A 115,343-nucleotide genomic window follows, 5' to 3' on the forward strand; every position below is an offset into this window, starting at 1 on the left:
ACCGAAAATCTTTCCCTTTATTCTTGAAAGAATGCGAATTTCGTTTTAACTTTGGTACACCAAAAGAGCAACTTAAAATCTTGCGAATTTGGTGTGATATTTAAGGCTAATCTAATACAGCCCCTTATTTTTAGTTACTTTTAGATTAATGATGCTTAATGCGCCTCTTCCCAATTCACACCCATACCCACTTCTGCTACCAGCGGCACGTCCAGCACGTCGTCTGCCACGGCGGCCATAACTTCGGGCAGCAGGGTTTGGATTGTTGACCATTCGGCTTCGGGGACTTCCAGCACCAGTTCGTCATGCACTTGCATAATCAGTTTGCTTTGCAGGCCGTCTGAACGCAGGCGCTCGGAAACGGCGATCATGGCGCGTTTGATCAGGTCGGATGCGGTGCCTTGCATGGGGGCGTTGATGGCGGCGCGTTCGGCTCCGGCGCGTTGGTTGGCGTTGGCGGCACGGATATCGGGCAGATACAGGCGGCGGCCGAATAGGGTTTCAACGTAACCTTGTGCGGCGGCTTGCTCTTTGGTGCGCTGCATGTATTCGGCCACACCCGGGTAGCGGGCGAAATAGCGGTCGATAAAGTTTTTGGCCGATAGGTTGTCAATGCCCAGCGATTTGGCCAAGCCGTATTGCCCCATACCGTAAATCAGGCCGAAGTTGATGGTTTTGGCATAGCGGCGTTGGTCGCTGCCCACTTGCTCGGGAGCGATGCCGAACACTTCGGCGGCGGTGCGGCGGTGAACGTCTTCGCCGTTTTGGAACGCGGCAAGCAAGGTTTTGTCACCGCTCAAATGCGCCATGATGCGAAGCTCGATTTGTGAGTAGTCGGCGGAAACAATGACGCTGCCGGTGGGTGCGATAAAGGCGCGGCGTACTCGGCGGCCTTCTTCGGTGCGGATAGGGATGTTTTGCAGGTTGGGATTGTTGCTGGCCAGCCGTCCGGTAATCGCTACGGCTTGGGCGTAGGTGGTGTGTACGCGGCCGGTTTGGGGATTGATCATTTCGGGCAGCTTGTCGGTGTAGGTGGATTTGAGTTTGGCTAAGCTGCGGGTTTGCAGAATGATTTTCGGCAGCGGATAGTCGGGGGCGAGTGTTTCAAGCACGGCCTCGTTGGTGGAAATGCCGCCCGATGCGGTTTTCTTCAGCCCTTTGGTGGGAATGCCCATTTTATCGAACAGGATTTCTTGCAGTTGTTTGGGCGAATTGAGGTTGAAGGGCTGCCCGGCAATCGTATAGGCTTGTTGTTCCAAATCAAGCAGTTCTCGTCCTAGTTCATGGCTTTGGCGCGCCAGTTCGTCTTTGTCGAGCAAAACGCCGTTGCGCTCCATTTCAAATAATACTTGGGCGACGGGCAGCTCCATTTGTTCGTACATTTCAAGCTGTTTGGCATCCATTTGCGCTTTCAGATGGCCTTCGATACGCAGGGCGAAATCGGCATCTTGGGCGGCGTATTCGGTGGCTTGCGCCAATGCCACGTCGGCAAAGCCGATTTGTTTGGCACCTTTTCCGCATAGGGATTCATAGGTAATGGTGGGTAGGCCGAGCCAGCGTTCTGCCAATTCGTCCAAACCGTGTCCCAAATGGCTTTCGATAATATAAGAAGCCAGCATGGCATCGCCGGCAATGCCGCTTAGGGTAATGCCGTAGTTGGCGAAAACGTGTTGGTCGTATTTGAGGTTTTGGCCGATTTTCTTCAGTGCGGCATTTTCCAAATGCGGTTTCAGACGGCCTAGGGTGGTTTGTAAATCAAGCTGTTCTGGAGCGGCGGTAGTCGTGTGCCCAAGCGGGATATAAACGGCTTCGCCCGCGGCAAAGGCCATGCTGATGCCGACCAATTGCGCTTCCATCGGGTTGAGACTGGTGGTTTCGGTATCGATGCCGATAGTACCCGCTTGTTCCAGTTTGTTTAGTAACGCTGTCAGTTGGGCTTCGGTGGTAATGGCTTGGTAATCGAGGTTTGAGGGGGCGGCGGCTTTTTCAGATGGCGTATCGGTTGGTGCCAATGCTGCTTGTGCGGCTTGCTCGCCGATTTCGGCGCTGCCGAATAAATCGCCGTTGCCTTCGTGCATGCGTTCTTCGGCTTCTTTCAGCCAAGTGCGGAAGTTAAGGCGCTTGAATTCAACCGCCAACTGTGCCCAGCGCGGACTTTTGCGGTGTAGGCTGTGCAAGCCTTCGGGCAGTTCGCTGTGCAAGTCGATATCGGTTTTAATGGTAACCAATTCATAAGAAAGCGGTAATTGCGGTAGGGCAGCTTGCAGGTTTTCGCCTACCTTGCCTTTGATTGCTTCGGCGTTTTCCATCACGCCTTGCAAGGTACCGTAGGCTTCCAGCCATTTCACCGCTGTTTTGGGGCCGCATTTTTCTACGCCGGGCACGTTATCGACCTTGTCGCCCATCAAGGCCAGATAATCGCGGATTTGTGCGGGGGCAACGCCGAATTTGTTTTTCACGCCTTCGATATCCAGTGTTTCGTTGCTCATGGTATTCACCAGAGTGATGTGTTCGGATACCAGTTGCGCCATGTCTTTATCACCGGTGGATACCACCACTTGCCAGCCTTCGGCCTCGCCTTGTCGCGCCAAGGTGCCGATAACGTCGTCCGCCTCTACATTGGGTACAACCAATACGGGCCAGCCCATCAGGCGTACCAATTCGGGCAGCATTTCGGCTTGCGGGCGTAATTCGTCGGGCATGGGCGGGCGGGTGGCTTTGTAGTCGGGGTATAGATCGTGGCGGAAGTTTTTACCTTTGGCATCGAATACGCAGCAGGCATGGCTGTGGGGGTAATCGGCACGCAAGCGGCGAAGCATATTCAATACGCCGTAGAGCGCGCCTGTGGGTGTGCCGTCGGGTGCGGTCAAAGGAGCCATGGCGTGAAAGGCGCGGTAAAGATAGGAAGAACCGTCAACGAGTAATAAGGTTTGAGACATGATATTTAGGCCGTCTGAATAATTTAAGATAGTTGTGATTATAAAGCAAAGGCCGTCTGAAACTTATTTTTCAGACGGCCTTAATATCGGATAGCGGAATAATAAAGGTTTATTTTATGAAGATGCGGTCTGTGGCAGATATTCCTGCAGACTATGCCACAGTATTCTTTTTTGTTCGGAAGTCAGCTTTTTAATGCGCGGTTCGAGGCGACAGGCTTCGTTGCGAGACAGGCCGCTATATACCAAGCGCATGGAAACAGGAGGGTTGATACGTGTGAAGCGTGCGCCTTTGCCGCTTAGGTGGGCGTTAAAGCGGGCGGCGGGGCGGTTACTGATGCCGCAATATAATGCGCCGTTACGGCACAGCAGCAGGTAAACGCACCATTGTCCGCCGCTGGGTACCAGTATGGGAAGGGGGAGAGAGCGGATGTGGTTCATGCAGTAACGGATTCCGCCGCACAAACAGCCGATGCCCATGCCCATTGGAAGTTGTAACCGCCGAGCCAACCGGTGATATCAAGCACTTCGCCGATGAAATACAGATTGGGCTTCAGTTTGCTTTGCATGGTTTTGGGGTCGATCTCTTTCACATTTACGCCGCCGCGGGTGACTTCGGCTTTTTTGTGGCCGTCTGAACCGCTGGGACAAAGCTGCCAATTATTGAGGCTGCTGCCGAGCTGTTGCAATAGGTGGTTGGGTATATCTGCCCATTTGTGGGCGGAATATGGGGCGTAGTCGGGTTGTTGCAGCCAAAAATCGAGCAGGCGTTCGGGGAGATGGGGGCAAAGTTGTTTAAGGGCGTTATTGAGTTGTATTTTTTGCCCGTGTTTGTTTTGGCAGAGTGTTACGGCCAAATCGGTGTCGGGAGCTAGGTTGATACTGATTAGCTCTCCGGGTTGCCAGTAGCTGGAAATTTGTAAGATAGCCGGGCCGCTGAGGCCTTTATGGCGAAATAGCAGGTCTTCGTCGAATGCTACGGTTTGTTTACCGCTGCCGGTACTGATGCGTACGGGCAGAGCGATACCGGCCATGGTGTGGTAGCCGAGTTGTTCCCAATGCTCAAAGCGTAAAGGAACGAGGGCGGCACGTGGTGTAATGATGGTATGTCCGAATTGTTTGGCAATTTCGTAGCCCAAAGGGGTGGCGCCTACGGCAGGTGCGGCCAGTCCGCCCGTAGCGATAACCAGGTTGCGGCTTTGGAACAGCCCTTTGCCGGTGCGGATGAGAAAATATTCTGTATCTGTTTCTGAAATAGTGGTGATGGTTTGGATATCGTAGCCGGTATGCCAGCTTACTTGGCCTGTGGCACATTCGTTTTGCAGCATGAGGATGATGTCTTGCGCACTGTGATCGCAGAACAGCTGGCCTTTGTGTTTTTCATGATAAGCGATGCCGTGTTTGTCGAGCAGGGCTGTAAAGTCTTGGCTGGTGTAGCGAGAGAGCGCATGGCGTACGAAGCGCGGGTTTTCCGAAACAAAATATTGTGAACCGTCGTGTCCGTTCAGATTGCGGTTGGTAAAGTTGCAGCGGCCGCCTCCGGAAATGCGGATTTTTTCGCCGATTTTGGTAGCATGATCAAGTAAGGCTACGGTTTTACCGGTTTGACCGACATGTGCGGCGCACATCATGCCGGCAGCTCCGGCACCAATGATAACGGTATCAAAATGATAAGTGGAATTCATTATGGTTTCAGACGGCCTCAAGTGGGAAATGCTGAGAATAACAGCAGGCGTTGTGATTGCATAAACATTAATGCGATATTGTAATGGATGGTGTGTTCGGCAGGGTATCTTTATCGGTGTGGCGTTATTGGTTAGAATAAGAAAGATTTGAATATGCCGTCTGAAAAGGAACAAACATGGCAAAACCCAAAGGCGGCCTAGGTCGCGGTTTAGATTCTTTATTGGCAAACAGTATAGATGGTGGTGGTGAGGGTGACCGCCTGACCAGCGTGGCTATCGGAGATATCCAACCGGGGCGCTACCAACCCCGTGTGCAAATGGATAATGAGGCTTTGGAGGAGTTGGCCGAGTCGATTAAGGCGCAAGGTGTGATTCAGCCGGTTATTGTGCGAGAACGCGGATTATCCCAATACGAATTGATTGCAGGCGAGCGGCGTTGGCGGGCCAGCCAACTGGCTGGATTGACGGAAATACCGGTCGTTATCAAAACGATTGATGACGAAGCGGCTTTGGCCATGGGTTTGATTGAAAACCTGCAACGTGAAAATCTAAACCCGATTGAAGAAGCCCGCGGTTTGAAACGCTTAGCCGATGAGTTTAGTTTAACGCATGAAACAATAGCTAAGGCCGTTGGAAAAAGCCGTAGTGCAATTTCCAATAGTTTGCGCTTACTGAGCTTGCCCGAACCTGTACAGGATATGCTTTACCAGCGCCGTTTGGAAATGGGGCATGCTCGTGCATTACTTACTTTGCCGGTAGTCGAGCAATTGGCCTTGGCGCATAAAACGGTGAAAAACGGGTGGTCTGTACGAGAAGTGGAGCGTCGCAGCCAAATGGTGCAGCAGGCTAAAAAAAGCGATGTGCCTAAAAATATACACCCTGATATTCGCCGCTTGAACGAGCGTTTAACCGAAAGTTTGGGCGTAAACGCTGAAATCCAAACTAGTAATCAGAAAAAAGGCAAAATTATCTTGCACTTTGATTCACCGGAAACATTAGAGGCCCTGTTGAGAAGTTTGGGTGTGGATAGTAGTTTTTAATAAACTTTTAATAATTTCATTAGCTATTTACTATTGATAAGGCTGCTTTTGGGGCAGCCTTATTGATTGGCAGTCATATAAAGCACCAATTTGAGCCCGAGGCCGCTACCTTTATGAGATATGTAGTGGTAAGTGCAATCGGGTTAGGCTTATATTTTGTAGTTGAATGTAGTTTATTTGCCTGCCAGTATGTGATGATTTTACATAAGTCGGGTTTTACACCAAGTCTATATTTATATATTAACAAAAATTGGTAAAAGGCTTTGCCCTGTTTTTAGGATTGGTTTGGCAGTTTGAAAAACCGTTATATTACATATGGGCGAAGTGTAAATTCTTAGTTGGTAACGTATTTATGTGTTACTTTCGAACTTCGGTAAAATGTGTCGGATGCAAGAGATTATTTCACAAAGATTAACAAATTATCTTGACGCCTAAACCTATCTTGATTATAGTAGCCCCGCTTATTATTCTATGTAGCTGCGTGTTGTATGACGAAAATTTTAGGCTGGCAGTTAGCCGCTTTGGCAGTTGTGTCGGTGTTAAGCGGATTAATTGAAGGGTGGACGGCGTTTTGGTCCGCTGCCGTAGGTGGTATGTGCTATTTGATTCCTTCAGCAGTTACGGTGTTGATTTTAAAATTTCTTAAACCTTATCCAGAGCTTGCCGGTAAAGGTTTTATCATCGGAGAATTTTTAAAAATAGCACTGTCGGTAGTGATGATGTTGTTTGTGTTTGCCCTGTGGCATGAAAAATTAAATTTCATACCGTTTCTTCTGGGGCTGCTTATCGTCAGTCATGTGGTTTTTCTAGCATTTTTGAGAGTTCAACGTTATGGCAAGTGAATCTATTACCGCTGCCGACTACATCAAGCACCATTTGCAAAGCTTGACCAGTTTGTCGGATGTTACCCAGGGGCAAGGCCTAAAAAATATCGCCGATTTCTCGTATATCAATATAGATTCGGTATTTTTTGCACTTGTGCTGGGTATTTTGGGTTCTTTCTTCTTATGGCGCGGTGCAAAAAAAGCGACGGCAGGTGTGCCGGGGCGTTTTCAGGCTGCGGTTGAAATCCTATTTGAATTTGTGGACGATATGTGCAAAAGCATCGTTCATAACGAACAATCTCGTAAAGCCGTAGCTCCGCTGGGTTTGACTGTATTCGTTTGGGTGTTCCTGATGAATGCCATGGACTTGTTGCCGGTTGATCTGCTGCCAATGACCTGGCAGGCGGTAACTGGTGATCATCATGCCTTATTGCGTGTTGTGCCGACGGCAGATCTTAACACTACTTTGGCTTTGGCTTTGGGTGTGTTGATCGTATGTATTTATTACAATGTTAAAATTAAAGGTTTTGGCGGTTGGATGCATGAAATGTTCAGCGCACCCTTCGGACCGAAATTAGGCCCGGCCAACTTTGTTTTGAATATTGTAGAGTTTTTCTCTAAAACCGTTTCACACGGCATGCGGCTTTTCGGCAATATGTATGCGGGCGAGCTGGTATTTATGCTGATTGCTTTGTTAGGCGGTGCATGGGCTGCATCGGGCAGTATCGGTGTCTTAGATCCGATTATGTTTGTATTCCATATTATCACCGGTTTGATTTGGGCTATTTTCCATATTTTGGTAATTACCCTTCAAGCGTTTATTTTCATGGCCTTGGCATTCGTTTATATCGGCCAGGCACATGACGCGCACTAAAGTATTTTTAATTAAAATTTAGAGTACTTTTAAAGTAAGTAGTTTTTTTCAACGTAGTTTAACCTTTGTTTTTTTAAGGAGTTTTAAAATGGGTGGTTTGATTGCTATCGCATGTGGTTTGATCGTAGCTTTGGGTGCTTTGGGCGCTTCAATCGGTATCGCTATGGTTGGTTCTAAATATTTGGAATCTTCTGCTCGTCAACCTGAATTGATTGGCCCGCTGCAAACTAAATTGTTCTTGATCGCCGGTTTGATCGATGCTGCATTCTTGATCGGTGTGGCTATTGCTCTGCTGTTCGCCTTCGTTAACCCGTTTGCAGGCTAATCCGAACGCGACTTTGTTTCGATACAGGCGAAACACCGTTTGTTTGATTAACCCTAATACGAAGGTTAAGTAAAGTGAATTTAAATGCAACCTTATTTGCGCAGTTAATCGTCTTTTTCGGTTTGGTGTGGTTCACTATGAAATTTGTGTGGCCTCCGATCGCAAAAGCGTTGGATGAGCGCGCCGATAAAATCGCCGAAGGTTTGGCAGCCGCCGAACGTGGTAAAAGTGATTTTGAACAGGCAGAAAAGAAAGTTGCAGAACTCTTGGCCGACGGCCGCAATCAAGTATCCGAAATGGTTACTAATGCGGAAAAACGTGCAGCTCAAATCGTAGAAGAGGCAAAAAGCCAAGCTGCGGCAGAGGCTGCCCGTATTACGGCACAAGCTAAAGCTGATGTGGAGCAAGAGGCTAATCGCGCCCGCGAAGCCTTGCGTGAACAAGTTGCTGCTTTGGCGGTAAAAGGTGCTGAGTCTATTTTGCGTAGCGAGGTGGATGCCAATAAGCATGCGCAAATGCTCAACTCCCTGAAACAGGAGCTGTAATCTTATGGCAGAGTTCGCAACCATCGCCAGACCGTATGCAAAAGCATTATTCGGTTTGGCACAAGAGAAAAACCAAATCGAGTCTTGGTTGGGCGGACTTGAACAACTGGCAACAATCGTGCAGCAACCCAAAGTTGCCGCGCTGATTGAGCAACCCGAACAATCTTCTGCTGAAAAAGCCGCTACGCTGATTCAACTGGTAGGTATTACAGGTACCGGCTTGGAAAATTTTTTAGCAGTATTGGCCGAGCAGAAGCGTCTTCAGGTTTTGCCTGAAATTTATGCACAATACCAAGACCTAACCCTGGCATTAAACCGAACCAAACGTGCTGTTATTTATAGTGCCTACCCTTTGGAAGCACAGCAATTAGCCGAATTAACAGCTGATTTGCAGCAACGTTTCAATACGGCACTTGAGGTTAGCACGGAAGTTGATCCGGAGTTGATCGGCGGTGTGAAGGTGGAAATCGGTGACCAGGTGTTGGACTTGTCGCTGCAAGGCAAATTACAAGCTTTGTATGCGGCTATGACAAATTAGGAGAGTTTTCATGCAGCTTAATCCTGCTGAAATTAGCGATTTGATTAAAGCCAAAATCGAAAATTTATCAGTTGATGCAGAAGTCCGCACTCGCGGTACCGTTATTTCTGTAACTGATGGTATTGTTCGTATTTACGGCTTATCAGACGTTATGCAAGGTGAAATGCTCGAATTCCCCGGCAATACTTTCGGCTTAGCCATGAACTTGGAGCGTGACTCCGTAGGCGCCGTTATATTGGGTGAGTATGAGCATATTAAAGAGGGCGATACAGTAACTTGTACCGGCCGTATCTTGGAAGTACCAATCGGTCGTGAACTGGTTGGTCGCGTTGTCGACGCATTGGGTCGTCCCATTGACGGTAAAGGCCCGATCAATACAGCACAAACTGCCCCGATTGAGAAAATCGCCCCGGGTGTAATCGCGCGTCAGTCAGTAGACCAGCCGATGCAAACCGGTTTGAAAGCGATTGATTCTATGGTGCCTATTGGTCGTGGTCAACGTGAGTTGATCATTGGTGACCGTCAAACTGGTAAAACCGCTGTAGCACTGGATGCGATCGTTAACCAAAAAGGTACCGGTGTTGTATGTATTTATGTTGCTGTTGGCCAAAAAGCTTCTTCAATCGCAAACGTAGTGCGTAAGCTGGAAGAGCATGGTGCCATGGAGCATACAATTGTTGTTGCTGCTACTGCATCAGAAGCTGCGGCTTTGCAATTTATTGCACCTTATGCCGGCTGTACCATGGGAGAATTCTTCCGTGACCGTGGTGAAGATGCTTTGATTGTATATGATGACTTGTCTAAGCAAGCTGTCGCATATCGTCAAATTTCTCTATTGCTGCGTCGTCCTCCTGGCCGTGAAGCATACCCTGGTGACGTTTTCTATTTGCACAGCCGCTTGCTAGAGCGTGCAGCACGTATTAATGCTGACGAAGTAGAGAAATTGACCAATGGCGAAGTAAAAGGTAAAACAGGTTCATTGACTGCATTACCGATTATTGAAACGCAAGCTGGTGATGTATCTGCATTCGTGCCGACCAACGTGATTTCTATTACCGACGGCCAGATCTTTTTGGAAACCGACTTGTTTAACTCGGGTATTCGCCCCGCCATCAATGCAGGTATTTCCGTATCTCGCGTAGGTGGCGCTGCACAAACTAAAGTCATCAAAAAACTGGGTGGTGGTATCCGGTTGGCATTGGCTCAATACCGTGAGTTGGCGGCATTCTCGCAATTTGCATCGGATTTGGATGAAGCAACCCGCAAACAGCTTCAGCATGGTGAAGTAGTAACCGAACTTATGAAGCAAAAGCAATTCAGCACATTGAATACTGCTGAAATGGCTTTGACTTTGTGGGCAATTAATAATGGTTCGTATGCAGACGTACCTGTATCTAAGGCGCTGGCATTTGAGCGTGAGTTCCTCAGTTACGTACGTACCCAGCTGCCTGCAGTATTAGATGCAATCAATGCTTCGGGTGCGATGTCTGATGACAATGAAAAAGCCCTGACCGAAGCCATGAAAACTTTCAAAGCTTCTTATAGCTACCAAGCCTAAGAGCATTGATGAAAGGAGTCTGAAATGGCAGTAGGAAAAGAGATTCTCACCAAAATCCGTAGTGTTCAAAATACCCAAAAGATCACTAAAGCGATGCAGATGGTGTCAACCTCTAAAATGCGGAAGACTCAAGAGCGGATGCGCTTGGCGCGTCCGTATGCTGAAAAAGTACGCTCGGTAATGGGTCATTTGGCCCAAACCGACTCCGATCACGGCATCAAGCTGTTGGCGCCGCGCAAAAGTGTTAAGCGCGCAGGTTTCATTCTTATTACGACCGATAAAGGTTTATGTGGTGGTTTGAATGCAAACGTGTTGAAGAAATTCTTAGGTAAAGTACAGGAATATCATCAACAAGGCGTTGAAGTAGAAGTCGTATGTTTGGGTAGCAAAGGTTTGGCTGCATGCCAGCGCATTGGTATGAATGTGATTGCCAGTGCAACTAATTTGGGTGATACGCCTAAGTTGGAAATACTGGTGGGCCCGCTTACAGAAATCTTTCAACGTTACGAAGATGAAAAACTTGATGTTATTCATCTGGTTTACTCTGGCTTTGTCAATACAATGCGCCAAGAGCCTCGTATGGAAGTATTACTGCCTATTGGTGCCGAAACATTGGAAGAGGGCAGCCTCAGCAATGAGTATAAATGGGACTATCGTTTCGAGCCCAGTGCAAGCACTGTGTTGGAATATTTGGTCCGCCGTTATTTAGAGTCTGTGGTATATCAGGCATTGAGCGACAATATGGCTTCTGAGCAGGCCGCACGTATGGTGGCTATGAAAGCAGCTACTGATAATGCGGGCAATGCAATTAAAGAGTTGCGCTTGGTATACAATAAATCGCGGCAAGCTGCGATTACCACAGAGTTGTCAGAAATTGTGGCAGGTGCCGCCGCTGTTTAAGGCGCGGCCTTGCACTTAAAATAGGATACGATAATGAGCCAAGGCAAAATCGTACAAATCATCGGTGCGGTAGTTGACGTGGAGTTTCCTCGTGATGCAATTCCGCGCGTATACGATGCTCTGAAATTAGTAGAAGGTGATTTGACGCTCGAAGTCCAACAATTGTTGGGTGATGGTGTGGTACGTACCATTGCAATGGGTAGTTCAGACGGCTTGAAACGTGGTATGGCTGTTGCTAATACTGGTGCGCCGATCACTGTACCTGTAGGTAAAGCTACTTTGGGTCGTATTATGGATGTACTGGGTAACCCTGTTGATGAAGCAGGCCCGGTAAATTCTGAAAGCAAACGCGCTATCCATCAGGCCGCACCAAAGTTTGATGAACTTTCAGCAGCAACCGAATTGCTGGAAACAGGTATTAAGGTAATTGACTTATTATGCCCCTTCGCCAAAGGTGGTAAAGTAGGTCTGTTTGGTGGTGCCGGTGTAGGCAAAACCGTAAATATGATGGAATTGATCAATAACATCGCCAAAGCGCACAGTGGTTTGTCTGTGTTTGCTGGTGTAGGTGAGCGTACCCGTGAAGGTAATGACTTCTACCATGAAATGAAAGATTCCAACGTATTGGATAAAGTGGCTATGGTTTACGGTCAGATGAACGAACCTCCGGGTAACCGCTTGCGTGTTGCATTGACAGGTTTGACGATGGCCGAATATTTCCGCGATGAAAAAGACGAAAACGGTAAAGGCCGCGACGTATTATTCTTCGTAGATAATATTTACCGTTATACTTTGGCCGGTACCGAGGTTTCCGCACTGTTGGGTCGTATGCCTTCAGCAGTAGGTTATCAACCGACTTTGGCTGAAGAAATGGGTCGCTTGCAAGAACGGATTACCTCTACTCAAACCGGTTCTATTACTTCTATCCAAGCTGTATATGTTCCTGCGGATGACTTGACCGACCCGTCGCCGGCAACTACATTTGCCCACCTAGATGCTACAGTAGTATTGAGCCGTGATATTGCTTCTTTGGGTATTTACCCTGCTGTAGATCCGCTGGATTCTACTTCTCGTCAGCTGGATCCGATGGTGTTGGGTCAAGAGCATTATGATGTGGCTCGCGGCGTTCAATCTACTTTGCAAAAATACAAAGAATTGCGCGATATCATTGCAATTCTGGGCATGGATGAGTTGTCTGATGAGGACAAATTAACCGTAATGCGTGCACGTAAGATCCAACGCTTCTTGTCGCAACCGTTCCACGTTGCAGAGGTGTTTACTGGTTCTCCGGGTAAATACGTTCCATTACGTGACACCATTGCTGGCTTTAAAGCTATTCTGAGCGGTGAGTACGACCACTTGCCAGAACAAGCCTTCTATATGGTTGGCGGTATCGAAGAAGCCGTAGAGAAAGCAAAAACCATAAACTAAGGAGGTCGGCATGAGCATCATGCAAGTTGAGGTGGTTAGTAACGAGCAAAATATTTTCTCGGGCGAGGCATCTTTCGTTGTAGTGCCTACCGTGACTGGCGAGCTCGGTATTTACCCGCGACATGAGCCGATCATGAGTTTAGTACGTCCGGGTACTTTGCGTCTGACAGTACCCGGTTCAGCAGAGGAAGTATTAGTTGCAGTTTCCGGGGGAGTTTTGGAAGTGCAACCGAATAGACTGACTGTGTTAGCCGACGTGGCTGTACGTACTGCAGAAATGGATCAAGCGCGCGCTGAAGAGGCGAAGAAAGCGGCTGAAGCCAATATTGCTAAAGCCCAAGATGATGAGTCTTTGGCGAAAGCGCATGCGGCATTAGCAGCAGCAATTGCCCAGTTAAAAACGCTTGATTATATTCGCTCACAGAAAAACAAATAGTTGTTTGTTGATAAAAAGCACGGTTTTTACCGTGCTTTTTTATTTGAGCACGATTGATCAACGATATTTCCGGTTATGATGAACAATAGTTTTTGAGCTGATTCGGATAGGTCATAAATGAAAATTGTCAGCTTGTTATAAATTGGTCTAAGTAAGCTTAGGCATAGAATGTTTTAGCTACCCTTATTGATTTATTAATTATCGTGTAAAAATTGGGTACGGAGCTCGCTTATTACTTGTAAGTCGTAGAACATCATAGGGCTTACTCGTATTATGTATATTTGTTTTTTGGTAGCTATGATTTATGTTGCGAATATATTTAATCATCTAATATCATGAATATAATTTTTATTAGTATTGATATAGGGGCAACCAATTAGACAATGTAATTATTAAGATATTAGGCATAAAATATTAAATACATTTGGATTGTTATATATTGATTGCCGTGGCCGTCTGGAATTTCCAGACGGCTTTTATTTTTAGAGGGAATTGCCTACAAAGATAAGGAGGGGTGCGGTGTACGATTTGTTGGTTGTATAGGTAATATCGATAATGTATAGCTTATATTTGCAAGTGTTTAGGTAATTTCAATGGTTTTTCGGAGGTTTTATTAAATTTTATTTTAATAAATGAAAATAGCTGTATTTTATAAATTCAGATTGATAATAAAGAAATAAGATAAATTATTTAATAAATAAATTAATTCTCAATAGGTTATTTATTATTGAGAGTTATTTTTGGTAAGTGAAATATTTTTGAATTTTTTTAAATAATTATATGACACCGATGTCATTTTTGTGATACGCTGCTGTTAATCTTATTCAATATAACTAATAGCTCATAAAAATGGTTACGATTTATGATGTTGCGCGCTTGGCAGGTGTTTCTCCTAAAACTGTTAGCAGGGTATTAAATCAAGATGCTGCAGTGCGTGATAAGACGCAGGCGTCAGTACGCCGGGCCATGGTTGAGCTTGGCTATATTCCTTCTTCCGCCGCTCGAACAATGCGCTCTAAAAATTCAGGTTTGGTTGGTTTGATTACAGGTGCGATTTCAAGGCCGTCCGAGGAAATTACCTCTGGTGGTTTGCCGGATATGTTTTTGATACAGGGTGCCCAAAAAGTAATGGCGGCTGCAGGTAAAATATTGATGATTGCCGATACGGGCGGGAAATCGGAGCAAGTCGAGCACTTAATCCGTACTTTTTTACAGTATCGGGCAGAAGGCATACTTTATGTAGCCGGTTCACACCAAAGGGTAGACTTGCCGAAAATTTCAGGCAAGTACCCAATTGTTCTATTGAACTGCTTCGATGATGAGGGAACTCCAGCGGTGATTCCCGATGACCGTTACGGTCAGTATCTGTTGACGCGCGAATTGTTAAACCAAGGGCACCGCCGCATTGCGTATTTGACTTTGCCGCCGGATGTTGTTGCAACCCGTTTGCGGGTGGCCGGCTACGGTGATGCTTTGCTTGAGGCTGGTATCGGGTCAGATGAGAGCCTGATTGTGGCAGGTTATCCTGATGCACAAAACCGTAGTGAGGATTTGCAGGCGGCAATTGAACGTGTTTTGTCGCTTGCGGAACCGCCTACGGTATTGTGCTGTGGTAATGATGAGATGGCTTTGCGGGCCTACGGTATTTTGCGTACACGTGGTTTGAAAGTTCCCGAAGATATCTCAATCACAGGTTATGACGATCAGAAGTCGATTACCGAAATGTTATTTCCGCCGTTAACTACGGCGGAGTTGCCTTATGTGCAAATGGGGGAGCAGGCAGCTGCTTTATTGCTGCAGCAAATACAAACCGAGACACCGGGTGCAGTTGGGTCCGTAGCTGTAAGAGGATCGGTAGTATGGCGGTCTTCTGTATTACCGAATTCGAAAGGCGGTAGCAGAACCGTAAAAGGTTAGGTCGGCCCGTATACTGTACAAGCCGAACCAATGCTTCAAGCAATTTGAGGAGAGTTATAAAATGAGAATCGATCAACGCCTAAGCATGACGCTGCGGCAGATTATGTTGATGAACTTTGGTTTTTTCGGTATTCAATATAGTTTCGGCTTGCAACAGACGGCTATCACGCCGGTATTCAGTTTTTTAAATGCAGATCCGGGTTCTATTCCGCTACTTCATATGGCAGGGCCTGTAACGGGCTTGATTGTACAGCCGATTATCGGCGCACTCAGCGACCGTACTTGGATTAACGGCCTGGGGCGGCGGCGGCCTTATTTTCTTATTGGCGCAATAGGTTGCAGTTTGTGTCTGTTTTTCTATCCGCATGTTACTGCGTTGTGGATGGCGGTTTTGTTGCTGTGGATGTTGGATATCAGTAACAACACTGCAATGGAGCCTTACCGCGCCTTTATCGCCGATAAGCTGCCTGCAAACCAACAGCCGACCGGTTTTTTGATGCAGAGTGTATTTACCGGGCTTGGTATCACTTTGGCCAATGTTTCCCTATATTTTTTCCAACAATTTATCGGGGGGACGACGGAATCCGGTATTCCTTATTGGGTATTCGGCTCATTCTATGTCGGCGCGGTTTGCTCGATTGGTTCTATTTTGATTTCCGTATTCACAACACCGGAAAACAAGCCTAGTGAAGAAGAATTAGCAGCTATGCGAGCCAAACCGAAGGGATTATTACCCGCTGTCAAAGAGATTGGAACCGCTATCAAAGAAATGCCCAAACCTTTGTGGCAGTTGGCTTCTGTATATTTGTTCCAGTGGTATGCGATGTTTATTTACTGGCAATATGTAACCCACAGTATTGCCAAATCGGTGTGGGGCGCTTTGCCTTCTGATAAGGTACTGTACGAACAGGCTGTGGGGTGGACCGGGTTAGTAAACGGTTTTTACAACATTGTTACTTTTATTTCTGCATTCGGTTTGATGTGGCTGGCGCGCAAATATCCGGCTAAAGTCGTACATGCTTTTGCGATTTCTCTGGCTGGTGCCGCACTGCTTATCTTCCCGCACATTACCAACAAATATCTGTTGTTTATTCCGATGATAGGTTTTGGTATAGCGTGGGCAAGTATTATGGCCGTGCCTTTCCTGATCGCCGTGGCAGAAGTGCCGAAAGAGCGTTATGGCGTATATATGGGCATCATCAATATGATGATTGTAATTCCTATGCTGATTGAAACCGTTACCTTTGGGTGGATTTACCGTCATCTCCTTGGTACTAACCCCACAAATGCGTTGATGTTCGCCGGTGTGCTGATGCTGATTGCGGCTATGGTAACCATGACGATACAAACACGTCAGAAAGCTGCCGCTGCATAATATTTTTGTAGATAGATATAAACAGGCCGTCTGAAAATTAATTTTTCAGACGGCCTTTATCTAAGGGTAAGTTAAATTATGTTATAAATAGATTTTTTGTCGGTCTGCTTATGAAACCGCCAGTATCTATTTTCTCTCCTTCTTATTTTGCCGCTGCAATTGCCGCCGTGTTGGTTTCATACGGTAGTAGTGCGGTGATCATTTTTCAGGCGGCACAGGCATTGGGTGCCAGTGGTAGCCAAATTATTTCTTGGTTTACGGCTATTGCCTTGGCTTGCGGTGTGCTGACTTTAACACTAAGCCTGCGTTACCGTGTGCCGGTAATGATTGCATGGTGTACGCCCGGAGCAGCTGTGATGGCAGGTTTATCGGGTATCTCGCTGCCGCATGCGGTAACGGGCTTTATATTTGCCGGAGCTTTGATGTGGCTGGTATCGGCCAGTGGCTGGTTTGATCGTTTGGTACGGCTGGTACCACCGACCTTAGCTTCTGCAATGTTGGCCGGTATTCTGATGAATTTCGGCAGTCGTGTTTTTACTGCCATGCAGGGGCAAACTATTTTAGTGTTGTTGATGTTGGCGGTATATCTGTTGGCGAAAATCCGTATGCCGCGCTACAGTATTTTGCTTATGCTGCTGGTGGGGTTCGGTTATGCCGCTTGGCAGGGAATGATCAATACCTGGATGTTACAGTGGCAGCCGCCCGTGTTGGAGTGGGTAACGCCTGAGTTCCACTTCGGGCATATGATCAGTATCGGTTTGCCGCTTTTTATTGCCGCATTGGCGACGCAAAATTTGCCGGGAATGGCGATTTTACGCAGCTATGGTTATGACACACCAGCCAAACCCCTAATCAGCAGCAGTGCGGCGGCAACGACATTGTTGGCACCCTTGGGCGTATTTATGGTGAATTTGGCAGCCATCAGCTCGGCTATATGCATGGGTAGCGATGTGGATAAAGATCCTGCCAAACGTTATTTGGCTAATGTGTGGTTGGGAGTGCTATATTTGATTTTGGGCGCGGCAGGCGGTATGGTGGTGGCTTTGTTTAGTGCCTTGCCTCCCGAATTATTGGCTGCTTTGGCAGGTATTTCCATTTTCGGTACGTTGCTGGCCAATTTGGTCGGTGCCTGGCAGGATGAAACTACGCGTGAGGCCTCTTTGATTACCATGCTTGCTTCTGCTTCGGGGATGACGCTTTTCGGTATCGGCAGCGCATTTTGGGGGCTGGTGTTGGGTGCGGCGGTTTACCATCTAAACCGCAAAACGGCGGTGCGTTAAGTTGGCTTTAAAATACGGGCGGGGCATGATCATTGAGGTTGGTTATGATTATGCAGGTTCTCGCCCGATAGCCCGGATAGGGTAAAAAATATTACTTATAGTTATCAGAGGCCGTCTGAAACAGATTCAGACGGCCTCGGTTTTATACATGCACTATTAATAAAATTAGACCAATGGTTGTGGTTGAATAACTTTGATCATTATCACCTCAGGCTGGCGGGTGTTGTTTGCATAACATTCTTTTACCCATTTTGGCGAACATCTCCGGCATTTTATTGCCTGATAATTTTCATATAATTAAATGTTGCAGCAGGATTTATGCTTTTGAAACGATTTTCTTTGAAAAAAATCTTATTGTGTTTACTGGCCGTACCTTTATCGGCGGGGTTGCTCTTGTTTGCATGGGTGGTTTATACCGATGTCCGCCAAGCGCGCAAACCGGTAGAAGTATTGCGCCATGCCGATTCGGCAGTGGTACTCAGTACGCTGGCTTATCCGGGCGGAAAACTCAATCCGTGTTTGGTTTCCCGCGTAGAGGCAGGCGTGGAGTTGTTGAAGGCGGGTAAAGTAGAGCGTCTGGTTATGTCGGGCGGCATGAGTCGGGATCATGTGGTCGGAGCCGAAGTGATGCGTGATTTGGCTGTGCGTATGGGAGTTTCTGCCGAAAAAATCAAAATGGAAACCCGCTCTTCTACCACTTATGAAAACATCCTATACAGTACGCCGCTGATTTGGGAGGATCACAGCGTAATACTGGTGAGTAACGGCTTTCATCTCAAACGTTCGCAGTGGTTGGCACGCGCGCAATGGCCCGGGAAGGATATCCAACTGTATTCCGGCAGTTATTGTTATCCCGATTTTCAAACCTATCTTTTTGACCTGACGCGAGAAGCTGCGGCAATTGTGAAAAACGGTTTATTGGGGCGTTATTGAACATGCCGTCTGAAAGCAGCTTGATGTATAATCAGCGGTTATTGCGACCTTTTGGCCTTATAGAAGGATATCCCACATGATCAATCCCATTTCCGCTTTATCACCGCTTGACGGCCGCTATGCCAAATCCGTAGAAAGCCTGCGTCCGATTTTTTCCGAATACGGCTTGATGAAAGCCCGTGTCAAAGTTGAATTAAGCTGGCTCAAGGCATTGGCTGCCGAGCCGAAAATTACCGAAGTGCCGGCATTCAGTGATTTCACCATTAAAGAAATCGATGAAGTGATTGCCGGTTTTTCATTGGAAGACGCTGCTGCGGTAAAAGCTATTGAGGCGACTACCAATCACGATGTTAAAGCGATTGAATACTGGTTGAAAGAGCGCTTTTCGGGTGTCCCCGAAGTGGCTGCCGTGAGTGAGTTCATCCATTTTGCCTGTACTAGCGAAGACATCAATAATCTGTCCCATGCTTTGATGCTGCAAGAAGCCCGTGAAACCGTATTGCTGCCGCAGTTGGGCGAAATTACCGGCAAGCTCACGCAAATGGCGCATGATTTGGCTACCGTGCCGATGATGAGCCGTACCCACGGTCAGCCCGCCACGCCAACCACGCTCGGTAAGGAAATCGCCAACGTAGTCTATCGTTTGCAGCGTCAAATCCAATCGCTTCAAGCACAAGAATTTTTGGGCAAAATCAATGGGGCGGTAGGCAACTATAATGCCCATATGGTGGCTTACCCCGATGTGGATTGGGAAGTGCATTGTCGTAATTTTGTAGAATCCGGTTTGGGTTTGACATTCAACCCTTACACTATCCAAATCGAGCCGCACGACTACATGGCCGAATTTTTCCAAACCCTCAGTCGCATCAACACGATTCTGATTGATTTCAACCGCGATGTTTGGGGCTATATCTCTTTGGGCTATTTCAAGCAGAAAGTCAAAGCGGGCGAGGTTGGCTCTTCTACCATGCCGCATAAAGTTAATCCGATTGACTTTGAAAACTCCGAAGGCAATTTGGGTATGGCCAATGCCGTATTGGGCTTTTTGGCGGAGAAACTGCCCGTTTCGCGCTGGCAGCGTGATTTGACCGACAGTACCGTTTTACGCAATATGGGCGTGGGTGTCGGTTACTCGGTGCTGGGGTTCAGCGCACATCTGCGCGGCTTGAACAAACTCGAGGCCAATCCCACCGCTTTGGTTGCCGATTTGGATGCCACTTGGGAGCTGTTGGCCGAGCCGATCCAAACCGTGATGCGCCGCTATGGTGTGGCCAATCCGTATGAAAAACTGAAAGACCTTACCCGCGGTAAAGACGGCATTACGCCCGAAGTGTTGAAAGTGTTTGTCGAATCGTTAGATATCCCGGCCGAAGCAAAAGCCGCATTATTGGCATTAACACCTGCGCTTTATGTGGGTAAAGCCGAAGAATTGGCAAAGCGTATTTAATGTTTGGTCATTAAAACAAGTGAAAATATGCCGTCTGAAAAATAATTTTCAGACGGCATATTTGTATGATAGCGCATACTACATTTCTGCCGGATCAATATCCACCGACCACCGTATCTGAGAGCCTTTGTATTGTTGCAGCATTTGTACCCACAGGCTGACTGCTTGGTGAAGGGCTTTGCGGGAAGGGCTTTCCAAAAACAATTGGGCACGTTCCCGTTCGGCCAAGCGCGCCATACTCATCGGGACGGCGCCGAGTTGGGAAACATCGGCAGGAAGCAGCGGGGCAAGGGTGTTTTTAATATCGTTCAGAAAGTCGGCGGTATCTTGCATTTGCGCGGCATCTGCACGAATAGCGGCTTGAAACCCGTAGGGCGGCATAGCGAACAGGCTGCGTTCGGCAAGCTCCTTGTCGGCGAAATCGCGGTAGCTTTGCGAGCAAACGGCTTTGAAAACAGCATGTTCGGGCAGTTGGGTTTGAATCAGCACTTTGCCTGCGGCTTCAGCTCTGCCTGCCCGCCCGGAAACTTGCATCAGTTCGGCAAATAGCCGCTCCGGTGCGCGAAAGTCCGCACTATACAGGCTGCCGTCCGCGTTTAATACGATTACCAAATTCAGTCGTGCGAAATCGTGGCCTTTGGCTAGCATTTGCGTACCGACCAGAATGTCGATTTCATTACCGGCAATACGCTGATAGAGAGACTGCCAATCGTTTTTATTGGCGGTACTGTCTCTATCCACCCGCTCAATAGCTGCCGAAGGCAGGGCGCGGCGCAAGGTTTCTTCGACACGTTGGGTGCCGTGGCCGACAGCAGTCAGATCTTGGTTGCCGCATTCGGGACAGTGATGCGGTACGGCTTGGCGGTAATCACAATGATGGCAGCGTAATTGGTGCGCGCGCTGGTGTAAGACCATTTTTGCCGAACAGCGCGGACAGCCGAAAGTATGGCCGCAGTCGCCGCAAAACAAAGCAGGGGCAAAGCCGCGACGGTTGAGGTAAACCAGTGACATCCCGCCTTGGCGGAAATTGTTTTGCAGCAGCTTCAAAGCCGGCTCCGAAAAGCCGTTATCCAGTTTCAGACGGCGTACATCCAAAATCTGTACTTGCGGCGGTTGTGCCGCGTTGTGGGCGCGTTCGGCCAACTCAAGCAGGCGGTAGTTGCCGTTTTGCGCCTTATGCCAACTCTCGAGAGAGGGGGTGGCACTGCCCAATACAATCGGGCAGCCTGCTTGTTGCGCCCGCCAAACCGCCAAATCACGGGCATGATAGCGCAATTCGTTATCTTGCTTGAACGAGCCATCGTGTTCTTCGTCTACCACAATCAGGCCTAATTCTAGCAGCGGCGTGAATACTGCCAAGCGGGTGCCGATAATCAGTTTGGCTTCGCCCGTGAGGGCGCGCAGATAGTCTTGCGTGCGCTTGCCTGCTGCGGTTTGGCTGTGCAGTACGGCTGTGGGTACTTCGCCGAAGCGTTGGGCCACCCGCTTGAGCAGTTGGGGGGTAAGGTTGATTTCGGGTAGCAGAAATAGAACTTGTTTGCCCAATGCCAGAATTTTTGCCATGGCATCGAAGTAAACTTCGGTTTTACCACTGCCTGTGATGCCGTAAAGTAAAAACGGCTGAAAACCGCCAAAAGCCGATTCAATGGCGTGGGCGGCTTGCTGTTGCGCCGGATTTAAGATGTGTGCAGACGGCTTGAGTGACGGTGTCTCCAGCGGTACCGATGTTATCCAGCCTTCCTTCTGCCATTGTGCCAGCAGTTTGCCCGCTTCCGAATGGATTTTTTTTAAGGCGGCGGTATCGACGCTACCGTTTTGCAGGGCTTGCCATAGCGCGCGCTTTTTATGGTATCGGCCGGGCGGCGCTTCTTGGCGCCGGCCTGCTTCGTTAAGTGTGTAAAACACGGGCGGTTCAGGTTGGACTACGGCTTTGGTTTCTTTCAAACCTTGCGGTAGTGCGGCAAAAACGGCTTGCCCGAGCGGATAATGATAATAACGGGCAGTAAAGGCCAGCAGCTGTCGCCAGCTCTCAGGCAGTAAGGCTTCGTTTTCGAAGACTTCTTCTACCGCCAATATTTTTTCAGGCGGCAAATCACATTCGATACCGCTTGCCCAAACAATGCCAACCTGCCGCTTGTGGTTGAACCTGACGGCAACGCGCGTACCCGCCGCAAGGGTAACGGGGTGGCGGTAGGTGATAAGACCGCCGCCAAACGGGGTGTTGACGGCAATATGATGATAAATCATGTGGTTATACTTTATAGCGGCAGAAGCGTTTTATAGTTTCTTGAAATACGGATGGGGAAACGGGCAAATTTTATACGTTAAGGCTTGGTTGGCATGTATGGTTTTGAAGGCCGTCTGAAAGAATATGTTCGAATTATCTAAGTTACCGTATTTATCTGTAACGTTATTTCAGACGGCTTTTTATCTTGTGCTTATGTGCAGAGGCCGTCTGAACGTTTTCTGCAATTTTTTCGGGGTTGGCTATAGATATTATGATGCGTAATCATCAACACCATTGGTTACCGATAATGCGGATATTTTTCAGACGGCCCCGATGTTTGCTACCAGCCTTGCGCCAGTTTGTCAGCCTCGGCCAAACGCTCGACCGTACCTACATCCAGCCACAAGCCGTGGTGGTGCTCGCCCGATACCAGCCCCTGATTCATGGTGTTACGCAGCAACGGAGCAAGTTTGGCAGCTTGGCGCGGCGGAGTGTCGGTAAATAAAGCCGGGCTGTATACGCCCATGCCGCTGAACGTTAGAGCTGTACCGCTGTCGCTGTGAGATAGGACACTGCCGTCTTCCTGTAGGGAAAAATCACCGTTCGGATTGTGTGGCGGATTGTCTACCAGCCATAAATGTGCTGATTTCCCTTGTTCCTGTAAGGCTTCTGCGGCAGAAAAAGCGGTGCTGAAATCAATGTCGGTCATCACATCGCCGTTAACCACCAAAAAAGGCGTATTTCCCAACAATGGTAAGGCGGTGGCAATACCACCGGCGGTTTCAAGGCCGGTTTCGCCTTCGGGAGAATAAGTAATGCTGAGGCCGTAGGAGCTGCCGTTGCCTAAAGCTTCTTCGATTTGGTAGCCCAGCCAAGCATGGTTGATGACGATTTCTTCGAACCCTGCGGCTTTCAGACGGCGCAGATGCCAACCGATGAGCGGTTCGCCGCCGGCTTTGAGCAGCGGTTTGGGGCAGCTGTCGGTCAGCGGGCGCATACGCTCTCCGCGACCGGCGGCCAAAATCATGGCTTTCATGGTGTCTCCGTAGGAAAAGGCGGGTTCGGATACCGCCTTTGGGGATTGCGAATCAGGCGTTTAATAAGTTTTCGTCAAGCTCGAGGTCTTCATTTTTATTGACGCGGATATCGCTTGATAACACTTTCTCGGCAATACTTTGCGCCTCTAACAGCGAGTGCATTTGGTAAGTGCCGCATTGGTATTCGTTGAGTTCGGGAATCTGGTTTTGGTTTTGCACGGCAAGTACGTCTTGCATTGAGGCACGCCATGCTTCGGCTACCCGGCTTTCTTCGGGTGTGCCGATCAGGCTCATGTAAAAACCTGTGCGGCAGCCCATTGGCGAGATGTCGATGATTTCAACGTCGCTGCTGTTGAGATGATCGCGCATAAAACCGGCAAACAGATGCTCTAAAGTATGAATGCCTTTTTCGGAGAGGATTTCTTGATTGGGTACGCAAAAACGCAAATCGTATACGGTAATGTTGTCACCCTTGGGCGTTTGCATGGTTTTGGCAATGCGGACGGCGGGAGCGTGCATACGGGTATGGTCTACTTTGAAGCTGTCTAGTAAGGGCATGGCTTTTCCTGTTTCGATAGGGTTGTGCGGGTATATGCCGGCATTAGTTGCCGGTGCCCGTATCATAACATTTTTGCTTTTTAATGGGGTATGGGTGGTTTGCCCGTTATGCCGCAGGAGTGTTTGGAAGATACGCTTGCGGCAAAAGCGGAGCAAAGCTTGGGCGCTGGTATATAATGGCGGTTTTGCCGCAGTTTTAGCTGTGCGGCGGTTTTATTTGTTTATTTTCAAAGTGAACGTATGAATCTACTTGGTGCGCTGGCGAGAGTCGGCAGTTTGACTATGGTGTCGCGGATTTTGGGTTTTGTACGCGATACGATTATTGCCCGGGCGTTTGGTGCGGGCATGGCGACGGATGCTTTTTTTGTGGCGTTCAAATTGCCTAATCTGTTGCGTCGTGTATTTGCCGAAGGGGCGTTTTCGCAGGCCTTTGTACCGATTTTGGCCGAATATAAGCAAACCCGTTCCGAAGAGGCGACACGGGCGTTCATACAGCATGTGGCGGGTATGCTGTCGTTTATTTTGGTGATTGTGACGGCTATCGGTATTCTGGCGGCACCTTGGGTAATTTATGCGTCTGCACCGGGTTTCCGTACAAACCCCGATAAGTTTGCTTTGTCAGTTGATCTGTTGCGCGTTACTTTCCCTTATATTTTCTTGATTTCTCTGTCGTCTTTTGTAGGGTCGGTATTGAATACTTATCATAAGTTCAGTATTCCTGCCTTTACGCCTACTTTTTTAAATATCTCTTTTATCGTATTTGCCCTGTGGTTTGCGCCGTATTTCGACCCGCCCGTGATGGCTCTGGCGTGGGCGGTATTTGTCGGCGGCGTGTTGCAGCTGGTGTTTCAACTGCCGTGGCTGTTCAAACTCGGTTTTTTGAAAATGCCCAAGCTGGATTTTAAAGATGCGGCGGTAAACCGCGTGATGAAACAGATGGCGCCGGCGATGCTGGGTGTGAGCGTGGCACAGATTTCTTTGGTGATTAACACTATTTTCGCTTCGTTTTTACAGTCGGGCAGCGTGTCATGGATGTATTATGCCGACCGTCTGATGGAGTTGCCGACCGGCGTGTTGGGCGTGGCGTTGGGTACGATTCTGCTGCCGACTTTATCCAAATACGTAGCCAGTGATAATACGAAAGAATTTTCGGCATTGCTCGATTGGGGTTTGCGGTTGTGTATGCTGTTGGCGATGCCGGCGGCTGTGGCTTTGGCGGTATTGGCGTTTCCGTTGGTGGCGACTTTGTTTATGTATCGTGAATTTACGCTCAATGATGCGGTGATGACGCAAAATGCACTGATTGCTTATTCTTTCGGCTTGCTGGGTATGATTGTCGTGAAAGTATTGGCTCCGGGTTTCTATGCGCGCCAAAACATCAAAACCCCGGTAAAAGTAGCCATTTTTACTTTGGTGGTTACGCAGCTGATGAACTTGGCTTTTATCGGCCCTTTAAAACATGTCGGCCTGGCCTTGGCTATCGGTTTGGGCGCATGCTTGAATGCGGCATTATTATACGTATTGTTGCGTAAGCAAGGGTTATACCAGCCGGGAGCCGGTTGGGCAGTATTTTTGGTGAAACTACTCACTGCGCTTGCGATTATGGGCGGCGGCTTGTGGGCGGCACAAACCTACTTGCCGTTCCAGTGGGTGGGCGCACACGGTATGCAGAAGATGATACAACTTGGTGCTTTGGTTGTGTTGGGGATGGCGCTGTATTTCGGAACCCTGTTTGCTTTCGGTTTTAGACCGCGCCATTTTAAACGCTCGGAAATGCAGTAATACTATCGGTATGAAAAAGGCCGTCTGAAAACAGTTTTCAGACGGCCTTGTTAGATTATCAGGGTTTTATAACACCATTTATAAGCAGTAGCCAAGTAATTGAATATTAAATAAACTGTATTTATAACTATTCGGGCAGGATGCCGAAATCATTTTTATTGAAAAGGGCGATATATTGCCGGGCATATTTACCGGCATCGCTTCTAACGCATATTAAACCTGCTATCGTTTATGGTTGCTGTTTGTAATTTTACGCTATTTCAAGATTCATCATTTTGAGGTCTTTATGACGCTTCCCCGATTGTCGGCTACTTTTTTGATCGCATTACTGCCCGTCGGTTTTTTGATACTGATGGTTGTCGGGCCTTTGTTGGCATTGGCCGGTTACGGGCAGAGTGTGCCGGCTTGGCAAATGCTGGAAGACGATTATTTCCGTTGGCGGATCGGTTGGACGGTATTTCAGGCAGCCTTAACTTGTGGACTGACGGCAGTCTTGGGAATACCTGTGGCGTGGGTGTTGGCGCGCTTTCAATTTCGCGGGCGCAGCCTGGTTCTACGCTTGTTAATGTTGCCTTTTGTGATGCCTACATTAGTGGCGGGCATGGGTGTATTGGCTTTGTTTGGCGCACATGGTCTTTTATGGGCCGGCTGGCAGGATACGCCCTATTTATTGTTGTATGGCAATGTATTTTTTAATTTGCCGGTATTGGTGCGGGCTGCTTATCAGGGTTTTTTGCAAGTACCGGCAGAAAGGCTGCAAGCCGCGCGCGTACTTGGTGCAGGAACCTGGCAGCGTTTCGTATCGGTGGAGTGGCCGGTGTTGAAACCATGGTTGGCCGGCGGTACCTGCTTGGTTTTCCTCTATTGTTTTTCAGGCTTCGGGCTGGCTTTGTTGTTGGGCGGGAGTCGTTATACCACTGTAGAAGTGGAAATTTACCAGCTGATTGCTTATGAGTTGAATATTGCCGAAGCTTCGGTATTGGTATGGCTGGTGTTGGGGGTGACAGCTTTGGCCGGCGGGTTGTATGCGTGGATTAGCAGGCGTACGGCGTCCGGGAAAAGCATCCGTATATTGCAACCCGTTTCACCTCAAGGTTGGCGTCAGTGGTTGTTATTGGCAGCCGCATTAGGCATTTGGGCGGCTTGCTGCGTATTACCTTTGGCTGCCGTTGCCTTGCAAGTATTCGGTGCCGGAGAGTCGTGGGCGGTTTTATTGGAGGCTGAAACCTTACGTGCAGCATGGAATACCTTACGCTTTACCCTTTCAGCCATGATATTGGCTGTAATATTGGGAGTGTTTCATGCTTGGTTGGCTAAAAGAGTCGTATGGGTGCGTGGCCTGACGTTTTTGCCTTTTATGGTATCGCCTGTTTGTGTGGCGTTCGGTATTTTGCTGCTGTATCCGCAGTGGACCGCTTCCTTACCGTTGTTGATCGCTACTTATGCTTTATTGGCTTATCCCTTTATCACTAAAGACGTTTTAGCCGCTTGGGACGGATTGCCGCTTCATTATGCCGCAGCTGCGCGAAGCATGGGGGCGAATCCGTTTCAGACGGCCTGGTTTGTTACTATTCCGCTACTGTTACCTGCTTTGCGCCGGGGACTGACTTTGGCGGCGGCTACCTGCATCGGAGAATTTGCCGCCACCTTGTTTCTCTCTCGCCCGGAATGGCAAACCCTTACAACGCTTATCTACTATTACTTAGGTACGGCAGGGGCGGATAATCATGACCGTGCGATGGTATTAACCTTATTCTTAATGCTTTTGGCATTGTTGGCATTTTTAGGCTTGGATGCGGCAGAAAAAAAGAATGGGGCCGTCTGAAAAAATAATAAAATTATGCTTGACTCTATACAATGTTTATTGTATATTTTCATTCTTCAGACGCGGGGTGGAGCAGCATGGTAGCTCGTCGGGCTCATAACCCGAAGGTCGTAGGTTCGAATCCTGCCCCCGCAACCAAATTTTTAAAACCCCAGAAAAAATTCTGGGGTTTTTCTTTGTTTGCTCTTCTGAGCAAACAATTTGATCATATGAGTGAGTCTGTATTAATGATGAGTTGTGTGCAGATTTTTTATCCGTGTCGGTATTTGCCGCTATTTTCAAAGTTTTTGCCACACTCTTTTGGATGAAGTCAGTATGATAGTTAATATTTTAATTTGCAAAACAAATTGATTTTTAACTTTTAATATTTTATTGCTAAATTTCGGTAGTTTATTGATAAATGGGTGAAATTTTCCATTGATAAGCAAAAGTATTCATCATATTATATGCCTGATGATAACCATAAAATTGATAACATATTATGCCGAGTGCGATAATTGTCGAAGATGAAGTGCTGGCTTCCGAACGGTTACGGGTATTACTGGAAGAATGTAATGTTGTGTTGCTGAAGACTTTCTCTCATGCACGTCCGGCATTGGACTGGCTGAGCATGCATGAAGTTGATATCGTATTTGCCGATATCGGCTTACCCGAAATCGACGGCTTGGAGTTTATTGAAAGAATCAAACGACTGGCCAAAAAGCAGCCCGAAATTATTTTTACCACCGCTTATGAAGAACATACGTTGAGGGCTTTTGAATTGGCTGCGGCAGATTATCTGTTGAAGCCTATCAAGCTCGCACGCCTGCAAACTGCATTATCACGTGTAAGCGAGCGGATACAAGAGCAGGTGGATGATTTTACCCATTTCAAAGTATTTAGCCGTGAGCGGATGGTGGAGATTCCTTGGCAACAGGCACGATATCTGTTGGCCGCGCAAAAAACCGTATTCCTTTTTACCGGCGATGGACAATGCTATGAATTGCCGAAAACGCTGGTGTATTGGGAAGAGTTGTTAGGTGAGAAAATTATCCGTATCCACCGTAACGCTTTAGTCTTCCGTCATACGCTTGACTGCTTGATTAGGTTGGATGGCGGTGATGAAGAAGATACCAATGCCAGTTGGGCTGCCAAAGTATTGGATGTGCCGGAGCCTTTGGCCGTTAGCCGCAGACAGCTTTCGGCAATTCGTAGAATTCTGCGTCATGGCATGTAGGTTTGTTAAAGCCAAACCGATTGGGAAAAATTGTTTTAATACAACCTGATGAGACTGTTTGGCCACAGACCAAGAGGCCGTCTGAAAAATATCAGGTTAAGATTTAAATTGATTGAAATGCCGTTTGGAAAAATTTCAGACGGCATTTTTATTGGCTGTTGCAAGCGTAGGGTTAGAAAGCTCAGTGTGGCTCGTATGGTTGGGATTTGGTCGCTTGGAGTTTAACTTCGAAAAATGTCTTGATGCTTGCTAAGAATAAAACCAATAAAAAAACGCCCGTAAGCTGCGGGCGTTTTTTACTGGCCAATAATTTACCAAATATCCGATTTGATTTTGCGTTTCAAACCGGGGTGTTCGGATAATTTGAATTCCGGCTCTTTACCCATTTTCAGCTTAGCCGTGTAGTCTTTCAACAAGAGGAATACCAAGGGTGAAAGTGCCAAAATGGCAACTAAGTTAATAACGGCCATGATACCCATGCTGAGGTCGGCCATATCCCATACCAAAGGTACGCTGTTTACCGAGCCGAAATATACCATTGTCAATACAATCATGCGGAAGACGGCCAAAGTCATTTTGCCGTTTTTAATGAATTGCATATTGGATTCGGCATAAGCATAGTTGCCGATAATAGAAGAAAAGGCGAATAAGAACAGTAAAACCGCCAAGAAGTCTGCTCCCCATGCCCCTACATGGCTGACGATAGCGGCTTGGGTTAGCTGTACGCCGCTCAGTTCGCTGGTGCCGTGTACATCGGAAAGCAGCAGGATAAACGCAGTACATGAGCATACGATCATGGTATCCACAAACACGCCCAGCATTTGGATCATACCTTGGGATACCGGATGTTTGACATCTGCCGCCGCTGCCGCATTCGGTGCCGAGCCCATACCGGCTTCGTTTGAAAACAGGCCGCGTTTAATCCCCAACATCATGGCTTGCGCCGCCGCCGCCCCTAAAAAGCCGCCTGCTGCCGCTTGGAAATCAAATGCTTTTGAGAAAATCAGGCTGATTACAGCAGGTACGGCCGATATGTTGGTAATAATCACATAAACCGCCATAATCAAATATAGCAGAGCCATGACAGGTACCACGGTTTCCGCGACTTTGGAAACACGACGGATACCGCCGAAAATAATCGGAGCGGTCAAAATCACTAAGCCAACACCGACCAAATGTTTGTTCCAGCCCCATGCAGCTTCGGTGGCGGCGACGATAGAGTTGGCCTGTACGGCATTGAAAACAAAGCCGAACGCCAAGATCAGGCTGAATGCGAAAACGATGCCCAACCAGTGCTGCTTCATACCTTGGGTAATGTAATATGCCGGGCCGCCGCGGAACTGGCCGGTTTGCGGATCACGTATTTTAAACAGCTGGGCCAACGAAGATTCTGCGAATGCGGAACTCATACCGATAAGTGCGGTAATCCACATCCAGAAAACGGCACCCGCGCCACCGACTGAAACGGCAATCGCAACACCGGCGATATTGCCGACGCCTACGCGGCTGGCCAAGCCTGTTACGAAGGCTTGAAACGGGGTGATACCGCCTTTGTCTCCCCCCGCCGAACGACCGCCGAGCATTTCTTTAATACTGCGGCCAAACAGGCGGATTTGGACGATACCTGTTGCAAAGGTAAAAAATAGGCCGACACCGATCAGCAGATATACCAGACCGTTCCACAGCGGGCCGTTCAGGTCATTGATAAGTTCGTGAAATTGTTCCATGTTTGAGATAACTCCGATTCGGTTTTTGTCATTATGTAAAAAGAAAGGCGCTATTTTAATTCATAGGTAACAAAAATATAATTTTTTTACAATTAAAATTACATAAGAATCATTTGCTTAATATTTTTCCAGGTGCGAATGTAAAGTAAGGAGAGAGGGTTTGGACTTAAAAATCAAACCGTTTCCAAAGCTTCGGCAATCCTTTCCGCCATTCGTTTGCTGGCACCGCGGTGCTTATTGATAAAGCTTTCGGCTTGTTCTTGATATGGGCGCATTTTTTCGGGATGGGCAAGCCAGTCGGATACGGTTTGCCGCCATTCTTCCGCATTACGGATTTGTACGGCCGCACCGGCTGCTAATGCGCCCGAAGCCGCTTCGGTGAAATTGTAGGTTGAAGGGCCGAACAAGGTAGGTAATTTGCAGGCAATCGGTTCGATTATGTTCTGGCTGCCGGTGTTGACAAGGCTGCCGCCCACAAAAGCAATATCCGCCGCTAAATAATAAGCAAACATCTCCCCCATGCTGTCGCCGATCCATACTTGAGTATCTGCTGCAACCTTTTGCTCCTCACTACGTTTTTGGGTTCGGAAGCCATATCGTATTGCCGAATCATAGGCCGTCTGAAAACGCTCGGGGTGGCGGGGCACGATAACCAATAATGCGTCGCCTTTATAGGAACGCCAGGCATTGAGAAGCAGCTCGGCCTCGTCTACGCCTTGATGGTCGCGGGTGCTGGCACATACCACTACAGGTCGCTCGCCGATGTGTTGGCGGAAAGTTTCGGCCAAATGAGACATTTCCAAGGGCGGGGTAATATCGTATTTGCTGTTGCCGCATACATGGACGTGGGAGGCGCCGATAAAGTGTAAGCGTTCGGCATCTGCGGCGGTTTGTGCATAGCAGCCGCTCAATCCTTTGAGAGCCGAGGCAACTAAAGGACGTATTTTCAAATAGCCTTGTTGGGATTTTTCCGACAAACGCGCATTGGCGAGAAATAGCGGAATATTCTCTTTACGGCAAGTATTCATCAGATTCGGCCAAATTTCTGTTTCCATCAGTATCCCGAAGCGCGGGCGGTGCTCATTAAGAAATTGGCGTACATAGGCAGGTTTGTCGTAAGGCAGGTAGCGGCATTGTGCATCCGGAAACAGATTTTGTGCGGTAGCTCTGCCTGTGGGAGTCATTTGAGTGAGCAAAAGGGGCGCATCGGGGAAATATTGCCGCAGTTCGGTGATTAAAGGTTGGGCAGCCCGCGTTTCACCAACGGATACGGCGTGAATCCAAATCGGATGAAGAACGGGATTGGCTAGAGGCTCTCCGAAGCGTTCGCCCCAATGTTCCAGATAAGCCGGGGCTTTTTTTGCGCGGCGGCGGAGATAGCGGCGGATCAGCGCAGGTGCGAAATACCATAGGGTACGGTAGAGGGTATGTAACATCATAGACACATAGGCCGTCTGAAAAAGATTTGGGTTATTGTAGCCGAATATGCCGGTTGCACATAACGTATCGGGAGAAACGGTGGTTAAAAAGTTGGTATGAGGTTGTGTAAAGCTTTTGCCCTTACTTTAACTTAATCCCGCTATGGTCGCATGAATAGGCGCGGATAAGCGGTTTTACTTAACACCATTGCGGACATGATTTACGCCATGAAAACAGGGGTTAACATATTTAATAGCTATTATCCGGTTATTGCGAATTACGCTTGTTTTTCCATATTTTTAATTTTAAGGAACAAATTTATGAAAAAAGTAACCGTTGTTTCAGGTGCCGTATTAATGGGCTTGGCTTTGGCTGCCTGCTCTTCCGACAAACCGCAACGAGAAGGTTTCAAACACGAGCAAGGCATGCACCATTTCGGTAAAGAAGCGAAGCGTGGTGATATGATGCGTGGCCTGCGTGATTTGAATCTGACTGATGAGCAAAAAGCCCAAATCAAAAAGATCATCGAGCAAAACCGCCCACAGCATACACAGCCTGATCAAGCCCAACGCTCAGAGTTCCAAAATCAAATGGCCCAACGCCGGGCTGCCGAAAACAGCTTGATTACCAGCCCTACTTTCGATGAGGCGGCCGCCCGCGAATTGATTAGCCGGTACAGCCAACAGCATACCGAGCGTATGCAGCGTCAAAGCGAGATAGAATTGCAAAAGCTCAAAACCCGTCACGCAATCATGCAAGTGTTAACTCCCGAGCAACGTCAACAATGGCTGGAAAAGCAAGAGAAAATACGAGAAGGCCGTAAGCCGCGCTAAAATCAGTCATATATAAATAAAAAGCCCGAAAAATATCAACTTCGGGCTTTAAGGCCGTCTGAAAGGTTATTTTCCGTTTTCAGACGGCCTGTCTGCTATCTGGCAACCGAATCTGCTACAATCATGCCTACTTAAAGGCATTAAAATTTTATGAATATTTTCTATGAAGAATCCGGCCAATTCAAAGTGGCCGCCATCGTACAAAAAAACGACTCGACCTATCAAGTAGATACACAGCACGGCAAACGTACCAAAGTTAAGGCAAACAACGTATTTGTCGAATTTGATACGCCTATGGCCGATTTTTTGGATAAAGCCCAAGCCGAAGCGGTCGAAATCGATACGGATTTACTCTGGGAAGTATGCGGCGAAGAAGAGTTTTCCGCCGAAGAGATCGCTACCGAATATTTTGGCCGCCGGCCCGGTAAAATCGACTTGGCCGCTACGCTTATCGCTCTTTATGCGGCGCCCATGTATTTCTACAAAAAGGCCAAAGGTGTTTTCAAAGCCGCACCGGAAGAAACCCTCAAGCAGGCATTGGCCGCCATCGAACGCAAAAAGCAGCAGGAAGCACAGGTAGAAGCTTGGGTAGAAACATTACAGCAAGGCGGTTTGCCCGATGAAATAGCTGCCGACTTACGCACGATTCTCCATGCGCCCGACAAGCAGGCACTTACTTACAAAGCCTTTGCCAAGGCAGCTGATAATCTCAAACTTTCTCCGCTGGCATTGGCACGCCGTAACGGCGGAGTTGCCTCAATACCGCAATATTTGCGCGACGGCTTTGAAATGAAATATTTTCTACGTGGTACAGGCTTTGCCGATATTCCTGTTCCGCCGCTTGCAGAACTTCCGCAAGCAGACGTTGCCGCCTTTTCCATTGATGATGAGAGCACGACTGAAATAGACGACGCAATCAGCCTTACCGATTTAGGCAACGGCGGAAAAAGGGTAGGCATACATATTGCCGCTCCCGGTTTGGCAGTAGCGCGCGGCAGTGAAATGGAAAAAACCATTTTAAACCGTTTGAGTACGGTTTATTTCCCGGGCGACAAAATCACGATGTTGCCCGAAAACTGGATTACCGCCTTCAGCCTGGATGCCGGCGCGCACCGCCCGGCCGTCAGCATTTATTTTGATGTGGATGCCGAATTTAATCTGAGCGAGCCCGAATGTAGAATCGAAGCCGTTTATATTGCCGAAAACTTGCGTATCCAAGCCATCGAGCCTCATTTCAACGCTCAAAACGGCTTAGAGGCCGGCAGTTCTCCTGCGTTTGCCCACCACAACGATTTGATCTGGTTGTATCAATTTGCCGTCGCCCTTCAGAAAGCGCGCGGAAAATACGATCCCAACCGTGCTCCGCAATACGATTACAGCATTGATTTGGCAGACGACGGCACGGTATCAGTAAGCCGCCGCGAGCGCGGTTCGCCGATTGATACTTTGGTGAGCGAAATGATGATTTTGGCCAACAGCACGTGGGCGCAGATGCTGGATAGTGCCGGATTGCCCGGATTATTCCGCGTACAGCCTGCGGGCAAAGTACGCATGAGTACCCAATCTGAACCGCATATCGGAATGGGCGTACAGCATTACGGCTGGTTTACCTCTCCCTTGCGCCGTGCCGCCGACTATATCAATCAAAAGCAGCTGATCAGCTTGATTCTGCCTGAAACCGAACCGCTTTTCCGTAATAATGATGCAGAGCTTTTTGCCGCTTTGCGCGACTTCGATACCGCCTATGCTGCTTATGCTGATTTCCAACGTCAGATGGAAAGCTACTGGAGTTTGGTGTATTTGGAACAGCAGAATCTTAAAGAGCTAACGGCAACTTTGTTGAAAGATGACTTGGTGCGTATCGAGGGATTGCCGATGGTAGCCCGTGCCACAGGTATTCCTTTTGACACGTTGCCTAAATCGCAAATGAAGCTGGCGGTTGCCGAAGTGGATTCGGACAAACAATTTGTCGCTTTAAACTATCTGAAAGCTGTTGCACCGGTTGTGGTTTAAATCCTCGTCCAAGTAAAACATGCCGTCTGAAATTTTTCAGACGGCATGTTTTTATGGGGGAAAAGGCGGTAACGATATCATGACTACATTCGGTTACAGATTCCACTGCCGCTTTGGCGGCGCTTTGGTATAATGGCCGCACACAATAGAGCGAGAACATCTTCATGAGCGCATTTCCCGTTTTGGCCGTTACCAGCGGAGAGCCGGCCGGTATTGGTCCGGATATCTGCTTGGATTTACCTGCTGCCGAGTTACCCTGCCGTTGCGTGGTATTGGGCGATATCCAATTGCTGAAAGCCCGGGCGCAAGCACTGGGCAAGGATGTACAGATTATCGAATACCGTCCGGACTACACACCTGCACAAGATGAGTTGGAAGTATTGCATGTTCCCTTGGCCGCGCCTTGCGAAGCCGGGCAGCTTAATACCGCCAATGCCGCTTATGTGCTGCAATTGCTTGACCGTGCTTATGAAGGCATCGAAGCCGGCGAATTTGCCGCTATGGTTACCGCGCCGCTGCACAAAGGCATTATCAATGATGCAGGCGTGCCGTTTAGCGGTCATACCGAATACTTGGCCGAAAAAAGCGGAACAGGCCAAGTCGCCATGATGCTTGCGGGCGGTGGATTACGCGTGGCTTTGGTAACGACTCATCTGCCTTTGAAAGATGTTTCCGCCGCAATCGACCGCCCCTTGGTAGAATCGGTTGCACGTATTCTCGTTCAAGAATTACGCCGTAAATTCGGTATTGTCCGACCGAATATTTTGGTAACCGGTCTTAATCCTCATGCAGGAGAAGGCGGACATTTGGGCATGGAGGAAATCGAAGTCATTACGCCGGCGATCGAAAATCTGCGTGCAGAGGGTATGGATATTCACGGGCCGTATCCTGCCGATACCTTGTTCCAACCGTTTATGCTGAAAGGTGCCGATGCCGTGTTGGCGATGTATCACGATCAAGGCTTGCCGGTGTTGAAATATGCCAGCTTCGGCAAAGGTGTCAACATTACCTTAGGCTTGCCTTTTGTGAGAACCTCTGTCGACCACGGAACCGCTCTCACTTTGGCCGGTAGCGGTAAAGCTGATTCGGGCAGTCTGATTGTTGCGGTTGATACGGCTTTGGCAATGGCGCAACATTCGCAAAACGCCGTTTGAAAATGCCCGATTGTTAAAAAGCAGCCGTTAAACGGCTGCTTTTTAGTTTATGAATATGATTTCAGACGGCCTATCAAACAATTCACACCCGTACAGGCGTGTTTTCCGTTAACATAATATCCAAATGTAAATATAGCTGATTTTTAAGTAGAGGCGGAGTACATGATTTTACCCGCCCATCAGGAATAAGAATAAGGATAAACCATGGACAATAAACAAAAATTACAACAAGGCTTGCAGGAAATGGGGTTGAACCTCACGACTGCCCAGCAATTGTTGCTGCTTGAATATGTCGCACTTTTGAAAAAATGGAATAAAACCTACAACCTCACCGCACTGCGTGATGAAAACACCATGATCAGCCACCACATTCTCGACAGCCTCACGCTGCTGCCGTATGTGGAAAAAGCCGAAACTTTGATGGATGTCGGCTCAGGCGGCGGTATGCCCGGTATCCCGACGGCCATTTGCCGCCCGGATTTGCAGATTACCCTGTTGGATTCCAACACTAAAAAAACCACTTTTCTGCAACAAGCCGTGATTGAATTGGGTTTGAGCAATGTAACCGTAGCCAGCGGCCGCGTAGAGGCCATGCATGATAAAAAAGTCGATGTGGTAACCAGCCGTGCTTTTGCAGAGTTGGCCGATTTCATTTCATTGACCAAGCATCTTTTGAACGAGAAGGGCTACTGGGCGGCCATGAAAGGCGTTTACCCTTATGAAGAGTTGGCACATGTACCCGAAAGCGTCGAAGTGGTGAAAGTAGAGAAATTGAATGTTCCCCTGCTCAACGCCGACCGCCATATGGTCGTTATGCAGCCCGTACGCTAACCGGCGATCTTTTTAAGAACAATTGAACATGCTTTGTTTGCCGTATTTGTTTCTGCGGTTATAAACATACCGAATATGCCGTCTGAAAACTTCAGACGGCATATTATTTTGTACGGTGTGCTTTTTTAGTGGCGGTAACTTCTTTTTTAACCGGTCGTTAAGTGCCGGCTGCGCTTATCTTTGCTTATGCCGCTCAGGGATAGATAAAACGCGTTACAATACGCTTTTGAGAAAGACACAACCCGATTTACCGTTATGACTGATCCTGTTTACATTCCCCTGCGCCTGCATACCGAGTTTTCTATTACCGACGGTACGGTACGTATCAAACAAGCCGTCAAAAAAGCGGCAGAATACGGCTTGCCCGCGTTGGGTATCAGTGATCTGATGAATTTTTTCGGGTTGGTGAAATTCTATAAAGCCTGCCGCGGAGCGGGCATTAAGCCGATTGCGGCGGCTGATGTTTGGATTGAAAACCCAGATGCGCCGGATAAGCCTTTCCGAGCCATGTTGGTGGTGAAAAACGATGCGGGTTATCTGCGCTTGAGCGAGCTGCTGACTGCGGCCTATGTGGGTAAAGACCGCAATGTCGATCATACGGAGCTGCGCCAGCAGTGGTTGGCTGAGGGAGACAACAGCGGCTTGATTTGTTTGTCGGGCGCGCACTATGGCGAAGTAGGCATCAATCTGATGAACGGTCATGAAGCCAATGCCAAAGCGGCCGCCAAAAAGTATGCCGCGTGGTTTCCGGATGCTTTTTACCTTGAGCTTCAGCGTCTGCCCGAACGTCCGCAATGGGAAACATCGGTAGCGGGCAGCTTGGAAATTGCCGCGGAACTTGATTTGCCGGTAGTCGCCACTCACCCCACCCAATTTCTCGAGGCAGATGATTTTGAAGCTCATGAGGCACGGGTATGTATTGCCGGCGGTTGGGTGCTGGCCGATAAAAAACGCCCGAAAGAGTTCGTACCCGGGCAATATTTTGTTTCGCCGGAAACGATGGCCGAGCGTTTTGCCGACTTACCTGAAGCCTTGCAAAATTCGGTTGAGATTGCCAAACGCTGCAACATCCACATTACATTAGGTAAAAACTTTTTGCCGCAATTTCCCACGCCAGACGGTATGTCGTTAGATGACTATCTGACGCTGCTTTCCAATGAAGGTTTGCGCGAGCGGATGGCGGTGTTGTATCCCGATGAAGCCGAGCGTGCCGCCAAAATGCCCGAGTATCAGGAGCGTTTGGATTTTGAGTTGCAAATCATCATCCAGATGGGTTTTCCGGGCTATTTCCTAATCGTACAAGACTTCATCAACTGGGCGAAAGAAAACGGCTGTCCGGTAGGACCGGGGCGCGGTTCGGGAGCAGGTTCGCTAGTGGCGTATGCCCTGAAAATTACCGATCTTGATCCGTTGAAATACGCATTGCTGTTCGAGCGTTTTCTTAATCCGGAGCGGGTTTCCATGCCCGACTTCGACGTCGATTTCTGCCAAAGCAACCGCGGGCGGGTTATCGAATATGTGCGTGAAAAATACGGTGCCGATGCGGTCAGCCAAATTGTTACTTTCGGTACGATGTCGTCTAAAGCCGTAATACGAGACGTCGGCCGTGTGTTGGAGCTGCCTTTCGGCCTGTGCGATAAACTTTCCAAACTGATTCCGCTTGAGGCCAACCGTCCCGTTAGTTTGGAAAAGGCGATGGAACTTGAGCCGGAAATCGGCCAGTTGATTGAAAATGAAGACGCCGGGCAACTGATCGATTTGGCCAAACGCTTGGAAGATTTGACCCGCGGTTTGGGTATGCATGCCGGCGGTGTGTTGATCGCACCCGGAAAAATCTCAGATTTCAGCCCTGTTTATCAGGCAGACGAATCGGCCTCGCCCGTGTCGATGTACGACAAAGGGGATGTGGAAGATGTCGGCTTGGTGAAGTTCGACTTTTTGGGTCTGCGTAACCTGACCATCATCGAAATGGCGCAAAACTTTATTGCCGAAACCTGCGGGCAAAAGGTTGATGTCAGCCATATTCCGCTGGATGATTCGGCCACATATAAAATCTTTTCCACGGCAAATACCACGGCGGTTTTCCAGTTTGAATCGACCGGCATGAAAAAAATGCTGCAAAAGGCCAAGCCGACCAAGTTTGAAGAGATTATCGCCTTTGTATCGCTTTACCGCCCGGGACCGATGGATCTGATTCCCGACTTTATCGACAGGATGCACGGTGCGAAATTCGAATACCTGCACCCCTTGCTGAGCGAAGTGCTGGAACCGACTTACGGCATTATGGTTTATCAAGAGCAGGTAATGCAGGCAGCCCAGGTATGCGGTGGGTATACTTTGGGTGGTGCCGATTTGCTGCGCCGCGCGATGGGTAAGAAAAAAGTCGAAGAAATGGTGAAACAGCGCGCTACTTTTGTAGCCGGTGCTGCGGAAAAAGGTATCAGCCAAGCCAAAGCCGATGAAATTTTCGACTATATGGAAAAATTCGCCGGCTACGGCTTTAACAAATCACACGCGGCGGCTTATTCTTTGGTGGCGTATCAGACGGCTTGGCTTAAAGCCCATTATCCCGCCGAATTCATGGCGGCTACCATGTCGAGCGAGTTGGACAATACCGACCAGCTCAAGCTGTTTTACGATGATGCCCGCGCCAACGGCATAGAGTTTCTACCGCCTGATATCAATGAATCGTTTTACCGTTTTACACCCAACAACCAACGCCAAATCCGTTATGCACTCGGTGCGGTCAAAGGTACGGGTGAAGGAGCGGTGGAGGCGATTGTTGCAGCGCGCGAGAGCGGCGGACGCTTTACCGGATTATTGGACTTTTGCGAACGTGTAGGTAAAACACATATCAACAAACGCACCATCGAATCACTTATCCGTGCGGGTGCCTTCGACAGCATTGATCCTAACCGCGCCAAATTAATCGCCAATATCGATTTGGCTATCCACAATGCCGAACAACAGGCCGCCAATGCCAATCAGGGCGGACTTTTCGACATGATGGACGATGTCATCGAACCATTGCAGCTTGAGGATGCGCCCGAGTGGAGCGAATCGGAAAAACTGGCCGAAGAAAAACAAGTGTTGGGCTTTTATTTTTCCGGCCATCCGTTCGGCCCGTTTGCCCAAGAGGTACGGCAGTTTGCTCCGGTTCGACTGAATAAGCTGAAACCGCAAGATCATGTGCGTGTGGCCGGTTTTGTTACTGCTGTGCGTACCATGATGGGCAAACGGGGCAAAATTGCCTTTGCCACTTTGGAAGATCAAAGCGGACAAGTGGAGGTATTGGTAAGCGGGCAGGTGTTGGAAGAATATTCAGGCCGTCTGAAAGCCGACCAAGTATTGATTATGGAATGTAAAGTAAGCCGTGATGATTACAGCGGAGGTGATGCGTTGCGGATCATGGCCAATAATGTGATGACTTTGCAGGCTGCCCGTGAAAAATACGCCCGCAGCCTCAGTTTGAGCTTGCGGCCTGAGCATGATATTCCCAAATTGGCAGATTTGCTCGGCGGCTATCGGGCTAGCGGTTCAGGCTCGATACCGTTGTATTTCAGTTATAGTAATGATGCCGCCAGCGGTGAGTTACATACTTCTCCGCAATGGCTGGTTAAGCCTGATATCGCTTTGTTTGATGCTTTGCAGCAGCTTTTGGGTGAACGGGCGATTCGTGTTAACTGGTAGTTTGCTACATATGATTTGCAGATGATTTGATATTGGTAAATTAGACTAAAAAAGGCCGTCTGAAATTTTCAGACGGCCTTTTTAGACAAAAATGTTACAAAATATGTATAAAATGTCTAATTTTGTAGAAAATTAAAAAATAATCCGATATTATCAGACACTCTGTCAAAATAAGAATGGAAGGCGGTTTATGTCTGTTATCAACTCTTCTGAATCCGTGTCTACATGGCACTCTAAAATGCGGGCTATCGGCCCCGGTATTCTGATGGCCTCTGCTGCCGTCGGTGGTTCACATATTATTGCCTCTACCCAAGCGGGTGCGATATACGGTTGGCAGTTGGCGGTGATTATTATTTTGGTCAACTTGTTTAAATACCCGTTTTTCCACTTCGGCGCGCACTATACGCTAGACACGGGGAAAAGTCTTTTGGAAGGCTATAAAGAGAAAAACCCCCTTTATTTGTGGCTGTTTCTGATACTCAATTTATTTGCTACCGTGGTGAATATCGCCGGAGTGGGTTTGATTACGGCGGTTATTCTCAGCCTTGCCGTTCCCGGTATCTCTATGAATTTGCTTGCCGGCATTGTATTGGGTGTAACTTTACTGTTACTGCTGACAGGAAAATATAGAGCTTTGGACGGTTTGTCTAAGATTGTGATGGTTTCGTTGACGGCAGCCACGGTAACGGCAGTGATTGTAGCGGCAGCGAAAAGCGGCAACGTGCCGGCTGCCCCCGATTTTGTCGCCCCTTCGCCGTGGAATCTTGCCTCATTAGGTTTTATGATTGCTTTGATGGGTTGGATGCCCGCACCGATCGAATTTTCTGCCATTAACTCACTGTGGGTAGTGGTTAAACGCAAGCTTGATCATGTATCTTACCGCGACGGCTTGTTTGACTTTAATGTAGGCTATATTGGTTCGGCAATTTTGGCGGTGATTTTTTTGGCATTGGGCGCGCTGGTACAGTTTGGTTCGGGCCAAGAAGTCAAAATGGCAGGGCCCGCTTATATCAGCCAACTGGTGGATATGTATGCCGCTACTATCGGTGAATGGTCGCGTTGGCTGGTGGTGTTTATCGCTTTTGCCTGCATGTTCGGCACAACGATTACTGCGGTAGACGGCTATTCGCGCGCAAATACCGAAGCAGTGCGCCTGCTGGCGGGAAGCAAGCAGTTTAGCACCCGTTCGCTGAAAATTTGGACGATACTCGGTTGTGTGGCGGGTATGGTGGTCATCCTGTTCTTCAAAGGCGCGTTGGCTCCCATGCTTAAGTTTGCCATGATCACCGCATTTTTGACGACCCCTGTTTTCGCTTGGTTGAATTTAATGTTGGCTCGAGATTCGGCACATAAAATCAGCTTTTCCCTGATGACGCTATCTTGGTTGGGTTTGTTTTACCTGGTGGGTTTTGCCGTATTGTTTTTATTACAGTTGGTAGGTTTGTTCGGTTGAAATCCCTGAAGCCGGAATTAATATTTTGAGAATGCCGTCTGAAGCTTTTCAGACGGCATTCTTTGTTTGACAGTTGGAAAGTTAATAAATAAAGACAGTGATTGGTGAAGGTATCAGTTTGCCTCAGGATTTGTCGTATTCTCGGTACAAAAGCACGCCTATTTACATACATGATCGTATTTTTAAGTTAAAACGCCGTCTGAAAATTGGCCTGTTTTGCAGAATATTATTAAAATACAATCTTTATGCAGTGAGAGCCATTCCAACGTGGCGGCAATGGTTGTTTCGCCGGCCTGGTTGTATTACCTGGGCTTGATTGCAATTTCTTTAATATCTTGTTGATGATTTGAAGATGAGTACACCTTTCATCGAAATGTCTGATGTTGCCTTCGGCTACGGCAGCCGAACTATCCTAAACAATGTCAATTTCAGCATTGAACAGGGTAATTTTGCCGCTATTATGGGCGGATCGGGCAGCGGTAAAACCACTCTGATGCGGCTGATTACCGGCCAACTGCATCCGCAGCGCGGCAGGGTGTTGGTGGAAGGTAAAGATTTGGCGCGTCTGAACCCGGCAGAATTGTACGAGCACCGCCGCCGTATGGGCGTGTTGTTTCAGCATGGCGCTTTATTTACCGATTTATCAGTGTTTGATAACGTGGCATTTCCGATGCGCGAGCTTACTAAGCTGCCGGAACCCGTTATCCGTGATTTGGTTGTGTTGAAGCTCAATGCCGTCGGTTTGCGCGGGGTGGAAAAATTAATGCCCTCGGAGCTTTCGGGCGGTATGGCGCGCCGTGTGGCCTTGGCGCGCACGATTGCCCTTGATCCCGAAATTATGCTGTATGACGAACCGTTTACCGGTTTGGATCCGATTTCTCTAGGCGTTATCGCCCATTTGATCAGCCGAATCAACAAAGCTTTGCGCTCTACCAGCGTTATGGTTACGCATGATATCGAGCAATCGCTGAAAATCGTGAACCAAGTGATTTTTCTGGCACACGGAGAAGTGGTGTTTTCCGGCAGCCCTGAAGAAATGCGCGAGTTGGATTCGCCATGGGTTAACCAGTTTGTCGGAGGTTTGCCCAACGGGCCAGTGGCTTTCCGCTACCCTGCAGAAACCACGCTGCAGCAAGACTTGTTCGGAACACAATAAAACTTCAGGCGGCCTCATTTTTGAATGTGCATAAATTTTTAGAAGGCCGTTTGAACAGCAACAATCCTAATTTAAGCAAAATATGAATTTTATCCAAACCATCGGACAACGCAGCCTCGGTTTTATTCAGGAATTAGGCAGTGTTTGTTTGTTTCTTCTGCAGATTTTGGCGAAATCCGGCACCGTATTGACCCGGTTCCGCCTCTCGGTCCGCCAAATGTATTTTGCCGGCGTTTTGTCCGTATTGATTATCGCCGTATCGGGCTTGTTTGTCGGCATGGTATTGGGTTTGCAGGGCTATACCCAGCTGGCCAAGTTCAAATCCGCCGATATTTTAGGCTATATGGTAGCCGCCAGCTTATTGCGTGAACTGGGGCCGGTATTGGCGGCGATTTTATTTGCCAGTAGCGCGGGTGGGGCGATGACGAGTGAAATCGGCTTGATGAAAACCACCGAACAACTCGAGGCTATGAATGTGATGGCTGTAAATCCGGTTTCACGGGTGGTTGTACCGCGCTTTTGGGCAGGTGTGGTTTCCATGCCTTTGTTAGCCTCGGTATTTAATGTGGCCGGCATTTACGGTGCTTATTTGGTCGGAGTGCAGTGGTTAGGCTTGGACAGCGGTATTTTCTGGACTCAAATGCAGAACAATATCAGCTTCGGCTACGATGTACTCAACGGCCTGATCAAATCGGTGTGTTTCGGTATTGCGGTTACTTTAATTGCCGTTTATCAGGGTTTTCACTGTGTACCGACTTCCGAAGGTATCCTACGGGCCAGCACCCGTACCGTGGTTTCTTCCGCGCTGACTGTGTTGGCAATCGATTTTATTTTAACGGCATTGATGTTTACCGAGTAAAACCATGAAGAAAAGTGTTTTGGAATTTTGGGTGGGTTTGTTTGTATTGCTGGGCGTAGCCGCGGTCGGCTTTTTATCGTTTCGCGTAGCCGGCGGTAGTGCGGTTGCCGGTTCGGGGCAGACTTATACGGTTTATGCCGAATTTACCGATATCGGCGGTTTGAAAGTAAAAGCGCCGGTAAAAGCAGCGGGTGTATTGGTCGGCCGGGTCGGCAGTATTGAGCTGGATCCTCAAACTTATCAAGCCAAAGTTAGCCTGAATTTAGACAAGAAATATCCGTTCAGCACCGATGTGTCGGCCCAAATTCTGACTTCCGGACTTTTGGGCGAACAATATATCGGTTTGCTGCAGGGTGGTGATCCCGAAAACTTGGCCGATGGAGATACTATCAGCATGACCAGTTCGGCAATGGTGTTGGAAAATCTGATCGGTAAATTCATGACCAGCTTTACCGAAAAAAATGCCAAGCCGTCTGAAACCGATACAACAAACGGTGCGGCCGAATAAGCCGTTCACACACTAAACGAGAAGGAATAAAAATGAAAAAATCTGCAATTATGAGCGCCTTGGGTATCGGCGTATTGAGTATCAGTATGGCGTTTGCGACACCTCAGCAGGCTGTCAGCCAAGTGCGTAATAACGCTACCGAAGTATTGAGCATTTTGAAAAATGCCAATGGCAGTAACGATGCCAGTATCCGCAAACAGGCCGAAAACTATGCAATGCCTTACTTTGATTTCCAACGCATGACGGCATTGGCAGTCGGTAATCCTTGGCGTCAGGCCAGCGATGCCCAAAAACAGGCGTTGACCCGCGAGTTTCAAACTTTGCTGATCCGTACCTATTCAGGCACTATGCTGAAGTTCAAAAACTCAAAAGTTACCATCAAAGATAATCCGGTTGTTAACCGCGGCGGTAAAGAAGTTATCGTCCGCGCCGAAATCGTTGCAGCGGGCGGCGGTAAACCTGTAAATATGGATTTCACCACTTATCAAAGCGGCAACCGTTACCGCGTATATAATGTGGCGGTAGAAGGTGCCAGTTTGGTAACCGTATACCGCAACCAATTCGGTGAAACAATTAAAAATAAAGGTATCGACGGCTTGATTGCAGAGTTGCGTGCCAAAAACGGCAGCCGCTAAGCATGAAAAGCGAATTGCACGACAACATTATCCGGTTAAGCGGTGATATCACGGTAAAAACTGTTGATCAAGCCGCATTCGGCCGCTTTGAGCAGCAATGCCGCCAAAGCGGCCTTGCCGGCATCGACTTGGGCAAAGTGGAAAAGGCCGATTCTGCCTGTCTGTCGCTTTTGGTTGCAGCTTTGCGCCAAAACCGTAACCTTGTTTTCCATAACCTTCCTGCTTCGGTACAAGCATTGTCCGAACTTTACGAAATCCAAGAGCAGGTTCACGCATGAAAAAATCCACCTCAACCGCTTTGGCCGTGTTGGCTCTAGCCGCAGCTCAGCCCGCGCTGGCCCAAAGCAATCCTAATGATCCGTATGAAAGCTACAACCGTTTCATGTTTAAAGTTAATGATACGGCCGATCATTACGTACTCGCTCCTGTAGCCCGCGGTTACCGAACCGTTACGCCGAAGCCTGTTCGGATGGGCGTAACCAATTTTTTTGATAATTTGCGAGATGTCGTCAGCTTTGGCAGCAATGTGTTGAGGCTTGATATCAAGCGGGCAAGTGAAGATTTGGTGCGTGTGGGTATTAATACGACCTTTGGTTTGGGCGGTTTGATCAATATTGCCGATGCGGGAGAAATACCCAACAATAAAAATACCTTGGGCGACACATTTGCCTCTTGGGGGTGGAAAAAAAGCAATTACTTCGTTTATCCGTTGATGGGGCCTTCAACTGTACGCGACAGCCTTGGTTCCACCGTGGTTGGTGTTTATTCTCCTCAAACCGCTGTATTCGATACCAATGCAGCTCGCTGGGGTGCCGTCGCACTTAATGCCGTGAATACCCGTGAGCGGATTTTGGACTTAACCGATAGTTTGGATGAAGCCGCCATTGATAAGTACAGCTATACACGCGATCTGTATATGCGGATGCGTGCCCAACAGCTGGGTGTGCCGTTACCGCAAAACGAAGAGGATAATATCGATATAGATGAGTTGGTAGACAATCCCGAATCCGCTGCTTTGCCCGAATCGGATTTACCCAAAGGCGAACCGGTTCCGGCTACTGAAAAAAACTCAGAACCCGAACCGAAAACGTGGTACGAAAGTAGTTTGAATGATGGCCTGCCTCTGTACGATGGTACTGAGCGAAACGGCATCATTACCGTTTGGCAAACCGACGGGCGTTTGGCTTTTTAACAAGATTTTTGATAAATCGCTTTACGGCCGATGTTTTTACCGCTTACAAAATATGCCGTCTGAACATTTTTCAGACGGCATATTTTTATGGTAGGGACTAATGACAGATATTTATTTGAAAGTGAATTGTGCAAACAGATGACGCGCCGCTGTTTTCGCATTATTATCTTATCCGTGAACAACCCGTTCTGCCTGAAGGAGACGATTATGTATGAAGTTAACCGCAGCATGTTTTTGCTGATGCCGCTAGAACCGTTTTGGAACTGGCTGCAATCTTTGCCGGATATCGACCTTTCAGATATGTCGTTGGAAACATTGCAGGCAGATGCCAATGCTTATTTGGTGAATCCCTGTGATACGGCAGAAGAAGTATGGGCGGAAATCGAAGGCCGGTTCGAGGAAATTTTTGCTGCCGAATTGGCAGATTGGTGCGAAGACGAAAGCGAGTGGCCGGATTTGCATCCCGATATTTTCAATGAATGGTTTGATATCCAGCTCTCGACTATTATTACCGATTTGTCGACCGAGCCTTTGGAGCGTGAAACCTTCCAAGCCTTTACCCTGAATTGATAATTTTATGAGCAAAGAAACCATTATCCGAGTGCGCGGCTATCATATGGACGGTTACGGCCATGTAAATAATGCCCGCTATCTGGAATTTCTAGAAGAAGCCCGTTGGGCATATTTCGAGCAACACAACCTGCTGCCGCTTTTACAGGGTGAAATGATGGTGGTGGCGCGCGTGGATATCCGTTACCGCCGCCCGTCAACGGCTGGTGACGAGTTGCGGGTAGAAAGTCGCATTATCGGCTTGGAACCGCGCCAAGTATTGTTGCAGCAAAATATTGTACTGACAGACAGCGGCAAAAACGTAGTCGAAGCAGAGCTGACTTTGGTTCCGGTGAGTAGCGAAACCGGCCGGGCAACCGATATGAACGAAAATTTATTCCAAGCATTGCAAAAACTAACTGATAACCAACCACCTGTATGAAAAAAGTATTGTTTCCCCTTGTGGCGCTCATCGTAGCTGCTTTATTAGCCGTTGTATTATGGCCGAAAAACCATCCGGCCCCCACTTTTTCATTGCAAAGTTTAGAAGGAAAAACGATAAGCAATGCCGATTTGCAGGGTAAGGTAACATTAATCAATTTTTGGTATCCTTCCTGCCCGGGCTGTGTCAGCGAAATGCCCAAACTGGTGAAAACCGCGCAGGATTATGCGGGTAAAGATTTTCAGATTTTGGCTATTTCCCAACCGTTTGACCCTTTAGATAGCGTTAAAAATTATGCTGCAAGCCGCGCATTACCATTTCAAGTGATGTACGATGAGGACGGTAGCGTAGGTAAAGCTTTCGGTACTCAGGTTTATCCTACTTCTGTGTTTGTCAACAAGCGGGGCGAGGTTTTGAAGACTTTTGTCGGCGAGCCTGATTTTGCCAAGTTGTATGAGGAAATCGATCGGGAATTGGCGAAGTAGTCTTGGTGAAACTTTGCAAAATCAGGTCGAGTATATTGCCCGGCCTGATTTTTTATTGTGTATGGTTTACTACTAAATATAGGCTATGAGGTTTGTTTTTCTGGGACAAGCATAGCGGAGGTAGATGATAGTTTCATCTAAATAAATGCCGTTTGAAATTTTCAGACGGCATTTTTATGATGGTAAGAGGGAAATTGGTTGTGGTTTAAAACACCAAATGTTTTAAATAATAAATTGCTATTAAGGGAGAATAAGTATATTTGCCAAATTAAAAAGTTTCAGACGGCTATTTATATAAATAGCCGTCTGAAACTTTTTAGGCATGCCGATACAAAGGTATTAATCTACTTGGGCAACGGTTACCGGAAGGTTGCGTACGGCTGCCAAGGTATTGCTGGCTTGCTGTTGTTGTTTGCGGAAGGCTGCCATATTGATTTGATCGAGCTTCGGTGTCGGTAGGGCAACAGTGGTTGGGTTGACCGGTTGGCCGTTGATTCGGGCTTCATAGTGTAGATGAGGGCCGGTGGAACGACCGGTGCTGCCGACATAACCGATGATTTCGCCGGCGCGTACTTTGCCGCTGGCAGTAGAAAATGCGCTCATGTGGGCATAGAGGGTTTCCACGCCGTTGCTATGGCGCAAAACAACAGTATTTCCGTAACCGCCCTGCCAGCCCTTGAAGGTTAATGTGCCGTCTGCCGGAGCCTTAATGGGTGTTCCGATTGGAGCGGCATAATCAATACCGGTATGCATTCTGACGGTGCGTAATACGGGATGGAAGCGAACGCCGTAAGGTGAGGAGATGCGGCTGTAGGCTACGGGCTGTACACTGAAGTTTTCTTTTTGCTGCAGCGCCTTACCATTTTGGTCGTAGTAACTGCCGCCTTGGTCATCTTCTTGACCGAAATAATAAGCCTGATAGGTTTTACCGTCTTTCACGATTTCGGCAGCCAAAATATCGCCGGTAGCCATCTCTTGGCCGCGGAAATAAAGGCTGTTGTAAAGCAAGCGGATGGTATCGCCGCTTTTGAGCGTGTTCAGATCAAAAAGATCAGCGAAAATCTCGCTTAAAGATTCGCGCACCTCCACCGGTATGCCGACTTGTGCCATCGCTCCGCGTGCAGAAGTACGGACAATCACCGAACGCAGTGAGGGCATGCTTTCCATCGGTAGTTCCGAAGCGGATGCCTGCCATTTGCCGTTTACTTTTTCGATGGCGACGAGGTTGCGCTCGCCGTTATCGTCGTCATTGAAAAACTGGATATCGGTAACGTCGCCGGTAGAGTCCAAACGCACACTAATGGTTTGGCCTGCACGCAGCTGCTTGAGTTTGGTGTCGACAGGGCTTTTGGCCAATACTTGTTTGATGCTGGCGGCGGGTACGTTGAGGCGGTTCAATACTTCGGTGAGCGTATCTCCGGGGCGGACGGCTTCTTCCGTCCAATAACTGCCCTGATAGGTTCCGGCATCGACGAAAACAGCCGGAAGTTCTTCCACTACACGTTCAGCTTGGTAAAGGTTGGGTCGGGGCAACGGCTCGGTTACAGCGTAGGCTGTCATGATGCCGGATACGGGTAGCAAGATGCCTAGCAGCGACCAGCGTATTGGTTTGTTATGCCAAAAGCGGCCTAAAAGATTAATCGTTTGTTTGGTCACTAAACTCTACTTCCATATTGGGCCGACGCGCAGGCAGCAGCAATACGGGCGGCGGGTGCGGGTCGGTTGGTTATGCGGCAGCACGATTTGAGAGGTGCTGCCAAGCGGAATCGGTGCCGTATGTTTCAAACGGCAGAAGCAGCCCGATAAATGGGCGGAGACTGCTATTATGGTGGCTATTGCCTTGATTTACACAGCAGTTTTCTGTTTTTTACATGAGTAAACAGTTTACCATAAAAGCTTAAGGCTGTATCGGAACAGCTCCTCAATGAAGCCGGATCCGTTAAATTCGACCTTCAAAACCGCAAGCGGTTCAGCGGTTTTTGCATAGGTGGTTTGCGGGAATGCGCGTAAAATAACTGCTTTGTTTACCAACGGTGGATATGTGATGCATCTGACGCTTGCTCTGCCTGCTTTGTGCCGGGATGGTTTGGAAAATGCGGGTGGTTTGGATTTGCCTGCTTTAAACAGTTTGTTGCGTTTTGGCAAATTTACCGCACATTCGGCTTTGCCGTCTGAATTTTATGCGAAATATTTGTGGCGGGGCAGTTTGCTGGCGGCTGCCAAACAGTCGCTCGGATTGGATGTCGGGCAAGCTGCGGTGTTTGCTTCACCGGTATGGCAGCAGATGGGTATGCATCACATGGATATGTTGGGAGGCGGGGCTGTCGGCATTAGCGAGGTAGAATCGGCAGAATTAATTGCGGATTTGAATGCGTTTTATCAGGCAGACGGCTGGTGTTTTTACGCATTGAGACCGGATTGGTGGTTGTTAACTTTACCGCAAGAGCCGGATTGGTGTGTGGCTCCGCTTCCGGATGCTTTGGGGCAGAATGACGGCACGGTACGGGCAGAGGGCAAGGATGCGGCCCAATGGTTGCAAATGCAAACGGAAATGCAAATGTTGTTGCATAACCATGCACTCAATAATGTGCGTGCCAGAGAAGGATTACCGGCGATAAACGGAGTGTGGCTGTGGCAGGATCTTGCAGGCGCGCTGCCGCTTGACTATCCGCTGTTGGGAAGCGACAGTATGTGGGCGCAATTTTATCCGGGGCAGCGTTTGGATGCGCCGTATGATTTGCAGGCGTGGTTTGCATATTTAGATGAGCAACCGGTTGCTGCTTCTCATAGCGTATTGTTTTTGGACGACTTGTCTGCTATGCGGGATACGGGTGATATTTGGTCCTATCAAAACTTATTGCTTGAGTGGGAACAACGTTTTTTTGCTCCGGCTTATGCGGCTTTGCAAACAGGCCGTCTGAAAAGTTTGCAGATTGCTACTGATGGTGTGTATGGCGGTGTGTTGTCGGTCGCGGCCAAACCCGGTTGGGCGTTTTGGAAGCGTAAAAAGATATTTTCGGGGCGTTTGGATTAATTGGAGGTATGGAAGTAAGTGGCCTTGAATGTTGGAAACTAAGGCATCAAGGTTTATTTGAAAAATATCACCGTTGATTAATTTGTGAGAATATTGTGCCGTCTGAAATCGTTTTCAGACGGCATTTTATCGTTGAGGCATTTGATGCGGTTTCGCGCTACAATAGCGGATTGCTTAAATCCGCAGTTTCAAAGTTATTTTTATTTCATGTCTGTAAAAATCCAAACCCGTTCTTATAACCCTGCCGTGTGCCAAACATTAATTGATGCCGGTGCCGATCCGTTGATGGCGCGTTTGTGCGCAGCGCGTGATGTGGTGCATCCCGATGAGTTGCACGATAAACTCAGCGGCCTACTGCCTTATCAGAGTTTGAGCCAATGTACGGCTGCCGCAGAGCGTTTGGCCGATGTTATATTGAGGCGCGAAAAAATACTGATCGTGGCCGATTATGATGCCGACGGTGCAACGGCTTGCGCTGTCGGTATCAAGGGCTTGCAAAGCATGGGGGCGGTGGTGGACTTTTTGGTGCCTAACCGTTTCGAACACGGTTACGGTTTAACGCCTGAAATTGCCGAACTGGCAGCCCGGCAAGGCGCGCAATTATTATTGACGGTGGATAACGGTATTGCCAGCTGTGCCGGTGTTGCCCGCGCGCAGGCTTTGGGAATGACGGTGATTGTTACCGACCACCATCTGCCGGCCGAGGCAGTACCCGATTGCATTACCGTGAACCCCAACCAGAGAGGCTGTACGTTTGCCAGCAAGAGTTTGGCAGGGGTAGGGGTGATTTTTTATGTATTGATGGCGCTTCGTGTCGAATTACGCAGCCGCGGTGTATTTGCGGCGGGTAAAGAGCCTAATTTGGGCGAATTGCTGGACTTGGTGGCATTGGGTACGGTGGCCGATGTGGTGCCGCTCGATCACAATAACCGTATTTTGGTATCGCAAGGGCTAAAGCGGATGCGCGCCGGAAAAATGTGCCCGGGTGTGCGGGCTTTGTTTGAGGTTGCCAAGCGTGACTGGCGCAAAGCCCAGCCGTTTGATATGGGTTTTGCTTTAGGGCCGCGTATCAATGCCGCCGGAAGATTGGATGATATGTCGGTAGGTATTGCCTGTTTGTTGGCGGAAGATAGCGAAACAGCGGCGGCGTTGGCGGCACAATTAAATGATTTGAATATGGAACGCCGTGAAATAGAGCAATCGATGCTGCAAGATGCGTTAAACGGTTTTCCTGAAATCCTACCTTCTGGGCAGAGCACGTTGGTAGCCTATCGTGATGACTTTCACCAAGGTGTAGTCGGGATTGTGGCAAGCCGTTTGAAAGACCGTTTTTACCGTCCGACAATTGTGTTCGCCCCAGCAGATAACGGAGAGGTGAGAGGATCGGGGCGTTCGATTCCGAAACTGCATCTGCGCGATGCTTTGGATATCGTCAGCAAGCGTTACCCTGATTTGATTTTAAAGTTCGGCGGACACGCCATGGCGGCGGGCTTGAGCATCCGTTATGAAAACGTGGCTGCATTTCAGACGGCATTTGACAAAGTGGTGGGCGAGTTGCTCAGCGAGGACGATTTGTCGCAAACCTTTATTACCGACGGCAGTTTGCCTGCTTCGGAAATTACGTTGGCGCAGGCACAGCATCTATCGATGCAGGTATGGGGACAGGGTTTTGCGCCTCCGAGTTTTACCGATGAATTTGCCGTTGTGCGTCAGCAGCCGATGGGTGTAAATCATAAAAAGGTGTGGTTGCAAAAAGAAGGTTGCGAATTCGAAGCCATGTTTTGGCGTTGCACCGAAGATATTCCCGAGCGTATCCGTACTGTATACCGCCCGGTAGCAAATGAATGGCGAAACCAAATCGAATTACAACTTTATATCGACTATTGGGAAGCCGCATAAATGTACCGCTTATATCGTATTTGATATAAAAAATGCCGTCTGAAATATTTCAGACGGCGTTTTTTTATATGAGGTTTGAATCTTTATGATTTGGCCGGTTTGTTGCCGCAGCACATCAGTACGATATAACCGAGCAAGCCGGACAGGGCTGAGCCCAAGAATACACCGACTTTACTGAAGTCTTGCAATTGTTGGCTTTCAAAAGCTAATAATCCGATAAACAGACTCATGGTAAAACCGATACCGCACAGCAATGCTACGCCGTAAACCTGCATCCAGGTCGCTCCTTCGGGTAATTTGGCCCAACCGAGTTTGTTCATCAGCCAAACCGTACCGAAGATACCCAACTGCTTACCGACGAGAAGGCCCAAAGCAATACCCAACACTACAGGTTCGACTAGCACCGACGCACTGAAGCCTGCAAATGATACGCCTGCATTGGCAAAGCCAAACAGCGGTACAACTAAAAAAGATACCCAATTTTGTAAACCGTGTTCCCACTTCAGTAATGGCGCTTCTTCAATACTGTCATGTACGCGCAGTGGAATGGTAAAGGCCAGCAATACCCCCGCCAGAGTCGCATGGATACCTGATTTCAGAATAAAGAACCACAGTAAAACACCCAGCAGCAGATAGGGAGTGGTTTTTAAAACACCTTTCAAGTTCAAGGCTGTCAGTATGGCCAGCGTTACTGCTCCCAATCCTAAATACATCAGCGACAAATCGGCAGTATAAAACAGAGCGATGATCACAATGGCTGCCAAATCATCCATGATGGCCAATGCTGTTAGGAATATTTTCAACGATACCGGTACGCGCTTGCCTAAAAGTGCCAATACGCCCAAGGCAAAAGCAATATCCGTAGCTGCGGGAATCGCCCAGCCGTTTGCCGCTTCTCCGCTGCCTGCATTGAATGCCAAATAAATCAGTGCGGGTACTGCCAAACCACCCATTGCCGCCAAGCCGGGCAACAGTCGTTTGCTGTTATTGTCCAGCTCGCCTTGTAAAAGCTCACGCTTTACTTCTAAACCGACATACAAAAAGAATACGGCCATTACGGCATCATTAATCCAATGTAAAACGCTTAAGCCTGCCACATAGCTTTCCAATACACCGAAATATGCTGCTGCAGCCGGAGAGTTGGCAGCAATAATGCCCAGTAATGCCGCTACCATCAGCGTAATACCGGCTGCAGGCTCGGATTGGAAGAAGTGGACGAGTTTCTGCTTCATCTATTTTTATCTCTTTCTTGGTTGTTTGATTTTTAAAGATAATAACAGAAGATGCTGAATTTTAAAAACGATTGATATGAAAATATGGATTTTTGTCGGATTTTCTATTAAAGATGATAGCGGTAATGTAGATCTTTAACATACCAAATTAATAATATGCATTATATTAAATTAAATAATTAATTGCTTATATGATACATATTTTTATGGCATAAACTTTTGTTTGCGTTTTAATGATGCTGGAATAAATATATTATTCTGGTTATTATTTAAATTTAAATTCCAATTAAAATGATTTTGTTGGAATTTAAATTTATTTTTTAGATATTAATTAGATGGTAAAGAAATAAAATATCATCTTGTATACTTTAATGATTAGAATAATTACTTTATTGTTTTGATGCTCTTTGCTAATTTGAGCAGAAATAAAAACCATCACTTAATCACTGGATCACAGGGAAGAATGCGGCTACTGTTTTTTTAATCCATTTAAAAATAGTAGCTGCTTTTATCGAGACCGGATGATACCGCCTGCCGGCAGTCAGTAAGTTGAATGAGCTTACAAGACTTAAATAATGAAGTGGTTTTATTATCGTTACGAGGTTGGCATCTGAAATTGCATTATTTATCAACAATAAGGAAAGTATTATGTATTCAAAGCATATTTCTTCTACTTCATTGCGGGCTATCCATCGTAAAGAATTAGCAGCAATCCTGGCTGCCCTATTTGCTGTTCCTTCAGCAGCAATGGCGGCTGGAGCAGAGCAGTATTTCAGCGTGTATAGCACCAACAGTAACGTTGAGTCACATGCCAACGCTACGGGCAATTATTCAGTTGCGGCCGGTACATGGTCGATTGCTTCGGGCACTGCCGGTGTTGCGGTAGGTTCTGAGTCCTCCGCTACTAAAGAATCTACTATTGCTATCGGCGCACAAGCAAAGGCAACTGCTATTTCGGCAACCGCAGTAGGCGAGCAAGCTAATGCATCCGGGGCAACTGCTACTGCTGTCGGCCGTCAAAGTACCGCAAGCGGCGGACAAAGCCTTGCAGCCGGTTCCGAATCTAAAGCCACCGGTCAACTCTCCACAGCCTTGGGAACTAATTCCCAGGCTTCTGGTAATCAATCAATTGCAGTTGGTGTGGCTACTCAAGCTGATTCGGATAATGCAACAGCCGTCGGTAATCAATCTAAAGCTACCGGTAAATCTGCATTGAGCCTGGGTTCTGCTTCTTCTGCTACCGGTGCTGTTTCAACTGCTGTGGGTTCTGAAGCCGCGGCGTTAAACGGAGCCGATACTGCATTGGGTCGTAAAGCGACTGCCAGCGGTGGGCAAAGTACCGCTGTAGGTTCTGCTGCAGAGGCGAGCGGTGTTATGTCACTCAGCGCTGGCGCCGGTTCGAAAGCAACCGCTTCCCAAGCTGTTGCTTTGGGCCGTGGAGCTGTAGCTGACCAAGCAAGTTCTGTTGCTTTGGGTTCGGCTTCTGAAACTGCGCCAGTAGTACGAACTACCAGTGCTACGGTTAACGGTATTGCATACAGCGGTTTTGCAGCTACAGCACCTAACTCTACCGTAAGCGTAGGCAAGGTAGGTGCCGAGCGTACCGTAACCAATGTGGCGGCAGGCCGTATTACAGCCGACAGCACTGATGCTATTAATGGTAGCCAGCTATATATGGTTGCTGATCAAGTGGGAACCAATGTAATCAATATTGCAACCAATACGACCAATATTGCTAAAGGTTTAAATTTTGCTGGAGACAGTGGTACATTTAACAGACAGCTGGGTGATACAGTGAATGTTGTAGGTGACGGTAAAAACATTACTACAGAAGCGTCTGGCAGTACTATTGCTGTTAAGATGAGTGACAATCCGATCTTTAACAGAGTAACCGCTACTGCTGTTAACGGTAGTACGGTTAATGTCGGTTCCGGTTTAAATGTCAGCAACGGTGCGACGGTAGATATGGGTAACAATGTTATCCGTAATGTGGGGGCGGGTGAAATCAGCAGTACCAGCACTGATGCCGTTAACGGTAGTCAACTGTATGCTGCTACTCAAAATATCAACAATACTCTAAGCAATCGTATTGACCAAGTAGATGACGATTTGCGTGCCGGTATTGCCGGAGCAACTGCAATTGCATTCCTGCAACGCCCGAACGAAGCCGGCAAAAGCATGGTATCTGTAGGTGTCGGCGGTTATCGCGGTGAGCAGGCATTGGCTGTCGGTTACGCGCGTAATTCAGACAACAATAAATGGTCTACCAAAGCGGGTGTAGGCATCAACACCCAGCGCCACCTAAACTGGGGTGGCAGCGTTGGTTACCAGTGGTAAAACCGTAAAAGGCAGGCCGTTTGATGCTGGTATTTTCAGACGGCCTGACGACACCGAATAAAGAAATTTAAGGATAAAATAATGAAACTGATTAAATTGATGCTACCTTTGGTTGCTGCTGCCACTTTGGCAGCCTGCGGAAATTTGAGCCATGTAAGCCGTGAAGGTACCACCGATAATCCCGTATGGCCTAACCCTGAGAAAACCACTTTCCGTCATAACGGTACTCAAAATGGTTCTTGGCCGAATTGGGATAATGTGCGGATGATTGAATCGGGTATGAATAAAGACCAAATTTATGAATTGATCGGCCGTCCGCATTTCAAAGAGGGTTTGTACGGTGTGCACGAATGGGACTACCTGTTCAACTATCGTGAAAACGGTGAGCATAAAACCTGCCAATACAAAATTTTGTTCGATAAAGACATGAATGCCCGTTCGTTCTTCTGGCTGCCTGAAGGTTGCGGTCCGAAACCTAAAGAAACGGTGCGTGAAGTTATCGTTCGTGAAATAGAAACTTCATCAAAACCGATCCGTCAATAAATAGGAAGGTTAATGTTGAAAAAAGCATTGTGGTTGATGCTATTAAGCCTGGGCGTTAGTGCCCGGGCTTTTGGTATTGAACAGCCGGCTTCAGGCGTGGTGGTAGATACCGGCCGGGCCGAGCTGTGTATGAAAGGGCAGTGCTATCCCGTGTTGGTCGGTGCAGCTACTCCCAAAGGTGATTTTCCTCTGCAATTAATACGAACCACCCGTAAAGGTTACGGGGGAGATGTATTGAAGTTTAAAGAAACAGAGAAATTTATTTTTGCGATACATCGTGTTTGGACGGGTAAACCGTCTGAGCGCAGGATGGAGCGGATTGTTTCTCCGAATGCTGAGGATCGTAAAATGACGAACGGCTGTATCAACGTAACAAGTGATGTATATGAGCTGCTAAAGGCTTATAAAAAAGTTACCATACGATAGTTCAGTACATAAAAAACAGGGCTTTGGGTCCTGTTTCTGTTTTGGTACGGTAGGCATCATCAATATACTAGTAGTGTATTGTTTTTGAAGTTTTTTAATTGGTTTAACAAGAAAAGCACAATACCGATAGTACTGTGCTTTGTGGGTAGAGTATAAGCAGAGATACGCTTGATTTTATTCTTCGTTGAGCAAACGTTCCACTTCTGCAATATAGCCTTTCATAGCATCTTCGGAAGACATTCCTTGCAGATTGCTCCAAGCTTCGTATTTCTTTTTAGCCACCAGATCGAACATGCCGGGTTTGTCGCCCTTCACATCACCTTCGGTAGCTTGTTTATAAAGCGAATAGAGTTTAAGCAGGGTAGCATTGTCGGGGCGTTCGGCCAAGCTGACGACATCGGCTTGGGCTTGTTCGAATTGTTGTTTCAAATCGCTCATGGCGTGGCTCCTGTTGTTGGTTGCTGCATGTTAAACATTGATACTTTTAGGCTTTGTATCATGTTTTCAGACGGCTCGGAAGTATTTTGATGGAGTGATTATTCGACTGTTGTCAAAGTTGCAGATACATGCGGTAGTTGATCAGTACCTCATTTTCCCGGGCAATATGGTTTTCACGGAGATTGACAAAACCGTGGCGTTGGAAAAATGGTAAGGCGGCTTTGGAAACATCCGCATACAGCTTGCCGCAACCTTCTTGTAGGGCCATTGTCGCAGCATGTTTGAGCATTACCGAAGCAATACCTTGTTGCTGGTGGTGAGGGTGGACATATAAGCAGTTGAGATAGCCGCCGGGCAGATATTCGAGCAAACCGACAGCCATACCGTCGCGTTCCGCTAATACGGGACGGGTGCGCGGTATACGTATTTTCCAAAACGGAGAAGTGCCGGCATCCCTTGCCCATGCGGCCTTTTCAGCTTCGGTATAGAGGCGCGGATCCACGGCATGGACGGCACAGTTGTAAATATCGGCTAATACGGCGGCATCGTTGAGGGTGGCGGTACGGAGTTTGACATTCATGGGTATTCCCTTAAGCGGATTTTCTCTGTGTGTGGTACGCCGAGTGTATTTTCAATTATCTTAAAAACAAACGGTATCTGGATTCAATCAGGGTTGCCGGGCAATAGGGCGGTGACCAGACGGTATATAGCCGGCTGAAGTGCCGGAATGCAGATAAACAGTGTAATCGTGTACAATAATAATGTTAAGTTTCTGCAAAGTGAAAATTTTAAAATAAAAAACTGTTGTAAGGCAGTATAGGAAGATCATGAAACAATCTTTACAAAATTTAAAGCCGCTCGAAGCACTTTGGGTCGCGGTGTTGGTGATCTCGGTAGTCGGTGTAACCATGATAGGATTTGGTTGGATGCCGCATTTATCGATTATTTTGGTATTGTGCGGCTTGATGGTTTATGGCCGTATCCGCGGTATCCGCTTCCAAGACATGCAACAGCAGATGGCTGAGGGTGTGATGTCGGGCATTGGTGCGATTTACCTATTTTTCTTTATCGGGTTGTTGGTGTCGGCATTAATGATGTCGGGTACGATCCCGACCATTATGTATTACGGTTTTGATTTGATTTCTCCCCGTTATTATTATCTTTCGGCATTTCTGCTGACTTCGATAGTAGGCATTGCCATCGGCAGCAGTTTAACGACGTGCGCCACCTTGGGCGTGGCGTTTATCGGTATGAGCCAGGCATTCCAAGCGGATCCGGCGATTGCGGCGGGCGCGATTGTATCGGGTGCGTTTTTCGGCGATAAAATGTCACCGCTTTCCGATACCACCGGTATTGCCGCATCGATTGTCGGTATCGACTTGTTTGAGCATATCCGCAATATGATGTATACCACCGTACCGGCATTTGCATTAACCGCTCTGTTTTTATGGCTGCTGGCCGGGAATACGGGCGGCAGTATTGACAGTATTACCGCCATTCAAAACCAATTGCAGCAAAGTGGTTTGGTACATTGGTACTCGTTGCTGCCTTTGGCGGTATTGTTGGTTTTGGCACTGCGTAAAGTAGGCGCGATTTATACCATTATGGCTACCATTGCCGTCGCATTACCTTTAACTTATCTGCATAGCAAGCCGGGAGTAGGAGAGTTGGGAAACTGGTTTTTCAACGGTTATACGCCTGCGGTAGATTTGGGCGACGTGGGCCGTTTGATTTCCCGCGGCGGTATCAGCAGTATGTTTTTCACTCAAACCATCGTAGTATTGGCTTTGAGTATGGGTGGTTTGCTGGCGGCATTGGGCGTATTACCCGCTTTGCTTGATGGTATCCGCCATTTGCTCCATAGTACGGGCCGTGTAACTTTTGCCGCCGCTTCTACCGCTTTGGGCGTAAATATTTTGGTAGGCGAACAATATCTCAGCCTGCTGCTGGCCGGTGAAACCTTCAAGTCTGTTTATGACAAGCTCAATTTACATCCGCGCAATTTGTCGCGTACTTTGGAGGACGCGGGTACGGTGATTAACCCACTGGTACCCTGGAGTGTGTGCGGTGTGTTTATCAGCCATGCTTTGGGCGTGCCGGTATTGGATTATTTGCCGTATGCGTTTTTCTGTTACTTATGCTTGTTGTTGACTTTATTATTCGGTTTCAGCGGCATTACGCTTAGCCGTAAAGAAAATTGATGCAAGGCCGTCTGAAAAAACAAGTTTCAGACGGCCTCTTTAAACAGATTTGTTCACAATACGCCAAAATTTGGAAGAGAGTTTTCCGGCAGATATACCGGGATTTTTACGTAAGGGAGACGCGTATGACTTACCAATACCGCCAACGCTTGCCCGATACACCGTTAGATATTATCGGTGATGTGCACGGCGAGGCTGAAGCTTTGTTTGCCTTGCTGGATCATCTCGGTTATCGGGCAGACGGCAGCCATCCCGAAGGGCGGCGCTTGGTTTTTGTGGGCGACTTGTGCGACCGCGGCCCCGACAGCCCGCGTGTATTGGCTTGGTTCAAACAGGCACATGATGCAGGGTTTGCCTATATGGTGTTGGGTAATCATGAACTCAATGCTTTGGTGGGCGACCCTAAAGACGGTTCGGGTTGGTATTTTGATGCCCGCCGTGAAAAAGATGATGCCCTATACGCACCGTGGCGAGTATTGCCCGAAGCCGAAAAGCCGGAATTGGCGGCATGGCTGGCACAACAGCCGCTGGTGTTGGAACGGGAAGACTTGCGTATCGTACATGCGGCATGGCTGCCTGAAAGTATGGAAAGGCTGGAGGCCGCCGGAGGTGAGGATTTACGCACCCAGTACCGCCGCTATGATACCGAGTTGAATAATATCTTGGCTCAAGCTCCTTGGTACGGCGACTATTTGGCAGAACAGCAATGCTATGCCGAAGCCTGCGAAAATCCCGAAAAGCTACCGCCGCCGATGCCTGCAACCGCGGCTTATGAATTGCAACGCAGCCGCCTGCATCCGATACGCGCATTAACCAGCGGCGTAGAAGAACCGGCGAAGGCGCCGTTTTATGCCAGCGGGCGTTGGCGTTTTACCGCGCGTTGCGCTTGGTGGCAAAATTATCACGAAGAAACCCCGGTAGTGATCGGTCATTATTGGCGGCATTGGTATCCGAAAGCTCCCGATCCGCACCGTGAAAATCTGATGCCGTCTGAAAACAATGCTTGGCACGGTGTCCGCGGTAATGTGTACTGTATCGATTATTCGGTAGGCTCCCGCTGGCGAGACCGTAAAAACGGCACCGCAGCGGCAGACTCTACCTTCCGGCTTGCCGCGCTGAGGTGGCCGGAGAAAACCTTGGTATTCGATAACGGTGAAACTACTCCCACAGTCAGCTGTTGATGCTAATGCGGAAATCTGCCGCGTTTAAAATAAAAAGGCCGTCTGAAACAAGGTTTTTCAGACGGCCTTTCATATATTTATTTGCTTTAGGGCAGCGAACCGTTGGTTTCGGTGCCTGTCATACGTTGTTGCAGAATAACGGCGATTTTTGCCATCAACACATCAATGGCGACATTATTTTGTTCGTCGCACGGGATAATAATATTGGCGTAACGCTTGGTCGGCTCAACGAATTGGTTGTGCATCGGGCGTACTTGGTTGATGTATTGGCCGACAACCGAGTTGATAGAGCGTCCGCGTTCAACATAGTCGCGCTGCATACGGCGGATAAAGCGCAAATCGGCATCGGTATCCACATAAATTTTAATATCCATCAAGCTGCGGACTTTCTCATCATAAAGAGCCAAAATACCTTCTAAAATAATCACATCTACCGGCGGTTGGTGTTTAGTGTGGGCGGCACGGTTGTCGGCGGCATAATCGTATTGCGGCAACTCTACCGCTTGACGCTCGAGAAGTTGCATCAGTTGGCTGTAAAGTAAATCGTTGTCAAACGCACAAGGGTGATCGTAATTCTGACGGCGGCGCACTTCGGGCGAGAGGTGCGATTGGTCATTGTAATAATAATCTTGTTCGATAATGGTGATCGGGTGGCCGCTGAAACGTTGGTAGAGCGTGCGGGAAACTGTAGTTTTGCCCGAGCCGGAACCGCCGGCGATACCGATAATAATAGGTTTGTTCATGATAGCGATATAGTAAATAGCGATATAGTAAGAAGTGAAACGGAAGGCTGCGGCAGATTGAAAAGGCCGTCTGAAAACACAGGCGGTTTATCTGTCGCGGCAAATACGTTAGTATAACGGCTTTGCTGGCAGATGGTCAGCCTGTTCTCGGACTGTTTACGGGGGAAATCATGATAACGTGGGAGAAAACAGGCCGTTTGCTTTCCGATTTGCTCATGCACAGCGAGCTGATGCAGTCGTTGTTGCTGATCGTGGGTGTGTTGCTGGTACGTGCTGTGGTGGTGCATACGCATTTCCGCCGCCATCCTGAAATGGGTATCGAGGACAAACGCCGCTGGGTAGTGGTAAGCCGTAATTTGACGCTGATTTTATGTATTATCGGCCTGATAGGGGTATGGGCGGCGCAAATCCAAACCTTGGCACTTTCTATGTTGGCGGTGGCCGCCGCCATCGTGTTGGCGACCAAAGAGCTGATTATGTGTTTGTTGGGCAGCTTGCTGCGAGCCTTTACCAAACAATATTCGGTGGGCGATTATATCGAAGTGGGCGGCTTGCGCGGGCGGGTGGTCGATATCAATCTGCTTAATACACTAATGATGCAAATCGGGCCGCATCCCTTGGTAGGACAGCTTTCCGGAAAAACCATATCTTTTCCCAACAGTTTGCTGTTGTCACAACCGGTACAGCGCGATAACGTGTTGGGCGCGTATGTGATTCATACGTTTGAGCTGCCGGTGCCGCTGAATTTGGATCCAGAGGCCGTTTCCCAGCCGATAACCGTTTCATTGCAAAAGATGTGCGCGCCGTTCATTGAAAATGTCGAGCGGCATTTGGAGCAGGTGCAAACCCAAAAACTTTTCATCACACCGGCTGCCCATCCGCGCATTACTTATGTGCCGCATGACGATAAAGTCTATCATTTGGTGGTGCGTTTTGCCTGTCCTTTGCATAAACGATTGGAAATACAGCAAAATATAATTGATGAGTTTATGCGCGTGCAACACGGTTTGATCAATTCGGATCACAACCGGCCACTTTAAGTATGACCGTAAATCCGCTCTTAAAAACATGCCGTCTGAACAATTTTCAGACGGCATGTTTTTAATTGATTTAGTACAAAAAGCGGTATGGTTGGTAAAGAAAGTGGCAAAATCAACGTTATAATTATTCGATAATATTCAATAAGCCTGAACTTAAGGAGAAACTCATGGCGTTTAAAACAGATGCCGAGATTGCCCGTTCCGCCCAAATGCGCCCGATTGGCGAAATTGCCGCCGCTCTGGGTTTGCAGGCCGAACAATTCGAACCCTATGGCCGCTACAAGGCCAAAATAGACCCGCAGCATATTTTTTCATTGCCGCCTAAAAAAGGCCGTTTGATTTTGGTAACTGCCATCAATCCTACGCCAGCAGGAGAAGGTAAAACCACCGTTACCATTGGCTTGGCAGATGCGCTCAACCGTTTGGGCAAACAAGCTGTTGTCGCCATGCGCGAACCTTCGCTCGGGCCGGTATTCGGTATCAAAGGAGGCGCGGCAGGCGGTGGTTATGCCCAAGTATTGCCGATGGAAGACATCAACCTGCATTTCACGGGTGATTTCCACGCTATTGGTGCTGCCAACAACTTGTTGGCAGCTATGCTCGACAACCATATCTATCAGGGCAATGCTCTGGATATCGACCCCAAGCGTGTATTGTGGCGGCGTGCCGTCGATATGAACGACCGCCAGTTACGGAATATTATCGGCGGTATGGGGAAGCCGACGGATGGGGTGATCCGCCCGGACGGATTCGATATTACGGTTGCTTCCGAAGTGATGGCGGTATTCTGCTTGGCCCGTGATTTGGCGGATTTGAAAAACCGTTTGGGTAATATTTTGGTAGCTTATACCAAAAGCGGCGAGGCGGTTTATGCCCGTGATTTGAAAGCCCACGGTGCGATGGCAGCTTTGTTGAAAGACGCATTAAAGCCGAATTTGGTACAAACCATCGAAGGTACGCCGGCTTTGGTGCACGGCGGCCCGTTTGCCAACATTGCTCACGGCTGTAATTCGGTTATCGCTACCCGTGCGGCGAGCTATCTGGGTGATTATGTGGTAACCGAAGCGGGTTTCGGTGCCGATTTGGGTGCGGAAAAATTCTGCGATATCAAGTGCCGATTGGCAGGGCTGGTTCCTGATGCCGCAGTCATTGTGGCAACCGTACGCGCTTTGAAATACAACGGCGGCATGGAGCGTGCCAAGCTGGGCGAGGAAAATTTAGAGGCATTGGGACAAGGTATGCCCAACCTGCTGAAACACATCCGCAACCTGAAAGAAGTTTTCGGCCTGCCTGTCGTTGTGGCTTTAAACCGTTTTGTTTCCGATACCGAAGCAGAATTGGATTTGATTCGGCACGCATGTGCCGAACATGGCGTATCGGTGGCTTTAACCGAAGTGTGGGAAAAAGGCGGTGCAGGTGGTGCTGATTTGGCTGAGGCGGTGTTGGATACTATTGCTTCGCAGCCCAAAGATTTCCGCTTTGCCTATGATGTTGAAGAACCGATTACCGATAAGATTCGCGCTGTTGCACAAAAAATATACGGTGCGTCAGATGTTGATTTCAGCGGCGAAGCTTTGGCGGAAATCGAGAATCTGAAAAAGCTTGGTTTGGACAAGTTGCCTGTTTGCATGGCGAAAACGCAATATTCCCTCAGCGATGATCCCAAACGCTTGGGTGCGCCCGAGGGTTTCCGTATCCATGTCCGCAGTATCGGCGTGTCGGCAGGTGCGGGTTTTATCGTTGCCTTATGCGGCAATATGATGAAAATGCCTGGTTTACCCAAAGTGCCTGCCGCCGAAAATATCGATGTGGATGCCGAAGGTAACATTCAGGGCTTGTTTTAAACGGCGGATGATTGGGTAGAAAAGCGATGAATGCCGCATTAATCAATGTCGAAGGGTTTGCTTTTATCCGTGCAGTGGTCGGATGGCTGCTGTTGGCGGCAATCAGCAGGCAAACTTGCAGGCAGGGTAGCTTTTTTCATGCTTATCCGCACATATTGGCTTTGTTTTCTACATTGGTTTGTATCAGTTTGATCAGAAATCCGCCGGTTTCCGAGATTGGGTTGTTCGGCGTATTTTTACTGTGCGCCGCTGCTTTGGTAGCTGGTTTTGTGCTGTCGTTGTTGCGGAAATAGTCTGATGATTTGTGAGAGGCCGTCTGAAACAGCACCGTAAAGGTGCTGTTTTTATTACGAGCAAGGTTTGAAAAAAGGTTTATAATATCAAGCAAAGCTGATTTCAGTGCTGCCTCGGGCAGCTTTTATATTTTAGGAACATTATGTCTGCCGCACTTGCTATCGATCATGCCGTCAAAACCTACCGTAATGGTTTTACTGCGCTTAAAGGTGTCAGTTTCGAGGTGGAAGAGGGCGAGTTTTTTGCCTTGCTGGGGCCTAACGGTGCTGGGAAAACTACTTTGATTTCCGCTATGGCGGGGTTGAACCGTCTGACTTCGGGCAGTATCCGGGTGATGGGGCATGATGTGGTGAAAGACGCGTATGCCGCCCGTATGAATTTGGGCGTAGTGCCGCAAGAGCTGGTGTTTGATCCTTTTTTCAGCGTGCGTGAAGCTTTGAAGTTCCAATCGGGTTACTTCGGATTGAAAAACAATGCTGCGTGGATAGACGAAGTGATTGAAAGCCTCGGCTTGGCAGATAAAGCCGACACCAATACCCGTAACCTTTCAGGCGGCATGAAGCGGCGGGTGATGGTCGCACAGGCTTTGGTACACCGTCCGCCCGTTATCGTATTGGACGAACCGACGGCCGGTGTGGATGTGGAGCTGCGACAAAGCCTGTGGGCGTTTATCCAAAGCCTGAACCGTCAAGGTCATACCATCATCCTGACTACCCATTATCTTGAAGAGGCACAAAGCCTGTGTAGCCGTATCGCTATGATGAAACAGGGCGAATTGGTCGCTTTAGACGCTACGGAAAATTTATTGCATGCCGAAAAAGGCATACGCGTCGAGTTGTTGTTGAACGGCAGCCTGCCGGAGAATCTGCACCAATGGTTGGCCGGTACGGGGAAAGATGGCGTAGTGCCGCTTAAGCTGGATGATTACGAACAACTGGCCTTCGTGTTGCAAACCTTGAAATATGCCGGTATCGAAGTGAAACATATGGCACTGCCCGAAACCGATTTGGAAGATATTTTTGTGCAAATGATGCACAAATAAAGCCATATTACTCAAAAGTAAAAGGATTGCCCGGCCATGATAGGCTTTTATACCCTGTTTAAAAAAGAAGTTTTGCGTTTTTGGAAAGTGGGTTTCCAAACCTTGGCTGCACCGATGATTACCGCGCTGCTGTATCAGCTGATTTTTTCCCATGCCGTCGGCAAATCGGTTGAGGTGCTGCCGAATGTATCATACAACGCCTTTCTGATTCCGGGTTTGGCGATGATGAGTATGACGCAAAACGCATTTGCAAACTCATCCAGTAGTCTGATCCAATCGCGTATTACAGGCAATTTGGTATTTATCCTGCTTCCTCCGCTTTCAGTGAGCGCATTCTTTTCGGCTTATGTGGGCGCGGCAGTGGTGCGCGGCGTGTTGGTCGGTTTGGGTGTGTTAGCGGCTACTGCTTGGTTCGGATTGCCGCTGCCGCATAATCTTTTGTGGATTATCGTTTTTGCATTGCTTGGTTGTGCATTGATGGGAACGCTCGGTTTGTTGGCCGGTATCGTAGCTGAAAAATTCGACCAGCTTGCCGCATTTCAAAATTTCCTGATTATGCCGCTTACATTCTTATCGGGTGTGTTTTATTCGATTAACAGTCTGCCGCCTTTTTGGCGGAGCCTTAGCCATTTGAATCCCGTGTTTTATATGATAGACGGCTTTCGTTACGGATTTTTCGGCGTAAGCGACACTTCGCCGTGGCTTTCTTTGGCCGTGGTCGGCGGCTTTACCGTGGCAGTGGCTGCGGGCGTATTGATGGTATTGAAATCAGGATGGAAATTACGCAACTAAATTAAGGCCGTCTGAAAAATTCAGGCGGCCTTTTCACTAAACGGCAGGCTGCCGTAGAAAATGTTTCATACCGCTGCCGCTTTATATTCCGATATTTGCCCTTATAATTTGAGAATCATTATTTCAGACGTCAAGGCCGTCTGAACATATCTAGAGGAAACCGCATGAGCAACGTATTACTGAATCTGGCCGACGAGCCGCGTTACGATCAAATCCAAACCGCCGATATCCGCCCTGCAATAGAAACCGCGATGGCCGAGGCCAGAAGCGAAATCGCCGCCGTAAAAGCACAAACCGACATCACATGGAACAATACCGTTGAACGCTTGACCGATATTACCGAGCGGGTAGGCCGCATTTGGGGCGTGGTCGCTCATTTGAATTCGGTTGTCGATACGCCCGAGTTGCGTCAGGTGTATAACGAGCTTATGCCCGAAGTAACTGTGTTTTTTACCGAAATCAGCCAAGATATCGAGCTTTACGAGCGCTTCAAAACCATCAAAAACAGCTCTGAATTCGCACGCTTGGATGCGGCGCAACAAACCAAGCTCAATCACGATTTGCGCGATTTTATTTTGAGCGGTGCAGAGCTGCCTCCCGCCGAGCAGGCAGAGTTTGCTGCCTTGCAAACAGAGGGTGCGCAATTGGCCGCTAAATTTTCCCAAAACGTACTTGATGCCACCGATGCCTTTGCCCTGTATTTCGAAGACGACAGCGAGCTGGGCGGTTTGACTGAAGAAGCTTTAGCCATGTTTGCCGCCGCCGTTCAAGCCGAGGGTAAAACCGGCTATAAGATCGGCCTGCAAATGCCGCATTACATTGCCGTGATGCAGTATGCCGATAACCGCAGTTTGCGCGAACAGATCTACCGTGCTTATGTAACCCGTGCCAGCGAATTGGGTGATGCGGCATACGACAATACCGAAAATATCAACCGACGCTTGGCACTGGCTTTGAAAGAGGCGCAATTATTGGGCTACCGTAATTATGCCGAGCTTTCATTAACCACCAAAATGGCCGATACCCCAGAGCAAGTATTAGCCTTTTTGCGCGACTTGGCTGCCCGTGCCAAACCGTTTGCACAAAAAGACTTGGCTGAGCTAACCGAGTTTGCCCGAGAAAAATTGGGTATTGCCGATCCGCAGGCTTGGGATCTTACTTACGCCAGTGAGAAACTACGTCAGGCAAAATATGCTTTTAGCGAAACCGAAGTGAAAAAATATTTTCCCGTCGGCAAAGTATTGGCCGGACTTTTTGCCCGTATCAACCACCTCTACGGCGTTAATCTGATTGAAAAAACCGTTCCGGTATGGCATCCCGATGTGCGCTATTTTGAATTGGAAAAAGGCGGTTCGATTATCGGCGGCGTTTATATGGACTTGTACGCCCGCGAAGGTAAGCGTGGCGGTGCATGGATGAATGATTATCGGGGCCGACGCCGTTTTCCGGCAGGTGATAAGGCCGGACAAACCCAAACGCCGATTGCTTATTTGGTATGCAACTTCACGCCGCCCGTAGGCGGTAAAGAAGCCCGCCTGTCGCATGACGAAATCATCACCCTGTTCCATGAAACCGGCCACGGTTTGCATCATCTGCTTACCCAGGTTGATGAATTGGGCGTGAGCGGCATCAACGGCGTTGAATGGGATGCAGTGGAGTTGCCGAGCCAATTTATGGAAAACTTCGTGTGGGAATATGAAGTGTTGGCCGATATGTCGGCTCACGAAAGCAGCGGTGAGGTATTGCCGCGCAGCTTGTTCGATAAAATGGTTGCGGCTAAAAATTTCCAACGCGGAATGTTTATGGTTCGTCAGATGGAGTTTGCCCTGTTTGATATGCTGATTTACAGCGAAACCGAGGCAGGCCGTCTGAAACAATGGCAGCAAGTATTACAAAACGTGCGTAAAGAAGTTGCCGTGGTGCAACCGCCTGAATACAACCGCTTTGCCCACAGCTTCGGCCATATTTTTGCAGGTGGTTATGCTGCCGGCTATTACAGTTATTCATGGGCCGAAGTATTGAGTGCGGATGCTTATGCGGCTTTTGAAGAAAGCGATGATATTAAAGCTACCGGCAAACGTTTCTGGATGGAAATTCTTGCCGTGGGCGGTTCGCGCAGTGCGATGGAATCCTTTAAAGCATTCCGTGGCCGCGAACCTCGAATCGATGCACTATTGCGCCACAGCGGATTTGATAGCGAAGCCGCCTAAGTAGCTTGATGAATCAGGCCGTCTGAAAAGTATTCATTCCTTTCAGACGGTCTGTATTTTATTTGCGGCGGGTTTACGTTTAAAAATACAGAAAATAAAATACAGAAAAAGTGTTGACAGCTAAAAAAGGTTTCTGTATTATACGCGTCTTCGGGTCGTTAGCTCAGCTGGTAGAGCAGCGGACTTTTAATCCGTTGGTCGAAGGTTCGAATCCTTCACGACCCACCAGATTTCAAAAAACCTAAACAGAGATGTTTAGGTTTTTTATTTTTAGATAAATTCATATTTTTATTTATGGGTTTTAAAATGTAAAAAAAGCCAAGCATTTGCTTGGCTTTTTTTGATATGGACTATTACCAATAGCCTAAGATTTTCCACCAAATACCGCCAATCACCACGAAAACCAGTAGATTGACAACACTCATGATAAAGCCTGCTTTCCACCATTCGGCCAAGGTAGTATAGCCCGATCCGAAAATCACGGGAGAGGTTCCCGTAGCGTAGTGGGTGAGAGTCATCATAATGCTGGAAGCGGCGGCCATCATCAGTGCAAAAAGCATGGGCGGGGCACCGAGGGAGATGCCCGCTACATAAAACGCACCGAGCATGGCCGTAATGTGGGCGGTCGTGCTGGCGAACATATAGTGGGCATACATATAGGCCAAGAGCAGTAATGCTGATGCGCCCATCCATCCCAAACCTAAGTGGCCGATGCCGTTTTCAAGTAGGCCTGAGAACCAGCTGATCAGGCCGAGTTTGTTTAGGAAAGTGGCCATCATAACAAGGGCGGCAAACCATGTGATGGTATCCCATGCGCTTTTTTCTTTGAGGATATCGTCCCAAGTGAGTACACCGGAGAGCAGCAGTAGGGAAAGACCGATAAAGGCGGTAGTAGTGGCATCTACTTTCCACGCATCGCCTAAAATCAAGGCCGGAATGCCTGCCCATAGCAGCAGTAATACTGCAAAAATGGCCAACATGATGATTTCGCCGCGGTTCATGGGGCCTTGTTCGGCCAGTTTTTCTCTGGCGAATTGGGCGGCATTGGGTGTCGCTTTGATTTCGGGCGGATAGACAAAATAGAGTACCAGCGGCATCAGCAGCATAGCGGCCAAGCCGGGTAGAAGCATGGCTAACGCCCATGTGCCCCAGCTGAGGTGGATATCGCTGTTGGTGGCTTTGGCGATGATATCGACTACTAGGGGGTTGGGTGCTGTGGCGGTGATGAACATGGCCGAAGTGATGGGGTTGCTGTGGTAGTTCACCAAAGCCAGATATTTACCGATACGGCCTTGCGTGCCTTTTTCCGGGTCGGAATCGTAGCTGGAGGCAATGGCTTTCATCACGGGGTGTATGATGCCGCCGCCGCGCGCGGTATTACTAGGGGTTACGGGAGCCAAAATCAACTCGGAAAGCGCTAGGCTGTAACCGATGCCTAAGGTGCGCTTGCCCCACATAGCGATAAAGTAATAGCCGATTCGTGCACCCAAGCCGGTTTTTAAAATACCGCGGGAAATCATAATGGCAATACCGATAAGCCAAATCAGCGGGCTGGAGAAGCTGGAAAGCGCGTCTTTCATTGCGTCGGCCGGCTTTTCACTGGTCACGCCGGTGAGTGCGACCAACATGATGGCGATAATTGAAATCGCTCCGATGGGCATGGCCTTGCCGATAATGGCTGCAATCACACCTACAAACATAGCCAATAAGTGCCATGCTTGAGGGCTTACGCCTTCGGGAACGGGTATAACAAACCATATCAGCAGCGCCAAGCCTACTGCGATGGCTGCGGGTATGGGTTTGAACCCCAGTTTGTTTTCCATTTTGCTGCTCCTTTTATTTGTGAAAACGCTTGATTATTAAGATTGCTGTGTCAAGCTTTATCTTAGCATTGCCCGCCTTTAATTTTATCTGACGCATCGCAAAAAATTCAGATTTAAGTACGTTGGAATGAGGTTGGCAAAAGAGTTTCAGACGGCCTGTCGATAGTTATGCCTAACCTGCTTTATGGATTTGAGAGCCGTCTGAAAAATACTCGGTAGAGATGAAAAACGTTACAATACGTATCATGAATACCAATCTTCTTTCCGGGTTAAATCCCGAACAACTTTCCGCCGTTACCTGGCCTCCACAATCTGCATTGGTGCTGGCCGGAGCAGGTAGCGGTAAAACACGCGTGCTGACAACGCGTATTGCTTGGTTGTTGCAAAGCGGACAGGCGAGCGTACACAGTATTATGGCGGTTACCTTTACCAATAAGGCCGCCAAGGAAATGCAGATGCGTTTGGCCGCGATGACGCCGGTAAGCGTACGCGCGATGTGGTTGGGGACGTTTCACGGTTTGTGCCATCGTTTTTTGCGTTTGCATCATAAAGATGCCGGGTTACCTTCGACCTTTCAGATTCTTGACAGCGGCGACCAGCTTTCTTTGATCAAACGCTTGCTGAAATCTTTGAATATTGCCGAGGAAATCATTGCACCGCGTTCGCTACAGGGTTTTATTAATGCGCAAAAGGAAAACGGTTTGCGCGCCGATGTTTTGCATGCCCCTGATCCGCATACCCAACGTATGATTGAGTGTTACGCCGAATACGACAAAATCTGCCGTCGCGAAGGCGTGGTTGATTTTGCCGAATTAATGTTGTGCAGTTATGAATTGCTTCAGCGTAATGAGGTTTTACGTAACCATTACAGCCAGCGGTTTAATCATATCTTGGTGGATGAGTTTCAAGACACCAATAAGCTGCAATATGCTTGGTTAAAATTAATTGCAGGCGAACATGCCGCTGTGTTTGCAGTGGGAGACGACGACCAATCGATTTACCGCTTTCGTGGTGCCCATGTCGGTAATATGACTGCATTGATGCGTGAATTTTCAATTGATGAGCCGATTAAGCTTGAACAGAATTACCGTTCGGACGGCAACATCTTAACCGCTGCAAATGCCGTTATAGGTAATAATGCCGAGCGGTTGGGAAAAAATCTGCGTACCGATGCGGAAGACGGCGAAAAGCTGCGTTTTCATGCGGCACCTACCGATTTTGACGAAGCACAGTTTATTATCGATGAGGCAAAAGCCTTGCAGAGGGAAGGCTGGCCTTTGGATCAAATGGCGGTACTCTACCGCAGCAACGCCCAGTCGCGCGTGATCGAGCAGGCGCTTTTCCGTTCGGGTATGCCATATAAAATATACGGCGGTTTGCGCTTTTACGAGCGGCAGGAAATCAAACATGCTTTGGCTTATCTGCGCTTGGCAGTCAATCCCGATGACGACAATGCACTTTTGCGTGTGATCAATTTCCCGCCGCGCGGTATCGGCAGCCGTACGGTTGAAAACATTCAGGCGGCAGCCCGGGAACAGGGCGTGTCGTTATGGCAGGCGGCTTGTTCAATGGGGAGCAAAGCGGCCAAAGTAGCGGCATTCGTGCGCTTGATCGAAACATTACAGGCGCAAGCACCTACGGTACCTTTGCAGGAAATGTTGTTGGGAACGATTCACGAAAGCGGTTTGGCCGATTATTACAAAAACCAAAAAGGAGACCAGCAAGAACGGCTGGATAACTTAGCGGAATTGGTCAATGCGGCCGTGGCTTTCAAACCGCACGAAAGCAATTTTGAAATTTTGCCCGAAGGTGCGGAAGAAAATCTGCTGTTCCCTATATTGGCTTTTTTAAGTAATGCGGCTTTGGAATCAGGCGAAAATCAGGCCTCAGAAGGAGAGGAAGCTTTACAGCTGATGACTGTGCATGCGGCTAAGGGATTGGAATTTCAGGCAGTATTCCTAACCGGCTTGGAAGAAGGCTTATTTCCCAGTGAGTACAGCTTGGCTGAAAAAGGTGGTTTGGAAGAAGAACGCCGTTTAATGTATGTGGCCATTACGCGCGCGCGCAAACGCTTATATTTGAGTATGGCTCAACAGCGGCTACTACACGGGCAAACGCATTTCGGGGTACGTTCGCGCTTTGTTGATGAAATTCCGTCAGAAGTGCTGCATTATCTCACGGCATCGCCCAAGCAGTCTTATTATATAGGCGGCTCTGCCAAAGCCAACAAAGCATCAGAAACCAGCTCTTATCAGACCGCTCAGGATTATGACGGTTTCCGTATCGGTCAAAATGTACGCCATGCCAAATTTGGTACGGGGGTTATCATCGAAGCATTAAATAAAGGTGAATCGGCACGCTTAACCATTAATTTCGGCAAAAACGGCATTAAAGAGCTGGATACGGCTTTTGCGAAATTAGAGGCCGTCTGAAAACCTGAACCAGATGGTTATTTGCCGGGTATAAAGAATTTTCAGACGGCATTTTTCAACAGCGGCAGCTTGCTCTTTGGATTAAATAAATTTAAAATGCCGATAGTTTGCTCTTAAGGGAGTAGCCATCCGCATATTTCAGATGTGCGGAGCCGTTATCAACATAATTGCCATAGGGCATGGTAACGGCATCTTGATACCGAGACAGGCAAGACTTAAGACACGCAGAGCCGCCGGTGGGCAGCGCCTGTTGTGTCTTTTTTGTTTGCCCACAGTTTTGAGTATTCGATTATGGAAGCTTTTTTTTCTTCAACGCTGGCGGTCGCCATTGCCGAAATCGGTGATAAAACCCAGCTTCTCGCATTATTTCTCGCCGCACGTTTTGCCCAAAAAAATGCCATTATCGCCGGTATTTTTATTGCCACTTTGCTCAATCATTTTGTTTCGGCACTGTTAGGCACATGGCTGGCGCAGTTTCTATCACCCGATATGATGAAATGGATAGTCGGCATCAGTTTTATCGCCGTCGGCCTGTGGCTGCTGATACCCGATAAAGAAGATGAAACCGACAGCCGCTGGCTGAAATACGGTGCATTCTCGGCTACGCTGGTGTTGTTTTTCTTGGCTGAGATAGGCGATAAAACCCAAATCGCTACGGTATTGTTGGCCGCCAAATATCAAGATACCGTTGGTGTGGTTGCCGGTAGTGTGCTGGGTTTGATGTTGGTTACCGTACCGGTCGTGTATGTAGGTGAAATGTTGATGAAGCGTATTCCGGCCAAAACCATCCGTTGGGCTGCCTGTGTATTGTTTTGTGTGTTGGGCGTACTCACCCTTGCCGGAGGGGGCATTAGTTTGTAACTGTATGTAAGTATAGTTTTGCCGATTTGTATTTAAGCCGTCTGAAAAGTTTTCAGATGGCTTGTTTACTGATAAATAATAAAAAAGTAGAAAAATGGGGTTAATCGGTAAGCTTGGGCATAAAAATATCAGTTTGTTTAAAAAGCGACAGCTCTGCTGATTACAAATTATTACAGAAATAATATTTCAAAAAATATGAAATTTTAAAAATAAATTTTTATATTTTTTATATTTTAAAAATAATTAGCTAATTGGGTAAATGGCCTATTTAATCGAATAAGGCTAATATGCAAACTTTTCTCTGGGTGTTTACAGTCGCTCGTATGTTTGTGGAAAAATAAATTTTAGTAGAAATATTGCGCTTGATCACATATTGAAATTATATCTCCAACGGACTGTATTCCAGTTGTATATCCTATGGTTTTGCTTGATATTTCAGGCCGTCTGAAAAGGGAATATTATTAAAAAGTTACTCAAAGAGGGAAATATGCAAACAAATGTTGCAAATCAGAAATCTACTTGGAGCAGCCGCTTGCGCGCGATGGGGCCGGGTATTTTGTTGGCCTCTGCTGCGGTTGGCGGTTCTCATCTGATCGCGTCTACACAGGCAGGCGCGCTTTACGGTTGGCAGTTGGCTATCATTATTTTGTTGGTTAATGTATTGAAATATCCGTTTTTTTATTTCAGTACCCATTATACGTTAGATACCGGTAAAAGTTTGGTTGAAGGTTATGCCGAAAAAAGCCGTGTTTATATATGGATTTTTTTATTTTTGACGGTAGCTTCATCTACTATTAGCAGCGGTGCGGTAGCGTTAATTACGGCGGTTATCGTGAAAACGGCCATACCGACTTTGCCTTTATCGGTCAATATGCTTGCGGTCGGCGTGATGCTGGCAACTTTACTTGTACTCTTGCTGGGACATTACCGTGTCTTAGATGGTATTACCAAGCTGATCATGATCAGCTTAACTGTGGCTACTATTGCTGCGGCAATGATTGCTGCGGGCCGCGGCATGCAGATGGTGCCGGATTTTGTCGAACCTTCACCATGGAATATGGCTTCCCTAGCATTTATTATCGCATTAATGGGTTGGATGCCGGCGCCGCTTGAGGCGACCTCTATTAACTCGATGTGGGTAACGGCAAAACAAAAGTTAGATCCGACTAATTATAAAGATGCTATGTTCGACTTTAATATCGGATACGCGGTTTCAACTATTTTGGCTTTGATATTCTTGGCTCTTGGCGCACTGGTTCAATATGGTAATGGTGAAGCTGTCGAGATGGTTGGCGGTAAGTATATCGGGCAATTGATTAATATGTATGCGGCCACGATTGGAGAGTGGTCTCGGCTGTTGGTGGCTTTTATTGCTTTTGCCTGCATGTTTGGTACTACGCTCACTTTGCTAGACGGTTATGGTCGGGTGAATGCGGAAACCGTGCGCTTGTTATCGCAAAGTAAGCAGCACAGCAATCGTTCTGTCGTATTTTGGACCTGCTGGTCGGCTTTTTCCGGATTGGCGGTTATTTTATGGTTTAACAGTGCATTAGCAGAAATGCTGCGCTTTGCCATGATTTCAGCTTTCCTTAGTGCTCCCGTAATTGCGTGGTTAAATTATTCGCTGGTAAGAAGCACACACCGCCATGCCATTTCCGTGCCGATGAATTTGCTGGCAGTTGCTGGCTTGGTTTATTTAATCGGTTTTACTTTGATTTTTGTTTTGAATATGGCCGGTATTTGGGTATAAATATCAGCTGGTTTTGAATTTATTTACTCCGCTCCGCATATCCATATTTTATTGAATATGCGGAGCGGAATTTTTATGTCTATCTAAGTATTTGAATATTATTAAAAAATAATAAATTGTTAAGTTTACCTATACGCTTGTGAGATAGGCAAAAATATTTTTGATAGCGTTAAATCAAATGGCATAATAAGTGGCAGAAAGGTATTTTATTGTATTGAAAAATAAATTATTTTTATTTTTTCACTTGAGATTGGAATGCAATTTATAGTTAATATTGTTATTGTAGACAAAAAACAGCATACCGTTTATCATGAAATTCTACCGATTATTCTTAAATCAATCTAAATATCTACCTAAGGGAAATGTCTTATGGCAGGATCGTATCAGATGTACCGCTGTGCGGTATTATCTACTTCTACCAGCTCGTTGGACAGTGTATTAGATCGCGACAGCCTGATTCAAATTTTGCGCTTAACCATCCGTACGGATACTGAATATGAATATACCGACGGACTGGATTTGAAGCCCGATGAATTTTATCAATGGCAGTACCGTTATCCGAACCACATGCCCAATACATTCCCTCCTTCATACGAGTTGTTGCGCCAAACTTTCCAGCATCTTAAAGCATTGGGCTATCATAGCGCGATTGTCACCACTTTGAGTAGCAAACTCAGCGAAACCTACCGCCGGGTTTGTCAAGTGGCAGCAGAGATGGCGGATGAGCTAGATATTTATGTATTTGATACAGGTATTACAGGTATGCCAGAAGGTTTTTTTGCACTTGAGGCGATGCGATTATTAAAAGAAGGTTATACGCCGCAAGAAGTTATTGCAAAATTGGAGCAGATGCGGCCTTGCGGAGAGATTATATTTAGTGTTCATTCGGTGAATCAGTTAGTCAACAGCGGCATTTTGGGTAAGATAGGCGCTGTGGTTGTCGGCTTGCTGAATTTAATGCCTGTTTTGCGTTTTCACAATAATACGCTTACCAAGGTTAAAACTGCTAACAACAGTGAAGATGTTCTAAATGCTACTGTAGAGGCTGTAGCTGCCCGTTTGCAAGGTGAGGATTTGAATAATTTGGTATTGTGCGGCATGTATGGTGGCAATCTTGACCTTTATAACCGCTTTGCAGCCAAACTACACCAAAAAACAGGCGTACATTTAACAGGTATTCCGATTTCACCGGTAGTGGGTGCTTATATCGGGCCTGATGCAGTAGGAGTGGGAATTGTGAAACGCAATGGCTGCACCGGTTAAACTGGTTTGGCTGAATTTAGGAGTCAAAATTAGAACACGCGGTTATAGCGTGTTTGGACTTTATATACCTTTTAAGCAGTTGTATTGAAGATTACTATATAATGCCGTCTGAAAAGTTTTCAGACGGCATTATTCATTAAGTAAAATAAATTCAAATGCTTATGAAGTATTTTTAACCTTCTTGGAAATGATAACGATATTTTCGGTAGGTTTGGGAAAAATTTTGCCATCTTAAATGAATTTTAAGATTTATATAAACCACATAGGCGGATGTTGCCAATAGGATGAGACCATGCTCGAATTGAAACAGATCTGTAAGCGCTTCGGCAGCAAAATTGTATCCGACAATATCAGCTTGAGTGTGGCCTCCGGTTCGATACTGGCTATTTTAGGGCCTTCAGGCTGCGGTAAGTCTACATTGTTAAATATTGCAGCCGGTTTAGTAGAGCCTGATAGCGGTGAAGTATGGATAAACGGTGAAAATCGAACACACACGCCGCCTGAAAAACGCCGGGTGGCCTTGATGTTTCAAGATTATGCTTTGTTTCCTCATCTTAATGTTTGGCAAAATGTCGCCTTCGGTTTGAAAATGCAGGGTATTTCAAAAGTAGAGGCCAAATTATGGGCAGAAAAAGCATTGGCATCGGTAGGATTGGCGGCCGAAACTGAAAGACAGGTAGATGCGCTTTCAGGAGGAGAAAAGCAGCGCGTAGCCTTAGCCCGGGCGTTGGTTGTAGCCCCGCAATTACTGTTGTTGGACGAACCGTTTTCCAGTTTGGATACAGGTTTGCGCCAACAACTGCGCGAACAAACCCAAGAGCAAATACGCAGGCAAAATATCCCTGCCGTATTGGTAACGCACGATCCTGAAGAAGCCTTGGTTTTGGCGGATTATTTGGCAGTGATGAATAAAGGCCGGCTTATACAATACGGCAAGCCGCAAGAAGTTTTACAACGCCCTGCTAATGCTTGGGTTGCCAAACTATTGGGTGCGGACAATGTCGATGAAACACGCTATATCCCGCAACATGCGCTGGCATTTAATCATGAAGAAGGCCAGCCAAGTGAGATTTTGCAAATTATCCCGAATGCCGCCTACTGCCGCCTGCTGTTGTTGCATCCCCAATATGGAGAAATAGTACTGAATCTGGATTGGCAGAGGGTTGGGGGGAAGGAGTTGAAGGTGGGAGAGATATGGAATATATTGATAAGTCCGAATCAGATTGCTTATTTTTAGAGCAAAGTCATATCGGTTTAAAAAATAATTATTAGAAATAATATGCCGCATGAATAAATATTATTCATGCGGCAGCGCGTTTTAGGCTGTGCTATCTTAGGTTACTTACTAGCAGCAGCAGCAGAGCATGAAGTAGGCAGAATAGTGCTGTCTACGTTAGAAGTACAGTTCCATTCACTCTTGTTATTGGTTTGAGCTAAAGTATAAGTAACTGTTTTGCCACTTAACTTCGCATTTACACCTTCGGTTTTGAAGGTAACTGTAACTGTGCAGCCGCCACTACCGTCATTAGCTGCAGTGCCAGCTGCGGTAACTGAAGCAACGTATTTACCAGTAATAGCGTCTTTAGCGGCAATGCCACCTTTCCCATTTGTTAAACAAGTATTATTCAAGCCGTAGTTTAATGCTACATCTTTTTTCACGCCGTCTGAAATACTTGGTGCTTCAGACCATTGGGCTTTTGCAGAGTAGTCTTGGTACATTGGCAAGGCTACTACGGCCAAAATACCGATAATCGCTACAACGATCATCAATTCGATTAGAGTAAAACCTTTTTGGATTGCTTTCATTTTTAAAACTCCAGTTTTGTTAAGTGATTAAACTTTTAGCTCGGTTGGCCGGGCTATTATTATAAATATCCGTAATGTGCTTGGCCTGTTCAGGTTTAGCGGGTCATACAGTTTAGTAAGAGAAGGAATTTACAGCTTACACCAAACTATTTTGCTCGGTGGATGTGAGATATGTAGCATCGGGTGTGCCAAATATGGTGATGAATGTAGGAATTTTTTTATACTATTGATTATTTTGATTTTATTTTTTTAAATTTTAATGATTCGCTTAGCGTAACATTTTTTTAAATATATCATAAGCAGGTATGTGCCGCTTTTTGTCAGAAATTGTTTTTTTCTTGTATTACACTTTTATGTCAAGTGTCGTTTTTTTTGTGAGAATATACCACTTTTTGTCAGGAATTGTATATTAGCTCTAATTAAAGCAGCTACCGTTAAAAAATAATCTCAAATTTGAAGCAATAATATTCAATGTTTTTTATTAGTAGATGGCTTTTCAGTATTAAAGGCCGTCTGAAAAAATGGTAGATATTTTTAGCTTGAATTTTTAAGAATGGATTATGTGTTTTTCGTAAATAGAAATATAAAAATACCCGGCTGGGTATTTTTATATTTGGGCTCTAGGTAGATATGTTGGTTTTTAAGATGGAAGTTTGAAATTGAATTTGAATGTTTTAAATTAAAATGGTTTTGTTCGGATTTATTTTTGAAAAATAATCGTAATACCACTTATGTGATAAGTATGGTAAATATGTAACTATATGAAAAATAATATATTTTATTATTGCAAGGTTTCTATATTATCCTCTTGAGCTTCAACGGCATATTCTTCGTTCGCCCAGGATCCTAGATCAATAAGCTTGCAGCGCTGGCTGCAAAATGGGCGGTAGAGGCTTTCAGGAAGCCAAGCTACGGAGTTGCCGCAGGTTGGGCATTTAACGATCGGAAATTCTGTTTGTTTCATAATGGGTTTTAGTTTTTAAACTACAACAGGATCGAAACTCGACATAATCAGTTTGAAAGGAACATCTTCTGTAATAGGACGACCGCGGGCGCATTCTTGGGAAGCGGAAAGAAAGCGTATGTGGGTAAAATATTTATTGGCGGAAACTTCGGGTAGGGCGTGGCGGTTGGAGTCCAACTCAATGGTGAGCATATGGATATTTTGTGCCAAGCTGTTGTGCTGGTAGTTTCCGCCTGTTGCAATACAATCTACGGCGCGGGTATTGCTGCGCAAGATATTCAATAATGTATTGATAGCGTGATAGGTAGGCATTAGTGTGGCAATCCAGCGGTGAAGATCGGCCAAACGGTATTCGAATGATTGCTGTTGCCAGAAATAGTAAGATGATAGGTCAAACGGGCTTGTGCCGCCCGGTACCAGCATACGCTGTTTGATAGCCATCAGCCACTCATTCTCACGTAAGTGTTGGCCAAATTTTTGTTGGATACCTTGTAAATTTTCCGCTACTTTTTGCAACTCTTCATGTCGCAAGGTAATTTCCGAGGCGGTTAATCTGCTTGAGGAAAGGAGTTTTTTTTGCCGTTCCAATTCTTGCAGTATATCAAGCTTGAGCTCTGCCCTAGCAGCACACTCCATAATTTCAAATAATGTGAAAAGAGCCAGGTGGTGTGCCCATGGGCCGTTATCACGCTCACATTCAGCATGAAAACGGTTAAACAGATGCTCGATGCGCAGAAAACTGCGTACACGTTCGGAGAGTGGATGTTCGAAGCGAATCATGAAGTTTTTTGTTGTGAGTGAGAGAATATTGCTTGATAGTAGGTGTGTAGTCTTTGCACCTTATTGTTTAATATTTCAAGCGTGGTATTGTTGGCCAATACATCATCGGCCAATTTGTAACGTTGCCGACGGTTGGCTTGATTGGCCATTATACGGATGATTTCGGGTTCTGATAAGCCGCTCCGGCTGATGACGCGTTTGATTTGTATGCTTTCTTCAGCGTCTATCACCAAAATCCGCTGTACTAATGGCCAGAACAAAGGGTTTTCGATCAATTGGGGGATTTCGATAATCCCGTAAACGGCTGCTGCTTGTTGCTGTTGTAAGCGGATATTATCCAAAATAAGCGGAAACATCAGAGCTTCAAGCTGCTTCTTTGCTTGTGGATTGTTGAATACTAAAGTTCTTAAGGCAGTACGGTTCAGACGGCCTGTTGTATCAAACATCTGATTGCCGAATAGGTTTCGTATTGGGATTAAGGCGACACCGTTTTCTGCAGTAAGACTGCGGCTGATATTATCTGCATCTATCAGCGGAACCTCAAGCTTGGAAAATAATGCCGCTACGGCTGATTTGCCGCTGCCTATGCCGCCTGTAAGCCCTATCCAGTAAGTCATCCTGTAAATCCGGAGGAGCGCAACCACCATTCGATTGCTGTGTGTACTGGTTGGTTAAATATAAAAACCAACCAGCCTGCAATTGCCAAGCTTGGTCCGAAAGCAAAAGGTTGGCCTTTCGAAACACGCGTGATTAGTGCGCTGATAATGCCAATAAGCGCTGCTGAGAATACAATGACGGGTAAGACGCCTAAGCCCAGCCATGCGCCTAGTGCAGCCAATAATTTGAAATCACCGCCGCCTATACCGATTTTTCCGGTCGCTATTTTATATAGGTAACACAACAGCCATAAGCTCATATAACCTGTTACTGCCCCTAAAACTGAGGAGGTAAGGGGGATAAAATCACCATTTAGGTTGAATAAAAGCCCAAGCCAAATGAGCGGCAGGGTCAGCTGATCCGGCAAATATTGGGTATCTGCATCAATAAAGGTTAGCGCTAATAAAAATGCAGTGAAAACCAAGCCGCCTAATGTGAGCCAACTCCAACCATATTGCCAAGCCACGGTGGCAAATAATGCGGCGGTTAACAATTCAACAAGCGGATAGCGTTTACTGATTGGTGTGTGGCAATGATGGCATTTTCCTTTCAGTAAAAGATAGCTGATAACGGGAATATTCTGCCAAGCTTTTACCGGTGAGGCACATTTAGGGCAGCGTGAGTCGGGCTTAATCAGATTAAAGGGTTGCCGTTCTTCATCGGTTAGAGGAATACTCAAATGCTCTTTTGCAAATGTAGTCCAGCTCCGTTCCATCATGATAGGGGTACGGTAAATCACAACATTCAAAAAACTTCCGACTAGCAGGCCGAATAGGGTTGCCAATGGGATGGCGAAAGGTGCAAAAGTTTGCCAATCCATATTAGCCCACCACGTTACCAAGATTAAATAACGGTAGATACATGGCAATCAGTATTACACCGATAATTGAGCCTAACACGACCATAATAATAGGTTCCATCAGCGTAGATAATTGGCCAACCGCATTATCTACTTCATCTTCATAGAACTCAGCAGCTTTGTTCAACATATCATCAAGAGAGCCGGATTCTTCACCAATCGAAGCCATTTGCAATACCATGTTTGGAAAGAGGTCTGTGGCTTGCATGCTGGATGTAAGAGACAAACCTTGGTTAACTTTGGCACGAATATTTTGAGTTCCTTCTTCGTATAGAATATTACCGGCAGCCCCTGCTACAGAATCTAATGCTTCAACTAGTGGTACCCCTGCAGCGAAAAGAGTAGATGTAGTTCGTGCCCAACGTGCGATAGTGGCTTTTCGAACGATGATTCCGAAAATAGGTAAACGTAAAAGTAGGGTATCTACACGCTTTTGAAATGATGGTGAACGCTCATGAAATTTGTATAAAATAAATATACCTGCAATGATACCCAAAATGATTAACCAGCCATAGGCAACAAAAAAATCAGAAATAGACATCATAATCAATGTCAATCCGGGTAGCTCAGCTCCCATATTGCTATATATTTCTTTAAACGCTGGTAACACAAACATCATCATAATAATGATTAAGGCAATTGCAACCGTAACGACTGCAACAGGATAGGTAAGAGCACTTTTAACTTTACGTTTAATTGCTTGGGTTTTTTCTTTATATAAAGCCAATTTGTCCAGCAGGCCTTCCAACACCCCACCTGTTTCACCAGCCGCAATCAGATTACAGTAAAAACGGTCAAAATATTTCGGATGTTTGGCAAATGCACGGGATAAGGAGCTGCCCTGCTCTACCTCTGCGCGTATCTGCATTAGCATTTGGGTCATTGCCGGGTTGGCATGGCCGCGTGCAACGATTTCAAAAGCCTGCATTAATGGCAGCCCGGCTTTCATCATGGTTGCCAATTGGCGGGTGAAAACGGTGATGTCTTCTTGCGTAATACGACGTTTTCTAACTTCTTTTACCTTACTGATACGGATAGGTTTGATGCCGCGGCGCTGAAGTTTTTTGCGTGCTTCATCCTCGTCTTTTGCAGCTACTTCACCGCGGACGAGTTGGTCGGTATGGGTGTTTTTCCCTTCAAAGCTAAAACGCTTTCCCTTGGTTCTGGCAGTAAAAATGCTGCTCTTTTTTTGGTTTTGACTCATTATTCAGCCTTTAATCGTTGGTATTTGCCAATACTTCTTCTAGTGAGGTCAGCCCTTGCATAACTTTTAATAAACCTGCATGGCGTAAGTCTACCATGCCTTGTTTGTAAGCCATATTTTGGATATCAATTTCGGTGCCGTTTTCCATGATCACTCGTTGCATTTCTTCGGTGACCGGCATAACTTCATAGACGCCTACACGTCCTTTAAACCCTTTGCCTCGGCAACTGTCACAACCGACGGGGCGGTATAGTGTCCAATCTTTTGCAATATCCTCATCTGAAAAACCTGCTTTTTTCAGTGCCGGCAGCGGTGGCCGCTCGGCAGGTGCTTTGCAGTTTGGACATAAACGGCGTAGCAAGCGCTGTGCCATAATCAGGCTGACCGAACTGGCGATATTAAATGGGGCAACGCCCATATTTAGCATACGGGACAAAGTGGCAGGGGCATTATTGGTGTGTAGGGTCGAGAATACCATGTGGCCGGTTTGTGCGGCTTTAATGGCGATGTCGGCCGTTTCAAGGTCGCGGATCTCCCCTACCATGATAATGTCCGGGTCTTGACGCAAAAATGCTTTCAGGGCAGCGGCAAAGGTAAGACCTTGTTTGTCATTTACGTTGACTTGGTTAATGCCGGGTAAATTAATTTCCGCCGGGTCTTCCGCCGTGGCAATGTTTACATTTTCGGTATTCAGAATATTCAGGCAGGTATACAGTGAGACGGTTTTGCCCGAGCCTGTCGGACCAGTCACCAAAACCATGCCGTAGGGGCGGTGAATGGCGTCGAGCAGTAATTCTTTTTGGAAAGGCTCGAAACCGAGTTGGTCGATATTCAGGGAACCGGCATCTGAATTCAGAATCCGCATCACTACTTTTTCTCCAAACAAGGTGGGCAGTGTGCTGACACGGAAGTCAATCGGGCGGCCATGTTTGTGAAATGCGATTTGGATTCTACCGTCTTGCGGTACACGCTTTTCGGAAATATCGAGTCTTGCCATTACTTTGATGCGTGAAGCCAATTGTCCGCGTACGGCTACGGGAGGTTGGACTACTTCACGCAACTGCCCGTCTACGCGGAAACGTACGCGAGCCATTTGTTCGTAAAATTCAAAATGGATATCTGAAGCGCCGGCACTAAGGGCATCGGATAAGGTTTTGTGGATGAACCGGGCAATCGGGCCATCTTCGGCTTCTTCGTTATCCACATACAGCATACCGCCCTGCTGGGCCGAATCCGATTGTTCTTTGCTGATTTCATTAAGGATGGCTGTTGACCTTTGTCCTAACCATTCGAGCAGGGTGCTGAGTTGATCGTCACGGACGATGACCAAATCTATTGATGTGCCTGAGGTGAAGGCGGCCTTTTGGAAGTTTTGAATTTGGGTGGGGTCGGAGACGGCTAAAAATACTTTCCGACCGCGGCGGAAAATCGGTATGCAGCGGTTCTGCAGCATTTGTTCTTCCGTCAACACATCGGTAAGGATATTGGTACGGGGAAAGTAGCGCAGATCCAACAGTGGATAGCTAAAAATGCGGGCTAATAATTCACCCAGTGCTTGGGGTGTGATGATGTGTTCATCGAAAAGCATGGGGATGATGTCTTTGTAATCATCCAATGCTTTTTGATAGCGCTCGATTTTATCGCCGGTCACGATCTGGCTTTGTACCAGTACTCTTAATAACCCAACACTCATTCTAGGTAACCTGTCTGTTTAGGCCCGAGTGGCTTCCGGTATTGCAATGGTGCCGTCGGATGTTTTGAAATTTAACTATCTAAAGGGTAACTATTATAAAGTAACTTGGGTGCGTATCCAAATACCATGTTGGTTTTTTACGCTTGGCTGCCGGCTTGCCGGTGGGGTGTGTTGGGTTACCGGACTATATGGCTTTGCAGTTTGGCGGAGTGATATGAGGCGCATTTGTTAATTTGATGGGGAGGAGTTGTTTTTGGCCTGTTCCTGTTCTGCTTTATAAGCGCGTAACCATTCAAGAGCGGCGGCTTTTTCTGATTCGGTACCGTATTTCAAATCGCGTTGGGCCCGTCGGTATGTTGCCCGTGCTTTGGCCTCTTCAACTTGTTGTGCTTGGTAGGTTTCTCTGTTTGCTGGTACGGTTCGTTGGGCTTGTTGTGCTTGAGCACGGGCCATGGCTTGGGCAATCAGGGCTGTGGGGTTAAAAGCGTTGGATGCGGGCGCGCTTGCAGCTTCTGTTGTTGTTTGGGTTTTAATTTTTGAAGCGGTTTCACGTTCGGCCAGATAAGTTTTGCGTTCGGCGGCATCGCGTATTTTGCGATCAGTGTGCCATTGGTATCGTGCTTGGGCATGTTCGGCAGCGGCAAACCGTGGATTGTTTTGTTGCGCTAGAGAACACGAAATCGGTAGATGGGAGACTTGTACAGGCCGCATATGGATGCAATCGACGGGGCAGGCGGGAATACACAGGCGGCAGCCGGTACATTCTTCCGCCAGTACGGTATGCATTAATTTGGACGCACCCATAATGGCATCAACAGGGCAGGCGCGGATACATGCGGTACAGCCGATGCAAACGTTTTCATCTATCCAAGCAAGTGCGGGAGTTTGGATTTTCGCTGGAGTTTGGGGTTGGCGTTTGAGCAACTGCGATAGATCTTGCATGACGACTTCTCCGCCGGGCGCACATAGATGGATGTCGGCTTGATTGGCGGCCAAAGCTTCTGCATAAGGCAGACAGCCTTGATAGCCGCATTCCCGGCATTGGGTTTGAGGTAGCAGGCGGTTGATGGTGTCGACATTGGTACTCATGGCGGAATATGCTTGGAAATCAAAAGCGCTGTATTCTAACAGATTGATGCAATGGTAAATAGTACATCGGACAATGCAATGCCGTCTGAAAAATTTCAGACGGCATTGATGATATATGTACGGCTTTTCCCAAAATATAGGAACGGATTTAATTGATGGTATATCCGCGCAAATACTGGCTGCGTTCGCGTGTCATACGGGTGTCGCATTGCAGTTGCATATATTCGGCCTGTAAGGTTGTATTGGCGGTTGCGGCGGCTTGGCGGCAGCTGTTGTTTTTGCTTTGAATCCAGCTGCGCTGCTCGCTTAACAGGCTTTGTTGTACGGTAGGATCAATGCGGTTCCATAATGCGTTGATTTCATTATCGGCATTGCGGTTGTTGGTGCGGGCTTGCTCCAATTCGTTAGCCGAAAAGAGAATTTCTTCATTATTGGTAATAGCGGGGGTGAGCACTTCTGCAGGTTGGGTATTTTCAGTTCCGCTCATAACCGTACTGGCGGCATTATTATCCAGAATATCTTGGGGATCGAGTGATGGCGGAAGCTCTACCGGCGGTTGTTTCAGATAGTTAAGCGCATCAGCTCGGTTAACGGGTTGGCCGTTGATGACAAGGATGTCTTTAATTCCGTATGGCATCAGAACTGCTGACAATAGCTGTGCGGTAGAGGTTAGATTGTTGTCGGTATAATTGACAGCTTTAAGTCCGTTATCTGTAACCGGCGTGTAGCTGATATTTTGTGTGAAGCGGCCGCTGCCATCGTATTGCAAGGTCGTTCCGGCGGTACGCTGTTGGATGATTTGGGGAATGGCTTGGTCGGGGTACAGCAGTGGGCTGTTGGTTTGAGTAGCGGTCAAATTACCTGCTGGAATCCGGATGTCCAGATTGGCTGTGCAGACTTGTGTACCGTTACGGTTTTCTTGTTTGGCGTTTTCAAGATTAATCAACAATTCGCTTGCCGCCGCAATCACTTTATCTGCATCGACAAATTGGCGGGTATCGTTTTGTGCGAAAGCACGGGCGTCTTGTTTGATAGTGTCTTGGATATTATTACGTACGTTTTGTATAACGGCCGGATCGTTACAGGCCAGTTGCGTAGTATTTTCTTCTGCTTTATCGCTACAGGCGCTTAATGTTGTTGCCATAAGTGCCAAGGTGAGCCATTTTTTTGAATGCATGATTCTGCCTTTGCGGTTGGTTTTATCTGTGTGCATCATAGCAAAAGGGCTTGGGTAGGGTAAAATTTTACCGCTTTTTTACAGGCTTTAGCGGTTGCATACGGACCGGCTATTTGGTTAGAGAAGTTGAAAATAAATATTTAGGCAACTGTTTAGATATTGGAAAAGCCGTCTGAAAATTTTCAGACGGCTTCTTGATTATAGAAAATTTATTTTCGTAGCGATCATATTTAAAGAAAAGGGTAAAGCCGGCCTATCCTTTAAATACGGGTACCATCTCAAAGCGGCTTAATAATTGGGCCGCAACGTTTACTACGCCAAAGAGGAAAATCCACACGATCAATATACGGCCGCCGAAGACACGATAACCGGCAGTATTCGGAAAGCGGTTGCGTGCACGGTAAAGCAGCATGGCCGGAATAAATGCGGTCCAAACAGTAGCAGCCAGGCCGACATAGCCGATAACCGTTACGAAACCTGTAGGGAATGCCAAACAAGCGGCCAGTGGAGGTAAGAAGGTGAGGGCGGCTGTTTTGCTTCTTCCCAATAGAGTGTTGTTCCATTTGAACTTATCGGCAAGGTAGTCGAACAGGCCGAGGGTTACGCCGAGAAATGAAGTTGCAATCGCCAAATAGGCAAACAGTGTTAGCAGGCTACCCATATGGCCTGTGGAGGCAAAGGGGGAAAGCGTTTCGATCAAGACTGAAACTTGCCCTTCGGCAGCAATAACGGGGCCAAACTCATTTCGCGGCAGGTTGCCGTGTATGGCCGCTTGCCAAAGAATATAGATAACCAATGCGATAAGTGTACCTATCCACAGAGCACGGGCTACTTTGGGCGCATCACCGTTAAAGTATTTGAGCAAACTTGATACATTACCGTGAAAGCCGAATGATGCCAGACAAACAGGCAGAGCCGCCGCCGCATAAATCCAATAACGGGTATTTTCGGCAGCTTGGGTATCGAATAAAACGGGGAGCTTGATGCTGCCGAGCAGGCCGCCGGTAGCCCAGAAAAAGGTGATTACCATGCCTCCGATCATGATGGCGGTAAGCCTGTCGACAACGCGGGTAGAAAGCCATACGCAAACAGCCAATATTAGAAAAAATACAAGTTGTCCTACAGGCAGGGCGACGGGGGTGCCGAGAAAGTTACCCAAACCTTGCGCGGTAAGATCCCCGCCAACGAAAATATAGGCGTATGTCAGTAAATACAGCACGAAAGCAACGGCAATACCGTTAATAGTGTTCCATACCGGACCGAGTAAATCTTTGACCATCGTATCAAAGCTGGCGCCATGGGGGTAATGCGTATTGACTTCGAGTAGCATCAGCCCTGAAGAAAGCATGCAAAACCAAGTGTAAAACAATACAATTAACGAACCTGTGAACCAAATTCCCGCAGTGGCGGTAGGGTTGGCAAACATACCGGCACCGATAACGGTGCCGGCGATAATCAATGCGCCGCCGATAAGTGACGGATTTTTTGCAGACATGATTTCCTTTCCGAGTGGACAAGTTTTTGAAATCCAAAAAATATATGGTCTAAACCATAATAAAATTGTTTTTGAATTTGCTGGTTATTTGGATTTACGGGATCTGATTATTATATTGCAATTAAGTCAGATGCCGTCTGAAAAGTTTCAGACGGCATCTACATCATAATTGGGCAAACTCCGGGAAGAAGCTGGGAATCTTTGACAAGATAGCAGTCGACTGCCTGTTTGGAATCAAATTAGCCGCGTCGCCAGCTGGTGCCTGTTGCGCTATCTTCCAAAATAATATTTTGCGCTTGCAGCAAATCGCGGATTCGGTCGGACTCGGCCCAGTTTTTTTCAGTGCGCGCCTGTTTGCGTTGGGCAATCAGTGCGTCAATTTCTTCGTTTGACAGGCCGTCTGAAGCTCCTCCTTGCAAAAACTCTTTAGGTTCACGCTGTAATAGTCCGATAATACCGCCCAAGGCTTTCAGACAACCTGCCAACTCGGCACTACCTGTTTTATTGGTTTCGTTAGCCAGCTCGAACAATACCGCCATAGCCTCTACCGTACCGAAATCATCATTCATAGCAGCAAAGAAGCGGCGGGTATAGTCGTTGGCATTTTCGTGAATATCAAATTCTACCGGGGGAGTATTTTTCAGCGTCGTGTAAAGTCGGGTGAGCGCGCCTTTAGCATCATCCAGATGGGCATCGGAGTAATTCAGCGGGCTGCGGTAGTGGGCGCGTAGGATAAAGAAGCGCACCACTTCGGCATCGTATTGCTTCAATACATCGCGAATGGTGAAGAAATTTCCCAAGGATTTAGACATTTTTTCACCGTCTACACGGATAAAGCCATTGTGTAGCCAGTATTTCACATGACTTTCAATGGTTTTTCCGGCGTGGCTGTGTCCGCAATGGCCGCCGTGTGCACCGCAGCTTTGGGCGATTTCGTTTTCATGATGCGGAAACTGCAAATCTGCTCCCCCCCCATGGATATCAAAAGTATCGCCGAACAATTCCTCACTCATGGCCGAACATTCGATATGCCAACCGGGGCGGCCTTTGCCCCAAGGGCTTTCCCAAAAGTCTGCCTCGTTGGGTTTGGCGGCCTTCCATAACACGAAATCTAAAGGATCGCGTTTGAAAGAATCGACCTCCACACGTTCACCGGCGCGCAAATCATCAAGTGATTTGCCCGAGAGTTGTCCGTAGGCGGGAAATTCGCGCACGGCGTAGTAAACATCGCCGTTGTCGGCGGCATAGGCTTTGCCGTTGGCAATCAAACGCTCGATCATGGCAATCATTTGCGTTACATGTTCGGTGGCTTTCGGCTCCACATCGGGGCGTAACACACCCAAAGCGGCGGCATCCTCATTCATCGCTTCGATAAACCGGGCGGTTAGTTCGGTAATGGTTTCGCCGTTGTCGGCGGCACGGGCGATGATTTTGTCATCGATGTCGGTAATGTTGCGGACATAAGTGAGCGGATAGCCGCTTTGTCGCAACCAACGCGCAATCATATCGAACACCACCATCACGCGGGCATGGCCTAAATGGCAATAGTCGTAAACGGTCATGCCGCAAACATACATACGCACGTTTGCGGGGTTGATGGGGGCAAAGGGTTCTTTTTGACGGGTTAGGGTGTTGTAGAGGTTTAGCATGGTGGTTTCGTTGTCGGATGGGGTTTTAAAAAATTGACACAAATCAGGGAAAGTTGTATGATACAAAGTAACACGGCTCCCCTCAGGTCCTCAGTCGGTTTTTACGGCTGGCTCTGCTGGGGAGTTTTCTTTCCAGAGGCTTTCCCAGTCATGTGGTGCTCCCATTCCTTGTATACTTAATCCTAAATGTTCTAATTGTGGAAATTCCAGTAAATGAGCGTACATCCTATCTTTCCAGCTGGATGAGGGATTGATTATTTCTAGTAAATGCTTACAAATACAGATTAGTAAGAAACAGCGAGACTTGCAAGCTTCATCATGAAATAAACTTAACCACGGCAGATCACCTTTACTAGGCAGTTTGGGTTGATCTATGATATTTCTGTTCCATAATCGACTGTGATGTGCGCATATGTTCCGCAAATAATTCAAACTACGTAGCCATGTGGCAAAAAGACGCCCATTGTGAATGCCATATTTACTTGAAATTTTATCTTGCTCTTGCTCACGCATACCAGCAAATAAAGCTGACATAGTACCAAAATCCCACACTTCACATGCTACCCAAATAGGAATGGGCAATCCATATTTTGTTTTGTGGTGGCGGATAAATTCTTCTTTTGAGCGCATAATCAAGGTGGCGTGTTTGCTAATCCACTCATGATGTTTGCTAATTCCTTTTTGGGAATCAAGGGTCTGATAAAAAGAAGGATGCAGGTATTCGGTGCGAAGGTAGGCAAATGGATCTAACTCGCCCAATGTATGAGCAATATCAGTCCGCAAGGCAATTTCAATCCGCTCGAGTGCATCGGTTACTAATAAGCGTAATTGCTTATCAAAAACATATAAGTCGATTGCATCCTGAAAGCAAGCATCCGGCTTAAATGAATCGAAAATACATTTTTCTACTTTAACCTTTTGTGGTTTTTTTCCATTGTCTAGCAAAATCACTTCACCAGATACCTCTCGCAAGGGATAAAAATATCCGCTGAGCCGATAATATCCAATTCGTGCCAAATATGCTTTGGCTTTGGTATCATCTGTAATGCGTAATTTGCGATCTTTTAAAAGATCTAACTGACTGTCAAGATCTAGCCAAACTTTGGGGCTTTTCATCGTTGTTTTTTGTTCTAATATTTCATAAAAAGCATTCTGAAAATATGATAACTTTTCAGGATATCTTTTGCTTATACACTTAATCTGCCTTAAACACACTTGTATCCGTTTGTGATTGCTGATCGGCCATTTCAACCGCGGCGGCCGTTTTCTTAGCTTCGGCGGCTTCAGCTTCGATACGTTTTTTCTCCAGCAGATATTGGTTGATTTGCTGTACCAGCTCTTGCGTTCCCTGATGGGCGAGCGCGCTGATTTTGAAGAGGCGCGGGGTATTCATGTCGAATCCGAAGCGGTCGTCGGGAGCGGGGTAATCCCAGCCGATGGCTTCTAAAAATGCCGCTGAGCGCTCTTGGGCTTCTTCTTCATCGAGCATATCAAGTTTGTTTAATACCAGCCAGCGTGGTTTGCTGTACAGCTCTTCATCATATTTGTGCAATTCGTTCACAATAGCTAGTGCTTCTTCGGCAGGATTAACGCTATCGTCAAACGGAGCCAAATCCACTACATGCAGCAGCAGGCCGGTACGGGACAGGTGCTTGAGGAATCTGTGTCCTAAGCCAGCCCCCTCTGCTGCGCCTTCAATCAGGCCGGGAATATCGGCCATGACAAAGCTGTTGTTTTCGTCCATGCGTACCACGCCGAGGTTGGGATGCAGGGTGGTAAACGGATAGTCGGCCACTTTGGGGCGGGCAGCCGAAACGGCGCGTATCAATGTAGATTTACCGGCATTGGGCATACCCAGTAGGCCGACGTCGGCCAAGACTTTGAGTTCAAGCATCAGGGTGCGTGCTTCGCCTTCTTCGCCGGAGGTGGCGTGTTTGGGAGCGCGGTTGACTGATGATTTGAAGTGGATGTTGCCCAAGCCGCCTTTGCCGCCGCGTGCCAAACACACGCGTTGGCCATGGTAGGTGAGGTCGGCAACGATTTCGTCGGTATCAACGTCGCGGATTAGTGTGCCTACGGGCATGTGTAAGGTGATGTCTTCGGCACCGGCTCCGTAGCGGTCTGAACCGTGCCCTTTTTCACCGTTTTTGGCTTGGTAACGTTTGACGAAGCGGTATTCAACCAAGGTGTTGATATTTTCGTCGGCTAATGCCCAAACGCTGCCGCCTTTGCCGCCGTCACCTCCGTCAGGACCGCCCCGCGGTACGAATTTCTCACGGCGGAAGCTTACGGCACCGTTGCCGCCTTTGCCCGCTACTACTTCGATTTTGGCTTCATCGATAAATTTCATATTGTTCTCTGCAAGGTTTCAGACGGCTTTTGTTATTGAAAAGGCCGTCTGAAAAATAATTGGAATGAATGTGATTATAAAGGATATGTTGTCAGGCCGTCTGAAAAAATTGGCCGCTTCTGTAAACGGAGGGTTTGCAGAAGCGGCGTTTTCAGGTGAATCGGGTGTTGGTTAGTCGAAACGGATAATATATTTTAGCTCACCGCCCGAAGATGATGTGCCGACACGGGCAATAGCCTGTATCGCGCGGGTCAGTTGGTAAATCAGTTTGACTGATTGGTCGGCACTGGTGACACCGTATTCATATCCGAGATACAACTCGTTGGTTAGCTGTTTGCCGACGGTTAATACTTGTTCGGCTGGGTTGAGCTCCCCCGTCTGGGCATTACGGGTTCGTTGGCTGGTGAAGCCAAAATCGTCTACCAAGCCGATACGGTCGTTGATTTGCCCAGCCAAAAGTGCGCCTGCTGCTGCGGATAGAGTTGCTTCGTCGCTATCGCTGCCGCTGCTGGGGCGGTTGAGAATCAGCCAAGAGAGTTTGTCTTTTTCGCTCATCGGCTCGTCGGCTACTAATGTAATACGCGGGTTATTAAGGCTACCCAATACTTCGATACCTGCACCTACCGGCGACATTCGGCGTTCGGCACGAATGTTGAGGTTGGGATCGGAAAGCGGGCCGACAAAAGAGATGTTACCTTTGCTAATTTCCAGATTTTGCCCGTAAGCTTTGTAGCGACCTTTGGTAACGCGTACTGTGCCTACACCCTGTACGTCCTGCCCGGGTTTGGCAGCAAGGTTGAGCTGCCCGCCTAGGGTAACGTCTAAGCCTTCGCCGCTAAAGCGCACTGAGTCGTTGAGATCAAGAGTCAGGTTCATGTTGATGGGGGTACTGGTAGCCGGGGCTTTGGGAGGTTCGCCTAAGACGACCACGTCATCTCCCAAGGTGGGCATACTGCCTTTTTGGAAGCTAAAGTAGCCTCGGTCGGCTTTTAAAGTGCCGGTAAGCAATACGCCGTCTTTTTCAGTATAAATGAGGCGGGTATCACCACTAAGCATTAGGCGGCGATTGGGTTGGTCGAGTGTTTGGTAACGGTCGAACAGGGCGGTAACATTGACTTGCGGAGAGTTTTGGTTCAGGCCTACATTGCCACTTAGGGTAACGGTACCGCCGCGTTGGAAGCGCAGGCTGTCGATCAACCATTTTTGTCCGCTAAGGCGGGAGCGCAAAGTGCCGTTGTCGAGGAACAGACCTATTTCCCGGTTTCGGTAATAAAGGTTATCGCCGTTAAGTGTGCCGTTTAATTGGGGTATTCCCAGTCGTCCGCTAATGGTTGCATTGCCGATCAAGCTGCCTTTCAGGCTTTGGCCGATGGGCAGCAGATTGCGGAAACGATCAAGATCGGGGGCATTGAGGCGAATGCTGCCATTAACGGGGGCTTGGGTAATATCGTTGCCGAATTGTTGGCTGATAACCAGATTGCCGTTGAGGTTACCGTAAGCGGTGACACCGTCCAGCGTGCTGTCGATTCGCCCGTTTTGGAAGCGGGTGTTGAGGGTTAGCGCGCCTAGGCCTAATGGTTGTCTGCGATGCGGCAGAATGATATCACCGCTTTGACGGTGGATATTCAGGTAGCCGCGCGTATCTCTGCTGTAAGACAAATCCCAATCGCCGCTTAGAACCAAGTTATGCTCCAGAGGCGGGGTGTAAAAATTATGCAGCTCGGATATCGCCAAATTGTTGGCACTGCCTTTTGTGGCGATACCACTGCGTTTGTCCCATAGAAAGCTTTGCAGATTAAGGCTGCCGCCCATTGCGGCCCATCGTGCCGCACTCATGCTGACTCTCTCCGGACCAGCTTCCAGTGTCATGCGGTTTTGAAGTTTTAGGTTGAAGGCACCGCTGATATCAAGGATATCCAGTACGCCTTTCCATTGGTTTTGGTTGTTCAAGCCACCTTTTGCATCAATATCCAGTTTATAGTTTTTGCCTGAAAGAGCCATGTTTCCGCTACCACGGATGGTATGGTTATGGCCTGTTCCTTTGATAGCAAGGTTAACGGTATCTACTGTGGTTGGCTGTGCTTGTCCGGGAATAATAATTTTATTGCCTTGGAGTTCGACATTTAGAGGCCGGTTGTAATCGGGAGAGCCTTGCAGTTTGAAGTCTAAATTGTTGACTTGAAGGGTACTGCTTAAGCGAAGATTGCGTGCCTGACCGCTGAGATTGGCTTCTATTTTGGAAGGTTCTCCGGCAATGTAACCCCTAGCCGTGAGTAAGCCGTTTAGGCCGAAGCCGAATTTGTCTAAGTCTGGAGCATTGATGTCTAGGTTTAGGCGGTCACCTGCTTTGCCAAAGCTGCCATTTGTTTTAATACGGTTGCGCCCAAGCAGGATATCGGTAACGGCTTGTGATAAGTGTTGTTGCTGGTAAAGCACATCGGCACTGCCGCGCAGTGGTACGCCTGACAAAGTGCTCGGTCCGAATAACATTTTGCCGTTGAAAACTTGCTCGGCTAGTTCGCCGGTTAATTTGATATTGCCATTTACGCTGCCGGAAGGGAAATTGGGATGCAGTTTGTTGGGGTTGAAGTTGACGCTGTTAACGGTAACGTCTAAAAGTTGTTTTTGGAAAAGCTCCAACTTCCCGGCAAATTTCATTTCACCACCGCCTTTAGGTTGGATTTTTCCTTCTTTGATCAACAGTGTTCGTTGCCCTTGGCGGGTATCGGTTGAAATGCTCAGGATGCCTGTACTTGTAGCTGTACCGCTGTCGATTTGCCAAGCGGTTTCAGGATTATCGAAACTGCCGGTTGTTTTGACACTGCCGTTTAAGTTGAGCGGGAATGTTTGTGCAAGGGCATCGGTACTGGCGATGTTTGTCAGGGTGGCGGTCAGATCGATTGCTCTTTCATTGGTTTGAATTTTACCTGAGAGGTCTACCGTACCTTTTTGTAATAAGGCGGCTTTCGCTGAACCAATTGTGAGCAGACCTCTGTTGTTTACGGTGAAATCAGCCAAGAGTGAGCGTACGGGAATTCCCTCTGTATCTACTGTGGCGGCTTGTTTGTTGGTCAAATCAATCGACCCTTCCAGTGCGATATCGTTGTTGATTACGGGTAAAAGGCTGGCGTTAAAAGTAAGGTCAGCCTTGGGTAGGGTCGATACAAAGGCACGAGGATTAATATTAACCCCTGTAATTTCAATACGTTCTATTTTATCGTTGAGTTGTGCTCCAAAGGGATGTACAACTGACTCTACCCAAAGACGTACATCTCCTCCCTCGATAGTGATATCGGTGGATACATCTTGCAGGGTGCCGTAAAGGCGTAGGGCGCTGTTGACAGGGGTATCGTCGAGAATGCCTTCACCATTGAGGATTGTACTGATTTTGAAAGGCTTTTTGAGGGCTAGGGTGGATTCTCCATTGCCGTTGAGCCAAGGGGTTTGAATATCAGGTATGCGCAGGTGATGCAGCTGGTGGTTGTATTGGTATGACGCAAGCAGATGCTGTAGAAGCAGGGCTTGGTTTGAGCCGCTGGTAATTTTGCCCACTTCAATGCTGTCGATTGCTGCTTCTATCGGCAGTTTGACACTTTCGGGCATTTTTGCTGGTGTGCTTTCTTTAGGCGGCGCATCTTTGGGTGTGATATGGATATCACCCAAAGCAATACGGTTGATGTGTAGCTTTTTCTGCCACAGTTCTTTGGGCTGCCAAGCAAATACAATGCTAGAGATATCAAGGTCGCTGCTTTCGGTTTCAATGCGCCATTTATCACCGTTGAAGCCTTTGAGAAATGTACCTTGTAGGTTTTTCGAGCGAATCTGTACGCCAAGCCATGAAGGCAGGGTATGGAGTCCGAAACGCAGTCCTGATTCGGTTGAGATCAGCCATCCAATGAAGCCGGCTAGCGATAATAAAACAACAAATACCGTAATTAGGATACGGCGCAGCCAATGTGTTTTTTTAGGCTGGGGGGCGTTTGCATTTTCGGGTGTTTCCGTCGGTGTTTCAGACGGCATAGTTAAGGTTTCTTGATTGGCATTCATATCTTAAAAGCGGGTTCCCAAGGAAATATGCCAGCGCAGTTTTTTATCGTTGTGCCCGTAGGCAATATCAAATGAGAAAGGAGCCACCGGGCTGAACCAGCGGATACCGATACCTGTACCGTGTTTTAATTCCATTTGTTTGAAATTTAATGCGGCATCGCCCATGTCATGGAATACGGCAGCGGAGAAGTTTTTGGTTACAGGATATTGGTATTCCAAACTGGCAACGGCCACGGCGCGTTCGGGTAAAACCGAATTTCCGGGACCTCCCATGCCGATGCTGTCCAGTTCGTAACCACGAATACTGGTTGCGCCGCCGGTTCTAAACATCAGGCTTGATGGAACATTGCTGGTTTCTTTGGCATAAACATAGCCTGCTTGGCCCCGTACGACAAAAGTACCGATTTTGGTATTTTCAGGTGTGTAGTAATAGCCGGCGCGCACATTGCCCCGTGCCATCGTGGTGGAGGATAACAAAGTACCTAATGTTGCACCGATTTTCCCGTCTAAGTAATAGCCGTTGGCAGGGCGTAACTGGGTTTCGATATCTTGGCGCTTCCAAGAGGCAGTTAGCATCGTGGCATGGCTGCGGCCGAGATCGTAATTGCTATCTGGTACGCGGCGGCTTTCGGTAATGTATTCAATGCCGAGACGGGATTCGATGCCGTCACGGTCACGCACGCGCCAAATACCGCTGCTGAGGGTGTTTTTTTCAAGATTTTGGGTGGTAGAGCGGCTGTAGGCCACATTGGTCGTGTAGTAATGCCCGCGGTTATTGCGCGGTTGGCTGATACCGGCGGCAATGGTAGTTTCGTATTTATCGGTGTCTATGACGGCCGATCCAATATAGCCTCGGTTAAAGAGGTTGTAATGATCATAGCCGATGCGCCCTCCGGGACCGTATTCTGAATCATAGCGCAAGCCGAGCTCCAGTTTTTGGCGTTTGACTTCGGTAACGGCAACTTTCACGGGTACGCGGTCACCTTGTAAGTTATTAAAGTCGGCTTGTACGGAGGCACCTGAATAATGGCCGTCTTGCTCAAGTGCTTGCTGGTAGTCAAGTAGTTTGTCGAGATCATAAGGACTACCCGGCTGGAATTGTGCTAAGCCGCTTACTACACTTTCAGGATATCGTTTGGTACCGCTGATTTGGAAATCGCCAAAGTAAATCGGCTGTTTACTTTCAACAGTAATACTAAGGTCAGCTTGATTTTTATTCGGATCGATCGTGGCTTGAGAATGGCTGATGGTGGCCAACGGATATTTTTTACGGGTAACGGCTGCAAGTACGGCGGTCTTGCTGTTGTCCCACTCTGTTTGGGAAAAGGTATCTCCGACCGGAAGACTCCATCTGTTTGAGCCTTCTTTATAATAATTTGCAAGGTTTTCATCTTGCAGCACATCACCCAAGATAGCGATGTTGACATTTTCAACGGTAGTTTGCGGTCCGAGCTTGATGTTCACCGTATAGCCGCTGCCGGATGGAAAAACGGTTACTTGCGAATTGAAGTAACCGCGCGTACGCAGCATAGTCTGAATTTGCTGAGGTGCATCCTCTGCGAGAAAACCGATTTGTTCACGGTCTAATTCTTCTTCATATTGTTGGGTAATCAGAGGTAGATAAGTTGTAATAAAAGAGTAGATTTCTTCATTATCCACTTCAACTTTAACGGGATATTTTGGCTCTTTGGGTTTTTCTTCGGTATTGTCGGAAGTGGTGGCGGAATTGGAACCGGAGGAGGAAGACGCTGGTATGATATCTGCTGCAAATGTAGGTGTGCAGACCAAACTGAGAGCTGTGGGTAGAACGCTAAGCCAACGGTATTTCAGAGAAATTAAAGCCATACAAACAAGAGGGTTAAATACGGTTAGATATAAATTCTAACATTGTTTTTCGCCAATTGGCGCATTATGAGACGGAATAAATGATAAATAAATGATAAATTTTTTATAAACAGAAATTAGGTGAAGTGATTGTAATAGGTTATATTGAATATTAAAAATAATCGGTTTTACAAAATTTATCGTAATTTTAAGCGTAATATGAGTTTTTGTTGGCATTATTTTTTAAATGTGATATAGATTGTTGGCGATTATTGCTGTTTTTGATAAATACCTGCCTTATTGGAGGTGTTTTATTTTAAAATGTTCCGTTTTTTACAATTATGTAAGGAGTTGTCATGGCGAACGGAAATCCGGTTATCGGTGTTTTCCAACGCGTCAGCCTGGTCAAGCAGATTGTGATCGGTTTGGTGTTGGGTATCTTGTTGGCTTGGTTATGGCCGGCGGGTGGTTTGGCCGTAGGCTTGTTGGGCAATTTGTTTGTAGGGGCGCTGAAAGCGGTTGCCCCCGTATTGGTATTCGTATTGGTGATAAGCGCGATTGCTCAGCACCAGCAAGGTAATGAAGCTTATATCAAACCGATTATCGTGTTGTATATGATCGGTACTTTTTTGGCTGCACTTTCGGCTGTGGCGGCCAGTTTCATGTTCCCGACCAATATTGTTTTGGTGCAGACGGATGCAGTCGACTTGGCCCCCCCTTCAGGTATCATTGAAGTATTGAAAACATTGCTGATGAATCTGGTGGCCAATCCGGTGAATGCAATTGCCAATGCCAACTATATCGGTATTTTGGCCTGGGCTTTGGTGATCGGAGCGGCCTTGCGCTATGCATCGGAGCAAACTCGGCTGGTGGTGGCTGATTTGGCAGATGCCATTTCTACAGTTGTAAAATGGGTCATTAGTTTTGCGCCTTTAGGTATTTTCGGCTTGGTAGCATCTACCATTGCGGAAACCGGTTTTCACGCTTTGGCAAGCTATGCCCGCTTGTTGGTGGTATTGGTGGGCTGTATGTTGTTTATTGCCTTGGTGGTTAATCCGATTATTGTATGGTGGAAAATCCGAAGCAATCCTTATCCGCTGGTCTTTACCTGTTTGCGTGAAAGCGGTGTGACGGCTTTCTTTACTCGCAGTTCTGCCGCAAATATTCCGGTGAATATGGCATTGGCTAAAAAGTTGAATCTGCACGAAGATACTTACTCAATCTCTATTCCTTTGGGTGCTACCATCAATATGGCGGGTGCCGCTATTACCATTACTGTTTTGGCATTGGCTGCCGCCCATACCGAAGGTATTGTGGTTGATTTTTGGATGGCAATGCTTTTGAGCTTGGTGGCAACGATTAGTGCGTGCGGCGCGTCAGGTGTGGCAGGCGGCTCATTGCTGTTGATTCCTTTGGCATGCAGTTTGTTCGGTATTTCAAATGACGTAGCGATGCAGGTGGTTGCCGTTGGTTTCATTATCGGTGTGGTGCAGGATTCTTGCGAAACTGCTTTGAACTCTTCTACCGACGTATTGTTTACCGCAGCCGCCGATATCGGGCGCCAACGCCAAGAAGGGAATTTGTAAGATTATACTTACGCATATTTTAGTATTGTTTAAGGCCGTCTGAAATTTTCAGACGGCCTTTTTCTATTGGGGCTGATATAAAATTATCATGTTCCGATTTCTTTTTTTTAAGGCGTCTTGCTATGTTTACCGTACAGCGTATTTATGATTTTGGTGACTACCCGGCTGGTGTGTGTGCGGTTTTTGTCGACCGCCTATATCCACGTGGTATTACTAAAGAAAGGATGGCGGGCGTGGTGTGGCTAAAAGATGTTGCGCCCTCTACCCAGCTGCGTAAGTGGTATCATGAAAAGCCGGAGGCGCACTATGCCGAATTCCGTGTGAAATATTTGGCGGAATTGGAGAGTAAGGAAGCCCGGCAAGCTATTCAGGAATTGAATAGACTATCGTCGATATATCCTGAAGTGCGCTTGCTCAGTGCCGTGAAGGAGCTGCGGCATTCGCACCTTACGGTATTACTGGAATATTTAGGAGAACCGTTTCAAACGGCTTCTTCGTGAGAGATTTTCTGAAAATATTTAGATATTTGTGGATATGCATAAATTGTTAAAGCCGTCTGAAAATTTTCAGACGGCTTTATTTCTTAAACTACGCAGCTAGGATTTATGCATTACCTGCTTGTTCGGTTTGCTGGTACATAGCCTCGAAATTAATCGGAGCGAGCAACACCGGCGGGAAACCTGCACGGGTTACAGTGCTGGATACGGCTTCGCGGGCATAAGGGAACAGAATGTTCGGACAGGCAACCGCTAACAGTAATTTCACGTCTTCTTCAGGAATGTTGGCTAAACGGAAAATGCCGCTTTGGGTTACTTCGTTCAAGAACATAACACGTTCATCGGCCAATTTGGCGGTTACGGTTACGGTTACGTCTACATTGTAAAATTCATCTTCCAGCTTGGCACTTTCTGTGGTAACGCGCATATCTACTTCAGGTTCGCCGTTTTCCAAGAAAATACGCGGTGCGTGCGGTACTTCCAAGGACATGTCTTTTACGTATAGTTTTTCGATACTGAATACGGGTTGCAGTTCTTCGCTCATGAGGACTCTTTCTATCAAGGTTGTTAGGCTGCCGTATCAGCAGCGCAATGGAAATAAAAATTATCTGAAAAATACCTTGGTAAGGTTATTTTCCTGCCAGCAGATCTTGTAGTTCGCCTTTTTGATGCAGGTTATAAAGGTCGGTAAAGCCGCCAACGTGGGTATCGCCGATAAAAATCTGCGGTACGCTGCGTTGGCCGGTTATCTGCTGCATTTCGGCATATTTTTCAGGCGATTGGTCGACACGGATTTCTTCGATTTCGGTAATGCCTTGGGATTTTAAAAATTGTTTGGCCATGGTGCAATAAGGGCAGTATGGGCCGGTGTACATTTTAATCGCTTGCATAATCGAATACTCTTGGTGTGTCGGATTGTTATCGTTATACCTTTATATGAGGGTACGCGGCCAATTTGCAAGTGTACCGCGGAGCTTCTATGATTGCCGCTACCATAGCATAAATTTAAGATTACGGCATAACGGTAGCCTGGGCGGTTTGTAGCCATGCCGAAAGTAGGCTGTCCATTTCGCTTGGATAATTACCGGCCTGCTCGCTATTTACAATCAATACAATAGCCAGTGGATGTTCGCCTGAAGTTTGCGGTAAGCGGTAGCCGGCTAATGCCCGTACGTTTTTCAGGGTGCCGGTTTTGAGATGCAGTGATTGCGTTGCATTTTTAAAGCGTTTTTTCAGAGTCCCGTCGTATCCTCCTATTGGCAGGCTGTCTATAAATATTTTCTGAAAAGAGCTGTGGTAAGCCTGTGCAAGAATTTCTCCCATCATTCTGGCGCTGACGCGTTCGCGCCGAGATAAGCCGGAGCCGTTTTCGAGTACCAGTGCTTCATCGTCGATATTGGCTTGTGCCAGCTGACGTCGGACTTCGGCTCGGGCATCTGCAACAGTATCACCTTGTTTCGAATGAAGATTGCCGAGTGTCAGAAAAATACTGCGGGCAATGATATTGTTGGAATTTTTATTCATGTCGGACAGTACGTCTGATAGCGGTTTGGAGTGGTTTACGGCCAAAGTTGTTGCATGCTTTGGAGTGATTCCGATGCGGAAGCCGCTGTTAATGGTTCCCCCGTTGGCACGCCATTGGTTGATAAAGCTGCGGGCGGCAAAATCGGTGCTATCGAGCATATTGACAAACATTTCCTGCCCTAAACAGGGTTCGGGAATGCGGCCTTCGGCAACCAGTGTGCCGTTTTGATATCGGGCATTGAGGTAACTTTTTAGAGAAGGGCAGCCTGCGGCAGAAGGGTAAAGGCCGATATTGTATTGTTGAGGTACTTCCGGGAGCGGAGGGTTCAAGGTAACGGTGGTGATGCCTTGCTCGTTGCGTTCAGGTTTGAGCCATACTACTTTGTAGGCCAGCATGTGCGGATCCGGCGGTGTGGCGAAAGTCTCGGCACTGTCGGCGTCGAAATCATCCGCACTGCCGTTATTGCTCCAGATTTGGCGATCAAGCACCAATTGGCCTCTGATGTGTCGAATGCCGCGGGCGGCAAGCTGGCTCTGCATATCCAGTAAATCATTCTGATCCAAAACCGGGTTGCCGCTTCCTACCCAATATAAATTACCTTCGAGTATATGATTTTTCACCGGTGCATCACTTTTCCATTCGGTTTGCCAGCTGTAATCGCTTCCCAAGCTACGCAAAGCGGTAAAGGTAGTGACCAGTTTCATTACGGAGGCCGGGTTTACGGCGGTATCGGCCCGGTGCGATACCAATACTTTGCCGGTCTGTAAATCCTGTATATACACGGAGACTTCTTCGGGAGGGATTTTGCCGAAATCAAATGCCCAAAGGTAAGGGCTGCAAAACAATACAATCAGTAAAAGGATACGGTGGTACATTTCAGACGGCCTTGAATGGACAAAGGGAGCTTTTTGCCCTTTAACTAATGATAAGCGTAAACACTCCGGCTTTTTTTGCCAACGCTTTACGACAAACGGTATGAATTTTTTGTAAAGGACGGCAGATCGTTTGCTATTTTAAAACGGCTATAGAAATGGTGTTGTGGCAGAACTACCGTATTGCATACCGATTATCATGCTTATATCTATGTAAACCTTGCCAATATTTGAAAATTTTGATACATTAGGCCGCTTGACTCTGAAGCATAGGCAAAATCCCTATGCCCGCTAAATCGAAAGGAAAATCATGAAACAAGGCATTCATCCGGATTACCACGATGTAAACGTAACTTGCTCTTGCGGCAACAAATTCGTTACCAAATCGGCTATGGCTAAAGAAAACTTCTCTATTGAGGTTTGCTCTGAATGCCATCCGTTCTACACCGGCCAACAAAAAATCGTTGACAGTACCGGTCGCGTGGACAAATTCAATCAAAAATTCGGCAATATGTTCAAACGTTAATCCGAACATTTTGCTTATTAAAAAAGGCTGCCGCGGCAGCCTTTTTTATTTGTCTTGCCGTTAAACTTCGGAGCCGTCGTAAAATTTGATAAACTAGTCGTATGTTGACTTATACCCCGCCTGAATCTCGCGCCTCCCTCAAACCCCGTGAACAACCGTGGTTGTTGCTGTTGTTGGCTTTTGCCTGGTTGTGGCCCGGTGTGTTTTCTCATGATTTGTGGAATCCTGCCGAACCTGAAACATTTACCGCCTTGGCACAGTATATGCAGGGTGGCAATGCTTGGTTGCCGCAAGTATTCGATAAACCTGATTTCAGTATTCCTCCGCCTTATTTATGGGTTGCAGGTGCATTTCATGCCTTGCTGTCGCCGCATATTGCCGATGCGTATTCCGCCAGCCGCTTCGCCAGTACGTTTTTTACGGCACTCGGGCTGGCCTGTTGCGGCATGGCGGGTTTCCGCTTTTTAGGGAAACACCAGGGGCGTAGTGTCGTTTTGATTCTGATTGGCTGTGTCGGCCTGATTACACCTGCCCATTTTCTTAATCCTTATTCGGTGGTTTTTGCGGCTTTGGGGATGTGCTTATATGGTTTTGCATTGGTACGAACCAAAGTGATTATGGCTTCATTGCTGTTGGGTGGGGGATGTGCTTTGTTGTCTGTTGCGGCAGGTTGGTTGTTACCGTTGGCAATGATCATCATGGCGTTTGCTTTAACGCTAAATCCGCAATGGCGTAATAAGCGGTACTATATTACGTTGATTGGATCTTTGTGCTTTGCATTGCCATTGATGCTGGTATATCCGTTTGCACTCTATAAAAGTAATCCGGCAGACTATCAATTATGGTTGGACCGATATGCTTTCGGATCATTTGGCGGTATACAAACATTCAGTTTGGGATTTTCTCTGCCTTATTATCTGAAAAACCTCCTTTGGTTTGCTTTTCCGGCATGGCCGCTGGCATTATGGACTTTCAGCCGTATAAAACTGCATGCTCACCAATGGGGTGTGCTGGTGTTGGTATGGTTGGGTATATTCGGGTTGCTGTTGGCGTTGGATCCGAGCCGGTTCCAAGGCTATCTGCTTTGGTTGCTGCCGCCTTTGGCTTTGGCCGGCGCGGCATGCTTGGATAATCTGCGACGCGGTGCGGCGGCATTTTTAAACTGGTTTGGCATTATGGCATTCGGTTTGCTGGCCCTTTTCTTGTGGATCGGTTTTTTTGCCATGAATTTCGGCTGGCCGGCCAAGCTTGCCGAGAGGTCGCTGTATTTCAGCCCGTATTACACGCCTGATATCAATATTATGCCCATGGTCGTGGCGGTATCGTTTTCATTTGTGTGGATCTGGGCGATTACCCGCAAACATATCCGAGGCCGCCAAGCCGTAACCAATTGGGCGGCGGGGGTAACTCTGGTATGGGCACTTTTGATGACATTGTTTCTACCGTGGCTGGATGCTGCAAAAAGCCATGCGCCTGTGGTGGCTTTGATGGAGGCGGCTATGCCGTCTGAAAAACGGCAGGCCGTTTATTCAGGCAAAGAATGTATCAGTGTGGCGTCAAATGCGGTTACTGCCCGCATCGCTTGGATGCAGTATAGTAAGTTGGCGTTGCAGACTGATAATACCGGCTGCCGCTACCGCCTCAGCCAGCAGCCCTTGGATACCGCAGTGCCTGATGGTTGGAATATGTTGTGGCAGGGTGCGCGGCCGCGTAATAAGCAAGAAGCGTTCGCGTTATTGGAAAAGAATCTTTGATTGGGCATTTTCTTCTACGGTGCGTATAGCAATCGGCCTATTTTTATAAAACTGCAGCCAAGGTCTTTTGTCTTTCAGACGGCTTGGAAAATAGATAAAATTATCTTGGCAAGATTATCGGAAAATTCGTATGAGCTCAGATACCCAAACACCAAATAATGTTGATAGCGGTGAGATCGACAAATTCAGCCAGTTGGCTCACAAATGGTGGGATGAAACCGGTGAATTTAAGCCTTTGCATGAGATTAATCCGCTACGCTTGGGTTATATAGACGAACACGGCCGCTTGGCGGGCAAAACCGTATTGGATGTGGGTTGCGGCGGCGGTATTTTGACCGAAAGTATGGCTAAATCGGGGGCGGCACATGTTACCGGTATCGATATGGCGGAAAAGTCGCTGAAAATTGCCAAATTACATGCGCTTGACCAGCAAGTCGACAATATCGCTTACCGCTGTGTGCGGGTAGAGGATTTGGCTGCCGAAGCACCGCATAGTTTTGATGTCGTGACCTGTATGGAGATGATGGAGCATGTTCCTGATCCTGCGGCCATCGTTGCTGCTTGCGCCCGCTTGGTGAAGCCGGACGGGGTAGTATTTTTTTCGACCATCAACCGTAATCCGAAGTCTTACGTGCATGCCATTGTCGGCGCGGAATATGTATTAGGTTTGGTGCCGCGCGGCACGCATGATTGGCAGAAATTTATTACACCTGCGGAATTGGCACGTATGTGCCGTCAAGCAGGATTAGACATTATCGGCAGCAAAGGCTTGGGCTACAATCTTCTGACTAAAACTTATCATCTTACCGACAATACGGATGTGAACTATATGGTTGTGTGCAAACCTGCTTAAAATTTGTTCGTATTGATAAGTTGGCCGTATTAATATTGAGATAGAGTTAGCGGTTATACAGGCCGTCTGAAAATTTTCAGACGGCCTGTATTCATTTTGTATCTATTAAGTTTTAAAGAGTATTTTGCCGCACATTATTTTTTCTAGACGGCATAGTTTTATGTATGAAAAAAAGCCGTCTGAAAAGTCAGGCGGCTTTTTTTACCTGGCTTTTTTATGCTGTTTTGTTGCGGTGGCGTATCCACCGATACAGCGGCAGCAATACCATAAGCAGAGACAAACCCCATAATACTTGGGTAATCGGACCGTGGAACAAGATACCGATATCGCCTTGTGAAATTGACAAAGCCCGGCGCAGGCTGGACTCCATCAGTTCGCCCAATACGTAACCCAGAATCAGTGCAGAAAGCGGGAAATTAAGCTTGCGCAGCACATAACCGAGAATACCCAATCCAACCATCAGAATCAGGTCGAAGGTTGTGCTGTGGATGGCATATACCCCTACGAAGCTTACTGCGGCAATCGCCGGAATCAGAATATAGTTGGGTACATTCAACATACGGGCGAACAGGCCTACCAACGGGATATTTAGCAGCAGCAAAATAATATTGCCGACAAACAAAGAAGCAATCAAACCCCAAACGATATCGGGCTGTTCGCTGAAAAGTTGGGGGCCGGGGGTGATGTTATACAGTGTTAGCGCGCCCATCATAACTGCCGTAGTACCGGAGCCGGGCACACCCAATGTCAGCATCGGAATGAACGAACCGCAGGCCGAAGCATTGTTGGCGGCTTCAGGAGCAGCGATGCCGCGCAAGTCCCCTTCGCCGAACTTACCGTTTTTGCCGGCCAGTTTTTTCTCGTTGGTATAAGTCATCGCGCTGGCAATAGTCGCTCCCGCTCCCGGCAGAATGCCGACTATGAAGCCGACAATACCGCTTCGAATCATCGCGCCGAAACTGAAGGCAAACTCTTTAAAGTTAAACAGGGAGCGCTTGCCTTGGCTGAGGATTTTTTGTCCGGTTGCCGTATGTTCCAGCATAATCAGGATTTCGCTGATGCTGAAAAAGCCGATCACGATGGTCGTAAACTGAATGCCGTCTGAAAGATTCACCGAATCAAAAGTAAAACGGTACACCCCTGTTACCGCATCTACACCGATAACGGCAAGGAAAAGACCGATAAGGGCGGCTACGGCGGTTTTGACAGGTTGGTCTCCGACCAAACCGCTCAAGCAGGTAATGGCAAATACCATCAATACGAAATATTCGGCAGGCCCGAAAGCGATTGCCCAGTTGGCCAGCAGCGGGGCAAATAACACCACGCCTACGGTTGCAATGGTGCTGCCGGTAAAGGAGCTGACGGCTGATAACGATAGGGCGATACCGGCCTTACCTTGTTTGGCCAGCGGATAGCCGTCGAGCGTAGACATAATGGCGGCGGCATCCCCCGGTACATTGATTAGAATGGCCGAAATACGGCCTCCGTATTCACAGCCGAGATAAACCGCAGCCAAAAGAATCAATGCAGACTCGGGCGGCAGGCCGAATGCATAGGCAAACGGCAGTAAAATAGCCACGCCGTTAATCGGCCCTAAGCCGGGTAGCATGCCGACAATTGTGCCGAGAAAAGCACCGATTAGTGCCAGCATCAGATTTTGCGGTTGCAGGGCGACCTCAAAACCGGACATCAGATAAGTTAGAATATCCATAAATCGTCCCTCCTTTTACATGCCAAAACCAGCAGGCAAAACAACATCGAGCAGGTTGTTGAATAAGAAAAACAAGCCGATACCCATTGCGATTCCGGAAACGATACAGGGTAGGGTTCTGCCGCCAAACAGTTTGCCTACCGCAAAAGCCATGAGCGCTGTAGCCAGTGGAAAGCCCAGCAATTCGAAAAAGACGGCATAAAGCAACATGGCCGCCAGACACAGTATCAGCTTGGTTATCAAATTCGGCGTGTGGCCCAGATCGATTTTTTCCTGTTTGGGGCGTACGGCCAAAAAAAGGGAACAGGCAGCCAGCAACGATAAAATCAATACGGGATAAGGACGCGGGCCAAGAGGGTCATAAGCGATAGGTGCGGTATAACCCCATGCCAGCCATAAGAAAAACAGCGAAGCTACCAAGAGCAATGCTGAAAAAATACGTTCGGCTCTCATAAATTACACTCCGAAAAGGTCGGTAATACAGGATATACGGCCGGTAATATCTTGATTACCGGCCGTATGCCGTCTGAAAACCAACCGCGGTTATTTGGTTTCCAATTCAAATTCTTTTGAAAGCGCGCGCATTTGTTCGGTAGTTTTCACTACGTATTGGGTGAGTTCGTCGCCTGTCATAGAGAAGGGCAGCAGGTCGCGTTGGGCGCGTAATTGCTCAAATGCCGGATCTTTCAGCATGGCATCAAAGTGGGTTTTCCACCATTGGAACGATTCTTCACTAACTTTCGGACCCATGTAATAACCGCGTATTACCGGCCATTCGACATCGTAGCCTTGCTCTTTGGCAGTCGGAATATCTTTAAGCTTGCCTTCCAAGCGCTCGGGTGCGAATACTGCCAACACACGCACTTTGCCGGATTCTATATGCGGACCCATCTCGGCAATACCGGCACTGACAACACTGATGTGGTTGCCCAATACGGCGGTAACGGCTTCACCACCGCCTTCTAATGCCACGTATGTCATGTCTTTGGGATTAACGCCGGCAGCTTTGGCAACCATGGCTGTTTGCAGCCAGTCTTGTCCGCCCACGCTACCGCCTGCGCCGAAGCTGATTTTTTTAGGATCAGCTTTGAGTGCCTCAACCAAGTCTTTCAGATTTTTAAGCGGAGAATCGGCGTTAACGGCCACCATGCCGTAATCGGTTCCCACGGCAGCCAGCCAACGTACATCTTTTTCCGTATATTGGCCGAATTTGCCTTGGGCGAGATTCAGTAACGAACCGGTAGAGAATGCGACAATCGCATCATTATTGGCAGGGTCATTGGCAACGATTTTGTTATAGGCCACCGCTCCCACGCCGCCCGGCATATAGGTTACCCGCATAGGTTTGTCGAGTTGTTTGGTTTCTTTGAGACCGCTTTGCGCCAATTTACAGGTTAAGTCAAAACCGCCACCCGGTTTGGCAGGGGCGATACATTCGGGCTTGGACGGTTCGCCATTTTGGGCTGCCTGCTTACTGCAACCTCCTAATGCGAATATGGCGGCTAAAACAGTTATTGTGAGTTTGGAAAGTTTGTTCGGCATCTCTTTATCTCCTGATAGTTTGGTATTGGAATGGACTATATTTAAATTAAATACAGATTTAGTATCTGACTTGGAATCAATAAAATTAAGCAAAGTTCAGTTTATTGTCAAGAAATTTAAGATTTTGTAAATTATGGCTGAGGTTGTTGGGAACAATTAACTGTTAAATGCTTATTTAAAAACTAAAAAGAATAGTTGATAGGCAAATATTAGAAAATAACCATAAATATTTATTCTATATAAATAAAAGTAAGGAAAAGGCCGTCTGAAATTTTCAGACGGCCTTTTTTAATATTTATTTAATATATTATCGTATGTGTTAACGGTAAAGCGTGGAGCCGTTGTGTATGAACTCTACTGATTTTTCCTGCATCCCTTTTTGCGCCTCGGCATAATCGCGCACCTCCTGTGTGATTTTCATCGAACAGAATTTAGGGCCGCACATTGAGCAGAAATGGGCGGTTTTTGCACCTTCGGCCGGCAATGTGGCGTCATGGAAGCTTTCGGCGCGTTCAGGATCGAGACTTAAGCGGAATTGATCGCGCCAGCGGAATTCGAAACGTGCTTTTGACAGGGCATTATCGCGCAGTTGCGCACCAGGCCAGCCTTTGGCCAAGTCGGCAGCGTGGGCAGCCAGTTTGTAAGTAATGATACCGGTGCGGACGTCTTCTTTATCGGGTAAGCCTAAATGCTCTTTGGGAGTAACGTAACACAGCATGGCCGTACCATACCAACCGATATTGGCTGCGCCGATGCCCGAAGTAATATGATCGTAGCTGGGAGCAATGTCGGTAACTAATGGGCCGAGGGTGTAAAAGGGTGCTTCGAAGCAGTGTTGCAATTCTTCGGTCATGTTTTGTTTGACGCGTTGCAACGGCACATGGCCGGGGCCTTCAATCATCACCTGTATATCGTGCCGCCACGCTTTTGCAGTGAGTTTGCCCAGTGTGTGTAGCTCGCTAAATTGTGCTTCGTCGTTGGAGTCGGCCACGCAGCCCGGACGCAGGCCGTCACCAAGGCTGAACGACACGTCGTAAGCCTTCATGATTTCGCAAATTTCATCAAAATGCGTATAGAGGAAGTTCTCTTGATGGTGTGCCAAACACCATTTGGCCATAATCGAACCGCCGCGCGAAACGATACCGGTGAGACGGTTGGCAGTGAGCGGTACATAGCGCAACAAAACGCCGGCATGGATGGTGAAGTAGTCGACACCTTGTTCGGCTTGTTCGATTAAAGTGTCGCGGAACAATTCCCACGTTAAATCTTCGGCGATACCGCCGGTTTTTTCCAAGGCTTGATAAATGGGTACGGTACCAATGGGTACGGGTGAGTTACGGATAATCCATTCCCTGGTTTCGTGAATGTGCGCGCCCGTAGATAAATCCATGATGGTGTCGGCTCCCCAGCGTAATGCCCAAACCATTTTCTCCACTTCCTCGGTGAGAGAGGAGGTGACGGCGGAATTGCCCAAGTTGCCGTTGATTTTGACGCGGAAATTACGCCCGATAATCATTGGTTCCAATTCGGGGTGGTTGATATTGGCGGGGATAATCGCACGGCCTGCGGCTACTTCGGCGCGCACGAACTCGGGAGTGATTTGATCGGGGTGTTGCGGCAGATTGGCACCGAATGCCTCGCCTTCGTGTTGTTTGATGATTTTGGCATAACGAGGGTCACGCCAGATTTGTTCGAGTTTGGACTGTTCGCGCAGAGCAACGAATTCCATTTCAGGTGTGATGATCCCGCGGCGGGCGTAGTGCATTTGAGTAACGTTATGTCCGGCTTTTGCCCGTAAAGGGCGGGTGATTTGGTTGAAGCGCAAATGAGCGGTTTGGGGATCGTGGGCGCGTTCTTGTCCGTATTCGCTGGAAAGCCCTGATAATTGCTCGGTATCACTGCGTTCCGTAATCCATGCACTGCGGATCTGCGGTAAGCCGTGCTTTAGATTGATGGCGGCAGAGGGATCACCGTAAAGTCCGCTGGTGTCGTAAACGGGGATAGGCGGATTGGTTTCGCGGCCGCGTTCGGTTACGGTGTCGTCTTGGCGGATTTCGCGTAGCGGCACTCGGATGTCGTTACGGCTTCCTTGCAAATAAATACGATCGGAATTGGGATAGGCAAAGCGGATCCCCAAATCTTGGCTCAGATTGTCTAATTGTTGTGATTCTGTGGGCTTGGCAGACATAAAAAACTCCTGTTTCTCTTTTGGATAAATAGAAACAGGAGCGTTGCAGATGTTTTCAGACGGCATAGAGAAAATGTATCAAAAGGCCGTCTGAAAAGAGTGGCAATTACGCTGAAACTTCCCACGCAAGTATTATCTTGTTCGGGTAATAAGGGTAACTCTCAGCCGCCCTCAGGCAGCACCCCTGTTTCGAGTGTTTTGATTAAAACACAGATTACAGGTAGTGGCAATAATTGAAGGTTTGCTTGAAATATCAGTAAAAACAATATTCGGTATTTAGGTTTTTATTGAAATAAAGTTTTTTAGTGGGTGTATTTAAATATGGTTGAAAACAGGGCTTTGGGGGGGCGTCAGAAAAGATTTTCAGAGGGTAAGCGGAAATTATCTCACTTGAAAAATATAGGAACCACACAGCCGATTTGTTGTTGCACGGTTTTGATTTATTTATATAATTTTTGACGGATACCCTGATGATATTTGCGATGGCTCAAGTTGGGTAATATTTTTGAAAGACATGCTTTGGTATTTAAAAATAAAAGGCCGTCTGAAGATTCAGGCGGCCTTTAATCTCTACTCTTTATCTCTACAAAAAGTTATTCATCGCTTGCTTTGTCTTGGCTACTACGGCGTGAAAATTGAATGCCGAGTTGTTTGAGTTTGCGGTAGAGATGTGTGCGTTCCAACCCTACTTTTTGAGCGACACGGCTCATATTTTGCCCTTCTTGGGCAATATGATATTCGAAATACCGACGTTCTAATTCTTCACGCAGCTCTCGTAAGGGCATATTGAAATTGAATCCGCCCACTAATTCGGAAGCGGGATTGGCAGTAGTAAATTGCCCTAAAATATTGTGTACGGCGCTTTCCTCTACTTCATCACCGTTACAAGTAAGAGCAAGGTTTTTCACAACGGTGCGCAGCTGTTCCAAGTTGCCGGGCCAGTCATACTGGCGCAGGATATTGAGAGCGGCCGTACTGAATTTTACCATCGGGATTTTTTGGGTTTCGGCCAACTCGGTCAATATTTGGTTGACGAGAAATACGATGTCGTCGGGTTGGCTGCGCAATGGAGGAATGCTGATATGTAGTGCCGAAAGTGTTTCTAGCAGCTTACCGTCATGGTTGGGGTTTTCAGCCAACTCTTCGGGGGAACGGCTGCTGGCGCAAATAATCCGTACATTGTGGCGGTCAGCTTTGCTCAACAGGAAATTAATACCTTGTTGTATGTTTTTACTGTATTGGGCGATGTCGCCTAGATACAAAATGCCGCCGGCAGCTTTTTGCAGTATTTCCAAAGGAATGTCTACAATGTGTTCGATTTTGCCTGGTTCAACCCATGCTGAGCCGTTTTTATGAAAATAACGTGCCACCAGTTCGAAAGGCGAACCGGTTTCTCCGGTAAGGAAAATGGCACCGTTTTGTTTGATGGCTTGTTCTAACGAACGGTTGAGTTCTTGGATCACGGGGCTGTTGCCCAGCTTGTCAAGAGATAAGCCGGAGGCAGCCTGCATTTCACCGTATTTCAGGGCGCGGTCAACAGTAGAGAGCAATTTTTGCAGGGAGATGGGTTTTTCCAAGAAATCCAATGCGCCGATCTTGGTGGCTTCGACGGCCGTATCAATACTGGCATGGCCGCTCATCATTACGACAGGCATATTCAGCTGGCCGTTTTTCGCCCATTCTTTCAATAGGGTAATACCGTCGCAGTCGGGCATCCAAATATCCAGCAATACCATTGCCGGGCGGGTTTGGTGGCGCAGGTGGCGTGCTTCTTCGGCATTTTCTGCCAAGGTAACGGTATAACCTTCATCTTGCAGGATTTCTGAAAGGAGGTCTCGTATACCGATTTCGTCATCTACAATTAATATGTCACTGCTTCGCATAAGTTTCTTCTACCAGTTCGGGTAAGGCTATTTTTACACATGCGCCGCCTTCAGTAGGATTACTCAAACTGATACGGCCGCAATGCTCTTCAATGATTTTTTTTACCACGGGCAAACCCAAGCCGGTGCCGGTGGGTTTGTCTGTCACATAGGGTTCAAAAGCATGCAGCAACATTTCTTTGCTGAAATGTTGGCCATTGTTACAGACTGTTATGATAACTTGTTTGTTCTCTGACCAGGTTTGGATTCGGGTATGCGGATCATCACTGTCTTCGGCAGCTTCGGCGGCATTTTTGAAGATATTATGTAACACCTGTCTAATGGCGCCCGTGTCAGCAGAAACCCATAACGGTATATTACTCAAGTTGGCAGAGAATGTACAAGAGCTACCCTCATAGAGCAACAAAACTTCTTCGATAATTTGATTTAGATTGAGTTTTTCGGGTTTGAGTGCCGGTGCGCGCGCATAATTCCGAAAAGCTTCTACCATTTCTTTAAGTGCTGCGACTTGTTTGACTATGGTGTCGGTCGAACGTTTCAAAATATTTGCATCATGCTCGTCTAGTTTGTTATGCAATTTCCATGCCAATCTTTCGGCCGCCAATTGTATCGGTGTGAGCGGATTTCGGATTTCATGGGCGAGACGTTTGGCAACTTCCCCCCATGCCGCATCTTTTTGCGCACGCACGAGTGCGGTAATGTCATCAAATACCATTACAATTCCGTTGTCATTATTGTCCGGTAGTGTGGTGGCTTTGGCTAACAGGATACGGGTGCTGTCAGGGGCTGTATAGGTAAGCTCTACCGTTTCGCCTGAAGCGGTGGTGCCGATGATGGTAGAGAATGTTTCTGCCAAAATTGCCTGCTGGGGTGACTGTTGGGGCCAATCGTGCCAATTGCTGCCCAAAAGATGTGCTAACGAAATACCTAAAATGTTTTCAGCACTTTTATTGTAGGTTTTCAGACGGCCTGAGTCGTCTGTAGTGATAACGCCTGTAGTCAGGCTTTCCAATACGCATTCCAAATAATGCCGGATTGCTTCTTGCTGGATGCGGTTACGTTCGCTGGCGGCTTGTGCGATGGCAAGCTGTTCTGTCATATGGTTGAACAGATGGGTGAGACGCCCCAGTTCGTCGTTGCGGAAAATAGGTCTTTTTTGACTGAAGTCACCTTGTGCTACGGTACGCGCCCCCTCGGCTAAGGAGAGAATCGGTTCGACAAAGCGTCGGGCAAAATACAGAGCCCATACCAAGGCCAGCATAATCGCCAAGAGCGTGGCCATCAGCAAGGTAGCCAGAAAAAATGTTTGCAAGCCGCGCTTGGCATAGCTTAATTCGGCATATTTGGCGCGGGCGGCTTCAATAAGCATGGCATCTTTGGCTACATTAGCCGGAATAGGTTGGCGGAAAAACAATACTGATTGTTTGCCTACGCCGGGCAAAGGTAACCAGCCCTGGGCATAAAGTATATTATTGATGGTTTCGATGCTTCTTACCGAACCGGCTTGTTCAAGTAGGTTTAATAATGTGTCGTCTGTTACAGGAGCAGGTAAGCTTTGAGGGTTGATTTCGGTAGTGATACGCTTGGCAGTAGTATCGTAAACTACAAGTTGGCTGAACTCTCCCTCTTTGGCACTATCGCTTAGAATTTGCTTGAGGTTGGCGCCCAATGGTGCGCTGCTGATCAGGTTCACCTGAACCGCTGCGGCTTTGCGGACATTGTTGTCAAGAGCCAGGTTGAGGGCGGATTTACTCAGATTGAGACTTCGCTCGAGAGCCTCCTGCGTATCGTT

Annotated in this window: 95 protein-coding genes, 2 tRNA genes, 1 pseudogene and 2 riboswitches (1 of these 100 running past the window's edge); of the genes and pseudogenes, 59 read left to right on the top strand and 39 right to left on the bottom strand. The window is 47.6% G+C overall.

The genetic code is table 11. The features are described 5' to 3' along the window. Window positions 1–104, top strand: a pseudogene (locus tag ACEPPX_RS08040) (IS1595 family transposase); the annotation flags it as partial. A gap of 51 nt (window positions 105–155) precedes the next feature. Here the strand turns inward: ACEPPX_RS08040 and polA are convergent. The 3 genes from polA to ACEPPX_RS08055 form a co-directional block, all read right to left on the bottom strand. Beyond that, complete coding sequence (polA, locus tag ACEPPX_RS08045) at window positions 156–2,939, bottom strand: DNA polymerase I (RefSeq protein ID WP_416623606.1); 2,784 nt, start codon at window positions 2,937–2,939, stop codon at window positions 156–158. Window positions 2,940–3,053: 114 nt separating this feature from the next. Then, window positions 3,054–3,377, bottom strand: coding sequence for a GIY-YIG nuclease family protein (locus tag ACEPPX_RS08050; RefSeq protein ID WP_416623607.1), 324 nt, complete (start codon window positions 3,375–3,377; stop codon window positions 3,054–3,056). Then, window positions 3,374–4,621 carry an NAD(P)/FAD-dependent oxidoreductase gene (locus ACEPPX_RS08055; RefSeq protein WP_416623608.1) on the bottom strand — a complete coding sequence of 416 codons (1,248 nt, stop codon included), beginning with the start codon at window positions 4,619–4,621 and terminating at the stop codon, window positions 3,374–3,376. The genes ACEPPX_RS08050 and ACEPPX_RS08055 overlap by 4 nt, the downstream gene beginning before the upstream one ends. Window positions 4,622–4,797: 176 nt before the next feature. On the opposite strand from ACEPPX_RS08055, the gene ACEPPX_RS08060 reads away from it, so the two are divergent. The 15 genes from ACEPPX_RS08060 to purB all read left to right on the top strand — a co-directional run bounded on the left by ACEPPX_RS08060 (window position 4,798) and on the right by purB (window position 20,044). Next, window positions 4,798–5,661, top strand: coding sequence for a ParB/RepB/Spo0J family partition protein (locus ACEPPX_RS08060; RefSeq protein ID WP_416623609.1), 864 nt, complete (start codon window positions 4,798–4,800; stop codon window positions 5,659–5,661). Window positions 5,662–6,149: 488 nt separating this feature from the next. Further along, on the top strand, window positions 6,150–6,503 hold the full coding sequence (locus tag ACEPPX_RS08065) for an ATP synthase subunit I (RefSeq protein WP_416623610.1): 354 nt from the start codon (window positions 6,150–6,152) through the stop codon (window positions 6,501–6,503). After that, window positions 6,493–7,359, top strand: coding sequence for a F0F1 ATP synthase subunit A (atpB, locus tag ACEPPX_RS08070; protein ID WP_416623611.1), 867 nt, complete (start codon window positions 6,493–6,495; stop codon window positions 7,357–7,359). Before ACEPPX_RS08065 ends, atpB begins: the two co-directional genes overlap by 11 nt. An 88-nt stretch (window positions 7,360–7,447) precedes the next feature. Further along, the gene (atpE, locus tag ACEPPX_RS08075) at window positions 7,448–7,684 is read left to right on the top strand and encodes a F0F1 ATP synthase subunit C (RefSeq protein ID WP_009119792.1); all 237 of its coding nucleotides are present in this window, start codon (window positions 7,448–7,450) and stop codon (window positions 7,682–7,684) included. Between the two features lie 74 nt (window positions 7,685–7,758). Continuing rightward, window positions 7,759–8,229: a F0F1 ATP synthase subunit B gene (locus ACEPPX_RS08080; RefSeq protein WP_047760801.1), complete on the top strand. Its 471-nt coding sequence runs from the start codon at window positions 7,759–7,761 to the stop codon at window positions 8,227–8,229. Window positions 8,230–8,233: 4 nt separating this feature from the next. Continuing rightward, the gene (locus ACEPPX_RS08085) at window positions 8,234–8,767 is read left to right on the top strand and encodes a F0F1 ATP synthase subunit delta (protein WP_416623612.1); all 534 of its coding nucleotides are present in this window, start codon (window positions 8,234–8,236) and stop codon (window positions 8,765–8,767) included. Between the two features lie 10 nt (window positions 8,768–8,777). Beyond that, complete coding sequence (gene atpA, locus ACEPPX_RS08090; RefSeq protein WP_047760803.1) at window positions 8,778–10,325, top strand: F0F1 ATP synthase subunit alpha; 1,548 nt, start codon at window positions 8,778–8,780, stop codon at window positions 10,323–10,325. 24 nt (window positions 10,326–10,349) lie between these two features. Further along, the gene (gene atpG / locus ACEPPX_RS08095) at window positions 10,350–11,225 is read left to right on the top strand and encodes a F0F1 ATP synthase subunit gamma (RefSeq protein ID WP_416623613.1); all 876 of its coding nucleotides are present in this window, start codon (window positions 10,350–10,352) and stop codon (window positions 11,223–11,225) included. Between the two features lie 33 nt (window positions 11,226–11,258). Continuing rightward, window positions 11,259–12,656, top strand: a complete 1,398-nt coding sequence (atpD, locus tag ACEPPX_RS08100) for a F0F1 ATP synthase subunit beta (RefSeq protein WP_047760805.1) — start codon at window positions 11,259–11,261, stop codon at window positions 12,654–12,656. 10 nt (window positions 12,657–12,666) lie between these two features. Further along, the gene (locus tag ACEPPX_RS08105; RefSeq protein WP_047760806.1) at window positions 12,667–13,092 is read left to right on the top strand and encodes a F0F1 ATP synthase subunit epsilon; all 426 of its coding nucleotides are present in this window, start codon (window positions 12,667–12,669) and stop codon (window positions 13,090–13,092) included. Window positions 13,093–13,941: 849 nt separating this feature from the next. Continuing rightward, entirely contained in the window at window positions 13,942–15,009 is a 1,068-nt protein-coding gene (locus tag ACEPPX_RS08110; protein ID WP_416623614.1) for a LacI family DNA-binding transcriptional regulator, read from the top strand. 61 nt (window positions 15,010–15,070) lie between these two features. Further along, window positions 15,071–16,384, top strand: a complete 1,314-nt coding sequence (locus ACEPPX_RS08115; RefSeq protein ID WP_047760808.1) for an MFS transporter — start codon at window positions 15,071–15,073, stop codon at window positions 16,382–16,384. Between the two features lie 110 nt (window positions 16,385–16,494). Beyond that, window positions 16,495–17,664 (top strand): benzoate/H(+) symporter BenE family transporter, encoded by a 1,170-nt coding sequence (locus ACEPPX_RS08120; protein WP_416623615.1) that lies wholly within the window; start codon window positions 16,495–16,497, stop codon window positions 17,662–17,664. A gap of 324 nt (window positions 17,665–17,988) precedes the next feature. Next, window positions 17,989–18,597, top strand: a complete 609-nt coding sequence (locus ACEPPX_RS08125; RefSeq protein ID WP_416623616.1) for a YdcF family protein — start codon at window positions 17,989–17,991, stop codon at window positions 18,595–18,597. Window positions 18,598–18,673: 76 nt separating this feature from the next. Continuing rightward, window positions 18,674–20,044, top strand: coding sequence for an adenylosuccinate lyase (purB, locus tag ACEPPX_RS08130; protein WP_416623617.1), 1,371 nt, complete (start codon window positions 18,674–18,676; stop codon window positions 20,042–20,044). A 78-nt stretch (window positions 20,045–20,122) separates the two neighbouring features. Here purB and ACEPPX_RS08135 read toward each other — a convergent pair whose 3' ends face one another. The 3 genes from ACEPPX_RS08135 to luxS form a co-directional block, all read right to left on the bottom strand. Beyond that, window positions 20,123–22,291: a primosomal protein N' gene (locus ACEPPX_RS08135; protein WP_416623618.1), complete on the bottom strand. Its 2,169-nt coding sequence runs from the start codon at window positions 22,289–22,291 to the stop codon at window positions 20,123–20,125. A gap of 320 nt (window positions 22,292–22,611) precedes the next feature. Next, window positions 22,612–23,307, bottom strand: coding sequence for an N-acetylmuramate alpha-1-phosphate uridylyltransferase MurU (gene murU / locus ACEPPX_RS08140; RefSeq protein WP_416623619.1), 696 nt, complete (start codon window positions 23,305–23,307; stop codon window positions 22,612–22,614). Between the two features lie 52 nt (window positions 23,308–23,359). Beyond that, complete coding sequence (gene luxS, locus ACEPPX_RS08145) at window positions 23,360–23,866, bottom strand: S-ribosylhomocysteine lyase (protein ID WP_416623678.1); 507 nt, start codon at window positions 23,864–23,866, stop codon at window positions 23,360–23,362. 240 nt (window positions 23,867–24,106) lie between these two features. Here luxS and murJ point away from each other — a divergent pair, with 240 nt between their 5' ends. The 4 genes from murJ to ACEPPX_RS08165 all read left to right on the top strand — a co-directional run bounded on the left by murJ (window position 24,107) and on the right by ACEPPX_RS08165 (window position 28,689). Beyond that, entirely contained in the window at window positions 24,107–25,648 is a 1,542-nt protein-coding gene (gene murJ / locus ACEPPX_RS08150; protein WP_416623620.1) for a murein biosynthesis integral membrane protein MurJ, read from the top strand. 286 nt (window positions 25,649–25,934) lie between these two features. After that, complete coding sequence (locus ACEPPX_RS08155) at window positions 25,935–27,473, top strand: ABC transporter permease (RefSeq protein WP_416623621.1); 1,539 nt, start codon at window positions 25,935–25,937, stop codon at window positions 27,471–27,473. Between the two features lie 61 nt (window positions 27,474–27,534). After that, window positions 27,535–27,611: transfer RNA gene (locus ACEPPX_RS08160), tRNA-Met, on the top strand. 343 nt (window positions 27,612–27,954) lie between these two features. After that, window positions 27,955–28,689 carry a LytR/AlgR family response regulator transcription factor gene (locus ACEPPX_RS08165; protein ID WP_416623622.1) on the top strand — a complete coding sequence of 245 codons (735 nt, stop codon included), beginning with the start codon at window positions 27,955–27,957 and terminating at the stop codon, window positions 28,687–28,689. A gap of 311 nt (window positions 28,690–29,000) precedes the next feature. Here ACEPPX_RS08165 and ACEPPX_RS08170 read toward each other — a convergent pair whose 3' ends face one another. Next, a complete protein-coding gene (locus ACEPPX_RS08170) occupies window positions 29,001–30,416 on the bottom strand; it encodes an alanine/glycine:cation symporter family protein (RefSeq protein ID WP_416623623.1) in 1,416 nt (471 codons plus the stop codon). A gap of 173 nt (window positions 30,417–30,589) precedes the next feature. Beyond that, window positions 30,590–31,852: a lipid IV(A) 3-deoxy-D-manno-octulosonic acid transferase gene (waaA, locus tag ACEPPX_RS08175; protein ID WP_416623679.1), complete on the bottom strand. Its 1,263-nt coding sequence runs from the start codon at window positions 31,850–31,852 to the stop codon at window positions 30,590–30,592. Window positions 31,853–32,155: 303 nt separating this feature from the next. Here waaA and ACEPPX_RS08180 point away from each other — a divergent pair, with 303 nt between their 5' ends. The 15 genes from ACEPPX_RS08180 (at window position 32,156) to ACEPPX_RS08250 (ending at window position 47,635) form a co-directional block, all read left to right on the top strand. Next, the gene (locus ACEPPX_RS08180) at window positions 32,156–32,668 is read left to right on the top strand and encodes a Spy/CpxP family protein refolding chaperone (protein ID WP_416623624.1); all 513 of its coding nucleotides are present in this window, start codon (window positions 32,156–32,158) and stop codon (window positions 32,666–32,668) included. A gap of 150 nt (window positions 32,669–32,818) precedes the next feature. Beyond that, a complete protein-coding gene (locus ACEPPX_RS08185; protein ID WP_416623625.1) occupies window positions 32,819–34,681 on the top strand; it encodes a ribonuclease catalytic domain-containing protein in 1,863 nt (620 codons plus the stop codon). A gap of 164 nt (window positions 34,682–34,845) precedes the next feature. Further along, entirely contained in the window at window positions 34,846–35,835 is a 990-nt protein-coding gene (gene pdxA / locus ACEPPX_RS08190; RefSeq protein WP_416623626.1) for a 4-hydroxythreonine-4-phosphate dehydrogenase PdxA, read from the top strand. A 204-nt stretch (window positions 35,836–36,039) separates the two neighbouring features. Next, the gene (rsmG, locus tag ACEPPX_RS08195; protein ID WP_416623627.1) at window positions 36,040–36,666 is read left to right on the top strand and encodes a 16S rRNA (guanine(527)-N(7))-methyltransferase RsmG; all 627 of its coding nucleotides are present in this window, start codon (window positions 36,040–36,042) and stop codon (window positions 36,664–36,666) included. Between the two features lie 255 nt (window positions 36,667–36,921). Then, window positions 36,922–40,356 carry a DNA polymerase III subunit alpha gene (gene dnaE / locus ACEPPX_RS08200; protein WP_416623628.1) on the top strand — a complete coding sequence of 1,145 codons (3,435 nt, stop codon included), beginning with the start codon at window positions 36,922–36,924 and terminating at the stop codon, window positions 40,354–40,356. Between the two features lie 190 nt (window positions 40,357–40,546). Next, the gene (locus tag ACEPPX_RS08205) at window positions 40,547–41,809 is read left to right on the top strand and encodes an NRAMP family divalent metal transporter (RefSeq protein WP_416623629.1); all 1,263 of its coding nucleotides are present in this window, start codon (window positions 40,547–40,549) and stop codon (window positions 41,807–41,809) included. Between the two features lie 352 nt (window positions 41,810–42,161). Then, on the top strand, window positions 42,162–42,965 hold the full coding sequence (locus ACEPPX_RS08210) for an ABC transporter ATP-binding protein (protein WP_047760826.1): 804 nt from the start codon (window positions 42,162–42,164) through the stop codon (window positions 42,963–42,965). A gap of 82 nt (window positions 42,966–43,047) precedes the next feature. Then, window positions 43,048–43,824: a lipid asymmetry maintenance ABC transporter permease subunit MlaE gene (mlaE, locus tag ACEPPX_RS08215; RefSeq protein WP_047760827.1), complete on the top strand. Its 777-nt coding sequence runs from the start codon at window positions 43,048–43,050 to the stop codon at window positions 43,822–43,824. A gap of 4 nt (window positions 43,825–43,828) precedes the next feature. Beyond that, on the top strand, window positions 43,829–44,332 hold the full coding sequence (gene mlaD / locus ACEPPX_RS08220) for an outer membrane lipid asymmetry maintenance protein MlaD (protein ID WP_047760828.1): 504 nt from the start codon (window positions 43,829–43,831) through the stop codon (window positions 44,330–44,332). 32 nt (window positions 44,333–44,364) lie between these two features. Further along, window positions 44,365–44,967 (top strand): MlaC/ttg2D family ABC transporter substrate-binding protein, encoded by a 603-nt coding sequence (locus ACEPPX_RS08225; protein ID WP_416623630.1) that lies wholly within the window; start codon window positions 44,365–44,367, stop codon window positions 44,965–44,967. Between the two features lie 2 nt (window positions 44,968–44,969). Further along, complete coding sequence (locus tag ACEPPX_RS08230; RefSeq protein WP_047760830.1) at window positions 44,970–45,245, top strand: STAS domain-containing protein; 276 nt, start codon at window positions 44,970–44,972, stop codon at window positions 45,243–45,245. Beyond that, window positions 45,242–46,159 carry a VacJ family lipoprotein gene (locus ACEPPX_RS08235; RefSeq protein ID WP_416623631.1) on the top strand — a complete coding sequence of 306 codons (918 nt, stop codon included), beginning with the start codon at window positions 45,242–45,244 and terminating at the stop codon, window positions 46,157–46,159. Before ACEPPX_RS08230 ends, ACEPPX_RS08235 begins: the two co-directional genes overlap by 4 nt. Before the next feature lie 207 nt (window positions 46,160–46,366). Beyond that, on the top strand, window positions 46,367–46,729 hold the full coding sequence (locus ACEPPX_RS08240; RefSeq protein WP_047760831.1) for a hypothetical protein: 363 nt from the start codon (window positions 46,367–46,369) through the stop codon (window positions 46,727–46,729). Window positions 46,730–46,736: 7 nt separating this feature from the next. Further along, the gene (locus ACEPPX_RS08245) at window positions 46,737–47,150 is read left to right on the top strand and encodes an acyl-CoA thioesterase (RefSeq protein ID WP_047760832.1); all 414 of its coding nucleotides are present in this window, start codon (window positions 46,737–46,739) and stop codon (window positions 47,148–47,150) included. Beyond that, on the top strand, window positions 47,147–47,635 hold the full coding sequence (locus tag ACEPPX_RS08250) for a peroxiredoxin family protein (RefSeq protein ID WP_047760833.1): 489 nt from the start codon (window positions 47,147–47,149) through the stop codon (window positions 47,633–47,635). The genes ACEPPX_RS08245 and ACEPPX_RS08250 overlap by 4 nt, the downstream gene beginning before the upstream one ends. 339 nt (window positions 47,636–47,974) lie before the next feature. Here the strand turns inward: ACEPPX_RS08250 and ACEPPX_RS08255 are convergent, their stop codons facing one another. Both ACEPPX_RS08255 and ACEPPX_RS08260 read right to left on the bottom strand, forming a co-directional pair. Further along, on the bottom strand, window positions 47,975–49,291 hold the full coding sequence (locus tag ACEPPX_RS08255) for a M23 family metallopeptidase (protein ID WP_416623632.1): 1,317 nt from the start codon (window positions 49,289–49,291) through the stop codon (window positions 47,975–47,977). Between the two features lie 6 nt (window positions 49,292–49,297). After that, entirely contained in the window at window positions 49,298–49,420 is a 123-nt protein-coding gene (locus ACEPPX_RS08260) for a hypothetical protein (protein ID WP_280520228.1), read from the bottom strand. Between the two features lie 259 nt (window positions 49,421–49,679). On the opposite strand from ACEPPX_RS08260, the gene ACEPPX_RS08265 reads away from it, so the two are divergent. Together ACEPPX_RS08265 and recJ are read left to right on the top strand one after the other, a co-directional pair. Continuing rightward, window positions 49,680–50,669 carry a hypothetical protein gene (locus ACEPPX_RS08265; protein WP_416623633.1) on the top strand — a complete coding sequence of 330 codons (990 nt, stop codon included), beginning with the start codon at window positions 49,680–49,682 and terminating at the stop codon, window positions 50,667–50,669. 207 nt (window positions 50,670–50,876) lie between these two features. Beyond that, window positions 50,877–52,568, top strand: coding sequence for a single-stranded-DNA-specific exonuclease RecJ (gene recJ, locus ACEPPX_RS08270; protein WP_416623634.1), 1,692 nt, complete (start codon window positions 50,877–50,879; stop codon window positions 52,566–52,568). A gap of 83 nt (window positions 52,569–52,651) precedes the next feature. Here recJ and nhaA read toward each other — a convergent pair whose 3' ends face one another. Further along, a complete protein-coding gene (gene nhaA, locus ACEPPX_RS08275; RefSeq protein WP_416623635.1) occupies window positions 52,652–53,800 on the bottom strand; it encodes a Na+/H+ antiporter NhaA in 1,149 nt (382 codons plus the stop codon). A gap of 648 nt (window positions 53,801–54,448) precedes the next feature. On the opposite strand from nhaA, the gene ACEPPX_RS08280 reads away from it, so the two are divergent. The 3 genes from ACEPPX_RS08280 (at window position 54,449) to ACEPPX_RS08290 (ending at window position 57,106) form a co-directional block, all read left to right on the top strand. Further along, window positions 54,449–56,137, top strand: coding sequence for a YadA-like family protein (locus ACEPPX_RS08280; protein ID WP_416623636.1), 1,689 nt, complete (start codon window positions 54,449–54,451; stop codon window positions 56,135–56,137). A gap of 81 nt (window positions 56,138–56,218) precedes the next feature. Beyond that, window positions 56,219–56,680, top strand: coding sequence for an outer membrane protein assembly factor BamE (locus ACEPPX_RS08285; protein WP_416623637.1), 462 nt, complete (start codon window positions 56,219–56,221; stop codon window positions 56,678–56,680). A gap of 12 nt (window positions 56,681–56,692) precedes the next feature. Then, complete coding sequence (locus tag ACEPPX_RS08290; RefSeq protein WP_047760839.1) at window positions 56,693–57,106, top strand: hypothetical protein; 414 nt, start codon at window positions 56,693–56,695, stop codon at window positions 57,104–57,106. Between the two features lie 174 nt (window positions 57,107–57,280). Here ACEPPX_RS08290 and ACEPPX_RS08295 read toward each other — a convergent pair whose 3' ends face one another. Together ACEPPX_RS08295 and ACEPPX_RS08300 are read right to left on the bottom strand one after the other, a co-directional pair. Next, on the bottom strand, window positions 57,281–57,544 hold the full coding sequence (locus ACEPPX_RS08295; protein WP_047760840.1) for an acyl-CoA-binding protein: 264 nt from the start codon (window positions 57,542–57,544) through the stop codon (window positions 57,281–57,283). Between the two features lie 112 nt (window positions 57,545–57,656). Continuing rightward, window positions 57,657–58,124, bottom strand: a complete 468-nt coding sequence (locus ACEPPX_RS08300; protein WP_416623638.1) for a GNAT family N-acetyltransferase — start codon at window positions 58,122–58,124, stop codon at window positions 57,657–57,659. 247 nt (window positions 58,125–58,371) lie between these two features. Between ACEPPX_RS08300 and nhaC the strand changes: the two genes are divergently transcribed. Next, complete coding sequence (nhaC, locus tag ACEPPX_RS08305; RefSeq protein WP_416623639.1) at window positions 58,372–59,745, top strand: Na+/H+ antiporter NhaC; 1,374 nt, start codon at window positions 58,372–58,374, stop codon at window positions 59,743–59,745. Between the two features lie 125 nt (window positions 59,746–59,870). Then, the gene (locus ACEPPX_RS08310) at window positions 59,871–60,926 is read left to right on the top strand and encodes a metallophosphoesterase (RefSeq protein WP_416623640.1); all 1,056 of its coding nucleotides are present in this window, start codon (window positions 59,871–59,873) and stop codon (window positions 60,924–60,926) included. A gap of 86 nt (window positions 60,927–61,012) precedes the next feature. Here the strand turns inward: ACEPPX_RS08310 and udk are convergent, their stop codons facing one another. Continuing rightward, window positions 61,013–61,669, bottom strand: a complete 657-nt coding sequence (gene udk / locus ACEPPX_RS08315) for a uridine kinase (RefSeq protein ID WP_416623641.1) — start codon at window positions 61,667–61,669, stop codon at window positions 61,013–61,015. Between the two features lie 170 nt (window positions 61,670–61,839). Here udk and ACEPPX_RS08320 point away from each other — a divergent pair, with 170 nt between their 5' ends. The 7 genes from ACEPPX_RS08320 (at window position 61,840) to ACEPPX_RS08350 (ending at window position 69,119) form a co-directional block, all read left to right on the top strand. Next, window positions 61,840–62,709, top strand: a complete 870-nt coding sequence (locus tag ACEPPX_RS08320; RefSeq protein ID WP_416623642.1) for a mechanosensitive ion channel domain-containing protein — start codon at window positions 61,840–61,842, stop codon at window positions 62,707–62,709. A 167-nt stretch (window positions 62,710–62,876) separates the two neighbouring features. Further along, window positions 62,877–64,553 carry a formate--tetrahydrofolate ligase gene (locus ACEPPX_RS08325; RefSeq protein ID WP_416623643.1) on the top strand — a complete coding sequence of 559 codons (1,677 nt, stop codon included), beginning with the start codon at window positions 62,877–62,879 and terminating at the stop codon, window positions 64,551–64,553. A gap of 26 nt (window positions 64,554–64,579) precedes the next feature. After that, window positions 64,580–64,846, top strand: a complete 267-nt coding sequence (locus ACEPPX_RS08330) for a hypothetical protein (protein WP_416623644.1) — start codon at window positions 64,580–64,582, stop codon at window positions 64,844–64,846. Window positions 64,847–64,989: 143 nt separating this feature from the next. Further along, window positions 64,990–65,889, top strand: a complete 900-nt coding sequence (locus tag ACEPPX_RS08335) for an ABC transporter ATP-binding protein (RefSeq protein WP_416623645.1) — start codon at window positions 64,990–64,992, stop codon at window positions 65,887–65,889. 36 nt (window positions 65,890–65,925) lie between these two features. Next, window positions 65,926–66,681, top strand: coding sequence for an ABC transporter permease (locus ACEPPX_RS08340; RefSeq protein WP_416623646.1), 756 nt, complete (start codon window positions 65,926–65,928; stop codon window positions 66,679–66,681). Between the two features lie 164 nt (window positions 66,682–66,845). After that, a complete protein-coding gene (locus ACEPPX_RS08345) occupies window positions 66,846–68,891 on the top strand; it encodes a M3 family metallopeptidase (protein ID WP_416623647.1) in 2,046 nt (681 codons plus the stop codon). Between the two features lie 152 nt (window positions 68,892–69,043). Then, window positions 69,044–69,119: transfer RNA gene (locus tag ACEPPX_RS08350), tRNA-Lys, on the top strand. Between the two features lie 125 nt (window positions 69,120–69,244). Here ACEPPX_RS08350 and ACEPPX_RS08355 read toward each other — a convergent pair. Continuing rightward, window positions 69,245–70,702 carry a DASS family sodium-coupled anion symporter gene (locus ACEPPX_RS08355; RefSeq protein WP_416623680.1) on the bottom strand — a complete coding sequence of 486 codons (1,458 nt, stop codon included), beginning with the start codon at window positions 70,700–70,702 and terminating at the stop codon, window positions 69,245–69,247. A gap of 257 nt (window positions 70,703–70,959) precedes the next feature. On the opposite strand from ACEPPX_RS08355, the gene ACEPPX_RS08360 reads away from it, so the two are divergent. The 5 genes from ACEPPX_RS08360 to ACEPPX_RS08380 all read left to right on the top strand — a co-directional run bounded on the left by ACEPPX_RS08360 (window position 70,960) and on the right by ACEPPX_RS08380 (window position 78,257). Continuing rightward, entirely contained in the window at window positions 70,960–73,146 is a 2,187-nt protein-coding gene (locus ACEPPX_RS08360; RefSeq protein ID WP_416623648.1) for a UvrD-helicase domain-containing protein, read from the top strand. A 104-nt stretch (window positions 73,147–73,250) separates the two neighbouring features. Beyond that, window positions 73,251–73,428, top strand: a riboswitch (yybP-ykoY riboswitch). A 9-nt stretch (window positions 73,429–73,437) separates the two neighbouring features. Next, window positions 73,438–74,007 carry a TMEM165/GDT1 family protein gene (locus ACEPPX_RS08365; RefSeq protein ID WP_416623681.1) on the top strand — a complete coding sequence of 190 codons (570 nt, stop codon included), beginning with the start codon at window positions 73,438–73,440 and terminating at the stop codon, window positions 74,005–74,007. 487 nt (window positions 74,008–74,494) lie between these two features. Then, on the top strand, window positions 74,495–75,757 hold the full coding sequence (locus ACEPPX_RS08370; RefSeq protein WP_416623649.1) for an NRAMP family divalent metal transporter: 1,263 nt from the start codon (window positions 74,495–74,497) through the stop codon (window positions 75,755–75,757). Window positions 75,758–76,126: 369 nt separating this feature from the next. Next, window positions 76,127–77,020: a DegV family protein gene (locus ACEPPX_RS08375; protein WP_047760851.1), complete on the top strand. Its 894-nt coding sequence runs from the start codon at window positions 76,127–76,129 to the stop codon at window positions 77,018–77,020. A gap of 292 nt (window positions 77,021–77,312) precedes the next feature. After that, a complete protein-coding gene (locus ACEPPX_RS08380) occupies window positions 77,313–78,257 on the top strand; it encodes an ABC transporter ATP-binding protein (RefSeq protein ID WP_416623650.1) in 945 nt (314 codons plus the stop codon). A 101-nt stretch (window positions 78,258–78,358) separates the two neighbouring features. Here ACEPPX_RS08380 and ACEPPX_RS08385 read toward each other — a convergent pair whose 3' ends face one another. From ACEPPX_RS08385 to ACEPPX_RS08455, 15 genes are all read right to left on the bottom strand, one after another. Next, window positions 78,359–78,826: a pilin gene (locus ACEPPX_RS08385; RefSeq protein ID WP_416623651.1), complete on the bottom strand. Its 468-nt coding sequence runs from the start codon at window positions 78,824–78,826 to the stop codon at window positions 78,359–78,361. Window positions 78,827–79,607: 781 nt separating this feature from the next. After that, window positions 79,608–79,790, bottom strand: a complete 183-nt coding sequence (yacG, locus tag ACEPPX_RS08390; protein WP_416623652.1) for a DNA gyrase inhibitor YacG — start codon at window positions 79,788–79,790, stop codon at window positions 79,608–79,610. 15 nt (window positions 79,791–79,805) lie between these two features. Next, window positions 79,806–80,570, bottom strand: coding sequence for a cell division protein ZapD (zapD, locus tag ACEPPX_RS08395; RefSeq protein WP_047760855.1), 765 nt, complete (start codon window positions 80,568–80,570; stop codon window positions 79,806–79,808). Then, a complete protein-coding gene (gene coaE / locus ACEPPX_RS08400) occupies window positions 80,567–81,187 on the bottom strand; it encodes a dephospho-CoA kinase (protein WP_416623653.1) in 621 nt (206 codons plus the stop codon). The genes zapD and coaE overlap by 4 nt, the downstream gene beginning before the upstream one ends. Next, the gene (locus tag ACEPPX_RS08405; RefSeq protein WP_416623654.1) at window positions 81,184–82,047 is read right to left on the bottom strand and encodes a prepilin peptidase; all 864 of its coding nucleotides are present in this window, start codon (window positions 82,045–82,047) and stop codon (window positions 81,184–81,186) included. The genes coaE and ACEPPX_RS08405 overlap by 4 nt, the downstream gene beginning before the upstream one ends. A 1-nt stretch (window position 82,048) precedes the next feature. Further along, complete coding sequence (locus ACEPPX_RS08410) at window positions 82,049–83,290, bottom strand: type II secretion system F family protein (protein WP_047760858.1); 1,242 nt, start codon at window positions 83,288–83,290, stop codon at window positions 82,049–82,051. Window positions 83,291–83,300: 10 nt separating this feature from the next. Continuing rightward, entirely contained in the window at window positions 83,301–84,983 is a 1,683-nt protein-coding gene (pilB, locus tag ACEPPX_RS08415; protein ID WP_047760859.1) for a type IV-A pilus assembly ATPase PilB, read from the bottom strand. Window positions 84,984–85,211: 228 nt separating this feature from the next. Then, on the bottom strand, window positions 85,212–86,114 hold the full coding sequence (locus ACEPPX_RS08420) for an RnfABCDGE type electron transport complex subunit B (RefSeq protein ID WP_416623682.1): 903 nt from the start codon (window positions 86,112–86,114) through the stop codon (window positions 85,212–85,214). Window positions 86,115–86,220: 106 nt separating this feature from the next. Continuing rightward, window positions 86,221–87,249, bottom strand: coding sequence for a lysozyme inhibitor LprI family protein (locus ACEPPX_RS08425; protein ID WP_416623655.1), 1,029 nt, complete (start codon window positions 87,247–87,249; stop codon window positions 86,221–86,223). A gap of 253 nt (window positions 87,250–87,502) precedes the next feature. Beyond that, complete coding sequence (locus ACEPPX_RS08430) at window positions 87,503–88,744, bottom strand: aromatic amino acid transporter (protein WP_416623656.1); 1,242 nt, start codon at window positions 88,742–88,744, stop codon at window positions 87,503–87,505. A gap of 239 nt (window positions 88,745–88,983) precedes the next feature. After that, the gene (cysS, locus tag ACEPPX_RS08435) at window positions 88,984–90,393 is read right to left on the bottom strand and encodes a cysteine--tRNA ligase (RefSeq protein WP_416623657.1); all 1,410 of its coding nucleotides are present in this window, start codon (window positions 90,391–90,393) and stop codon (window positions 88,984–88,986) included. A gap of 90 nt (window positions 90,394–90,483) precedes the next feature. Next, the gene (locus ACEPPX_RS08440; RefSeq protein WP_416623658.1) at window positions 90,484–91,509 is read right to left on the bottom strand and encodes an Abi family protein; all 1,026 of its coding nucleotides are present in this window, start codon (window positions 91,507–91,509) and stop codon (window positions 90,484–90,486) included. Window positions 91,510–91,588: 79 nt separating this feature from the next. After that, complete coding sequence (gene obgE, locus ACEPPX_RS08445; protein ID WP_416623659.1) at window positions 91,589–92,743, bottom strand: GTPase ObgE; 1,155 nt, start codon at window positions 92,741–92,743, stop codon at window positions 91,589–91,591. 171 nt (window positions 92,744–92,914) lie between these two features. Beyond that, a complete protein-coding gene (locus ACEPPX_RS08450) occupies window positions 92,915–96,790 on the bottom strand; it encodes a translocation/assembly module TamB domain-containing protein (protein ID WP_416623660.1) in 3,876 nt (1,291 codons plus the stop codon). Window positions 96,791–96,793: 3 nt separating this feature from the next. Then, a complete protein-coding gene (locus ACEPPX_RS08455; protein WP_416623661.1) occupies window positions 96,794–98,635 on the bottom strand; it encodes an autotransporter assembly complex protein TamA in 1,842 nt (613 codons plus the stop codon). 335 nt (window positions 98,636–98,970) lie between these two features. Between ACEPPX_RS08455 and sstT the strand changes: the two genes are divergently transcribed. Together sstT and ACEPPX_RS08465 are read left to right on the top strand one after the other, a co-directional pair. Then, window positions 98,971–100,200 carry a serine/threonine transporter SstT gene (sstT, locus tag ACEPPX_RS08460; RefSeq protein WP_416623662.1) on the top strand — a complete coding sequence of 410 codons (1,230 nt, stop codon included), beginning with the start codon at window positions 98,971–98,973 and terminating at the stop codon, window positions 100,198–100,200. Between the two features lie 122 nt (window positions 100,201–100,322). Continuing rightward, entirely contained in the window at window positions 100,323–100,700 is a 378-nt protein-coding gene (locus ACEPPX_RS08465) for a DUF488 domain-containing protein (RefSeq protein WP_416623663.1), read from the top strand. 103 nt (window positions 100,701–100,803) lie between these two features. On the opposite strand, the gene secB is transcribed toward ACEPPX_RS08465, so the two are convergent. The 3 genes from secB to dacB form a co-directional block, all read right to left on the bottom strand. Beyond that, the gene (gene secB, locus ACEPPX_RS08470) at window positions 100,804–101,241 is read right to left on the bottom strand and encodes a protein-export chaperone SecB (RefSeq protein WP_047760868.1); all 438 of its coding nucleotides are present in this window, start codon (window positions 101,239–101,241) and stop codon (window positions 100,804–100,806) included. A gap of 85 nt (window positions 101,242–101,326) precedes the next feature. After that, window positions 101,327–101,587 (bottom strand): glutaredoxin 3, encoded by a 261-nt coding sequence (gene grxC, locus ACEPPX_RS08475; RefSeq protein ID WP_047760869.1) that lies wholly within the window; start codon window positions 101,585–101,587, stop codon window positions 101,327–101,329. Window positions 101,588–101,708: 121 nt separating this feature from the next. After that, window positions 101,709–103,097, bottom strand: a complete 1,389-nt coding sequence (gene dacB / locus ACEPPX_RS08480) for a D-alanyl-D-alanine carboxypeptidase/D-alanyl-D-alanine-endopeptidase (RefSeq protein WP_416623664.1) — start codon at window positions 103,095–103,097, stop codon at window positions 101,709–101,711. 307 nt (window positions 103,098–103,404) lie between these two features. Here dacB and rpmE point away from each other — a divergent pair, with 307 nt between their 5' ends. The 3 genes from rpmE to ubiG all read left to right on the top strand — a co-directional run bounded on the left by rpmE (window position 103,405) and on the right by ubiG (window position 106,227). Then, on the top strand, window positions 103,405–103,620 hold the full coding sequence (gene rpmE / locus ACEPPX_RS08485; protein WP_047760871.1) for a 50S ribosomal protein L31: 216 nt from the start codon (window positions 103,405–103,407) through the stop codon (window positions 103,618–103,620). 101 nt (window positions 103,621–103,721) lie between these two features. Further along, window positions 103,722–105,374, top strand: a complete 1,653-nt coding sequence (locus ACEPPX_RS08490; protein WP_416623665.1) for an ArnT family glycosyltransferase — start codon at window positions 103,722–103,724, stop codon at window positions 105,372–105,374. A gap of 130 nt (window positions 105,375–105,504) precedes the next feature. Next, on the top strand, window positions 105,505–106,227 hold the full coding sequence (gene ubiG, locus ACEPPX_RS08495; RefSeq protein WP_047760873.1) for a bifunctional 2-polyprenyl-6-hydroxyphenol methylase/3-demethylubiquinol 3-O-methyltransferase UbiG: 723 nt from the start codon (window positions 105,505–105,507) through the stop codon (window positions 106,225–106,227). 214 nt (window positions 106,228–106,441) lie between these two features. Here the strand turns inward: ubiG and ACEPPX_RS08500 are convergent, their stop codons facing one another. The 6 genes from ACEPPX_RS08500 to ACEPPX_RS08525 form a co-directional block, all read right to left on the bottom strand. Further along, complete coding sequence (locus tag ACEPPX_RS08500; protein WP_416623666.1) at window positions 106,442–107,938, bottom strand: tripartite tricarboxylate transporter permease; 1,497 nt, start codon at window positions 107,936–107,938, stop codon at window positions 106,442–106,444. 15 nt (window positions 107,939–107,953) lie between these two features. After that, complete coding sequence (locus ACEPPX_RS08505; protein ID WP_416623667.1) at window positions 107,954–108,391, bottom strand: tripartite tricarboxylate transporter TctB family protein; 438 nt, start codon at window positions 108,389–108,391, stop codon at window positions 107,954–107,956. Window positions 108,392–108,481: 90 nt separating this feature from the next. Further along, window positions 108,482–109,480, bottom strand: coding sequence for a Bug family tripartite tricarboxylate transporter substrate binding protein (locus ACEPPX_RS08510; protein WP_047760877.1), 999 nt, complete (start codon window positions 109,478–109,480; stop codon window positions 108,482–108,484). A 319-nt stretch (window positions 109,481–109,799) separates the two neighbouring features. After that, entirely contained in the window at window positions 109,800–111,668 is a 1,869-nt protein-coding gene (thiC, locus tag ACEPPX_RS08515; RefSeq protein ID WP_416623668.1) for a phosphomethylpyrimidine synthase ThiC, read from the bottom strand. Window positions 111,669–111,769: 101 nt separating this feature from the next. After that, a riboswitch (TPP riboswitch) is annotated at window positions 111,770–111,864 on the bottom strand. 397 nt (window positions 111,865–112,261) lie between these two features. Then, window positions 112,262–113,551 carry a sigma-54-dependent transcriptional regulator gene (locus ACEPPX_RS08520; RefSeq protein WP_416623669.1) on the bottom strand — a complete coding sequence of 430 codons (1,290 nt, stop codon included), beginning with the start codon at window positions 113,549–113,551 and terminating at the stop codon, window positions 112,262–112,264. Further along, window positions 113,538–115,343, bottom strand: partial view of an ATP-binding protein gene (locus ACEPPX_RS08525; protein WP_416623670.1) — the 3' portion only. It continues 321 nt past the right edge of the window; only the last 1,806 of its 2,127 coding nucleotides appear in the window; its start codon lies beyond the right edge, outside the window; it ends in the stop codon at window positions 113,538–113,540. Before ACEPPX_RS08525 ends, ACEPPX_RS08520 begins: the two co-directional genes overlap by 14 nt.

Source organism: Neisseria sp. S1 (assembly GCF_048060015.1).
Lineage (GTDB): Bacteria > Pseudomonadota > Gammaproteobacteria > Burkholderiales > Neisseriaceae > Neisseria > Neisseria arctica.

Coding starts and splice junctions, on each gene's coding strand:
- polA (WP_416623606.1), bottom strand. CDS start 2,939: ATGTCTCAAACCTTATTACTCGTTGACGGTTCTTCCTATCTTTACCGC.
- ACEPPX_RS08050 (WP_416623607.1), bottom strand. CDS start 3,377: ATGAACCACATCCGCTCTCTCCCCCTTCCCATACTGGTACCCAGCGGC.
- ACEPPX_RS08055 (WP_416623608.1), bottom strand. CDS start 4,621: ATGAATTCCACTTATCATTTTGATACCGTTATCATTGGTGCCGGAGCT.
- ACEPPX_RS08060 (WP_416623609.1), top strand. CDS start 4,798: ATGGCAAAACCCAAAGGCGGCCTAGGTCGCGGTTTAGATTCTTTATTG.
- ACEPPX_RS08065 (WP_416623610.1), top strand. CDS start 6,150: ATGACGAAAATTTTAGGCTGGCAGTTAGCCGCTTTGGCAGTTGTGTCG.
- atpB (WP_416623611.1), top strand. CDS start 6,493: ATGGCAAGTGAATCTATTACCGCTGCCGACTACATCAAGCACCATTTG.
- atpE (WP_009119792.1), top strand. CDS start 7,448: ATGGGTGGTTTGATTGCTATCGCATGTGGTTTGATCGTAGCTTTGGGT.
- ACEPPX_RS08085 (WP_416623612.1), top strand. CDS start 8,234: ATGGCAGAGTTCGCAACCATCGCCAGACCGTATGCAAAAGCATTATTC.
- atpA (WP_047760803.1), top strand. CDS start 8,778: ATGCAGCTTAATCCTGCTGAAATTAGCGATTTGATTAAAGCCAAAATC.
- atpG (WP_416623613.1), top strand. CDS start 10,350: ATGGCAGTAGGAAAAGAGATTCTCACCAAAATCCGTAGTGTTCAAAAT.
- atpD (WP_047760805.1), top strand. CDS start 11,259: ATGAGCCAAGGCAAAATCGTACAAATCATCGGTGCGGTAGTTGACGTG.
- ACEPPX_RS08105 (WP_047760806.1), top strand. CDS start 12,667: ATGAGCATCATGCAAGTTGAGGTGGTTAGTAACGAGCAAAATATTTTC.
- ACEPPX_RS08110 (WP_416623614.1), top strand. CDS start 13,942: ATGGTTACGATTTATGATGTTGCGCGCTTGGCAGGTGTTTCTCCTAAA.
- ACEPPX_RS08115 (WP_047760808.1), top strand. CDS start 15,071: ATGAGAATCGATCAACGCCTAAGCATGACGCTGCGGCAGATTATGTTG.
- ACEPPX_RS08120 (WP_416623615.1), top strand. CDS start 16,495: ATGAAACCGCCAGTATCTATTTTCTCTCCTTCTTATTTTGCCGCTGCA.
- purB (WP_416623617.1), top strand. CDS start 18,674: ATGATCAATCCCATTTCCGCTTTATCACCGCTTGACGGCCGCTATGCC.
- ACEPPX_RS08135 (WP_416623618.1), bottom strand. CDS start 22,291: ATGATTTATCATCATATTGCCGTCAACACCCCGTTTGGCGGCGGTCTT.
- murU (WP_416623619.1), bottom strand. CDS start 23,307: ATGAAAGCCATGATTTTGGCCGCCGGTCGCGGAGAGCGTATGCGCCCG.
- luxS (WP_416623678.1), bottom strand. CDS start 23,866: ATGCCCTTACTAGACAGCTTCAAAGTAGACCATACCCGTATGCACGCT.
- murJ (WP_416623620.1), top strand. CDS start 24,107: ATGAATCTACTTGGTGCGCTGGCGAGAGTCGGCAGTTTGACTATGGTG.
- ACEPPX_RS08155 (WP_416623621.1), top strand. CDS start 25,935: ATGACGCTTCCCCGATTGTCGGCTACTTTTTTGATCGCATTACTGCCC.
- ACEPPX_RS08165 (WP_416623622.1), top strand. CDS start 27,955: ATGCCGAGTGCGATAATTGTCGAAGATGAAGTGCTGGCTTCCGAACGG.
- ACEPPX_RS08170 (WP_416623623.1), bottom strand. CDS start 30,416: ATGGAACAATTTCACGAACTTATCAATGACCTGAACGGCCCGCTGTGG.
- waaA (WP_416623679.1), bottom strand. CDS start 31,852: ATGTTACATACCCTCTACCGTACCCTATGGTATTTCGCACCTGCGCTG.
- ACEPPX_RS08180 (WP_416623624.1), top strand. CDS start 32,156: ATGAAAAAAGTAACCGTTGTTTCAGGTGCCGTATTAATGGGCTTGGCT.
- ACEPPX_RS08185 (WP_416623625.1), top strand. CDS start 32,819: ATGAATATTTTCTATGAAGAATCCGGCCAATTCAAAGTGGCCGCCATC.
- pdxA (WP_416623626.1), top strand. CDS start 34,846: ATGAGCGCATTTCCCGTTTTGGCCGTTACCAGCGGAGAGCCGGCCGGT.
- rsmG (WP_416623627.1), top strand. CDS start 36,040: ATGGACAATAAACAAAAATTACAACAAGGCTTGCAGGAAATGGGGTTG.
- dnaE (WP_416623628.1), top strand. CDS start 36,922: ATGACTGATCCTGTTTACATTCCCCTGCGCCTGCATACCGAGTTTTCT.
- ACEPPX_RS08205 (WP_416623629.1), top strand. CDS start 40,547: ATGTCTGTTATCAACTCTTCTGAATCCGTGTCTACATGGCACTCTAAA.
- ACEPPX_RS08210 (WP_047760826.1), top strand. CDS start 42,162: ATGAGTACACCTTTCATCGAAATGTCTGATGTTGCCTTCGGCTACGGC.
- mlaE (WP_047760827.1), top strand. CDS start 43,048: ATGAATTTTATCCAAACCATCGGACAACGCAGCCTCGGTTTTATTCAG.
- mlaD (WP_047760828.1), top strand. CDS start 43,829: ATGAAGAAAAGTGTTTTGGAATTTTGGGTGGGTTTGTTTGTATTGCTG.
- ACEPPX_RS08225 (WP_416623630.1), top strand. CDS start 44,365: ATGAAAAAATCTGCAATTATGAGCGCCTTGGGTATCGGCGTATTGAGT.
- ACEPPX_RS08230 (WP_047760830.1), top strand. CDS start 44,970: ATGAAAAGCGAATTGCACGACAACATTATCCGGTTAAGCGGTGATATC.
- ACEPPX_RS08235 (WP_416623631.1), top strand. CDS start 45,242: ATGAAAAAATCCACCTCAACCGCTTTGGCCGTGTTGGCTCTAGCCGCA.
- ACEPPX_RS08240 (WP_047760831.1), top strand. CDS start 46,367: ATGTATGAAGTTAACCGCAGCATGTTTTTGCTGATGCCGCTAGAACCG.
- ACEPPX_RS08245 (WP_047760832.1), top strand. CDS start 46,737: ATGAGCAAAGAAACCATTATCCGAGTGCGCGGCTATCATATGGACGGT.
- ACEPPX_RS08250 (WP_047760833.1), top strand. CDS start 47,147: ATGAAAAAAGTATTGTTTCCCCTTGTGGCGCTCATCGTAGCTGCTTTA.
- ACEPPX_RS08265 (WP_416623633.1), top strand. CDS start 49,680: ATGCATCTGACGCTTGCTCTGCCTGCTTTGTGCCGGGATGGTTTGGAA.
- recJ (WP_416623634.1), top strand. CDS start 50,877: ATGTCTGTAAAAATCCAAACCCGTTCTTATAACCCTGCCGTGTGCCAA.
- nhaA (WP_416623635.1), bottom strand. CDS start 53,800: ATGAAGCAGAAACTCGTCCACTTCTTCCAATCCGAGCCTGCAGCCGGT.
- ACEPPX_RS08280 (WP_416623636.1), top strand. CDS start 54,449: ATGTATTCAAAGCATATTTCTTCTACTTCATTGCGGGCTATCCATCGT.
- ACEPPX_RS08285 (WP_416623637.1), top strand. CDS start 56,219: ATGAAACTGATTAAATTGATGCTACCTTTGGTTGCTGCTGCCACTTTG.
- ACEPPX_RS08290 (WP_047760839.1), top strand. CDS start 56,693: ATGTTGAAAAAAGCATTGTGGTTGATGCTATTAAGCCTGGGCGTTAGT.
- ACEPPX_RS08295 (WP_047760840.1), bottom strand. CDS start 57,544: ATGAGCGATTTGAAACAACAATTCGAACAAGCCCAAGCCGATGTCGTC.
- ACEPPX_RS08300 (WP_416623638.1), bottom strand. CDS start 58,124: ATGAATGTCAAACTCCGTACCGCCACCCTCAACGATGCCGCCGTATTA.
- nhaC (WP_416623639.1), top strand. CDS start 58,372: ATGAAACAATCTTTACAAAATTTAAAGCCGCTCGAAGCACTTTGGGTC.
- ACEPPX_RS08310 (WP_416623640.1), top strand. CDS start 59,871: ATGACTTACCAATACCGCCAACGCTTGCCCGATACACCGTTAGATATT.
- udk (WP_416623641.1), bottom strand. CDS start 61,669: ATGAACAAACCTATTATTATCGGTATCGCCGGCGGTTCCGGCTCGGGC.
- ACEPPX_RS08320 (WP_416623642.1), top strand. CDS start 61,840: ATGATAACGTGGGAGAAAACAGGCCGTTTGCTTTCCGATTTGCTCATG.
- ACEPPX_RS08325 (WP_416623643.1), top strand. CDS start 62,877: ATGGCGTTTAAAACAGATGCCGAGATTGCCCGTTCCGCCCAAATGCGC.
- ACEPPX_RS08330 (WP_416623644.1), top strand. CDS start 64,580: ATGAATGCCGCATTAATCAATGTCGAAGGGTTTGCTTTTATCCGTGCA.
- ACEPPX_RS08335 (WP_416623645.1), top strand. CDS start 64,990: ATGTCTGCCGCACTTGCTATCGATCATGCCGTCAAAACCTACCGTAAT.
- ACEPPX_RS08340 (WP_416623646.1), top strand. CDS start 65,926: ATGATAGGCTTTTATACCCTGTTTAAAAAAGAAGTTTTGCGTTTTTGG.
- ACEPPX_RS08345 (WP_416623647.1), top strand. CDS start 66,846: ATGAGCAACGTATTACTGAATCTGGCCGACGAGCCGCGTTACGATCAA.
- ACEPPX_RS08360 (WP_416623648.1), top strand. CDS start 70,960: ATGAATACCAATCTTCTTTCCGGGTTAAATCCCGAACAACTTTCCGCC.
- ACEPPX_RS08365 (WP_416623681.1), top strand. CDS start 73,438: ATGGAAGCTTTTTTTTCTTCAACGCTGGCGGTCGCCATTGCCGAAATC.
- ACEPPX_RS08370 (WP_416623649.1), top strand. CDS start 74,495: ATGCAAACAAATGTTGCAAATCAGAAATCTACTTGGAGCAGCCGCTTG.
- ACEPPX_RS08375 (WP_047760851.1), top strand. CDS start 76,127: ATGGCAGGATCGTATCAGATGTACCGCTGTGCGGTATTATCTACTTCT.
- ACEPPX_RS08380 (WP_416623650.1), top strand. CDS start 77,313: ATGCTCGAATTGAAACAGATCTGTAAGCGCTTCGGCAGCAAAATTGTA.
- ACEPPX_RS08385 (WP_416623651.1), bottom strand. CDS start 78,826: ATGAAAGCAATCCAAAAAGGTTTTACTCTAATCGAATTGATGATCGTT.
- yacG (WP_416623652.1), bottom strand. CDS start 79,790: ATGAAACAAACAGAATTTCCGATCGTTAAATGCCCAACCTGCGGCAAC.
- zapD (WP_047760855.1), bottom strand. CDS start 80,570: ATGATTCGCTTCGAACATCCACTCTCCGAACGTGTACGCAGTTTTCTG.
- coaE (WP_416623653.1), bottom strand. CDS start 81,187: ATGACTTACTGGATAGGGCTTACAGGCGGCATAGGCAGCGGCAAATCA.
- ACEPPX_RS08405 (WP_416623654.1), bottom strand. CDS start 82,047: ATGGATTGGCAAACTTTTGCACCTTTCGCCATCCCATTGGCAACCCTA.
- ACEPPX_RS08410 (WP_047760858.1), bottom strand. CDS start 83,290: ATGAGTCAAAACCAAAAAAAGAGCAGCATTTTTACTGCCAGAACCAAG.
- pilB (WP_047760859.1), bottom strand. CDS start 84,983: ATGAGTGTTGGGTTATTAAGAGTACTGGTACAAAGCCAGATCGTGACC.
- ACEPPX_RS08425 (WP_416623655.1), bottom strand. CDS start 87,249: ATGCATTCAAAAAAATGGCTCACCTTGGCACTTATGGCAACAACATTA.
- ACEPPX_RS08430 (WP_416623656.1), bottom strand. CDS start 88,744: ATGTCTGCAAAAAATCCGTCACTTATCGGCGGCGCATTGATTATCGCC.
- cysS (WP_416623657.1), bottom strand. CDS start 90,393: ATGCTAAACCTCTACAACACCCTAACCCGTCAAAAAGAACCCTTTGCC.
- ACEPPX_RS08440 (WP_416623658.1), bottom strand. CDS start 91,509: ATGAAAAGCCCCAAAGTTTGGCTAGATCTTGACAGTCAGTTAGATCTT.
- obgE (WP_416623659.1), bottom strand. CDS start 92,743: ATGAAATTTATCGATGAAGCCAAAATCGAAGTAGTAGCGGGCAAAGGC.
- ACEPPX_RS08450 (WP_416623660.1), bottom strand. CDS start 96,790: ATGAATGCCAATCAAGAAACCTTAACTATGCCGTCTGAAACACCGACG.
- ACEPPX_RS08455 (WP_416623661.1), bottom strand. CDS start 98,635: ATGGCTTTAATTTCTCTGAAATACCGTTGGCTTAGCGTTCTACCCACA.
- sstT (WP_416623662.1), top strand. CDS start 98,971: ATGGCGAACGGAAATCCGGTTATCGGTGTTTTCCAACGCGTCAGCCTG.
- ACEPPX_RS08465 (WP_416623663.1), top strand. CDS start 100,323: ATGTTTACCGTACAGCGTATTTATGATTTTGGTGACTACCCGGCTGGT.
- secB (WP_047760868.1), bottom strand. CDS start 101,241: ATGAGCGAAGAACTGCAACCCGTATTCAGTATCGAAAAACTATACGTA.
- grxC (WP_047760869.1), bottom strand. CDS start 101,587: ATGCAAGCGATTAAAATGTACACCGGCCCATACTGCCCTTATTGCACC.
- dacB (WP_416623664.1), bottom strand. CDS start 103,097: ATGTACCACCGTATCCTTTTACTGATTGTATTGTTTTGCAGCCCTTAC.
- rpmE (WP_047760871.1), top strand. CDS start 103,405: ATGAAACAAGGCATTCATCCGGATTACCACGATGTAAACGTAACTTGC.
- ACEPPX_RS08490 (WP_416623665.1), top strand. CDS start 103,722: ATGTTGACTTATACCCCGCCTGAATCTCGCGCCTCCCTCAAACCCCGT.
- ubiG (WP_047760873.1), top strand. CDS start 105,505: ATGAGCTCAGATACCCAAACACCAAATAATGTTGATAGCGGTGAGATC.
- ACEPPX_RS08500 (WP_416623666.1), bottom strand. CDS start 107,938: ATGGATATTCTAACTTATCTGATGTCCGGTTTTGAGGTCGCCCTGCAA.
- ACEPPX_RS08505 (WP_416623667.1), bottom strand. CDS start 108,391: ATGAGAGCCGAACGTATTTTTTCAGCATTGCTCTTGGTAGCTTCGCTG.
- ACEPPX_RS08510 (WP_047760877.1), bottom strand. CDS start 109,480: ATGCCGAACAAACTTTCCAAACTCACAATAACTGTTTTAGCCGCCATA.
- thiC (WP_416623668.1), bottom strand. CDS start 111,668: ATGTCTGCCAAGCCCACAGAATCACAACAATTAGACAATCTGAGCCAA.
- ACEPPX_RS08520 (WP_416623669.1), bottom strand. CDS start 113,551: ATGCGAAGCAGTGACATATTAATTGTAGATGACGAAATCGGTATACGA.